Annotated in this window: 114 protein-coding genes (2 of these 114 cut by a window edge); 108 read left to right on the top strand and 6 right to left on the bottom strand. The window is 40.3% G+C overall.

Features of this window, described 5'->3' with window-relative positions; all coding sequences use genetic code 11:
* The 5 genes in view from carB to pyrE are tightly spaced (each overlapping or abutting the next) and all read left to right on the top strand, a layout consistent with a single transcriptional unit that may run on beyond the window.
* Window positions 1–2,572 carry the 3' portion of a carbamoyl-phosphate synthase large subunit gene (carB, locus tag BN997_RS20715; protein WP_042535146.1) on the top strand. 629 nt of this gene lie to the left of the window's left edge, so the window shows 2,572 of its 3,201 coding nt (coding positions 630–3,201); its start codon lies off the left edge, out of view; its stop codon occupies window positions 2,570–2,572.
* Window positions 2,572–3,327, top strand: coding sequence for a dihydroorotate dehydrogenase electron transfer subunit (locus BN997_RS20710; protein WP_042535145.1), 756 nt, complete (start codon window positions 2,572–2,574; stop codon window positions 3,325–3,327). The genes carB and BN997_RS20710 overlap by 1 nt, the downstream gene beginning before the upstream one ends.
* On the top strand, window positions 3,324–4,238 hold the full coding sequence (locus BN997_RS20705) for a dihydroorotate dehydrogenase (RefSeq protein ID WP_042535144.1): 915 nt from the start codon (window positions 3,324–3,326) through the stop codon (window positions 4,236–4,238). Before BN997_RS20710 ends, BN997_RS20705 begins: the two co-directional genes overlap by 4 nt.
* Entirely contained in the window at window positions 4,235–4,924 is a 690-nt protein-coding gene (pyrF, locus tag BN997_RS20700; protein WP_042535143.1) for an orotidine-5'-phosphate decarboxylase, read from the top strand. Before BN997_RS20705 ends, pyrF begins: the two co-directional genes overlap by 4 nt.
* Entirely contained in the window at window positions 4,914–5,522 is a 609-nt protein-coding gene (gene pyrE / locus BN997_RS20695; RefSeq protein WP_042535141.1) for an orotate phosphoribosyltransferase, read from the top strand. The genes pyrF and pyrE overlap by 11 nt, the downstream gene beginning before the upstream one ends.
* Window positions 5,523–5,574: 52 nt before the next feature.
* Here pyrE and BN997_RS20690 read toward each other — a convergent pair whose 3' ends face one another.
* The gene (locus BN997_RS20690; RefSeq protein WP_042535139.1) at window positions 5,575–6,336 is read right to left on the bottom strand and encodes a class I SAM-dependent methyltransferase; all 762 of its coding nucleotides are present in this window, start codon (window positions 6,334–6,336) and stop codon (window positions 5,575–5,577) included.
* A 159-nt stretch (window positions 6,337–6,495) separates the two neighbouring features.
* Here BN997_RS20690 and BN997_RS20685 point away from each other — a divergent pair, with 159 nt between their 5' ends.
* Entirely contained in the window at window positions 6,496–7,362 is an 867-nt protein-coding gene (locus BN997_RS20685; RefSeq protein ID WP_042535137.1) for a LysR family transcriptional regulator, read from the top strand.
* A gap of 273 nt (window positions 7,363–7,635) precedes the next feature.
* Window positions 7,636–8,058 (top strand): organic hydroperoxide resistance protein, encoded by a 423-nt coding sequence (locus tag BN997_RS20680; RefSeq protein WP_042535135.1) that lies wholly within the window; start codon window positions 7,636–7,638, stop codon window positions 8,056–8,058.
* Between the two features lie 56 nt (window positions 8,059–8,114).
* On the opposite strand, the gene BN997_RS20675 is transcribed toward BN997_RS20680, so the two are convergent.
* Both BN997_RS20675 and BN997_RS20670 read right to left on the bottom strand, forming a co-directional pair.
* Entirely contained in the window at window positions 8,115–8,657 is a 543-nt protein-coding gene (locus BN997_RS20675) for an NADPH-dependent FMN reductase (RefSeq protein ID WP_042535133.1), read from the bottom strand.
* A 167-nt stretch (window positions 8,658–8,824) separates the two neighbouring features.
* Entirely contained in the window at window positions 8,825–10,528 is a 1,704-nt protein-coding gene (locus BN997_RS20670; RefSeq protein ID WP_042535130.1) for an Rqc2 family fibronectin-binding protein, read from the bottom strand.
* Window positions 10,529–10,628: 100 nt separating this feature from the next.
* On the opposite strand from BN997_RS20670, the gene BN997_RS20665 reads away from it, so the two are divergent.
* From BN997_RS20665 to spoVM, 14 genes are all read left to right on the top strand, one after another.
* Window positions 10,629–13,283: a calcium-translocating P-type ATPase, SERCA-type gene (locus tag BN997_RS20665; protein ID WP_042535128.1), complete on the top strand. Its 2,655-nt coding sequence runs from the start codon at window positions 10,629–10,631 to the stop codon at window positions 13,281–13,283.
* 253 nt (window positions 13,284–13,536) lie between these two features.
* Complete coding sequence (remA, locus tag BN997_RS20660; protein ID WP_042535126.1) at window positions 13,537–13,797, top strand: extracellular matrix/biofilm regulator RemA; 261 nt, start codon at window positions 13,537–13,539, stop codon at window positions 13,795–13,797.
* A gap of 27 nt (window positions 13,798–13,824) precedes the next feature.
* Window positions 13,825–14,445: a guanylate kinase gene (gene gmk, locus BN997_RS20655; protein WP_042535124.1), complete on the top strand. Its 621-nt coding sequence runs from the start codon at window positions 13,825–13,827 to the stop codon at window positions 14,443–14,445.
* Window positions 14,442–14,636 (top strand): DNA-directed RNA polymerase subunit omega, encoded by a 195-nt coding sequence (gene rpoZ / locus BN997_RS20650; protein WP_084613001.1) that lies wholly within the window; start codon window positions 14,442–14,444, stop codon window positions 14,634–14,636. Before gmk ends, rpoZ begins: the two co-directional genes overlap by 4 nt.
* 268 nt (window positions 14,637–14,904) lie before the next feature.
* A complete protein-coding gene (gene coaBC / locus BN997_RS20645; RefSeq protein ID WP_042535122.1) occupies window positions 14,905–16,113 on the top strand; it encodes a bifunctional phosphopantothenoylcysteine decarboxylase/phosphopantothenate--cysteine ligase CoaBC in 1,209 nt (402 codons plus the stop codon).
* Window positions 16,110–18,518, top strand: coding sequence for a primosomal protein N' (priA, locus tag BN997_RS20640; RefSeq protein ID WP_042535120.1), 2,409 nt, complete (start codon window positions 16,110–16,112; stop codon window positions 18,516–18,518). Before coaBC ends, priA begins: the two co-directional genes overlap by 4 nt.
* Window positions 18,519–19,027: 509 nt before the next feature.
* Window positions 19,028–19,969, top strand: a complete 942-nt coding sequence (gene fmt, locus BN997_RS20635; RefSeq protein ID WP_175297071.1) for a methionyl-tRNA formyltransferase — start codon at window positions 19,028–19,030, stop codon at window positions 19,967–19,969.
* Window positions 19,970–19,976: 7 nt separating this feature from the next.
* A complete protein-coding gene (gene rsmB / locus BN997_RS20630; RefSeq protein ID WP_042535118.1) occupies window positions 19,977–21,323 on the top strand; it encodes a 16S rRNA (cytosine(967)-C(5))-methyltransferase RsmB in 1,347 nt (448 codons plus the stop codon).
* A gap of 400 nt (window positions 21,324–21,723) precedes the next feature.
* Entirely contained in the window at window positions 21,724–22,485 is a 762-nt protein-coding gene (locus BN997_RS20625) for a Stp1/IreP family PP2C-type Ser/Thr phosphatase (RefSeq protein ID WP_042535116.1), read from the top strand.
* On the top strand, window positions 22,482–24,695 hold the full coding sequence (gene pknB / locus BN997_RS20620; RefSeq protein ID WP_042535114.1) for a Stk1 family PASTA domain-containing Ser/Thr kinase: 2,214 nt from the start codon (window positions 22,482–22,484) through the stop codon (window positions 24,693–24,695). Before BN997_RS20625 ends, pknB begins: the two co-directional genes overlap by 4 nt.
* The gene (rsgA, locus tag BN997_RS20615; protein WP_042535112.1) at window positions 24,696–25,577 is read left to right on the top strand and encodes a ribosome small subunit-dependent GTPase A; all 882 of its coding nucleotides are present in this window, start codon (window positions 24,696–24,698) and stop codon (window positions 25,575–25,577) included. It abuts the gene before it with no gap.
* A gap of 2 nt (window positions 25,578–25,579) precedes the next feature.
* Window positions 25,580–26,236, top strand: a complete 657-nt coding sequence (rpe, locus tag BN997_RS20610; protein ID WP_042535110.1) for a ribulose-phosphate 3-epimerase — start codon at window positions 25,580–25,582, stop codon at window positions 26,234–26,236.
* Window positions 26,233–26,880, top strand: a complete 648-nt coding sequence (locus BN997_RS20605; RefSeq protein WP_042535108.1) for a thiamine diphosphokinase — start codon at window positions 26,233–26,235, stop codon at window positions 26,878–26,880. Before rpe ends, BN997_RS20605 begins: the two co-directional genes overlap by 4 nt.
* Window positions 26,881–27,003: 123 nt before the next feature.
* A complete protein-coding gene (gene spoVM, locus BN997_RS20600) occupies window positions 27,004–27,087 on the top strand; it encodes a stage V sporulation protein SpoVM (RefSeq protein WP_042535106.1) in 84 nt (27 codons plus the stop codon).
* A 252-nt stretch (window positions 27,088–27,339) separates the two neighbouring features.
* On the opposite strand, the gene rpmB is transcribed toward spoVM, so the two are convergent.
* Entirely contained in the window at window positions 27,340–27,528 is a 189-nt protein-coding gene (gene rpmB, locus BN997_RS20595) for a 50S ribosomal protein L28 (protein ID WP_010649390.1), read from the bottom strand.
* 388 nt (window positions 27,529–27,916) lie between these two features.
* On the opposite strand from rpmB, the gene BN997_RS20590 reads away from it, so the two are divergent.
* Entirely contained in the window at window positions 27,917–28,279 is a 363-nt protein-coding gene (locus BN997_RS20590; RefSeq protein ID WP_042535103.1) for an Asp23/Gls24 family envelope stress response protein, read from the top strand.
* A 19-nt stretch (window positions 28,280–28,298) separates the two neighbouring features.
* The gene (locus BN997_RS20585) at window positions 28,299–29,957 is read left to right on the top strand and encodes a DAK2 domain-containing protein (RefSeq protein WP_042535101.1); all 1,659 of its coding nucleotides are present in this window, start codon (window positions 28,299–28,301) and stop codon (window positions 29,955–29,957) included.
* A 56-nt stretch (window positions 29,958–30,013) separates the two neighbouring features.
* Here the strand turns inward: BN997_RS20585 and BN997_RS20580 are convergent, their stop codons facing one another.
* Window positions 30,014–31,270 carry an NCS2 family permease gene (locus BN997_RS20580; protein WP_042535099.1) on the bottom strand — a complete coding sequence of 419 codons (1,257 nt, stop codon included), beginning with the start codon at window positions 31,268–31,270 and terminating at the stop codon, window positions 30,014–30,016.
* Window positions 31,271–31,506: 236 nt separating this feature from the next.
* Between BN997_RS20580 and sdaAB the strand changes: the two genes are divergently transcribed.
* The 9 genes from sdaAB to rnc all read left to right on the top strand — a co-directional run bounded on the left by sdaAB (window position 31,507) and on the right by rnc (window position 40,380).
* Window positions 31,507–32,169, top strand: coding sequence for an L-serine ammonia-lyase, iron-sulfur-dependent subunit beta (gene sdaAB, locus BN997_RS20575; protein ID WP_042535097.1), 663 nt, complete (start codon window positions 31,507–31,509; stop codon window positions 32,167–32,169).
* A gap of 15 nt (window positions 32,170–32,184) precedes the next feature.
* Window positions 32,185–33,060 (top strand): L-serine ammonia-lyase, iron-sulfur-dependent, subunit alpha, encoded by an 876-nt coding sequence (gene sdaAA / locus BN997_RS20570; RefSeq protein ID WP_042535096.1) that lies wholly within the window; start codon window positions 32,185–32,187, stop codon window positions 33,058–33,060.
* Window positions 33,061–33,487: 427 nt separating this feature from the next.
* Window positions 33,488–35,515, top strand: coding sequence for an ATP-dependent DNA helicase RecG (gene recG / locus BN997_RS20565; RefSeq protein WP_139089152.1), 2,028 nt, complete (start codon window positions 33,488–33,490; stop codon window positions 35,513–35,515).
* Window positions 35,516–35,751: 236 nt separating this feature from the next.
* Window positions 35,752–36,324, top strand: a complete 573-nt coding sequence (gene fapR / locus BN997_RS20560; RefSeq protein WP_042535091.1) for a transcription factor FapR — start codon at window positions 35,752–35,754, stop codon at window positions 36,322–36,324.
* A gap of 4 nt (window positions 36,325–36,328) precedes the next feature.
* Complete coding sequence (gene plsX, locus BN997_RS20555; RefSeq protein ID WP_042535090.1) at window positions 36,329–37,330, top strand: phosphate acyltransferase PlsX; 1,002 nt, start codon at window positions 36,329–36,331, stop codon at window positions 37,328–37,330.
* A complete protein-coding gene (fabD, locus tag BN997_RS20550; RefSeq protein ID WP_042535088.1) occupies window positions 37,331–38,269 on the top strand; it encodes an ACP S-malonyltransferase in 939 nt (312 codons plus the stop codon).
* A complete protein-coding gene (gene fabG / locus BN997_RS20545; RefSeq protein ID WP_042535087.1) occupies window positions 38,269–39,009 on the top strand; it encodes a 3-oxoacyl-[acyl-carrier-protein] reductase in 741 nt (246 codons plus the stop codon). The genes fabD and fabG overlap by 1 nt, the downstream gene beginning before the upstream one ends.
* Before the next feature lie 195 nt (window positions 39,010–39,204).
* Window positions 39,205–39,438 carry an acyl carrier protein gene (gene acpP / locus BN997_RS20540; protein WP_042535086.1) on the top strand — a complete coding sequence of 78 codons (234 nt, stop codon included), beginning with the start codon at window positions 39,205–39,207 and terminating at the stop codon, window positions 39,436–39,438.
* A 234-nt stretch (window positions 39,439–39,672) separates the two neighbouring features.
* A complete protein-coding gene (gene rnc / locus BN997_RS20535; protein WP_374705731.1) occupies window positions 39,673–40,380 on the top strand; it encodes a ribonuclease III in 708 nt (235 codons plus the stop codon).
* A gap of 150 nt (window positions 40,381–40,530) precedes the next feature.
* Here rnc and BN997_RS20530 read toward each other — a convergent pair whose 3' ends face one another.
* Complete coding sequence (locus tag BN997_RS20530; RefSeq protein ID WP_042535084.1) at window positions 40,531–40,752, bottom strand: DUF1128 domain-containing protein; 222 nt, start codon at window positions 40,750–40,752, stop codon at window positions 40,531–40,533.
* Window positions 40,753–41,668: 916 nt separating this feature from the next.
* Here BN997_RS20530 and smc point away from each other — a divergent pair.
* The 76 genes from smc to BN997_RS20140 all read left to right on the top strand — a co-directional run.
* Window positions 41,669–45,238: a chromosome segregation protein SMC gene (smc, locus tag BN997_RS20520; RefSeq protein WP_042535082.1), complete on the top strand. Its 3,570-nt coding sequence runs from the start codon at window positions 41,669–41,671 to the stop codon at window positions 45,236–45,238.
* A gap of 12 nt (window positions 45,239–45,250) precedes the next feature.
* Window positions 45,251–46,261 (top strand): signal recognition particle-docking protein FtsY, encoded by a 1,011-nt coding sequence (ftsY, locus tag BN997_RS20515; protein ID WP_042535080.1) that lies wholly within the window; start codon window positions 45,251–45,253, stop codon window positions 46,259–46,261.
* Window positions 46,262–46,348: 87 nt separating this feature from the next.
* Window positions 46,349–46,666 carry a putative DNA-binding protein gene (locus BN997_RS20510; protein WP_042535078.1) on the top strand — a complete coding sequence of 106 codons (318 nt, stop codon included), beginning with the start codon at window positions 46,349–46,351 and terminating at the stop codon, window positions 46,664–46,666.
* 13 nt (window positions 46,667–46,679) lie between these two features.
* The gene (ffh, locus tag BN997_RS20505; protein WP_042535076.1) at window positions 46,680–48,029 is read left to right on the top strand and encodes a signal recognition particle protein; all 1,350 of its coding nucleotides are present in this window, start codon (window positions 46,680–46,682) and stop codon (window positions 48,027–48,029) included.
* A 119-nt stretch (window positions 48,030–48,148) separates the two neighbouring features.
* The gene (gene rpsP, locus BN997_RS20500) at window positions 48,149–48,421 is read left to right on the top strand and encodes a 30S ribosomal protein S16 (protein WP_042535073.1); all 273 of its coding nucleotides are present in this window, start codon (window positions 48,149–48,151) and stop codon (window positions 48,419–48,421) included.
* A gap of 13 nt (window positions 48,422–48,434) precedes the next feature.
* Window positions 48,435–48,662 (top strand): KH domain-containing protein, encoded by a 228-nt coding sequence (locus BN997_RS20495; RefSeq protein ID WP_042535071.1) that lies wholly within the window; start codon window positions 48,435–48,437, stop codon window positions 48,660–48,662.
* A gap of 130 nt (window positions 48,663–48,792) precedes the next feature.
* A complete protein-coding gene (locus tag BN997_RS20490) occupies window positions 48,793–49,182 on the top strand; it encodes a YlqD family protein (RefSeq protein ID WP_042535069.1) in 390 nt (129 codons plus the stop codon).
* 15 nt (window positions 49,183–49,197) lie between these two features.
* Window positions 49,198–49,710: a ribosome maturation factor RimM gene (gene rimM, locus BN997_RS20485; RefSeq protein ID WP_042535068.1), complete on the top strand. Its 513-nt coding sequence runs from the start codon at window positions 49,198–49,200 to the stop codon at window positions 49,708–49,710.
* The gene (gene trmD / locus BN997_RS20480) at window positions 49,711–50,448 is read left to right on the top strand and encodes a tRNA (guanosine(37)-N1)-methyltransferase TrmD (protein ID WP_042535066.1); all 738 of its coding nucleotides are present in this window, start codon (window positions 49,711–49,713) and stop codon (window positions 50,446–50,448) included. It begins immediately after the preceding gene.
* A gap of 122 nt (window positions 50,449–50,570) precedes the next feature.
* A complete protein-coding gene (gene rplS, locus BN997_RS20475; RefSeq protein ID WP_042535064.1) occupies window positions 50,571–50,915 on the top strand; it encodes a 50S ribosomal protein L19 in 345 nt (114 codons plus the stop codon).
* Between the two features lie 298 nt (window positions 50,916–51,213).
* Window positions 51,214–51,762, top strand: coding sequence for a signal peptidase I (gene lepB, locus BN997_RS20470; protein ID WP_042535062.1), 549 nt, complete (start codon window positions 51,214–51,216; stop codon window positions 51,760–51,762).
* Between the two features lie 15 nt (window positions 51,763–51,777).
* Window positions 51,778–52,617, top strand: coding sequence for a ribosome biogenesis GTPase YlqF (ylqF, locus tag BN997_RS20465; RefSeq protein ID WP_042535061.1), 840 nt, complete (start codon window positions 51,778–51,780; stop codon window positions 52,615–52,617).
* A gap of 123 nt (window positions 52,618–52,740) precedes the next feature.
* Window positions 52,741–53,511 (top strand): ribonuclease HII, encoded by a 771-nt coding sequence (locus tag BN997_RS20460; RefSeq protein ID WP_042535059.1) that lies wholly within the window; start codon window positions 52,741–52,743, stop codon window positions 53,509–53,511.
* A gap of 21 nt (window positions 53,512–53,532) precedes the next feature.
* On the top strand, window positions 53,533–55,710 hold the full coding sequence (locus BN997_RS20455; protein ID WP_042535057.1) for a hypothetical protein: 2,178 nt from the start codon (window positions 53,533–53,535) through the stop codon (window positions 55,708–55,710).
* Entirely contained in the window at window positions 55,707–55,985 is a 279-nt protein-coding gene (locus BN997_RS20450; protein ID WP_042535056.1) for an EscU/YscU/HrcU family type III secretion system export apparatus switch protein, read from the top strand. Before BN997_RS20455 ends, BN997_RS20450 begins: the two co-directional genes overlap by 4 nt.
* Before the next feature lie 161 nt (window positions 55,986–56,146).
* Window positions 56,147–57,307, top strand: a complete 1,161-nt coding sequence (sucC, locus tag BN997_RS20445; RefSeq protein WP_042535054.1) for an ADP-forming succinate--CoA ligase subunit beta — start codon at window positions 56,147–56,149, stop codon at window positions 57,305–57,307.
* Between the two features lie 62 nt (window positions 57,308–57,369).
* Window positions 57,370–58,272 (top strand): succinate--CoA ligase subunit alpha, encoded by a 903-nt coding sequence (sucD, locus tag BN997_RS20440; protein WP_042535052.1) that lies wholly within the window; start codon window positions 57,370–57,372, stop codon window positions 58,270–58,272.
* Between the two features lie 121 nt (window positions 58,273–58,393).
* On the top strand, window positions 58,394–59,293 hold the full coding sequence (dprA, locus tag BN997_RS20435) for a DNA-processing protein DprA (RefSeq protein ID WP_042535050.1): 900 nt from the start codon (window positions 58,394–58,396) through the stop codon (window positions 59,291–59,293).
* Window positions 59,294–59,377: 84 nt separating this feature from the next.
* A complete protein-coding gene (topA, locus tag BN997_RS20430) occupies window positions 59,378–61,456 on the top strand; it encodes a type I DNA topoisomerase (protein ID WP_042535048.1) in 2,079 nt (692 codons plus the stop codon).
* A gap of 449 nt (window positions 61,457–61,905) precedes the next feature.
* Window positions 61,906–62,799 carry a tyrosine recombinase XerC gene (gene xerC / locus BN997_RS20425; protein ID WP_042536338.1) on the top strand — a complete coding sequence of 298 codons (894 nt, stop codon included), beginning with the start codon at window positions 61,906–61,908 and terminating at the stop codon, window positions 62,797–62,799.
* A 13-nt stretch (window positions 62,800–62,812) separates the two neighbouring features.
* Entirely contained in the window at window positions 62,813–63,358 is a 546-nt protein-coding gene (gene hslV, locus BN997_RS20420; protein ID WP_042535046.1) for an ATP-dependent protease subunit HslV, read from the top strand.
* 61 nt (window positions 63,359–63,419) lie between these two features.
* Window positions 63,420–64,817, top strand: a complete 1,398-nt coding sequence (gene hslU / locus BN997_RS20415; protein ID WP_042535044.1) for an HslU--HslV peptidase ATPase subunit — start codon at window positions 63,420–63,422, stop codon at window positions 64,815–64,817.
* Between the two features lie 29 nt (window positions 64,818–64,846).
* On the top strand, window positions 64,847–65,626 hold the full coding sequence (gene codY / locus BN997_RS20410; RefSeq protein ID WP_042535043.1) for a GTP-sensing pleiotropic transcriptional regulator CodY: 780 nt from the start codon (window positions 64,847–64,849) through the stop codon (window positions 65,624–65,626).
* A gap of 558 nt (window positions 65,627–66,184) precedes the next feature.
* Window positions 66,185–66,577: a flagellar basal body rod protein FlgB gene (gene flgB / locus BN997_RS20405; RefSeq protein WP_042535041.1), complete on the top strand. Its 393-nt coding sequence runs from the start codon at window positions 66,185–66,187 to the stop codon at window positions 66,575–66,577.
* A gap of 2 nt (window positions 66,578–66,579) precedes the next feature.
* The gene (gene flgC, locus BN997_RS20400; protein ID WP_042535039.1) at window positions 66,580–67,032 is read left to right on the top strand and encodes a flagellar basal body rod protein FlgC; all 453 of its coding nucleotides are present in this window, start codon (window positions 66,580–66,582) and stop codon (window positions 67,030–67,032) included.
* Between the two features lie 23 nt (window positions 67,033–67,055).
* Window positions 67,056–67,358 (top strand): flagellar hook-basal body complex protein FliE, encoded by a 303-nt coding sequence (gene fliE / locus BN997_RS20395; protein WP_042535038.1) that lies wholly within the window; start codon window positions 67,056–67,058, stop codon window positions 67,356–67,358.
* A 227-nt stretch (window positions 67,359–67,585) separates the two neighbouring features.
* Window positions 67,586–69,205 carry a flagellar basal-body MS-ring/collar protein FliF gene (fliF, locus tag BN997_RS20390; protein WP_042535036.1) on the top strand — a complete coding sequence of 540 codons (1,620 nt, stop codon included), beginning with the start codon at window positions 67,586–67,588 and terminating at the stop codon, window positions 69,203–69,205.
* Between the two features lie 12 nt (window positions 69,206–69,217).
* Window positions 69,218–70,228 carry a flagellar motor switch protein FliG gene (gene fliG, locus BN997_RS20385; protein WP_042535034.1) on the top strand — a complete coding sequence of 337 codons (1,011 nt, stop codon included), beginning with the start codon at window positions 69,218–69,220 and terminating at the stop codon, window positions 70,226–70,228.
* Complete coding sequence (fliH, locus tag BN997_RS20380) at window positions 70,221–70,958, top strand: flagellar assembly protein FliH (protein WP_042535032.1); 738 nt, start codon at window positions 70,221–70,223, stop codon at window positions 70,956–70,958. Before fliG ends, fliH begins: the two co-directional genes overlap by 8 nt.
* Window positions 70,955–72,265, top strand: a complete 1,311-nt coding sequence (fliI, locus tag BN997_RS20375; RefSeq protein WP_042535031.1) for a flagellar protein export ATPase FliI — start codon at window positions 70,955–70,957, stop codon at window positions 72,263–72,265. Before fliH ends, fliI begins: the two co-directional genes overlap by 4 nt.
* A 14-nt stretch (window positions 72,266–72,279) precedes the next feature.
* On the top strand, window positions 72,280–72,726 hold the full coding sequence (gene fliJ, locus BN997_RS20370) for a flagellar export protein FliJ (protein ID WP_042535030.1): 447 nt from the start codon (window positions 72,280–72,282) through the stop codon (window positions 72,724–72,726).
* A gap of 5 nt (window positions 72,727–72,731) precedes the next feature.
* On the top strand, window positions 72,732–73,379 hold the full coding sequence (locus BN997_RS20365) for a magnesium transporter MgtE N-terminal domain-containing protein (RefSeq protein WP_042535028.1): 648 nt from the start codon (window positions 72,732–72,734) through the stop codon (window positions 73,377–73,379).
* A gap of 40 nt (window positions 73,380–73,419) precedes the next feature.
* The gene (locus BN997_RS22370) at window positions 73,420–75,234 is read left to right on the top strand and encodes a flagellar hook-length control protein FliK (RefSeq protein WP_244882432.1); all 1,815 of its coding nucleotides are present in this window, start codon (window positions 73,420–73,422) and stop codon (window positions 75,232–75,234) included.
* Window positions 75,235–75,279: 45 nt separating this feature from the next.
* Window positions 75,280–75,792, top strand: a complete 513-nt coding sequence (gene flgD, locus BN997_RS20355; RefSeq protein WP_332093769.1) for a flagellar hook assembly protein FlgD — start codon at window positions 75,280–75,282, stop codon at window positions 75,790–75,792.
* Window positions 75,792–76,157, top strand: coding sequence for a TIGR02530 family flagellar biosynthesis protein (locus BN997_RS20350; protein WP_042535026.1), 366 nt, complete (start codon window positions 75,792–75,794; stop codon window positions 76,155–76,157). Before flgD ends, BN997_RS20350 begins: the two co-directional genes overlap by 1 nt.
* An 81-nt stretch (window positions 76,158–76,238) precedes the next feature.
* Window positions 76,239–77,036 carry a flagellar basal body rod protein FlgG gene (gene flgG, locus BN997_RS20345; RefSeq protein WP_042535024.1) on the top strand — a complete coding sequence of 266 codons (798 nt, stop codon included), beginning with the start codon at window positions 76,239–76,241 and terminating at the stop codon, window positions 77,034–77,036.
* 54 nt (window positions 77,037–77,090) lie between these two features.
* Window positions 77,091–77,309 (top strand): flagellar FlbD family protein, encoded by a 219-nt coding sequence (locus BN997_RS20340; protein ID WP_040980122.1) that lies wholly within the window; start codon window positions 77,091–77,093, stop codon window positions 77,307–77,309.
* Window positions 77,302–77,721, top strand: a complete 420-nt coding sequence (gene fliL / locus BN997_RS20335; RefSeq protein ID WP_042535022.1) for a flagellar basal body-associated protein FliL — start codon at window positions 77,302–77,304, stop codon at window positions 77,719–77,721. Before BN997_RS20340 ends, fliL begins: the two co-directional genes overlap by 8 nt.
* A gap of 31 nt (window positions 77,722–77,752) precedes the next feature.
* Window positions 77,753–78,745, top strand: a complete 993-nt coding sequence (fliM, locus tag BN997_RS20330; protein ID WP_042535021.1) for a flagellar motor switch protein FliM — start codon at window positions 77,753–77,755, stop codon at window positions 78,743–78,745.
* Complete coding sequence (gene fliY / locus BN997_RS20325; RefSeq protein WP_042535019.1) at window positions 78,735–79,952, top strand: flagellar motor switch phosphatase FliY; 1,218 nt, start codon at window positions 78,735–78,737, stop codon at window positions 79,950–79,952. The genes fliM and fliY overlap by 11 nt, the downstream gene beginning before the upstream one ends.
* Window positions 79,953–79,989: 37 nt before the next feature.
* Window positions 79,990–80,352 (top strand): response regulator, encoded by a 363-nt coding sequence (locus BN997_RS20320; RefSeq protein ID WP_042535016.1) that lies wholly within the window; start codon window positions 79,990–79,992, stop codon window positions 80,350–80,352.
* Window positions 80,353–80,385: 33 nt separating this feature from the next.
* Window positions 80,386–81,057: a flagellar biosynthetic protein FliO gene (fliO, locus tag BN997_RS20315; RefSeq protein WP_052485095.1), complete on the top strand. Its 672-nt coding sequence runs from the start codon at window positions 80,386–80,388 to the stop codon at window positions 81,055–81,057.
* Window positions 81,050–81,715, top strand: a complete 666-nt coding sequence (fliP, locus tag BN997_RS20310) for a flagellar type III secretion system pore protein FliP (RefSeq protein ID WP_042535014.1) — start codon at window positions 81,050–81,052, stop codon at window positions 81,713–81,715. The genes fliO and fliP overlap by 8 nt, the downstream gene beginning before the upstream one ends.
* Window positions 81,716–81,761: 46 nt before the next feature.
* Window positions 81,762–82,031: a flagellar biosynthesis protein FliQ gene (gene fliQ / locus BN997_RS20305; protein WP_042535012.1), complete on the top strand. Its 270-nt coding sequence runs from the start codon at window positions 81,762–81,764 to the stop codon at window positions 82,029–82,031.
* 5 nt (window positions 82,032–82,036) lie between these two features.
* A complete protein-coding gene (gene fliR / locus BN997_RS20300) occupies window positions 82,037–82,816 on the top strand; it encodes a flagellar biosynthetic protein FliR (protein ID WP_042535010.1) in 780 nt (259 codons plus the stop codon).
* Window position 82,817: 1 nt separating this feature from the next.
* Window positions 82,818–83,897 carry a flagellar biosynthesis protein FlhB gene (flhB, locus tag BN997_RS20295; RefSeq protein ID WP_042535008.1) on the top strand — a complete coding sequence of 360 codons (1,080 nt, stop codon included), beginning with the start codon at window positions 82,818–82,820 and terminating at the stop codon, window positions 83,895–83,897.
* Between the two features lie 20 nt (window positions 83,898–83,917).
* Entirely contained in the window at window positions 83,918–85,951 is a 2,034-nt protein-coding gene (gene flhA / locus BN997_RS20290) for a flagellar biosynthesis protein FlhA (protein WP_042535006.1), read from the top strand.
* Complete coding sequence (flhF, locus tag BN997_RS20285) at window positions 85,948–87,036, top strand: flagellar biosynthesis GTPase FlhF (protein ID WP_042535004.1); 1,089 nt, start codon at window positions 85,948–85,950, stop codon at window positions 87,034–87,036. The genes flhA and flhF overlap by 4 nt, the downstream gene beginning before the upstream one ends.
* Entirely contained in the window at window positions 87,033–87,884 is an 852-nt protein-coding gene (locus BN997_RS20280) for a MinD/ParA family protein (RefSeq protein ID WP_042535002.1), read from the top strand. The genes flhF and BN997_RS20280 overlap by 4 nt, the downstream gene beginning before the upstream one ends.
* A gap of 4 nt (window positions 87,885–87,888) precedes the next feature.
* Window positions 87,889–88,956 carry a protein-glutamate methylesterase/protein-glutamine glutaminase gene (locus tag BN997_RS20275; protein WP_042535001.1) on the top strand — a complete coding sequence of 356 codons (1,068 nt, stop codon included), beginning with the start codon at window positions 87,889–87,891 and terminating at the stop codon, window positions 88,954–88,956.
* Window positions 88,957–88,982: 26 nt separating this feature from the next.
* Window positions 88,983–89,462 (top strand): chemotaxis protein CheW, encoded by a 480-nt coding sequence (locus tag BN997_RS20270; RefSeq protein ID WP_042535000.1) that lies wholly within the window; start codon window positions 88,983–88,985, stop codon window positions 89,460–89,462.
* Window positions 89,459–90,097 carry a chemotaxis protein CheC gene (locus tag BN997_RS20265; RefSeq protein WP_042534999.1) on the top strand — a complete coding sequence of 213 codons (639 nt, stop codon included), beginning with the start codon at window positions 89,459–89,461 and terminating at the stop codon, window positions 90,095–90,097. The genes BN997_RS20270 and BN997_RS20265 overlap by 4 nt, the downstream gene beginning before the upstream one ends.
* Before the next feature lies 1 nt (window position 90,098).
* Window positions 90,099–90,590: a chemotaxis protein CheD gene (locus BN997_RS20260; RefSeq protein WP_042534998.1), complete on the top strand. Its 492-nt coding sequence runs from the start codon at window positions 90,099–90,101 to the stop codon at window positions 90,588–90,590.
* Window positions 90,591–90,614: 24 nt separating this feature from the next.
* On the top strand, window positions 90,615–91,391 hold the full coding sequence (locus BN997_RS20255) for a FliA/WhiG family RNA polymerase sigma factor (protein WP_042534997.1): 777 nt from the start codon (window positions 90,615–90,617) through the stop codon (window positions 91,389–91,391).
* 27 nt (window positions 91,392–91,418) lie between these two features.
* The gene (locus BN997_RS20250; RefSeq protein ID WP_042534996.1) at window positions 91,419–91,886 is read left to right on the top strand and encodes a DUF6115 domain-containing protein; all 468 of its coding nucleotides are present in this window, start codon (window positions 91,419–91,421) and stop codon (window positions 91,884–91,886) included.
* A gap of 177 nt (window positions 91,887–92,063) precedes the next feature.
* Window positions 92,064–92,822, top strand: coding sequence for a 30S ribosomal protein S2 (gene rpsB / locus BN997_RS20245; protein ID WP_042534995.1), 759 nt, complete (start codon window positions 92,064–92,066; stop codon window positions 92,820–92,822).
* Window positions 92,823–92,927: 105 nt separating this feature from the next.
* A complete protein-coding gene (tsf, locus tag BN997_RS20240; RefSeq protein ID WP_042534994.1) occupies window positions 92,928–93,812 on the top strand; it encodes a translation elongation factor Ts in 885 nt (294 codons plus the stop codon).
* 147 nt (window positions 93,813–93,959) lie between these two features.
* Window positions 93,960–94,682 (top strand): UMP kinase, encoded by a 723-nt coding sequence (gene pyrH / locus BN997_RS20235; protein WP_042534993.1) that lies wholly within the window; start codon window positions 93,960–93,962, stop codon window positions 94,680–94,682.
* A 2-nt stretch (window positions 94,683–94,684) separates the two neighbouring features.
* On the top strand, window positions 94,685–95,242 hold the full coding sequence (gene frr, locus BN997_RS20230) for a ribosome recycling factor (RefSeq protein ID WP_042534992.1): 558 nt from the start codon (window positions 94,685–94,687) through the stop codon (window positions 95,240–95,242).
* A gap of 384 nt (window positions 95,243–95,626) precedes the next feature.
* Window positions 95,627–96,385 carry an isoprenyl transferase gene (locus BN997_RS20220; protein ID WP_042534990.1) on the top strand — a complete coding sequence of 253 codons (759 nt, stop codon included), beginning with the start codon at window positions 95,627–95,629 and terminating at the stop codon, window positions 96,383–96,385.
* Between the two features lie 15 nt (window positions 96,386–96,400).
* Window positions 96,401–97,189, top strand: coding sequence for a phosphatidate cytidylyltransferase (locus BN997_RS20215; protein WP_042534988.1), 789 nt, complete (start codon window positions 96,401–96,403; stop codon window positions 97,187–97,189).
* Window positions 97,190–97,468: 279 nt separating this feature from the next.
* The gene (rseP, locus tag BN997_RS20210) at window positions 97,469–98,743 is read left to right on the top strand and encodes an RIP metalloprotease RseP (RefSeq protein ID WP_042534985.1); all 1,275 of its coding nucleotides are present in this window, start codon (window positions 97,469–97,471) and stop codon (window positions 98,741–98,743) included.
* A gap of 369 nt (window positions 98,744–99,112) precedes the next feature.
* Window positions 99,113–103,402: a PolC-type DNA polymerase III gene (locus BN997_RS20205; protein WP_042534983.1), complete on the top strand. Its 4,290-nt coding sequence runs from the start codon at window positions 99,113–99,115 to the stop codon at window positions 103,400–103,402.
* 287 nt (window positions 103,403–103,689) lie between these two features.
* Window positions 103,690–104,160: a ribosome maturation factor RimP gene (gene rimP, locus BN997_RS20200; protein ID WP_084612998.1), complete on the top strand. Its 471-nt coding sequence runs from the start codon at window positions 103,690–103,692 to the stop codon at window positions 104,158–104,160.
* 42 nt (window positions 104,161–104,202) lie between these two features.
* The gene (nusA, locus tag BN997_RS20195) at window positions 104,203–105,306 is read left to right on the top strand and encodes a transcription termination factor NusA (protein WP_042534979.1); all 1,104 of its coding nucleotides are present in this window, start codon (window positions 104,203–104,205) and stop codon (window positions 105,304–105,306) included.
* A gap of 14 nt (window positions 105,307–105,320) precedes the next feature.
* The gene (gene rnpM, locus BN997_RS20190) at window positions 105,321–105,590 is read left to right on the top strand and encodes an RNase P modulator RnpM (protein WP_042534976.1); all 270 of its coding nucleotides are present in this window, start codon (window positions 105,321–105,323) and stop codon (window positions 105,588–105,590) included.
* A 1-nt stretch (window position 105,591) separates the two neighbouring features.
* Entirely contained in the window at window positions 105,592–105,891 is a 300-nt protein-coding gene (locus BN997_RS20185) for a YlxQ family RNA-binding protein (RefSeq protein ID WP_042534974.1), read from the top strand.
* A gap of 20 nt (window positions 105,892–105,911) precedes the next feature.
* Complete coding sequence (gene infB / locus BN997_RS20180; protein WP_042534972.1) at window positions 105,912–108,011, top strand: translation initiation factor IF-2; 2,100 nt, start codon at window positions 105,912–105,914, stop codon at window positions 108,009–108,011.
* A complete protein-coding gene (locus BN997_RS20175; protein ID WP_042534970.1) occupies window positions 108,008–108,286 on the top strand; it encodes a DUF503 domain-containing protein in 279 nt (92 codons plus the stop codon). Before infB ends, BN997_RS20175 begins: the two co-directional genes overlap by 4 nt.
* Before the next feature lie 33 nt (window positions 108,287–108,319).
* On the top strand, window positions 108,320–108,661 hold the full coding sequence (gene rbfA, locus BN997_RS20170; RefSeq protein WP_042534967.1) for a 30S ribosome-binding factor RbfA: 342 nt from the start codon (window positions 108,320–108,322) through the stop codon (window positions 108,659–108,661).
* A 615-nt stretch (window positions 108,662–109,276) separates the two neighbouring features.
* The gene (truB, locus tag BN997_RS20165; protein ID WP_042534964.1) at window positions 109,277–110,164 is read left to right on the top strand and encodes a tRNA pseudouridine(55) synthase TruB; all 888 of its coding nucleotides are present in this window, start codon (window positions 109,277–109,279) and stop codon (window positions 110,162–110,164) included.
* 25 nt (window positions 110,165–110,189) lie between these two features.
* Entirely contained in the window at window positions 110,190–111,143 is a 954-nt protein-coding gene (locus tag BN997_RS20160) for a bifunctional riboflavin kinase/FAD synthetase (protein WP_042534962.1), read from the top strand.
* A gap of 114 nt (window positions 111,144–111,257) precedes the next feature.
* Window positions 111,258–111,527 carry a 30S ribosomal protein S15 gene (rpsO, locus tag BN997_RS20155; protein WP_040980194.1) on the top strand — a complete coding sequence of 90 codons (270 nt, stop codon included), beginning with the start codon at window positions 111,258–111,260 and terminating at the stop codon, window positions 111,525–111,527.
* A 474-nt stretch (window positions 111,528–112,001) separates the two neighbouring features.
* Window positions 112,002–114,116 carry a polyribonucleotide nucleotidyltransferase gene (pnp, locus tag BN997_RS20150; protein WP_042534960.1) on the top strand — a complete coding sequence of 705 codons (2,115 nt, stop codon included), beginning with the start codon at window positions 112,002–112,004 and terminating at the stop codon, window positions 114,114–114,116.
* A gap of 169 nt (window positions 114,117–114,285) precedes the next feature.
* On the top strand, window positions 114,286–115,239 hold the full coding sequence (locus BN997_RS20145) for a polysaccharide deacetylase family protein (protein WP_042534958.1): 954 nt from the start codon (window positions 114,286–114,288) through the stop codon (window positions 115,237–115,239).
* A gap of 25 nt (window positions 115,240–115,264) precedes the next feature.
* Window positions 115,265–115,343: the 5' portion of a M16 family metallopeptidase gene (locus BN997_RS20140; RefSeq protein ID WP_042534955.1), read on the top strand. 1,148 nt of this gene lie beyond the right edge of the window; 79 of the gene's 1,227 nt are visible here — the first part of the coding sequence; its start codon is at window positions 115,265–115,267; its stop codon lies off the right edge, out of view.

The raw sequence follows: 115,343 nt of genomic DNA, 5'->3' as shown, positions 1-115,343 counted from the left end.
TGCAGGGTTTAAAGAAATAGAGTATGAAGTGATGCGTGACCATAAGGACCAGGCAATTGTGGTTTGTAACATGGAAAATATCGACCCGGTGGGAATCCATACAGGGGATTCGATTGTTGTGGCTCCGTCACAAACCTTAAGTGACCGGGAATATCATATGCTGCGTAATGCTTCCTTGAAAATTATTCGTGCCTTAGAAATTGAAGGCGGCTGTAATGTCCAGCTGGCGCTTGATCCATACAGCTTCCAATACTACATTATTGAAGTGAATCCGCGTGTCAGCCGTTCATCCGCGCTGGCTTCCAAGGCAACAGGTTATCCGATTGCAAAAATTGCGGCGAAAATCGCGGTTGGCTACACATTGGATGAAATTATTAACCCAATTACTGGTAAAACGTATTCAATGTTTGAACCGGCATTAGACTATGTGGTTACCAAATTCCCGCGTTTTCCATTTGATAAATTTACATCAGGAGACCGTCGTTTAGGAACGCAGATGAAGGCGACTGGTGAAGTAATGGCAATTGGCCGTAATTTGGAAGAATCCTTACTAAAAGGTGTGCGTTCTCTGGAAATGGGAACAGAAGAGCTTTACCTTGCAAAAGCAGAGGGCTTAGATGAAGAAACATTAGATAAACGCTTGAAGCGTGCAGATGATGAACGTATTTTTCTCTTGGCAGAAGCATTGCGGCGAGGCTATTCGGTCGATAAAATCTTTGACATGACCAAGATTGACCGATTCTTCTTAAACAGCTTAAATAAAATTATTGAAACAGAGAAAGCCTTGATTGAAAATAAGAACGATATGGCAGTGTTAAAAGCAGCAAAAGAGCTGGGCATTGCAGATGAGCAGGTTTCCAGACTCTGGGATGTTCCGCTGGATGACGTATATGCGTTAAGAAAAGAAAATAATCTCTTCCCGGTTTATAAAATGGTAGATACCTGTGCGGCAGAATTTGAGTCGGAAACACCTTATTTCTATAGCTCGTATGAAACGGAAAATGAATCGGAAGTAACAGAACGTAAGAAAATCCTCGTGCTTGGTTCCGGACCAATCCGCATCGGACAAGGGATTGAGTTTGATTATGCGACCGTGCATTCGGTATTTGCGATTAAAGAGCTGGGCTATGAAGCAATTATTATGAATAATAATCCGGAAACCGTATCTACTGATTTTACGATTTCCGATAAACTTTACTTTGAGCCGCTTACGCTGGAAGATGTTATGCATGTGATTGAACTGGAAAAACCAGAAGGCGTGATTGTGCAGTTTGGCGGTCAAACTGCGATTAATCTGGCAGATGGACTGGAACGCCGCGGAGTGAAAATTCTAGGTACCGGCCTGGAAGCAATTGATCGTGCAGAGGATCGCGATAAATTTGAAGTATTATTAGATGAGCTTGACTTACTTCGTCCGCAAGGAAAGGCAGTACCAAGGTTAGATAAGGCAATTGAAACAGCAAATGAAATTGGCTATCCGGTACTTGTACGCCCTTCTTATGTTATTGGCGGCAGCCGTATGGAAATTGTATACAGTGAAAAAGAGCTGGAAAATTATTTAGCGAAATCAGATGGTGTGGATTCTGCACATCCGATTTTAATCGATAAATATTTAACAGGAATGGAAGCAGAAGTAGATGCCATCAGTGATGGAGAAACAACGATTGTTCCTGGAATCATGGAGCATATCGAACGCGCTGGAGTCCACTCTGGTGACTCGATGGCTGTATATCCTCCGCAGCGTTTAAGTGAAGCTGTAAAAGAAAAATGTCTGGATGCAGCAGTGAAGATTTCAAGCGCATTGAACGTAAAAGGACTAATCAATATCCAGTTTATTATCCGTGATGAAGATGTTTATGTGCTTGAAGTAAATCCAAGAGCCAGCAGAACAATTCCATTTCTAAGCAAGATTACTGGCGTAACGATGGCAAATATTGCTACGAAATGTATCTTAGGTGAGAAATTAGCCGATATGGGCTATGAAACTGGTATTTTACCTGAACAGAACCTTGTTTCTGTCAAAATTCCAGTATTCTCTTTTGAAAAATTACGCAGTGTGGATACCATTCTTGGACCAGAAATGAAATCTACCGGTGAGGCAATCGGTTATGATAAAACATTAGAAAAAGCATTGTATAAAGGACTTATTGCTTCCGGATTAAAAGTGCCGCAAGAAGGCGGCGTATTATTGACCGTTGCCGATAAGGACAAGGCAGAAATGCTGGAAGTAGCAGAACGGTTCCACCAGCTTGGGTTTGTCCTCTATGCAACACAAGGGACAGCATCCTTTATTCAGGAAGAAGGCGATATTCCTGTTGTTCAAGTAGGTAAAGTAGGGGTAGATGAGCCGAATGTATTATCCATCATTGAAGAAGGAAAAGTCCAATTTGTTATCAATACACTTAATTCTGGGCAAAAACCAAGGTCGGATGGTTTCTTAATCCGCCGTGAAGCAGTAGAGCATGGCATTGCAAGTCTGACAAGCTTAGACACGGTGAATGCGATTATCAATGTCATTGACTCCACAACATTTACAGCACAATCCATCAGCCAGCAAAAGGTGAAGCAATGATGAAGAAAAGACATGAAATGGAAGTAATCGCTGTTGATACAATCGCCAAAGAAACAATTGAAATGACATTGTATCAGCCGGAAATCAGTCAGCAAACTGTGCCGGGACAATTCCTGCATTTGCTTGTCCCCGGTTTTACATTAAGAAGGCCTATCTCAATTGCCAAGGTCAATTCAGAGGAAGGCACCGTCACCATTTTGTTTAAAGTCGTCGGCGGCGGCACAAAAGCGTTAGCAGCTTATCAGCCGGGAATGACAGTCGATGCACTTGGTCCAAATGGAAATGGTTTTCAGGTAGACGATGTACAAGAAGGAGAACGTATTCTGTTAGTAGGTGGAGGAATTGGGGTTCCTCCCATCTACCATCTCGCCAAGCGCTTAAGTGAAAAGAATGTGGAGCTTGTTGCTGTATTAGGATTTCAATCCAAGGATTATGTCTTTTACGAAGAAGCATTCCAGAAAATAGCGGAAACGTATGTAGTTACTAATGATGGCTCCTATGGACATCAAGGGTTTGTCACACATGTATTTTCTGAAGTGGGCGCATTTGATCAATATTTCAGCTGCGGACCGCTGCCGATGCTCCGCGCTGTGACCACAGAATTAAAAGATGCGGCAGGAAAAGTATCTCTGGAAGAGCGGATGGGCTGCGGCGTCGGAGCATGTATGGCCTGTGTACTGCCAACGGTGGATAACAGCTATAAGAAGATTTGCAGTGACGGCCCCGTATTTTCTGCGCAGGAGGTTATTTTATGAACCTAGAGGTGAAATTGCCTGGACTAACATTAAAAAATCCGATTATGCCGGCATCAGGCTGCTTTGGATTTGGAAAAGAGTACAGTGAATTCTACGATTTAAGCCGGTTAGGCGCTGTTATTATGAAGGCGGCAACGCAATTTGAACGCTTTGGAAATCCGACGCCGCGTGTTGCAGAAACTTCTTCAGGCATGTTAAATGCCATTGGTCTGCAAAATCCGGGAGTAGAGCGGATTATTGCCAATGAAGTTCCCAGACTTGCTGCATATGATACATCTATTATCGCAAACGTTGCTGGAAGCTCATTAGAGGAATATGTTTTTGTAGCCAGTGCATTTAATCAGACTAAGGATGTGCATGCATTAGAATTAAATATCTCCTGTCCCAATGTAAAAGAGGGCGGTATTCAATTTGGCACAGACCCGGAAATGGCTAAACGCGTTACATCCGCAGTGAAAGAGGCGAGTAATCTTCCTGTGTATGTGAAGCTGTCCCCGAATGTGACCAATATTGTCGAAATGGCAAAAGCCGTAGAAGAAGCCGGTGCGGATGGACTTTCCATGATAAATACATTAACGGGCATGAAGCTGCATTTGCCGACTGGGAAACCGCTGATTGCCAATCAGACTGGCGGATTATCCGGTCCGGCTATTAAGCCGATTGCAATCCGGATGATTTACGAAGTGCGGCAGCAGGTGTCTATTCCGATTATCGGCATGGGAGGCATTTCTACTGCAGAGGATGTGCTGGAATTCCTGCAGGCTGGTGCAGATGCAGTAGCAGTTGGTACAGCAAACTTCCAAAATCCATTTGCGTGTGTAGATATCATCGATGCACTTCCAGAAACACTAATGAACTATCAATATACTTCTGTGCAGGATGTAATTGATAGAAGGGGCGTGCAGGTATGAGCGTCTTTGTCGCATTAGATTTTCCAACATGGACCGAAACGGAACGGTTTTTAAAGGATAATGATCTTGCAGGTGTCCCTGTAAAAGTCGGAATGGAGCTTTTTTATCGAGAAGGACCGGCAATCATTGAAAAATTGAAAGCAGATAACCACCCTATTTTCTTAGATTTAAAGCTTCACGATATTCCAAATACGGTTCATCAGGCAATGAAAAATATTGCTTCTTTGAACGTAGATATGGTAACAACGCATGCGATTGGCGGAAAAGAGATGATTTATCAGGCGAAGCAGGGGCTGGCAGGTTCATCTACCAAGCTGATGGCAGTGACGATTCTTACTTCGATGGATGATAATGTTTTAGAGCGGGAGCTTGGTTTATCAGGCGATGTAGAAGAGAATGTTATCCGTTTTGCAGCACTCGCAAAAGAAGCAGGAGCAGATGGAGTGGTCAGCTCCGTTCATGAGGTGCCAGTAATCAAAAAGCATTGCGGTGACGACTTCTTGTCCATTACTCCGGGCATCCGTTTAGCAGATTCTTCCCAGGATGATCAGAAACGAATAGCGACGCCTGAGAAAGCGAAAGAGCTGGGCAGTGATTTCCTGGTTGTCGGCAGAAGCATTACCAAAGCAGAAAATCCAAGAAAAGCATATGAACAAGTGATGAAGGAGTGGCAGCATGGAGAATAATATAACCAAAGATTTATTAGCAATTGAAGCCGTACAATTAAATGCAGATAACTATTTCACATGGACATCTGGACTTAAATCACCTATCTATTGTGATAACCGTTTAACGATGAGCTATCCTGCCGTCCGCAAAAAAATTGTTCAAGCATTTGCAGATATGGTGAAAAATAGTGATACCAAACCGGAAGTTATTGCCGGCTGTGCAACAGCAGGTATCCCGCATGCAGCCTGGCTGGCAGAAGAGCTTGATTTACCAATGGTATATGTACGTTCGAAGCCAAAAGGACATGGAAAAGGCAACCAGATTGAAGGGGCATCGGTAGAAGGGAAAAAGGTACTTGTGATTGAAGACCTGATCTCCACTGGCGGGTCATCCATTCAATCTGCCGAGGCGTTAAAACAAGATGGCGCTGAAATTACAGCAGTATATTCCATTTTCACATATGGACTTCCAAGAGCGCAAAAAGCGTTTGAAGAAGCAGGCTTCTCTTATGAATCGATAACCGGTTTTGATCAGCTGTTAGAATTACTTATTGAAGAAAATAAGCTTACAGAGAAAGAAAAAGAGACAGTACTTGCTTGGAGAAGCGAGTTATAAGAATAAGAAAGAAGGATGTGACTCGTAAAAGAGGGCACATCCTTTCTTATTTTTATTTTTCCCACATACTTATCCATTCATCAATGGAAAAGGAGAGAATGGTATTTTCATCTTTTTGTAAACGTATCGCTTCTTGCAGCTTTTCATCGGCTGTTTCGATAAAACGAGTAACCTGCTGGCGTACTTCCTCCGAATCTACAGTACGGTCAAGCCAGTCTTGGAAATGAAGCTTTTTTATCCGTATATCCTCCTGCAGTAACGTAAATGGATGTTTAGAAAATAGTTTTTTCCATTCGGAGATTTTTTTGGCACGTTCATGACTGGGATCACGCATGGCTTCCAGCTGATTTAAAAATTGATCAGCTGCATCCTCCTCTGGAGCTACATTATCAACAAATAAACATTTTCCGCCAGGCTTCAACACACGATATACTTCTTGAATAAACTTCTCAGGTCGTGGAAAATGATGGGCCGCGATACGGCAGGTGATGATATCCATAGAGTCATCCAGAAAGGGAAGTTCCTCTGCATCAGCAATAATCAGCAGGATGTTATCGTTTTCATTTATGCTATTTCTCACACCTGTCAGCATGGATGGAGTTAAATCGGTTGCGATAACTTGTTTGGCGAAGGGAGCTAACGTTTTTGCGACCTGACCTCCTCCTATTGCTATATCTAAAATGATTTGGTCAGTGGATGGCTTTAACCATTCCGTGATTTTTTGTAAAGCGGCGGGGTTGCTATGTGTACGGCTGTTGACATAAGCATCCTTCCTTTTTGTGAATAATTCTTTGTTCTGCAATTTTTTATCCATTTAACACCGTTCCTTTCTTAATTTTCAGTAGAAAGTAAATTTCATGAGCAATTCATGCTGGAAAGTCTTCTTAAACTGATGTTATATGATATACTTGGATAAGTAAAATACTATATTATAATCAAAAATGATAACCTGTACTTATCGGAGGTTTTTGCTATGCGGATGGATGATTATGAAATCCTTTTAAAACTCTATGAAATTGGCACGATAAGGGGAACAGCAAAAGCGATTCTCATTTCCCAGCCAGCGGTTACCCAGCGTTTGAAATACATGGAGAACTATTTTGGAGAAGAGATATTTATACGAACATCAAAACGTTTATTACCCACACCTGCTGGAGAACAAATTATTCAGCATGCCAAAGAAACGGTGGAAAAGGAACGGCAATTTAAAAATCGTTTAGCAGAGACGGGCGAAGCGATACAAGGTACGCTGTCGATTGCCTGTTCTTCGTTGATCAGCCAGCGTTACTTGCCGGACATTTTAGGGGAATACACTGCTGCCTACCCCAAGGTAACGATTGATTTAGTAACAGGCATCAGTGAAAATATCAAACAAAATCATAAGCAATATCATGTATGCATTATTCGCGGGGAAAAATTAAAAGAAACGACCTCGGTCCATTTGTTTGATGATCCGCTCTATATTTTTGATACAGAACCATTTCCGGAGCAAGCTTTAAAAGAAAGACCTATTATTTCCTTTAAGAGTGATGACAGCATGCATGAGCTTGTCGACAGCTGGTTGTTTGAACAGCAGAATTACATTAAACCGCAAAAAAAGATGACCGTGGATCAAATCGAAACGTGTAAACAGTTTATGAAGCAGGGAATTGGCATGGCCGTGTTGCCCGGCAGTGTCTCAAATCATCTGAAGGAGCACTATCCGTATATTCCTTTATTTTTAGAGAAAAAGGCAGTAACCCGAGATACATGGGTCTGCTTCCAGGAAGGGATCCGCCAGCTCCCGCAGGTCGATCATTTTCTTCGGCTGCTGGAAAATTATGATTTTGTCGCAGTGTAACTGGCTGGGCCTGCGATTACTCGTCCCATCGAAAGGCTTTTGTAAGACTCCCGCTTCAAGAATAGGGAGAAATCGAACATTCTAAGTAGGAGATCTAACAGCCAACGGCCCGATTGGTTCAACTAACATTCAGTGGGGTAGAAAAGGCCTCCCACTGAATGAAGTTTCACTTTATCGCAGATTAAAATAAAGTATCTTTAGAAAAAAGGTTTAAAGAAAATGAATAAAGGAAATAGTACCATTAGATTAAATGATAAAGGAGCAGTGATTTCAATGAGTAATATTATTTTCAGTTCAAAAGCAACCGCACAAAACGGCAGAGACGGACATGTAAAATCAGATGATGGGATTATCGATGTTAACTTAGTTAATCCAGCCGGAAATAAATCAGATGAAAAAGGCTCCAACCCGGAACAGCTCTTTGCTGCTGGTTACGCAGCTTGCTATGATGGGGCACTTAATTTAATGGCATCCAATCAGGGAAAAAATATTACGTCAGAAACAACAGCAGAAGTTCATTTTATGAAAGACCCTGCTGACGACGGCTTTAAAATCGGCGCAACTCTGCATATCAAAATAGAAGGCGTTGATCAGAAAGAAGCGGAAGAACTGGCAGAAGCTGCGCATCAATTTTGCCCTTATTCGAAAGCAACGAGAGGTAATATTGATGTTGAACTGAAACCGACCGCAGTTTAAAAATCTATGTATAAAAAAATTCCAGCCGATAAAGGCTGGATTTTTTTATACATAGATTACTGATTTTTCATCCCCTGCTGCAAGGAAACCATTTCCTCTCCAAACGCTTGAAGCCTTTCCAAAACACGTTCATCAATAATTTCATCACTGTCCATATTAAAAGCACTATTATGGACAAACACATTCCCGGTTGGAACTAAGCCTTTAAAATAAGACAGAATCGATCTTAGATGATATTCCATGACAAGAAAATGCCGGTCTGACCATCCAGTAGCAACCATTCCCGTTACTTTATGTTTAAAAGTGTATTCCGGTAAGTGGTCAAACAGATTTTTTAACGCTCCAGAAATCGATGCTTGATAAATTGGAGTCCCAAACACAAGGAAATCAGCGGAAGCAATTTTTTGAACTACATCCCAGGTATCTTCATTATAGTCTGCCAAGGGAGCACCGTTAAAAAAGTCGATTTCATAATCCCTTAAGTCCACTAATTCCGTTTTTATGGATGAATCGAAACGGCGAGCGTGGACTAGAATCTGATTAACAACAATTGATGTTTTATCTCCTGCAAGTGCACCTGATATTCCAACAAGTTTCATATATTTTAACCTCTTTTCCAGATGATTTTAATTAATAATTATAGTATGAGTTTATCATTTAGAAGGGGAAGGCTCTAATTTAATGATTGGTTTAGGTGATAAATCCGGATGATATTTTATTCATAAAAATTTGGTGTATCACGTCAGAGAAATGATACACCAGATTTTTATTTTACTTTCAGTTGATCTACCATCTCTTTTTTCGGTGTCACAAACAGTGTTTTTTGATTATCATACGTCACGTACCCGGGTTTCGAGCCATTCGGCTTTTTAACATGACGAATCAACGTGTAGTCTACCGGTACAGAAGAAGATTGCTGGGATTTACTGTAATAAGCAGCTAAAACAGCAGCCTCCTCTAATGTCTTTTCACTTGGCTCTCTGTCCCGGATGATTACGTGTGAACCGGGAATGTCCTTCGTATGGAGCCAGATATCATCACGGTGTGCCAGCCGCATCGTGGCGTATTCATTCTGTTTGTTATTTTTCCCGACTAATATCGTTGTGCCGTCAGAAGACTGGTAGGTTTCAGGTTTTGGCTTCTGCGGTTTTTTCGTCTTTTTCGAAGCACGCTGTTTTCGCAAATATCCTTCTTCCCGGAGTTCCTCGCGAATTTCTTCAATATCATCGGTACTTGCTACATCCAACTGCTGCAATAACTGATCGAAATAAACGATTTCTTCGTTCGTACGTTTGATTTCTGTTTCCATCATCTTACGGGAATTCTTCAGCTTCTGATAGGTTTTGAAATAATTCTGTGCATTGCCGCTTGGTGATTTATTCGGGTTTAGCGGAATAGTGATTTCTTTTTGATCCGGATCATAATAATCTACAACGGAGATTTCTTTTTGATTCGGCTTGACTAAATGCATATGCGCCGTTAAAAGCTCACCCATTTTTTGGTAGTGATCTGCCCGTTCAGATTTTTCTACCGTCTGCCGATGTTTTTTCAGCTTGCGGACGTTTTTATCCTGTTCATTTTTAATAAAGCGATAGAGGTCTTTTGCCTGCTGCTTGACCCGGTCCCGCTCGGCTTTGCCGGAGTAAAAGGCATCGAGCATTGTATTGACCTCTTCAAATACTGTATCTGCTTTTTCTTCTGGAAAAGACAGTACATGAAAATCTTCTTTTGGCTCCTGATAGATAGCAGGCTGATAATCATTTTCCTGTAATTGCTTCTGAACAAGGGAAAGCATATTCTCAAAATCCTGATTCGTGCCAAGGTGGACACGCTCGATCATTTTTTTCGTCACAAATAGGGAAAAGCCTTCTAATAACCCAAGCAGCTGTTTATCCATTTTGCCAGCATTGAAATCTAATTTTTTCACAATGGAATCACTGTCGGTATCTAAAATGGAAAGCTTATGCTGGTCAGGCGGCAGCTGATACTGCTGCCCCGGCAAAATCATCCGGTGCCGGTTTTGGGAGAGAGAAACATGCTTCAGGCTGTCAATAATATGCCTCTTTTCCTGGTCGACTAAAATAAAGTTACTATGCTTGCCCATGAGTTCGATAATTAATTGTTTATAACTGATATCTCCTATTTCATTACGAGTCCGGATAGTAAATGTAACGATCCGCTCCATTCCTTTTTGTTCGATCTGTTCAATTACACTTCCGGTCAGATGCTTCCGCAGCACCATACAAAACATAGGAGGTTCTTTCGGATTGGTATAGGAATCGTTCGTAATATGAAAACGGGCATAGGTGGGATGGACAGAAAAAAGCAGGCTGTGGTTTACAGACTGGCTGCGGACTGTCATCACAATCTCTGTTTCCGATGGCTGATAGATTTTATTGATTTTTCCTCTTTCTAATTTCGTTCTTAATTCTTCTGTAACCGCTCTTGTTACAATACCGTCGAATGGCATAAGTAATCACCTCATCGGCAATTATAGCATCTTTTTAGATGTTGAGGCATAGAAATGGATTAAGTGCTTGTACAATTTATGTCTGCCGGAGGAATGTATAATGAAATGGTATCAGCTTACAACCGAAAAATTAGAAGAGACATTACAAGTAAAATCGAATGTCGGGTTAGGAGAGAAGCAGGTTGCGAAAAGACGTCAGCAATATGGCGAGAATGTTCTAGCAGCGAAGAAAAAAATACCTGGATGGATTTTGTTTTTAAAGCAATTTCAGGATTTTATGGTATTAGTTTTATTAGCTGCCACGTTGATAGCCGGATTATTAGGGGAGTATATTGATGCGATTGCGATCATGGTGATTGTATTAATTAATGGAATCATTGGTTATTTTCAAGAGCAGAAAGCAGAAAATTCACTAGAAAAACTGAAAGAATTATCTGCGCCGATAGCCAGTGTCAGACGAGATGGACAGTGGGTCAAGATTCCATCCAAAGACATTGTGGTAGGAGATATTGTCCGGTTTACAAGCGGGGACAGGGTTCCAGCAGATGTAAGAGTGATTAAAACAACCAGCCTGGAAACCGAGGAGTCTGCTTTGACAGGAGAATCCCTTCCTGTTGCGAAACATACCAAAGAAATTAGAATGGACGGATTAGAAGCCCAGGATCAAGTGAATATGGCTTTTATGGGGACATTAGTTACACGGGGATCAGGTGAAGGAATTGTTGTCGGTACAGGAATGAAAACAGTCATGGGACAGATTGCCACGTTGTTGGATAATACCAAGAAGACCATTACACCGCTTGAAATGAAATTGGCCGAGCTGGGGAAAATCCTGATTGTTGTCGCCTTATTCTTAACGATACTCGTGGTCGGGGCAGGGATATTCCAAGGGCACCCAATGTATGAAATGTTTTTAGCAGGAGTTTCCTTAGCGGTAGCTGCTATTCCTGAAGGACTGCCGGCGATTGTTACGGTTGCTTTATCACTTGGTGTCCAGCGGATGATTAAAAAGAAAGCCATTGTAAGAAAGCTTTCAGCGGTAGAGACACTAGGATGTGCCTCTGTTATTTGTTCGGATAAGACAGGCACCATGACAGAAAATCAAATGACAGTGAAGGAAGTATATATAAATGGAAAAACATTATATGTTACCGGGGACGGATACCAGACACAGGGAGATTTTTTATCTAATCAGAAGAAGGTAGAGGATTCTCATTCTAATTTAAAATCGATGCTGCTATATGGCATGCTGTGTAATCATGCCTCCATTTCTACAAAAAAAGGAAAGAATGTAGTGGATGGCGATCCGACAGATGGTGCGTTACTTGTTGCAGCATATAAATTTGGTTTTCATGAAAATGATAAACAGCCTTTTCGGATTATCAAAGAAATACCATTCGATTCCGATCGAAAGCGGATGAGTGTCGTAATAGAAGATGATAATGGCATGCGTTTATTGATTACAAAAGGTGCACCGGACATGCTGCTGCCGAGGTCATCCCATATTCAAACAAAGGATGGAAAGACTATTTTAACAAAGGAACAGAGTAAACAGACAGAACAAGCAATGGTAGGGATGGCAGAAAAAGCACTCCGAACGATTGCGATAGGTTTTCGGGTATTATCCCCTTCCGATTCATTAGATACAGCATTGCTGGAAGAGGATTTGACCTTGATTGGCCTGTATGGGCTGATGGATCCTCCTAGAAAAGAAGTAAAAGCAGCCGTTCGCGAATGTAAAGAAGCCGGAATCAAAACGGTGATGATAACAGGGGACCATGCGCATACGGCAAGAGCAATTGCAAACCATTTAGAAATTCTTCCAGAGAGCGGGAAAGTATTGGAAGGAAAAGAATTAACACAGATGTCAGACGCTGAATTAGTGGATACGATTGAAGATACGTATGTTTTTGCACGTGTCACGCCAGAGCATAAACTTCGAATCGTCAACGCCTTTCAAGAAAAAGGACATATTGTTGCAATGACAGGAGATGGTGTCAACGATGCACCAGCGATGAAAGCAAGTGATATAGGCATTGCGATGGGAATAAGTGGAACAGATGTCACAAAAGAAGCATCATCGCTCGTGTTAATGGATGATAACTTTGCAACCATTAAATCGGCAATTCAGGAAGGCAGAAATATTTATGAAAATATTCGTAAGTTTATCCGCTATCTGCTGGCTTCCAATGTAGGAGAAATTTTAGTGATGCTCTTTGCTATGCTGCTTGGACTGCCGCTCCCGCTTGTGCCTGTGCAAATACTATGGGTGAACTTAGTGACAGATGGACTGCCGGCCATGGCATTAGGTGTGGATCAGGCGGAAGGAGACGTCATGAAGCGGGGACCCCGGAATCCACGTGAAGGCATTTTCTCCCGAGGGCTCGGTTACAAGATTATCAGCAGGGGAATTTTGATTGGGGTTGTCACCTTAATTGCATTTATTGTTGCTTACCAGAATGACCCAAGCAATTTAGTCTATGCGCAGACTATTGCTTTCTCAACTCTGGTGGTAGCACAATTAATTCATGTATTTGACTGCCGCAGCGAAAAATCTATTTTTGCAAGAAATTTGTTTGAAAACAGATACCTGATTTTAGCTGTACTGTCGTCCATGCTGCTGCTCTTAGTTGTTATTTACTTCCCGCCGATTCAGCCGATTTTCCATACCGTCAGCTTGTCTGTGGTTGACTGGTGCCTGATTGTCGGATTGGGAGCATTACCGACCGTATTATTTGGATTTACTAAAAGATAAGACAGGAAACAGCTATCCCATTTATTATGATAAGGCGGATAGCTGTTTTCATTATTTAAAATGTGTATTACAATATTTGCAGGCACTTATATAAAACGGATAAACCAAGCAATTCAAAGCCTGTAAATCTCACTCTATTTTCCTATTTCTTGGTTTTGCTCTTGTAACAAAAAAGTTTATAGTATAAAATTCAATAAAGATACAGTATAATGGTACTATTATAGATAGAAAAGAAATGGCAGGGGGAAAAATTTTGAATCTAAGTTTAATAAATATTGGCTTTGGTAATGTTGTTTCCGCAAACCGCATTATTTCTATCGTGTCTCCGGAATCAGCACCAGTAAAACGAATTATTACGGTCGCCAGAGATAATAATAAGTTAGTGGACGCTACCTATGGCAGACGTACCAGAGCTGTTATCATTACGGATAGCGATCATGTTGTATTATCTGCAGTGCAGCCTGAAACAGTAGGACAACGGCTTGTGACAAACGATGAAATTGCAGACGAATAACGAAGCTGGAAATTAGGAGGAAATGGTTTGATTAAAGAGAAAGGCATTTTATTTATTTTATCTGGTCCATCAGGAGTAGGAAAAGGTACAGTTCGTAAAAAATTATTTGAGGAAGAGTTAGATCTTCAATATTCTATTTCCATGACAACCAGAGACAGAAGAACCGGGGAAGTCGATGGTGTCGATTATTTTTATAAATCCCGTGAAGAATTTGAAAAGCTGGTGAAAGAAGGCGAGCTTTTAGAATATGCCCAGTATGTAAATAATTATTATGGGACTCCGAGAAAATATGTAGAGGAAACAATTGAAAAAGGACTTGATGTTTTTCTTGAGATAGAAGTGCAGGGAGCAATGCAAGTGAAGAAAAATTTCCCTCAAGGTGTATTTATCTTCCTATTCCCTCCTAGTTTAGAAGAGTTGAAAAATCGTATCGTTAATCGTGGTACAGAATCACAGGAACTTGTTTTAAACCGTTTGAAGGAAGCTCGCAATGAAATAGAAATGATGGATGCCTATGATTATGTTGTCGTCAATGATCAGGTAGAAACAGCAGTTGATAAAGTAAAAGCAATTATCAAAAGTGAGCATTTAAAGCGGGAAAGAATCGCAAAACAATATAAGCAAATTTTGGAGGATGAGTTATCATGATGTTAGAACCTTCTATTGATTCACTGCAAACGAGAATTAAATCAAAATACAGTTTAGTCACTTTATCGGCCAGAAGAGCGAGAGAACTGAGCGAAACAAATGAAGTTTTAGTAGACCGTCCCAAATCGCATAAATTTGTCGGGAAAGCATTAGAAGAAATTGAGGCTGGAAAGCTTTATATTAAAAAATAAATGTAAATTACAGAACAATAAAGACCTTTGCACAGCGAATAATTCTTCATACAAGAATTGTTCGGGGTGCAGAGGTTTTTCTATTTGCAGCGGAGTTGTTTTAAATTTTGCCCGGCCTCTTTTCCAAGCCTTCATTCGGCAGAGAAAGCCTATTATATGTTATAACTATGTATAGAGAAGATAAAAAAATGTTGAAATATGTTTTTAAATGTAAATGCTTATTTAGCATACGAATACGTGAAGAAAAATCATAGAGAGGATGTTTTCCATGCTCCATCAGAAAAAAATACTTTTAGGTGTTTCAGGCGGTATTGCTGTCTATAAGGTAAGTGCGCTTGCAAGTAAGCTGACACAGCTTGGTGCGGAAGTGAAGGTTATCATGACAGAAAGTGCGACGGAATTTGTTACACCGTTAACCTTCCAGGCATTAACAAGAAATCCAGTGTATACAGATACCTTTGATGAAAAAAATCCAAAGAAAATAGCGCATATTGATTTGGCGGACTGGGCGGATATCGCCATTATTGCTCCGGCAACAGCGAATATTATTGCAAAGATGGCCCATGGGCAGGCAGATGATATGCTCTCCACCACCATGCTGGCAACGCAGGCTGAGGTATATATTGCTCCGGCAATGAATGTGCATATGTATGATCATCCGGCTGTTATCCAAAACATGAAACAGCTTGAAAAGTGGGGGTACCATTTTATCGAGCCGGGTGATGGTTATTTAGCCTGCGGTTATGTCGGAAAAGGCCGTCTGGAAGAACCCCAGGAAATTATTTCTGTGTTGGAACGTCATCAGCAGAGAACACTCGATATGCAGGGGAAAAAGGTGCTTGTCTCTGCCGGACCGACAAAGGAAATGATTGATCCGGTACGTTTCTTCACCAACCGTTCCTCCGGAAAAATGGGTTTTGCTTTAGCTGAAGCAGCTGCAGAACGGGGCGCAGATGTTACGTTAGTTGCGGGACCTGTGTCGATAGAGGCGCAGCATCCATCGATAAAACGAATCGATGTTGTTTCTGCCAAGGAAATGTATGATGCGATGAACGAGCAGTTTGCTGATAAAGATATTGTCATCAAATCAGCTGCGGTAGCCGATTACCGTCCCAAAGAGGTACAAACATCTAAGATGAAGAAAAAAGAAGGCGATGATGTAATAACTCTGGAACGGACAGAGGATATACTAAAAAAACTTGGAGAAAGAAAAGAAAATCAATTTTTAGTCGGATTTGCTGCAGAAACAGACACCCCTATTGAATATGGACTGGGAAAACGGAAGAAGAAAAATTTAGATGCTATTGTTGTCAATGATGTCAGCCGTGAGGGAGCAGGATTTGAAGGAGATACAAATATTGTTTCCTACATTAATAAGGCGGAATCGGTCATTGAATTGAAGCAGGCCACCAAAAAACAGATAGCAGTCCAGCTCTTAGATTGTATTTTACAAGATATGAAGGATGATTCCATTTGAAGATTGCCAGTGTCATCGTTGATGTGCCGACAAGTGCAACGAATCAAACATACGACTATTTAGTTCCAGAAAAATATCATGAAATCATTACTCCCGGTATGCGCGTCACTGTGCCATTTGGACCGCGGAAGATTATGGGGTTTGTTGTCCAATTAAAGAAGGAAACACATTTATCAAAAGTAAAAGAACTGCATGAGGTGTTAGATATAACACCTGTTTTAACAGAGGAACTGCTCCAGCTGGGGAAATCAGTCGCCAAAAAAACACTTAGCTTATATATTACCGTATTTCAAACGATGCTGCCCCAGGTATTAAAATCCCAGTACACGAAGGATTTGGTACGGGAGACAGACGAATTTCTCAGCCCGGAATTAGAGGATTTGTTTGCAGGCAGAGAATCCATTTCATTTGAAGAATTCACAGCTTCTTCTATCAGCTATTATCAATTACAAAAACAAATAGAAGCTGGAAATATTACGATTTACTATCATGTGAAGTCAAGAATTACGAAAAAACAGCTGACCATGGTGCAATTGGATGTATCAGAAATGCGTGCCATGGAGGCGTTAGAGGATTTATCCAAGCAGGCAAAAAAACAAAAAGAGCTGATTCAATTCTTTATTGAGTATCCGGAGCCGATCGAACAGGCGAAATTAATTCAAACTTTAGGCACCTCTGCTCAGACTGTGAAAACGTTGGTATCCAAAGGGATTGTAAAGACATTTCAGCAGGAAGTATTCCGTGATCCTTATAAGAATCAGCCAATTGAACAGACAGAAGCATTCGAACTTACGGAAGAACAGGCGGAGGCCATCAAACCGGTGATGGCCTCTATTGAGAATCAAGAGGATAATATATTTCTATTACATGGTGTTACCGGAAGCGGTAAAACAGAAATTTATCTGCAATCAATCCAGCATGTGATTTCAAAAGGACAGGAGGCGATTGTTCTTGTTCCGGAAATTTCGTTAACGCCGCAGATGGTCCGCCGCTTTAAAGGCCGATTCGGATCCAGTGTAGCAGTTATGCATAGCGGTCTTTCTGCCGGAGAAAAGTATGACGAGTGGAGAAAAATTCAGCAAAAGCAGGTGCAAGTGGTTGTCGGTGCCCGCTCTGCGATATTTGCTCCTTTTTCAAATATTGGTATTATTATTATTGATGAAGAGCATGAAACAACCTACAAACAGGAAGACCAGCCAAGGTATCACGCCCGGGACGTTGCGATAGAAAGAGCGGTCAGTCATCGCTGTCCGGTTGTGCTTGGCAGTGCAACGCCTTCGTTAGAAAGCTATGCCAGAGCTAAAAAAGGTGTCTACAAACTGTTAACACTTGCCAGCCGTACGAATCAGCAGCAAATGCCAAGTGTTGAGATTGTCGATATGCGCAAAGAACTGCATGCCGGCAACCGGACCATGTTTTCTACGTCGCTGATGGAAAATATGAAGGCTTGTATGGAGCGTGGAGAACAGATTGTACTGCTCTTAAATCGCAGAGGATATTCGACGTTTGTGATGTGCCGCGATTGCGGCCATGTATCCGAATGTCCACATTGTGATATTGCATTAACTTATCATAAGAACTCACATCGGCTTAAATGTCATTATTGTTCCTACGAACAGGCGGTTCCAGCACATTGTCCATCCTGTGAAAGTGATTCTATCCGCTACTTTGGAACAGGTACCCAGCGGGTGGAAGAGTCCCTGGCGAAGCTTCTGCCGGAAGCTCGCGTGATTCGGATGGACGTGGACACAACGAGACGCAAGGGTTCTCATGGAAAATTATTAAAACAGTTTTCAGAGAAGAAAGCAGATATTTTACTAGGGACACAGATGATTGCCAAAGGCTTGGATTTTAAAGATGTGACATTGGTCGGAGTGTTATCAGCAGACTCGATGCTGCATCTTCCTGATTTCCGTGCCTCCGAGCGTACTTTTCAATTATTGACGCAAGTAAGCGGTAGAGCAGGCAGACATGAGCTCACGGGTAATGTAATTGTGCAGACCTATACGCCGGAGCATTATAGTGTGACATATGCTGCCGGCCACAATTTTTTAGATTTTTATCAGCATGAAATGGCTGTCCGAAAAGCATTTCAATATCCGCCGTTTGTTTTCCTTGTATTAGTCACCGTATCGCATGAAAATCATGCCCGGGCCGTACAGGTTACGGGGGAGATTGTAAAGCAGCTGAGTGAGATTGTGTCACCTGGAACAACTATTTTAGGCCCGACACCTTCCACTATTGCACGGATAAAAGATAGATATCGGTATCAGTGCATGATAAAATACAAGCATGAACCTGACTTAATAAACTATTTAGAACAAATTCAATCGGCATATGCTGATGAGATACGGAAGCAGACGCTGCAGTTGTTCATCGATATGCAGCCGTATTATATGATGTGAGGAGGTTCAAAAAGTCCAATAAAAATGACATGGAAAAAAAGGAACTTCTACTAAGAACGTCCACGTCCTGTGGACAACGCAGAAGTCACCATATCCTGTGAAAGCTCGTTAGCTTGCATTTCCGTTGGGGCTGCGATTACTCGCCCCATTAAAAGAGTTGCTCACGTATTTATAAGCATACGTTCCGCTACTCAATGCTGCGCTGCCTCGATCTTCTCGGTCCTTTTTATCGAACTTTTTGAACATAATTTAATCTATATAAATTGAAGTAAGAAATTACACTTTATTTTTTTTATAAAAATGACGAAATAATGATTGAAAACAGTAACTAGCGGAAGAAAAACACGGAGACTCCTGTGGGAAAGCGCGGAGGGAAGACCCCGCAGAAAAAAAGCGAACTTCTTTTTTTCGAGGAGGCTGAGCTCAAGCCCACGGAAAGCGTAGTGTTTTTCTGTAGCGGTAGCTATTAATTTCAATTTATATAACTGGAAGGAAATGAGGGAATAAATTTGAAACGAATCGTTTTTATGGGGACACCAGACTTTGCTGTCCCTGTTTTACAAAAAATTATCGAAAATAACTATGAAGTTGTGCTTGTTGTAACCCAGCCGGACCGGCCGAAAGGAAGAAAAAAAGTTATTACCCCGACTCCGGTCAAAGAAGAAGCCTTAAAACATGGCATAGAGGTATTTCAGCCTGAAAAGCTAAAGAATGACTTTCAAGCGCTGGCAGATGCAAAGCCGGACCTGATTATAACGGCAGCCTACGGGCAAATCCTGCCTAAGGAGGTGCTGGATATAGCACCATTTGGAGCAATAAACGTACATGCTTCCCTGCTTCCGGAACTGCGCGGCGGTGCGCCGATTCATTATTCCATTATACAAGGGAAGCAGAAGACAGGAGTAACCATCATGTATATGGCGGAAAAACTGGACGCGGGAGATATCCTGACGCAGGTAGAAGTAGAGATAGAAAACACCGATCATGTCGGAACATTGCATGATAAGCTGGCAGAAGCTGGCTCAGACTTGCTTATTCAAACCCTGCCTGATTTATTTGCTTCTAAAATAACACCTCAGAAGCAGGACGAAGCATTAGCAACCTTCGCATCAAACATTAAACGGGAACAAGAAAAGATTGACTGGAATAAACCCGCCGCAGAGATTTATAATCAAATAAGAGGGCTCCACCCTTGGCCTGTTGCATTTACTACCTATCAAGGCAAGGTAATGAAAATCTGGTGGGGAGAAGAAGCAGCAGAAAGCTCATCGTCCAAACCGGCGGGGGAAATTATCTCGAAGGACAGTTCTTCTTTTACAGTGCAGTGCGGACAGCAAACAAGTATAAAGATAACGGAGATTCAACCTGCCGGAAAGAAGCGCATGAACGTAAAAGATTATTTGCAGGCTTCTCAGGACAGGATTCAAATCGGCGTCATACTAGGAGAATAAAATAATTATGAAATATCAACTGAGACAAACCATGCTTGATGTTCTTATTCGGATTGAAAAAGATAAAGGATACAGCAATCTGCTGTTAAATCAGGAATTAAAGCAAAAAGGTTTAATTGAAAAAGATAAAAGATTACTTACAGAAGTAGTCTATGGCACTATACAAAATCAAATAACCATTGACTATTATCTAGCACCATTTATCAAAAATAAGAAAAAAATAGATGTATGGGTGAAACAGCTGTTAAGAATGTCTGTATACCAGATGGTGTATTTAGAAAAAATTCCGGATCATGCTGTGCTTCACGAATCCGTTGAAATTGCTAAGATACGCGGTCATAAGGGGATTGCTTCTTTCGTGAACGGAATATTGCGCAGTATGCAGCGGGACGGTCTGCCGGACCTATCCTTGATAAAGGATCCTGTGGAACGAATCTCAGTGGAGACAAGCCATCCGCTCTGGCTTGTTGAAAGATGGATAGAAATGTATGGCAAAGAACGAACCGAAGCAATGTGCCATGAAAATTTAAAGCATTTCCCTATGTCTATCCGGATTCAGCCTATGAAAACAAATCGTGAAACGGTTATAGAGCAGCTTGAAAGAGAAGGATTCATGGTATCAGCATCCCAATTTTCACCACAGGGTATTTTGATTGAAAAAGGAAATATCTTTAAAACAAATCTTTTGCAGGAGGGGTTCGTAACTATACAGGACCAAAGCTCCATGCTTGCGGCGGAGTCATTAAAATTAGAGCCAGGTATGAAAGTGTTGGATACATGCAGTGCGCCGGGGGGAAAGGTAACGCATATTGCAGAGAAAATGACAGATCAAGGAGATATTCACGCCTATGATCTGCATCAGAAAAAAGTGAAATTAATCGAAGAAAAAGCAGCTGTATTGAATTTACATTCGATATCTGCCCATCAAGGGGATGCCAGAAAACTGAATGAAAAGTATGAAGAAGCAAGCTTTGACCGGATTCTTATCGACGCTCCCTGTTCCGGCTTAGGCGTTATTAACGGCAAGCCTGAAATAAAATATGAAAAACAGGTGCAAGATATTGAACGTCTTGCAGCCATTCAGCTGGATATTGTCCAGGCTGCAGCAAAACTTTTAAAACCAGATGGGCTGCTTATTTACAGCACATGTACAGTTGACAAAGAAGAAAATAACCAAGTAATCCAGAAATTTTTAGAAAAAAATGATGGATTTAGTGTGGACCTCTCCTTTAGAGAGGACCTTTCCGAACAATTAAAACAAGCGCCAGGCTGGTCATCAGAAGGATTACAACTATTCCCCCAAGATTTTCAGACAGATGGATTTTTCCTGACAAGAATCAAACGGAATAGGTAAAGGATGTTTACTAGAGGAAAAAGTTTCATTTAACTTATAGAATGCATAGTTTTAATCTACGGAAGAATGTGCCATAATTATAAAGAAGTCTATACGGATATTTAAATAATGAAAAACGCATAATCCGGTTTTATCAAGGTGTTATTGACTGGGACTGCGATTACTCGTCCCACTGAAGGACTTTTGTAAGATTCCCGATTCGAGAAGAGAGAATCGAAAATTCTAAGCGGGACTTCAGCAGTAAGTAACAGTCTGATTAGTTTAATTATCATTTCGTGGAGGAGAAAAGCCCCGCGAAATGAAGTTTCACTTTATCTTATTTGTGGACATTCATTTACGAAAAGTAATCAGTATTATTTGAGAAGGATATATATTTGGATTTGTAAAGGGGGAGTAGCTCTTGAAAGGACTTTTCTTAACGCATTGCGGACAAGTTCGCAATCATAATGAAGATGCAGGCGGTGTTTTTGAAAATAAAAGCAAGCAGCCAATTGCCATTATTGCTGATGGCATGGGAGGTCATCAAGCAGGTGATGTAGCAAGTATGCTGGCTGTTGATAATATTAAAAACAGATGGGAAGAAACCGAACAAGTTGAAAACACAGATGAGATTGAACAGTGGTTTCAACAAACAATTAAAGAAACAAATGAACAAATTTTTCAGAAATCGCAAGAAAACAAGCAGCTGGAAGGGATGGGGACAACCCTTGTAGCCGTAGTGATAATAGGAGATTCCCTTACGATTGCCCACATTGGGGACAGCCGCTTGTATATTGCCAGAGGCAGTCAGGTTGAACAGCTGACAGAGGATCATTCCTTTGTAAATGAGCTTGTAAAAAGAGGCGAGATTACAGAGGGGGATGCTGAGGTCCATCCTTATAAAAATTACATTATTCGTGCGCTGGGGACAGACGCCAAAGTTGATACAGATGTAAAGACGCTGACATGGCAGGCGGGAGACCGGCTGCTGCTATGTTCAGATGGTCTGTCAGATAAACTCAGTCAAACGGAATTAGCACAACATATTACGGCAGATAACGAGATGGATGAGATAGGTCGCCAACTTGTTGATTTAGCGAATCAGCGCGGTGGAGAAGATAATATATCGCTTATCTTGATAACACATGACGGTTCAGGCTCGGAGGCAGGTGAACCTGCATGAACACGGGACACTTACTAAATGACCGTTATCGAATCGAGAGAAAAATAGGCGGCGGCGGAATGGCTAATGTCTTTCTCGCCAGAGATACCATTCTTGAGCGTGATGTAGCTGTTAAAGCATTGCGTACCGACTATGTACACGACCAGGAGTTTATTGCCCGTTTTGACCGTGAAGCGCAATCTGCAAGCTCTCTCTCTCATCCGAATATTGTCAATATCTTCGACGTCGGTGAAGACGATCAGGTATTGTATATGATTATGGAATATGTAGAGGGGATGACTTTAAAGGAGTATATTCAGCAGTTTGGGCCAATAGAGGTTCCCCTAGCGCTGGATATCATGAAACAGATCGCTTCTGCTATTGCGCTGGCACATGAAAATGATATTATTCATCGTGATATCAAGCCTCAAAATATATTAATTGACCGTTTTGGCCAGGCGAAAGTGACAGATTTCGGGATTGCGATGGCTCTCAGCGCAACCGCATTGACGCAAACCAATTCTATCCTGGGTTCTGTTCATTACCTGTCACCAGAGCAGGCGCGCGGCGGAATGGCAACAAAAAAATCAGATATTTATTCATTAGGTATTGTATTGTTTGAATTATTGACTGGGAAATTGCCTTTTTCTGGGCAATCCCCAGTATCTATTGCATTAAAGCATTTGCAAAGTGATACACCGTCTGTGAAAGAAATCAACCCGGATATCCCGCAGAGTGTAGAGAATATTGTTTTGCAGGCAACAGCTAAAAATTCATTTTATCGTTATGAAGATGTCTATCAGTTTGAGGCAGCTCTTGAAACTGCATTGTCACCGGAAAAATTACATGACGATCCTTTTACGATTCCGGATGAAGAAGGCGACGAGACAAAAGCGATTCCAATTATTACAGACGATGATTTGTCCGAGGATGATACAGAAGCAGGACGGACGATAGTTCATCAAGCGGATACAGAGCCGACAAAAAGCTACCCGGATGATGACAATAAAAAGAAAAAAGAAAAGAAGAAAAAGAAACCTGCCAGTAAAAAGAAAAAAATTATCTGGATATCGGTTCTATTATTATTACTTATCGGTATCGGAACTGCTGCGGTTGTGTATGCGATGCAGCCTCAAGATGTCACGATAGCCGATTATGTAAATGAACCGGCAGATGAAGCAAGAGAGGCACTGGAAAGTCAAAATCTTCTAGTTGAAATAGAAGAGGTTAATTCGGAGGAAATTGAGGCCGGATATGTGGAGAGAACCAATCCTGTTGCTGGAAGAACAATTAAAGAAGGGGCAGCAATCACTCTGTTTGTCAGTCAAGGGCCAGAACAAGTGGAATTTGGTGATTTTGTCGGAGAAGATTTTGAAGAGGTGGAAGCACAATTGAACCAAGAAGGTTTTGAAGATATTACACCTTTTGAAAGAAACTCTGACCAGCCTGTCGGCGAGATAATTTCGCAGGTGCAGCCGGATCCGGAATCATCTGTCGTTCCAGCAGATACGAAGGTTATTTTTGAAGTCAGTGCTGGACCAGAGATGGTGAGCCTTAATAACCTGACAGGAATGAGTGAAGAAGAAGCACAAGCTTATGTTGATCGTAATGAATTGGTTATGAATAAGCATGAAGAGCATTCAGATGATGTCGAAGAAGGGCTTGTTGTCAGACAATCTCCAGAATCAGGAACAGATATTGAAAAAGGTTCTACCGTTGATGTTTATTTCTCTTTAGGGCCGGAAGAGGAACCGCCGCGGTCTCATTCTGTTTCGTATATGGTTCCATATACGCTTAATAATGAAGAGGAATCAGCTGAAGAAGGCGGAGAAGAGAACGAAGGAAATCAAGAGGAAGACAACGAAGAACAATCATCTGGTGACGGGAATAATGACGAAGAGCAAAACAGCGAATCAGATGAAGAGAATGCAGAGAACGAGGACACAAATAATGAAGATTCGAATAACGAAGATTCCAATAATGAAGAAGCAAATGCAGAGAATGAAGAAGAAACAGAACCGGCAGAACCAGAGGAGCAAACGGTGCGAATCTATATAGGTGACAGTAATAACGATATTTCAGATGTATATCGGGAAGAGACAATAACAGAAGATACCGAAGTGACGTTCACATTAACGATTGCGCCAGGAACGGATGCCGAGTATCGAATCACCAGAGATGACGAGGAAATTACGGAAAGGACTGTATCCTATGATGGAGAGGAAGAGTAGATGGCAGTAGGAAGAATTATTAAAGCATTAAGCGGCTTCTACTATGTACAGTCAAATGAAGGAGTTTATGCTTGCAGGGGCAGAGGGGTATTCCGAAATAAAAAAATCACCCCTCTAGTTGGCGATTTTGTGGAATTTGAAGTTCGTAATGAAGTGGAAGGCTACATTATGAAAGTAAGAGACAGGTCGAATGAGCTTATTCGGCCTCCTATTGCGAATATTGATCAAGTAGGAATTGTCAGTGCCGCAACTTCTCCGGACTTCAATCCGCTATTGCTGGACCGTTTTCTTGTCCTTGTAGAATCAAAGCATATTCAGCCTTTGATTCTTATTACAAAAATGGATTTAATAGCGCAAGCAGAAATCGATAGAATTAAGGAATATCAAACAGCCTATCAGGAGATCGGCTATGAAGTGAAGCTGTTATCATCCAAAGAGCCGGAATGGATTTCTGAAGTAATGCCCTATTTTAAAGATAAGGTGACCGTTTTTGCGGGGCAGTCCGGCGTCGGCAAATCATCGTTATTAAACACACTGGATCCAAATCTGTATTTGGAAACAGCTGAGATTTCAAAAAGTCTTGGAAGGGGAAAGCATACCACAAGGCATGTAGAGCTCCTGGCAATTGGAGAAGGGCTTGTGGCGGACACGCCTGGATTTAGTGCGTTAGAGTTTTCCGATTTAGAGCCGGAAGATTTGGGACCGTGTTTTCCTGAAATCAGACTTCATATGCCGGATTGTAAATTTCGGGGCTGTTTGCATGATAAAGAACCCAAATGTGCAGTGAAAGCAGCTGTTTCGGATGGAGCTATAGCTGACTTCAGATACGATCATTATTTACGTTTCCTAGAAGAAATTAAAACGAGAAAGCCGAGGTATTAATTATGACAAAAATAGCACCTTCTATTTTATCAGCTGATTTTGCCAAGCTTGGAGAAGAAATCAAAGAAGTGGAACAAGCCGGGGCAGATTATATTCATGTTGATGTCATGGATGGACATTTTGTTCCTAACATTACCATTGGTCCTTTAATCGCAGATGCGATTAAACCAATTACAAATTTGCAGTTAGATGTTCATTTAATGATAGAAAATCCAGATGCATATATACCGCAATTTGCTAAAAGTGCATCTATCATTACCGTCCATCAAGAAGCCTGTGTGCATCTGCACCGTACATTACAATTGATTCGCTCCCATGGTGTAAAGCCTGGCGTCGTTATTAACCCGGGCACTTCAGCCGAAGCCATTAAGCCGGTTTTAACGGAAGTGGATCTTGTTTTATTGATGACTGTGAATCCAGGCTTTGGGGGGCAGTCTTTCATTAAAGAAGTTGTCCCTAAGGTTGCCCAGATAGCCTCCTGGCGTGAAGAAATGGGCTTAAGCTTTGAAATAGAAATCGATGGCGGAGTAAATGAGGAAACTGCGCCTGTATGTACGGAAAATGGTGCAGATGTATTAGTCGCAGGAAGTGCTATTTTTAATCAGCGTGACCGAAAAGCAGCCATTGACGTGATTCGCAAGAGTGCAGAGAAACAATGACGCGTGTCGGCATTGTAGGTAATGGTCCGAAAGAACAGTTACCCAATCTGTTAACCTATCAAGAGGAAGTGGATTTTTGGATTGGCGCTGATCGCGGGGCACTTTATTTAGCAGAGCAGGGAATAACGATAGACATTGCACTTGGAGATTTTGATTCTGTCACTGAAAGCGAATATGCTATTATTGAAAAACATGCGGAGCTTTTTGATAAGCACCCGGTGATGAAGAATCAGACGGATTTAGAGATTGCTATCGAGACGGGAAAAAAGAAGGAAGCAAGTGAATTTTACTTGTTTGGAGCAACTGGGGGCAGGCTGGATCATGCATTAATGAATCTGCAGCTGCTTTACCCATTATTACAGCAAGGAAAGCGTGCGGTTATACTTGATAAGGGGAACCGTATTGAAATGCTGAAGCCGGGCAGCTATTCAGTGGAGGAGGAAGGATATTCTTATATTTCTTTTTTAGCATTTACACCTGTGGCTGCCGGATTAACATTGACCGGATTTGTATACCCATTAGAAAATAAAACGATACATTGGGGATCATCTTTATGCATATCTAATGAGCTTAGTCAAAAAAAAGGTACTTTTTCTTTCTCTAAAGGCATACTAATACTAGTAAAGAGTTATGATGCAGTTTAACTAATGATAAGTGTTCAACATTACGATAAAGGGGATTAAGAAGTTCGATACGTCATTTTTAGCGGACTTTTTGAACATCCTTTAGGAGCAAATAGGATAGTTAAACAGGGAGGGCCTTTATAAATGAAATTTTATACGATTAAGCTTCCTAAGTTTGTAGGCGGATTTGTAAAAGTGATTATTGGTGTATTTAAAAAAGAAAAGTAATAGTAAACGAGCTTTTGTCATTAACGGCAAAAGCTTATTTTTTAGAGGAATTTAGAGAAATTCGTTTAGTTGAAAGAGATAATTTAAGAAAAAAAGTAAAGCTGAAAATAATTTCTTTGTGGAGAAAAACCTGAAACTGATAACCATGATATGTATTTATTACTTCTCCAATGATAGTAAAATTTTTTTAGACACAAAAAAACACCATGCAAAACATGGTGTTTTTAAGGCATATGCACATATTTTCGTATATTATACACGTTCTACTTTGCCTGATTTTAATGCACGAGCAGATACATATACTTTCTTCGGTTTTCCATCTACCATAATACGTACTTTTTGTACATTTGCTTTCCAATTACGCTTGTTGGAATTCATAGCGTGAGAACGTTGGTTACCACTACGTGTTTGGCGTCCAGTTACAACACATTTTCTAGCCATGTCATTCCCTCCTTACATTCCAAAATCAGTATACCACTAACTTAATTTATCATAACTTCCCCGATATTGCAATTGAATCTTTTTTATTCGTTAAAGTCTGTGTGCTTTTTGAACATCCTGTGAAAGAAAAATTGCTTGACAGATGAATGAAAATCATCCATTGTAATAATGGAGTTTTTCTTCTGCATAGAATAGAAGGCAATGGTTGAGTGGACAGGTTTTCGAATTCTCGCAGGCTCTCTTTTAAAATGGCAGAGCGTATAGTATAATTTTAACCATATATGGTGGAAAAACGAATGATTAAATGGAAGTGGGCAACGATAACTCGTCCCCTTCAGTTTGTTTGGACAGCGATTAAACATATTTTGTAATAAAAGGAGCTGTAGTTATGTCAATAGAGTTGCATACAAACGATGGACTCGTTACGATAACAACAGATGTTATTGCAACAATAGCTGGTGGAACAGCTGTTGAATGCTATGGAATTGTAGGAATGGCATCGAAAAGCCAAATTAAAGATAATATTTCAGAAATACTGCGCAAAGAGAATTATTCAAAAGGAATTGTCGTGCGTCAAGAAGACGGGAAGCTACATATTGACTTGTATATTATTGTAAGTTATGGTACAAAAATTTCTGAAGTGGCACATAATGTGCAATCACAGGTAAAATATACACTTAGTCAATCCTTAGGTTTAGAAATTGATTCGGTAAATATATTTATTCAAGGTGTCCGAGTAGAAAAGGAATAGAGCAGAAGGAGGAGAAGATGTGGCAGTTGAGAAAATAGATGCAGCGTTATTATCACAGATGGTGCTGACCGGAGCTTACCATCTTTCAAATAATGCACAAAAAATTGACGCATTAAACGTTTTCCCTGTTCCTGACGGGGATACTGGAACAAATATGAACTTAACAATCACTTCTGGAGCAAATGAAGTGAAGAAACTGGAAACAGACAAGGTTTATGAAGTTACAAGTGCCTTTTCGAAGGGATTATTAATGGGAGCCAGAGGGAATTCTGGTGTGATTTTATCCCAGATCTTCCGCGGCTTTGCGAAAGCATGTGAAGGAAAAAAAGAGCTTTATGTAAAAGATTTTGCTGAAGCCTTTGAAGGGGCTGTCCATGCAGCGTATAAGGCGGTTATGAAGCCTGTAGAGGGAACTATTCTTACCGTAGCAAAAGATACCGGAAATAAAGCAATGGAAATTTCCGATAATAATTTGGACATCATTGCATTCATGGAAGAAATTTTAAAAGAAGCAAAAGCATCGTTAAAACGTACTCCTGATCTATTGCCTGTTTTAAAGGAAGTAGGGGTCGTGGACTCGGGCGGTCAAGGTCTGGTGACAATTTATGAAGGCTTTCTTGCTGCGCTAAAGGGTGAAGAACTGCCGGAAGAATCTGATGCTGCTGGTAAAATGGACGAAATGATCAATGCCGAACATCATAAAGTAACTCAGGATTTCATGAATACTGAGGATATTGTATATGGATATTGTACAGAGTTTATGGTGAAATTAGAAGATGAAAAATTAAAAGATCATCCTTTTGATGAAACGACTTTCCGCAATGAATTAAGTGAATGGGGAGATTCCCTCCTTGTTGTTGCGGATGATGAAATTGTAAAAGTGCACGTACATGCTGAAGCTCCAGGCACGTGCTTAAATCTGGCCCAGCAGTATGGCAGCTTGATTAATCTGAAAATCGAAAACATGCGGGAACAGCACACAGCAATTGTCGGAGATAAAAAAGAAGCGCCAAAAGAAAAATCCGCTTATGGCATTGTGACTGTAGCAATGGGAAATGGATTAAAGGAACTGTTTGAAAACTTAGGGGCTGCCGTAGTCATTGAAGGCGGACAGACAATGAACCCGAGCACGAAGGATATTACCGATGCAATTGAAAAAGCAAATGCAAAGAAAATCATTATCCTTCCTAATAATAAAAATATCCAAATGGCAGCGGAGCAGGCGGCAGAATTAGCCGGCGACCATGTTAGAGTGGTTCCGACTAAAACGATACCACAAGGCATCAGTGCTATGCTGTCATTCCATCCCGAATCATCTTTGGATGAAAATAAATCTGTGATGGAAGAGGCAGGAAAGCAAGTACGGAGCGGGCAAATCACTTATGCAGTAAGGGATACCCAAATTGATGGCATCGATATTGCTAAAGGGCATTTTATGGGGATTGATGAAGGAAAGATTGTAACAACACATAAGGAAAAACAAGAAACGGCTCAAGATCTGATTGATAAAATGATTTCGGAGGACAGTGAAATCTTAACGATTCTTTCAGGAGAAGATGTATCTGAAGAAGAAGTCGAAGCATTAGAAGCTTATGTGGAAGAAAAGTATGATGAAATCGAAGTTGAAGTTCATCGCGGAGAACAGCCTATCTATTCTTATATTTTCTCGGTTGAGTAAAAAAAATAAAGAAGCGTCCACTCTGATATTGTAATCAGGCTGGACGCTTCTTTTATTTATATACCAACGATCTTTAAAACAAACTCGATAAAAAACAAAGTGGATATGAGCAGCAGCGGCTTAGATATTTCATTTCTCTTTCCGAGAGCCAGTTGCACTATAGGATAGGCAATAAAACCAAATGCCATTCCATCACCAATACTATAGGTGAATGGAATCATCACTATAATGAGCAGTGCCGGGATACATTCAGAAAATTGATTCCATGGCAAATATTTCATGTTTTGAACCATTAAGAATCCAACAATAATTAGAATCGGGCTCATTGCTGTTGCAGGAATAATGGAAATCCATGGAATAAATACCACCGTAGCCAAAAATAAGAAACCAGCAGTTATCGCTGCTCTGCCAGTCTTTCCTCCTGATGCTATCACAGCTGCATTTTCAGCGCTTGAGATTGTAGGCGATGTCCCAAATATACCAGAAAGAAACGAAGATGTTGCGGTAATCCGATAAGATTTCTGAAAAGATTCAGGTGATTTCAGCATATCTAATTGGCTGGATAGTGTACCCATGTTTTCAAAAATCAAAATTAAAGTCAATGTAAATACAGATAGCCAAAAAGAGATGTCGCCAATTGCTGTAAATGAAGGAATAAATAGTAATTCATCCAAGTTAAAGCTTACAGATGAAACGCCATTTGTCGGAACATTGAATGCCATAGCAATGAAAGTACCAACAATCATGGTGATTAAAAAATTAGCTGGAACCCCTTTTACAAACAGGTAGATAGCAACAAATAATGTAATCAGTCCTGCAATCACAGTTGGCGAAGTAAAATCACCGATTGTAATGACAGTTTGTTCTCCGCTTGTAACAATTCCGCTATTTTCAACACCAATCAGAATTAAGAAAAACCCTAATCCGATTGTTATCCCGTGCTGCAGGGAGTCCGGTATAGCCTCTTTTAAGATGGTGCTGAGCTTCGTAAAGGCGGTAACCATAAATAATAGTCCTGCTAAACAGACAACAGCTAAACCTTCATGGAAACTAAATCCATTATTTCCAATAATTGAAAATGCAAATAACGCATTAATCCCCATACCAGGAATTAAGATGAGAGGAAGTTTTCCGAAAAACCCCATCATGACAGTGCCGGCAAAACTCGCTAAAATGGTTGCTATCATCCCGTTTTCTAATGAAAGCCCTGCTTCACTTAGGATGCTCCCATTTACAACGACGATATATACCGTTGTCAGATAACCGATAACACCAGCAACAATGTCTTTTCTTAACGTATTTTTTTGTTGCATAGGAAACCTCAATATATTATTATCCCTCTCCCGCCCAATAAAGAATGAAATCTTTATCCACAATTGAATATTATAAGAAGATGTTCAGAAAGTCAATATTCCCAGGATTTAGCCTAGATCACTGTAAGAGATTCGAACGCATGGTTGCTTTTTCATGAATAAATTGTGAATGAAACTCGTATTTTTGTTATAATAGTAGTGGAAAGCTAAAACAATTACAGGGCGGTGTTATTTTTATGAAATATAATTCCGTATTCGATATTATCGGTCCGGTTATGGTAGGACCCTCCAGTTCACATACGGCAGGAGCAGCACGTATTGGAAAAGCGGCCCGGAACCTATTTGGAAGACAGCCCGCCTGGGCAAAAATACATCTTTATGAATCATTCGCTAAAACCTATCGGGGACACGGAACAGATTTTGCGCTTGTCGGCGGCCTTTTAGGTATGGAAACCAATGACCCGCAAATTAGTAAATCTTTGCAGCTGGCGAAAGAACAAGGATTAGAGATTGAGTTTATTGAGGATAGTGCAGCAGTAGACCATCCGAATACAGTCCGTATGATTATCGGCGATGACAAAGAACAGCAAGAGCTGATGGGAATATCTATTGGCGGAGGGAAAGTGGAGATTACAGAATTGAACGGCTTTGAGCTCCGTTTATCCGGGAATCATCCCGCTATTCTAATTATGCATAATGACCGTTTTGGCGCGATTGCATCGGTAACGAGAATTCTGGCAAAATATGAATTGAATATTGGACATATGGAAGTAAATCGAAAAGACGTTGGCAAAGAGGCGCTGATGGTTATTGAGGTGGATCAGAATATAGAAGATTCTATATTACAGGAGCTGCAGGCTGCTGACCACATTATCTCTATTGCAAAGATTGTAAGTTAAAAAGGGGGAATTGCGATGTTTCGAACGGTTGCAGAGTTAGTGGAAATGGCAAAAACAGAAAACATCCCCATATCAGAAGTAATGATACGACAAGAAATGGATGTAAAAGAAAAAACGAGAGATGAAGTTTTTGCAGAGATGGAAAAAAATCTTGTCGTTATGGAAAATGCGATCGAGGATGCACTGAAAGGGGTCCAATCCGTAACAGGACTTACTGGCGGAGATGCTGTGAAAGTGCAAAAATATATGAAAGAAAAAACCCCGCTGTCCGGTAATTTAATGATGGACGCGGTCAGTAAAGCAATGGGAACAAATGAAGTAAATGCAGCCATGGGAATCATTTGTGCCACCCCGACTGCCGGGAGCGCTGGTTGTGTGCCCGGCACATTATTTGCGGTGAAAGAACAATTGAATCCGACGAGAGAAGAAATGGTGCGGTATTTATTCACTTCCGGAGCATTCGGCTTCGTGGTGGCAAACAATGCGTTTATTTCTGGTGCAGCAGGCGGGTGTCAAGCGGAAGTCGGGTCGGCAGGAGCAATGGCCTCTGCCGCTATCGTTGAAATGGCGGGAGGTACACCAGAGCAGTCCGCTCATGCTTTTGCAATGACATTAAAAAACATGCTTGGCTTGGTATGTGATCCGGTAGCTGGTTTAGTAGAAGTTCCATGTGTGAAGAGAAATGCCGGAGGATCCTCTCTTGCTATTGTATCTGCAGACTTAGCTTTAGCGGGTGTAGAAAGCCGTATTCCATGTGATGAAGTCATTGGAGCAATGTATCGAATCGGAAAACAAATGCCTTCTTCTTTACGTGAAACAGGGGAAGGCGGCTTGGCTGATACACCAACGGGGCGATTCCTAAAAGAAAAAATCTTTGGGGTATCTGTCTAACAGAAGAAAAGATAAGAAATAGCAATAGCTCCTGCATTTTTTAGTATAGTATAATTTTTAGTATGGATTTAATAGTATTCAGGAATAGCCGCGGCCAGCTCCGAGCGCCAAAAACTAGGAGATTTCACGTCACGCCCTATGATAAAGAAGACATAGCGACTGGCAAGCCGTCAGGCGCAGACAGAGCCATAGTCGAACTTATGCCCTGCGGGTGAAAGTCAACATCGGTTCGTTACCTCACCGTGATTCCTTTATCTCTTTAAATAAAGGAAGTTCGACCAAGGTCGAACCACCCCCAAAGACCGGGGGCGCAATCTCTACGTTTTTCGACGCACACGACGTGCTAGTGCAGGCGTTGCGACATGGACGTCGCGTTCTTAGCCTGCAAGGGCGCTCTGCGCTTTTGGTTTAGAAAAGGATGTTGGAAATGAATGAATCAATCTTAGAAGTGAAAGGTATTGGCGAAAAAGTAGCAGAACAGCTTGCCTTCATGCATATTTACGAGACGAATGATATATTACAATATTTCCCGTATCGATATGATATCTATGAAGAAAAACCTCTGCAAGAACTGGTTCATGATGAGAAGGTTACGATTAAAGGGAAGGTCCTTTACAATCCTTCTCTTACTTTTTTTGGAAAGAAAAAGTCACGGTTAAGCTTCACTGTAGAAGTGGAAGGGATTGCTGTAAAAGCGATTATGTTTAACCGGGCATTCGCAAAGAAACAGATTCAGCAGGGACAAGATATTACCTTAACAGGAAAATGGGACGCGCACCGCCTGCAAATTACAGTCAGTAAATATAAAACAGGAAAAATGGAAGAAAATGATTCCATTACCCCTGTATATTCATTGAAAGGCGATTTAACTTCTTATAAATTCCAAAAGCTTATCAAGCAGGTGCTTGACTCACATGTGGACGATATCACAGAGATTCTTCCTGCTTCTTATTTGGAAAATTATAAGCTTCCGGAAAGGAAAGCTGCAGTAAGGACGATGCATTTTCCGGAGAGCAGGGTTGCTTTAAAGCATGCACGGAGGCGGTTTATCTATGAAGAATTTCTGCTGTTTCAGCTGAAGATGCAATTGATTCGAAAAATAAATCGTGAATCCACCAAGGGGAATGAACAGGATTATCAGGTGAATAAAGTTGAAAGTTTTATTACATCATTGCCGTTTACATTAACCGATGCGCAGCAAAAAGCATTAACTGAAATTTTAAAGGATATGAAAAGTGCTTATCGAATGAACCGGCTGCTTCAAGGCGACGTTGGCTCCGGGAAAACCGCTGTTGCGGCAATTTGTCTATACGCTGCTGTTACAGCTGGTAAGCAGGGAGCTTTAATGGTTCCTACTGAAATTTTAGCGGAACAGCATTTCCAATCCTTTCAAACGATGCTGGAAGGCAGAGCGGACGTTGCTTTGTTAACAGGATCTGTGAAGGGGAAAAAACGAAAAGAGCTGACCCGGCAAATTGAAAATCAAGAAATTGATATTGTGATTGGAACGCATGCACTTATTCAGGAGGATGTCTTATTTAAGGCTTTAGGCTTAGCAATTGTGGATGAGCAGCATCGCTTCGGAGTTGCGCAGCGCAGGACATTGCGAGATAAAGGACTGGATCCGGATGTTTTATTTATGACAGCAACCCCGATTCCCAGAACGCTTGCGATTACAACATTTGGCGATATGGATGTATCCATTATCAATCAGCTTCCTTCCGGGAGAAAAGAGATTGAAACATTATGGGTGAAGGAAAATATGTTTGAACGGATTCTTGATTTTATTCAAGAGCGGGTTAAGCAGGGCGAGCAGGCATATATTATCAGTCCGCTTATTGAGGAATCGGATAAATTAGATATTCAAAACGCTGTTGACCTGTACCATCAGCTGACAGCTTACTACGATAATGAAATGGAAATTGGCTTAATGCATGGCCGCCTATCTTCCGCGGAGAAGGATGAAGTAATGCGCGATTTTGCAGATAACAGGGTAAAGGTGTTAGTTTCAACAACCGTTGTCGAAGTCGGAGTGAACGTTCCGAATGCTACCGTAATGGTAATTTACGATGCAGAACGTTTTGGCTTGTCGCAGCTGCATCAGCTCCGGGGGCGAGTCGGCAGAGGAAGTAAGCAGAGTTACTGTATTCTGATTGCAGAACCCAAAGGGGAAGTAGGCAAAGAGCGGATGCGCATCATGTCAGAAACAAGTGATGGATTTGAACTGTCCGAACAGGACTTGCAATTGCGCGGACCGGGCGATTTTTTTGGCAGAAAACAAAGCGGTATGCCCGAATTTAAAGTAGCTGACATGGTACACGATTACCGCGCGCTGGAAACCGCGCGCCAGGATGCACAGCATATTGTTGAAAATAATTTATTACAATCCGAAGACTACAAGTATTTAAAGGAAATATTATCAGAAGAAGAGGGGCTGCTTGAAAAATTGGATTAGCAGAGACAGCAGTTAAATCAATAGATTACTTGCATAAAAAAGCATGCTATTATATATTACTATTAGTACCAAGTCTTAAAACGAAACTTCACCATCGGCAGTATTCAATAAGCGCTCTTTTTCCCGGATCGGGACAAGAGCCGGGACGGCGATTACATGCCCTTCCGAAGCTATTGTAATATGGCAAAAAAGAATCGACACCTCTGAAAATATTAAATGAAAGTTTGATGATAGAAATGAGACGATCAAAAGCAGAACGGCAATCGTTATTAAGAGAAAAAATCGAAGACTCTCCATTTGTAACGGATGAACAGCTTGCTAAAGATTTTCAAGTGAGTATTCAAACGATTCGGCTGGACCGTATGGAGCTGTCTATTCCTGAACTTCGTGAACGGATAAAACATGTTGCTACAAAGCAATGGAATGAAACGGTTAAAGCTTTGCCAGTGGAAGAAGTAATTGGAGATATTATTGATTTGGAGTTGGATGAGCGGGCTATCTCTATGCTCGATATCACGTCAGAGTTTGTTTTTTCCAGAAATAAAATCGCCAGAGGGCATCATCTGTTCGCCCAGGCAAATTCATTAGCTGTAGCCGTCATTAACGATGAACTTGCTTTAACCGCGAAATCCACTCTTCGCTTTAAAAGACAGGTGAAAGAAGGAGAAAGAGTGGTTGCCAAAGCGGTTGTTAAAGGAAGAGACAAGCGGGGATACACCATCGTGGAAGTGAACAGCTTTGTGAATAATGAGCCTGTGCTTACAGGTGAATTTTTCATGTTTCATTCCAGTGAAAGCAAAGGAGAATAAATCAATGCGATTAGCGATAGATGCAATGGGAGGCGACCATGCACCAAAGGAAATTGTATTAGGTGCCATGGAAGCTGTAAAAGAAAATAAAGATTTACAAATTACCCTCTATGGGGATGAAAATCAAATTAAACCAATTTTAACGGACAGCAAGCAAATTAAAATCATACATACAGATGAAAAAATAACCTCAGAGGATGAACCAGTAAAAGCAGTACGGCGCAAAAAGAATGCTTCCCTTGTTTTAATGGCTAAAGCTGTTAAAGACGGAGAGGCAGATGCATGTATTTCTGCAGGGAATACAGGCGCATTAATGAGTGCCGGCTTGTTTGTCGTGGGGCGTATTCCAGGAATTGACCGCCCTGCATTGAGTCCTACTTTTCCAACAGTAGACGGGCAAGGCTTCTTAATGCTTGATGTCGGCGCAAATGTTGACGCAAAACCAGAGCATCTGCTTCAATATGGTATTATGGGCTCCATTTATGTGGAGAGAGTAAGAAATATTAAAAAGCCTCGAGTCGGCTTATTAAATGTAGGCACAGAAGATGGAAAAGGGAATGACTTAACGAAAAAAGCTTTTCAGCTTCTAGAAAATGCACCCATCCATTTTGTAGGGAATGTAGAAGCAAGAGATATATTAAATGGTGTGGCAGATGTTGTGGTGACTGATGGCTTTAGCGGAAACGTAGCATTAAAAACCATGGAAGGAGTTGCCGAAACAATCTTTTCTCTTTTAAAAGGTGCTTTTATGTCTTCCACAAAAACCAAAATTGCTGCGGCGCTTGTTAAAAATGACTTGAAAGGTATAAAAGACCGGTTAGATTACTCAGAGTATGGCGGTGCGGGGTTATTTGGACTTTCTGCACCAGTAATTAAAGCGCACGGATCTTCCAAAAGCCGGGCAATCACCAATGCTGTGAAGCAGGCAGTTTATATGGTTGAGAACAATGTGACCGCAACGATTCAGAATACCATTGAAACGATCAATGAAGAGGAGGAGAAATAAATGAAACGTATTGCATTTATGTTCCCGGGACAAGGGTCGCAGGCTGTTGGCATGGGGAAAGATTTATATGACGCTTATCCGCAGGTGCAGGCTCTGTATCAAGAAGCAAACGAAGTGCTGGATATGGATATCCAGACACTTATGTTTGAAGGACCGAAAGAAACTTTGACGGAAACAGAGAATACACAGCCGGCACTATTATTATCCAGTGTTGCCGTATCCAAGCTCTTAGAAGAAAACGGCATTCAGCCTTCGATGGTTGTTGGACATAGCTTGGGGGAGTACAGTGCATTAGTTGCTGCTGGTGCAATCAAATGGCAGGACGCAATTCAGCTTGTTAAAGTAAGAGGACGTTTAATGGAACAGGCATTTCCAAAAGGGCAGGGAACCATGGCTGCTGTGTTAGGTCTTGGTCAGGACAAGGTTCAGGAAGCACTTGAGCAAGTGAAAGACGAAATTGTAGATATTGCCAATTTAAATTGTCCGGGGCAGATTGTTATTTCCGGTTCTGTTGCAGGCGTGGAACAAGCAGCTGCATTATTAAAAGAAGCAGGAGCAAAACGGGTATTGCCGCTAAATGTAAGCGGACCGTTCCATTCCGGGTTGATGAAGCAGGCTAACGAGGATTTTGCAGCACATTTAAATGAAACAGCTCTAGGAGATGCAAAAACACCTGTTTATGCAAATGTTTCAGCTGATGCAGTAACGGAAAAAGAAACCATGAAAGAATTATTAGTACAGCAGCTCTACTCGCCGGTACGTTTTGAAGAATCGATTCAAAAGATGCTGGAAGAAGATGTGGATGCATTTGTTGAAGTAGGTACAGGTAAAGTACTTTGTGGATTATTGAAAAAAATCGATCGGAAAACAAAAACATTTGCTGTACAGGATCAGGAATCACTCGACGCGTTTATTCGCTGGTACAAGGAGGAAGAATAATGTTACAAGGTCAAACAGCAGTAGTAACGGGAGCTTCCAGAGGGATTGGCAGAGCAATTGCTTTGGAACTGGCAAAAAATGGAGCAAATGTCATTGTAAACTATTCAGGTAGTGAAGCAAAAGCAGAAGAGGTTGTTGGAGAAATTCAGGAGCTCGGAGTAAAAGCAGTTAAAGTACAGGCAAATATTTCTGAGGAAGAATCTGTTAAACAACTCATGAAGCAGGCTGTGGAAGAATTTGGATCGATCGATATATTGGTGAACAATGCCGGTATTACGAAGGATAATTTATTGATGCGAATGAAAGAAGATGAATTCGATCAGGTGATTCAAACCAACCTGAAAGGCACGTTCTTATGTACGAAAGCAGTCACCCGTCAAATGATGAAGCAAAAATCAGGACGTATTATTAATGTAGCTTCCATCGTCGGAGTAAGCGGAAATCCCGGACAGGCTAATTATGTTGCAGCCAAAGCGGGAGTAATTGGTTTAACCAAAACAACCGCAAAAGAGCTTGCTTCACGAAATATCTTAGTGAATGCTGTTGCACCAGGGTTTATTTCTACAGATATGACGGATTTATTAAGTGAAGAACAACAGGAATCTTTATTGCAATTAGTGCCGTTAGCGCGCTTAGGCAAACCGGAAGACGTCGCACGGGTTGTCCGCTTTTTAGCAAGTGAAGATGCAAATTATATTACAGGGCAGACCATTCATATTGACGGTGGAATGGTGATGTAATACAATTGCAGAACAATAAAGAAAAATTGGTATTTGCGAAGCCTTTAGGCAAACACCTCAGTTACACTTTCATTGACTAAAAATGGCCGCATCATGTGACCAGCGTCAATAATAGGACATCATGTCCGTTCTGCTTTTTAATTTTTAAAGTGAAACAAAAAATAATGATATATTTTGAAAGGAGGTGAACGGGTAATGGCAGATGTGTTTGAACAAGTAAAGTCTATTATTTCTGATCGTCTGGATGTAGACGAAGAAAAAGTAGTTTTAGAAGCTTCATTTAAAGATGACCTTGAAGCAGATTCACTAGATGTTGTTGAGCTTGTTATGGAATTAGAAGACGAGTTTGATATTGAAATTGCTGATGAAGATGCTGAAAAGATTAATACAGTAGGTGATGCTGTAGATTACATAAACAGCAAAGCTTAATGAATAAAAACAACCTATGGGAAAGCTTCTTTTTAGAGGCTTTCCCATAGCTATTTAACGTAGTGGTTACCTGTCTTATTGAAAGATGGTGCTGGTGGCCGTGCTTAATCATGAAATAAATAATTTATTAAAGTATGTGGTAAAATAAAGGTTATATAAGTCAGTATCTGTATGTATTAAAGAATTCCGGCAACGTTTATTTGTTTCTTTAGAAAGTGTGAAATCATTTATTTTATGGGGGTGAAGGAGATTAATTTGGAATTAAGCCAGCTGGAGAATGAATTAGGAATAACTTTTCAACAAAAAGATTTATTAAAGGAAGCATTTACACATTCTTCTTATGTCAATGAATATAAAAAAAGCAAGCTGAATGATAACGAGCGGCTGGAATTTTTAGGAGATGCCGTACTGGAATTAGCTGTTTCACAATATTTATATAGGAATAATCAGGAAATGCCTGAGGGAGAGATGACCAAATTACGTGCAGCTATTGTCTGTGAGGCGTCTTTAACGGTATTTGCAAAACAATTTGACTTTGGGAAATACATCCTTTTAGGTAAAGGAGAAGATAAGACTGGCGGACGTCAAAGACCTGCCATTCTAGCGGATGCATTTGAGGCCTTTTTAGGAGCACTTTATTTAGATCAAGGCTTTGATGCGGTGCTTCGTTTTCTAAATATGCATATTTTCCCTGCATTAACAGTAGATACGTCAACAAGTGTGATGGATTATAAAAGTCATCTTCAGGAAATCGTTCAGCAGCAAAAAGATAGAAAAATTGAGTATGAGATTATTGAAGAGCGCGGACCTTCTCATTATAAAGAGTTTATCGCTCAGGTTGTAATTCAGGGAGAACCCGCTGGAAAAGGAAACGGAAGAACAAAAAAAGAAGCTGAGCAAAAGGCAGCCAGAGCAGCGCTTGAGAAAAAACTTCCAGAATAAAAAAACGTTACGCAAGGATAATTTAGCTGCTTGTTCTTGCGTAACGTTTTTCTTATATTGCATGGCTGAAAAGGTACTGTGGCAACTTTTTCACTGGGATGAGTAATCGAAGCCCCAGTTCCTAAGCGTTGCAGCCTTAGGCTTTCTGTGTCATTTGCGAATGGCTGCTAATTCATTTATAAAGGCCTGTGTTTCTGACGCGCTTAAACGGCCTTTACTGATAACCATATCATACATCCATTTTAAGTCCTCATATTTTTCAAGGTTATAATCCTCTGCGTCCATAATTGAACGATTTACTACCTGTAGCTTTTCAGCTAACTCTTGAAGCATATACTCCATATTTTCCTTGCTTGGCTGCTCTAACTGCATCGTATCCTCCTCTTATTTATCCTCTTCAGGAATTTTATCCGTACATAGAAAAAGTACAAAATAGGAATGAATGGTATTTCAAATGGGCTATGTACGAATAAATAAAATTAATCTTATAACAAGTGTTAATTATAGCATAATTTTTATCCTTCGTTAAAGCATTCCTTTCTGAATTAATAGCATGTCGCGCATAGGCTAAAGTGTCATAATGTGATAAAATATATTAGCTAAACAATTCAAGCAGCGGAAGAAAGAAATAAGTTTCATTTTATTGAAATGTTCACTTTGCCACAGCTTTGGAAATCATAAAGCTGCGTATGAAATGATGAGAGAGGCTGCTGTCAGCCACTTTTTAAAGAATAAGAAAGTATAAAAAAATGCTGAATATAGCCGCTCCAACGGGTTTCATGGGGTGAGTAATCTTAGGCCCAGAAATACACTCCGCTTTCCGTGGACCCCAGGCTCATCTCCTTTAAAGAAGACTTAGCGATTGGCAAGCCGACAGGCGCAGACAGAGCTAAAGTCGCACTTATGCCCTGTGGGTAGAAAAAAAGAAGGTCACTTTTTTTCTGCGGGGTCTTCACACTGGGACTGGGACTGCGATTACTCGTCCCATCAAAAAGCGTCGCTAGAATTAGCTTCATTTCTTTGTAAGAAAGCAAATAAAACATATTTCTTCAAAGATGGGAGCGGATGTTGTCTACTCCTGCGGGAAAAGCAACAGATAGACCTGAGCAGGAAGCGGTTTTCTTACCGTGTGGCTGAACGTTGCCCGCGGAAAGCGACTTCCCGGAGCGGACATCTCTTTGGCAAGAACATCGATATTTTAAAGACCAAGTGGTATTCTTGGTTTTTCTTACGATAACGATAAATAGATACGATAAAATAGAAAGATTAGATTTTTAGGAGAATGATTATGCATTTAAAGCGATTAGAAAGTGTTGGATTTAAATCCTTTGCAGAGCGAATTAACGTAGATTTTGTACCTGGAGTAACAGCGGTAGTAGGTCCGAATGGAAGCGGGAAAAGTAATATTACTGACGCAATCCGCTGGGTGCTGGGTGAACAATCTATGAAATCACTGCGCGGATCCAAAATGGAAGATATTATATTCCAGGGGAGTGACTCGAGATCTCCTTTAAATATCGCTGAAGTTACCCTTGTATTAGACAATAAAGATCAGCGCGTACCGCTGGATTACGAAGAAGTCAGTGTGACAAGAAGGGTTTATCGATCTGGGGAAAGCGAATTTTATATCAATAAACAGGTTTGCCGACTGAAGGATATTGTTGATCTGTTTATTGATTCCGGTCTGGGCAGAGAAGCTTTTTCTATTATCAGTCAGGGAAGAGTGGAGGAGATTCTCAGCTCGAAAGCAGAGGAACGCCGTGTGATTTTTGAGGAAGCGGCAGGCGTTTTAAAATATAAGCAGCGTAAGAAAAAAGCGGAATATAAGCTTGCTGAAACGCAGGAGAACCTGAATCGTGTCGAGGATATTGTTTATGAAATTGAACAGCAGCTGGATCCGTTAGAGGAGCAATCAAAAAAAGCAAAAGAATATCAGACCTTGCAGGCTGAACTTCAAGAAACAGAGATTTCTGTGCTGATTACGGAAATGGAACAAATTCATCAGGAATGGCAGCAGGTATTAGAAAACTTAGCTGTAAACGAAAAAAAACAGAAAGAACAATCCGAAGCCATTCGTCTGATCGAAACGGACGTAGCAAAAGAAAAAAAACATATACAGCAATATGAAACAGAAATAGAGCAGCTGCAGACGGATTTATTAGATATAACAGAACGACTGGAGAAATTTGAAGGAAAGAAGCAACTGTTTGATGAACGCTCCAAGCACGCAGATGAGAATAAAGAAAAGCTTGTACAGCAGTTAGATCGGGTTACTTCAAATGTTCGTGTGCTGGAAAAACAAAAAATAAATGAACAGGAGAAGCTGGCGCAGTTAGAGGCTGAGAAGACTGATACTTTGGCCAGGAAAAAAGAATTAGAAAAGAAATTAGCAATGCGGCCGGAAGATGTAGCTAACCGAATTGAGGATTTAAAAGCGGAGTATATCGAGTTGTTGAACCAGCAGGCTGCTTATCGAAATGAAAAACAATCTGTTGATCGGCAGCAAGAGCAAATTGAAGCAAAAAATAATTCTCAATCCATGAAATTTAAAGATATGCTCACGGAGAGAAATGAGCTGCAAGATAAACAGACAGCTGCGGAAGAGGTCTTGCAGACTTACCAGAACCAGCTGGAAAAGAAGGCGCAGCAATTAAAAACGTTAAAGGCTGAATTGCAATCAGAACGCACACAATATGAGGAAGCGCAATCCAAGCTTTATCAAGGCTATCAATACATTGAAAAAGTAAAGTCAAAAAAAGAAATGCTCGAAGAAATGAAGGAAGACTTTCAGGGCTTCTTTCAGGGCGTCCGTCAGGTGTTACGGGCAAGAGAAGAAGGCAAGCTGAAGGATATAGAAGGGGCGGTTATCGAGTTAATGGATGTCCCTAAAGACTATATTACGGCAGTGGAGACCGTATTAGGCGGACAAGCACAGAATATTGTTGTGGAAACAGACCAGGCGGCAAGAGAAGCGATTAATTGGTTGAAAAAGACCAATAGCGGGCGGGCAACTTTTCTCCCGCTTAAATCGATTCAGCCCCGTTTTTTATCCAGTGAAGGAAAACAGGAAGTAAGGGAGCACCCGGGATTTGTAGGTGTTGCTTCTGATTTAGTGCAGCCGAAAGCTAAAAAATATGAGAAAGCAGTGCAGCATTTAATGGGTAATGTGGTTATTGCTAAAACCTTGCGGGATGCAAATGACATTGCAATAAAACTGCATCGCAGATACCGGATTGTCACGCTGGACGGAGACATGGTCCACCCTGGAGGCTCTATGTCAGGAGGAGCGCAGAAAAAACAAAATCAATCGCTGTTTACCCGCGAAAAAGATCTGCAGGAGCTGCATGCGCGCTTGGCAGAATACAAACAGAAAACAGAGCAATTTGAGCAAGGTGTACAGAAGAAAAAAGATTATTTGCGAGAGCTGGATGAAAAAATCAGCGATACCGAGCAAGAAGTGCAGAAAATGCAAAAAGAGGTGCAGGAAAGTCAAGCTGATTTTCAAACCTTTCAGGCGAAGCTGACATCCATCAATGACAATTTGTCCATCTATGATATGGATAAAAAACAGAATGAACAGAGCCGCACAGAATTAGCGGATCGAAATAAAGTCCTGACAAAAGAATTAGAAGAAATCAATATTAAGCTTCAAACAGTGCAAAAAGAAGTGGATGATTTAACAGAGGAAGAAGCGAAATTAAAAGAGACGCAAGGAAAATTACAGGATGCGTTTTACGAGATCAAAGTAACACTGGCTGAGCAGGAAGAACGCTTTAAAAATCAAAAAGCGAATACAAAAGCTTTGGAGACGCAGCTTGAACGGGCAATTGAGGAAAAAAAACAGGTGGACGAAGAGCTGGAGACAATAACGGCAATAAAAAATCAGGAAGAAACAGAAGAAGAAATGGAAGAGAAAATTGTCAATGCCAGAACTTCCAAACAGAGATTAACGGAAAGCATAGAGAAGCTGCGCACTAAAAGAAAAGAAAGCTTAGACAAACAGCAGTCCCTGGAAGCGAAATTGAAAGAAGCGCAGGAACAATACAGCGTGACGAATGAGCACTATCAAAAACAGGAGGTCAAATCAAACCGCCTGGATGTGGAGCTTGATAACCACCTGCAGCAGCTTGAAAAAGAATACTTGATGACATATGAATTGGCAAAACGTGATTATGCAAAGGTTGAAAATATGGATGAGGCAAAAGCAGTCGTCAGCCGTTTAAAGGATAAAATCAACCAGCTGGGTACGATTAATTTAGGTGCTATTGATGAATATGAGCGTATTTCTGAAAGGTACCAGTTCTTAAAAGAACAAAGAGATGACCTTGTGGAAGGAAAGCGAACGCTATATACTGTTATTGAAGAGATGGACACAGAAATGAAGGAGCGGTTTTCAGCCACTTTTTCAAAAATAAAAGAAGAATTCTCTCAGGTGTTTATGCACTTGTTTGGCGGCGGACATGCTGAATTAAAATTAACAAACCCGGATAATTTATTAGAAACAGGCGTAGATATTATTGCGCAGCCGCCGGGGAAAAAATTGCAGCATTTAAGCCTTTTATCAGGAGGAGAACGAGCATTAACAGCAATCGCCCTTCTCTTTTCCATTTTGCGTGTCCGTCCAGTTCCGTTTTGTATACTGGATGAGGTCGAAGCGGCTTTAGATGAAGCGAATGTAGTCCGCTTTGCCAGGTATGTGAAGCAATTCAGCAAGGATACACAGTTTATCGTCATTACACATCGAAAAGGAACCATGGAGGAAGCAGATGTTCTTTATGGTGTGACGATGCAGGAATCAGGGGTGTCGAGACTGGTTTCTGTCCGATTAGAGGATACAAAAGAATTGATTCAATCGTAGGGGGATATCAATATGGGATTTATGGATAAATTGAAAGCGCGTTTTAAGCAAAACGAGGAAACCAAGGAGGTTTCCGAAAAATATCAGGAAGGTATGAAAAAGACAAGAGATACCTTTTCAGGGAAATTAAATGATTTGATTGCACGTTATCGTAAAGTAGATGAGGATTTCTTTGAAGAATTAGAAGAGGTATTAATTACAGCAGATGTCGGTGTTTCCACTGTGATGGATCTTGTCGAAGAACTTAAAATGGAAGTAAAGCGTCAAAAAATCAAGGATTCCTCTGAAATAAAGGATGTTATTTCAGAAAAGCTTGTAGATATTTATTATGGCGATGAAGATTCGTCCATCCAGCATTTGCAGCTGGATGAAGACGGATTACAGGTTATTCTTGTTGTTGGTGTAAATGGCGTGGGGAAAACAACAAGTATTGGCAAGCTTGCACATCAATTAAAAGCAGATGGAAAAAATGTCATCTTAGCAGCAGGGGATACTTTCCGTGCTGGAGCAATCGACCAACTAGAAATCTGGGGAGAGCGTGCCGACGTTCCTGTAATAAAGCACAGCGAAGGCAGTGACCCTGCTGCGGTTATTTATGATGGAATCAGAGCTGCAAAGTCTCGTGAAGCAGATGTTCTCATTTGTGATACTGCAGGAAGACTTCAGAATAAGGTGAATCTGATGAACGAGCTTGCTAAAGTGAAACGCGTCATTGAACGTGAAATTCCAGGTGCTCCCCATGAAGTTTTGCTGGTTTTGGACGCTACTACCGGTCAAAATGCATTGACACAGGCACGTACCTTTTCAGAGGCAACAGATGTGTCCGGAATTGTCTTGACTAAACTGGATGGTACAGCAAAAGGCGGGATTGTGCTGGCTATTCGTAACGAATTGCAAATTCCGGTGAAGTATGTCGGATTAGGTGAAGGGATCAATGACCTGCAGCAATTTGACGCAGATGCCTTTGTATTTGGATTATTTTCTGATTTAGGAATGAGTGAGGAGAGCGAGAAAACGGAATAGGCGAAACCCGCTTGACTACTTGACAATTTCCGATTGAGTTGGATATGATAAATGTAAAGGAAAATCACTTAACAAGAGGTGTGCCCGTTGCTGGAAAAGACAAATCGGATAAATTATTTATATGATTTTTATCAAGCACTGCTGACTCCAAAACAGCGCAGTTATATGGAAATGTATTATCTGGAAGACTACTCATTAGGTGAGATATCGGAGCTCTTTGAAGTTTCCAGACAAGCTGTATATGATAATATAAAAAGAACAGAAAAAATGTTAGAGTCTTATGAGGATAAGCTTCATCTTTTTTCTAGATTTGAAAAACGTAAGCAAATCATTGTGAAGCTTTCGGAAACGGTAAAAGATCCGGAGGCAAAAAAGTATGTTCAACAATTACTAGATTTAGATTAGGGGGATACCTTCTATGGCATTTGAAGGATTAGCGGACCGTCTCCAAGGTACGATAAAGAAAATTACCGGTAAGGGTAAGGTCTCTGAGCAAGATGTAAAAGAGATGACAAGAGAAGTTCGCCTGGCGCTTTTAGAAGCCGATGTAAACTTCAAAGTTGTAAAACAATTAATTGCCCGGATAAAAGAAAGAGCGGTCGGGCAGGAAGTAATGGAAAGCTTAACACCAGGGCAACAGGTTATTAAAGTTGTAAAAGATGAATTAACGAATTTAATGGGTGGAGAGCAAAGTAAAATTGCTGTCGCCGACCGTTCGCCGACCGTTATTATGATGGTTGGTTTACAAGGTGCAGGTAAAACGACCACCACGGGAAAGCTTGCGAACCATTTACGTAAAAAGCATAACCGTAATCCGTTATTAGTTGCATGTGACGTCTATCGTCCGGCAGCCATTCAACAATTGGAAACGCTCGGTACACAGCTGGATATGCCTGTTTTTTCATTAGGAACAGAAGCAAATCCGGTTGATATTGCCAATCAGGCGATTGCTCAGGCAAAAGAGAATCACAATGATTATGTCATTATTGATACGGCCGGCCGTTTGCATGTAGATGAAAACCTGATGGAAGAATTACAGAAAATCAAAACAGATGTAAAACCAGATGAAATCTTTTTAGTGGTTGATTCCATGACTGGGCAGGATGCTGTTAATGTAGCAGAAAGCTTTAATGAACAGCTTGATATTACAGGAGTTGTTCTGACAAAGTTAGACGGGGATACCCGCGGCGGTGCGGCGCTTTCTATCAAAGCGGTAACGGACAAGCCGATTAAATTTGCCGGGATGGGAGAAAAACTGGATCAGCTGGAAGCCTTCCACCCAGAACGTATGGCATCCAGGATTCTCGGTATGGGGGATGTGCTTTCTTTAATTGAAAAAGCTCAGACCAACGTGGATGAAAAACAGGCAAAAGAATTAGAAGAAAAAATGCGTACGATGTCCTTTACATTTGACGATTTCCTGGAACAAATGGGTCAGGTCCGTGAAATGGGGCCGTTAGATGACTTAATGGCTATGATTCCAGGCTCAAACAAGATGAAAGGCTTGAAGAATGCCCAATTAGATGAAAGCCAATTGACCGAAGTTGAGGCAATTATCCAATCCATGACGAAAAAAGAGCGTCAGGAGCCGAGTATTATCAATGGAAGCAGGAGAAAACGGATTGCAAAAGGTTCGGGAACTTCTGTTGCAGCGGTCAACCGCTTAATAAAGCAATTTTCGGAAATGAAAAAAATGATGAAGCAAATGACCAATATGCAAAAAGGGAAAAAAGGAAAAGGCGGCGGATTTAAATTTCCTTTCATGTAGAGTTGATTTTCATGCTTTTTTGTAATAAAATAAGCTTGTAATGGAAAAATACTTTACAGACTAAAAACTATCTGTTAAAATCAATTCTTGTGATAAGATAATTATTGGAGGTGCAAAGCATGGCAGTAAAAATTCGTTTAAAACGTATGGGTTCTAAAAGAAATCCATTCTATCGTATTGTTGTAGCAGACTCTCGTTCTCCACGTGATGGTCGCTTTATCGAACAAATTGGTACGTACAATCCTGTAGTAAATCCAGTTGAGGTTAAAATAGATGAAGAAAAAGCACTTGATTGGATGACAAAAGGTGCAAAACCAAGCGATACAGTACGTAATCTATTCTCTAACGAAGGCATCATGAAGAATTTTCACGAACAAAAAAATTCTAAATAAGTAGTGTGATATCATGAAAGCCCTGATTAAATCGATTGTTACCTCATTAGTAGATTATCCGGATGATATTGTGATAAAAGAAACGGAAGAAGATTCTAAAGTTACGTATCATTTAACTGTTCATCCGGACGATGTCGGAAAAGTCATTGGCAAAAACGGCCGGATTGCAAAAGCAATACGAACTGTTGTATACGCAGCAAACACTGGTGGTAATAAACGTATTTTTTTGGATATTATGTAAGGTTCGTATTCAGAAAGAATACATTCTTTCTGAATAACTTGGTAAAGGGAAAGCTGACCCTGCTTTTAGGGCTCAACTTTCCCTTTTTACACATTTAAACCCGAATCTATCAGGCAGGAGCTGAATTGAAATGAAATTAATTAAAAAAGTTCCCATTAAGGTAGTCGTGACAGAGGACAGCAAAGAAAAAATCCGCCAAAATTTCACAAATCATAAATTACGTCTTGAACAAGAGTGTCAACAACTCCAATTTGAAATGAGAAAATTAAAGAACAAAAATGCAAATGTTCGTTCAGATATGGAAACTCGGTTTAACCAGGAAATTAAAAATCGCCAGGAAAAAATGAAGCTGTTAGATTTTAAGATAGAACAGTTAGATGAATTAAAAATGGGTAGCGAAATCGTTGAAAAAGAGGTTGAAGCTCTTGTTGAGGTCGAAGTAGGCTCCGATTGGCACCATCTTATGAAGGAGCAGGCTATCGTAATTAAAGATGATAAGGTTATCCGAATCGACGAATGAAATAGGTGAAAAAAGATGCATACAGAGAAATTAAAAATTGGTAAAATCGTGAATACACATGGAATTAAAGGCGAGGTAAAGGTTTTGCGCATTACCGATTTCGAAGAACGTTTTACGCCTGGAAATGAAGTGATTATTTCATCAGACCAGCGTGATATCACATTGGAAATTGGATCACATCGCATTCATAAAGGGTTTGATTTGATTACATTTAAAGGATATGCCAATCTGAATGATGTAGAACAATGGAAAGGCATGAATTTGTATATCGATAAAAATCAAACAGCAGAATTGGAAGAGAACGCGTTTTACTATCATGAAATTATCGGCTGTCAAGTTCAGACAGCGGAGGGAGATACATTAGGGAAAGTGAAAGAAATCCTCTCTCCCGGCGCTAATGATGTCTGGGTAGTACAAAGGCCTGGCAAGAAGGATTTGTTAATACCCTATATTGAAGATGTAGTCAAAAAGGTAGACATTCAGACTGGAGTTATTTCAGTGGAGTTAATGGAAGGGATGTTAGATTAGATGCATATTGATATTCTGACACTTTTCCCGGAAATGTTTTATGGTGTGATGGAAAGTTCTATCCTGAAAAAAGCGGCTGATAAAGATCAGTTTTCTTATCAGCTTGTTGATTTTCGTCATTATTCCACGCAAAAACATAAAAAAGTAGATGATTATCCTTATGGGGGCGGAGCAGGTATGGTACTGACGCCACAGCCTGTATTTGATGCTGTTGAAGCGGTGAAAAAAGAGAGAACTTCCCGTCCGCGTGTTGTTTTGATGTGCCCTCAGGGAGAGCCTTACACACAGAAAAAAGCAGAGGAGCTGGCTCAGGAGGAGCATCTGATTTTTATTTGCGGTCATTACGAAGGATATGATGAGCGAATTCGTGAGCATCTTGTAACGGATGAAATTTCTATAGGAGACTATGTCTTAACTGGTGGAGAATTAGGGGCAATGGTTGTTGTTGACAGTGTTGTTCGTTTATTGCCAGAGGCTCTTGGAAACGAAGCCTCCGCAAAGCAGGATTCTTTTTCGACTGGATTATTGGAACACCCCCATTACACTCGCCCTGCGGATTTTCGCGGGATGAAGGCTCCAGAAGTCCTTTTATCCGGAAACCATGCGAATATTGAAGCCTGGAGAAGGAAAGAATCCTTGAGGCGAACTGCTGAAAGACGCCCTGATTTATTAGAAAATCAACCGTTAGATACAACAGATAAAGAAATACTTCAAGAATTAAAAAATGACGAAAAATAGTTGTGCTTTACGCCATAATATGCTATATTATTAATTGTGCTTATGTGCGTGTAAGCATGTAAAACGATGTTCCGCTGTTCAGATAAAAGGGCATGAGCATTAGTTTGGAAGGAGTGAAAATCATGCAACAAATTATTGCAGACGTAACCAAAGATCAATTACGTACAGACCATCCTGATTTTCGACCTGGTGACACTTTAAAGGTGCACGTGAAGGTTGTAGAGGGAAGTCGTGAGCGTATTCAGGTATTTGAAGGTGTTGTAATTAAACGTCAAAACGGCGGAATCAGCGAAACATTCACAGTAAGAAAAATTTCTTACGGTGTTGGTGTGGAGCGTACTTTCCCATTACATTCACCAAGAGTTGATAAAATTGAAGTTTCTCGTCGCGGTATTGTACGTCGTGCGAAGCTTTACTACCTGCGTAACCTGCGCGGAAAAGCTGCTCGTATTAAAGAACGTCGCTAATCAGCCGGCAGAGGATATGAAACGAATACAAAAGGGCTACGTCAATCATGGCAGTAGCTCTTTTTCATTCTTAAAGAGAACGTTCAAAAAGTCCAATAAAAAGGAATAAAAATAACACGGTGATTAGACGAACTTTTACTAAAATCGCAGTCTCAGGACGTCGCGTTCTTAGCTGACTGGTCCTATTTATCGAACTTTTGAACAGGCACTTTAATAAAAATAATACTACTTAGAATTTGTTTATCTAACACTTACTAGCTACAATATAAGGTAGACTGAAGTTATCGGAGGAAATCAGATGACAGAGAAAGAGCAAAAAAAGAAAAAGAATGAGTGGTTGGAGTGGATAAAAGCTATCCTTCTTGCTGTAGGTTTTGTGTTCTTAGTGCGGATGTTCTTATTTGCGCCTATCGTTGTAGAAGGACCATCGATGCTGCCAACCTTGCATGACCGTGATCAAATGATTGTTAATAAAATTAATTATACGCTTGGAGAACCAGATCGTTTTGACATTGTTGTGTTCCATGCTCCTGAGCAAAATGATTTTATTAAGCGTGTTATTGGACTGCCTGGAGAGCATGTAGCAGTGAGAGATAATGTACTGTATATCGATGGGGAACCGGTAGATGAGCCGTTCTTAAATGATCAGGTCTTTACAAATGATTTCGAACTGGAAGAATTGGAAGAAGGCTATGAAGTGGTTCCTGAGGATTCCGTATTCGTACTAGGCGATAATCGGAGCAACTCAACAGACAGCCGAATTATCGGAGTAGTACCGATGGATGAGGTAGTCGGAGAGGCAAGTCTGGTCTACTGGCCATTGAATCGTATACACTTTAGTGAATAAGGAAGGTGAAAAAATATGCCTATACAGTGGTTTCCCGGTCATATGGCGAAGGCGCGCAGAGAAGTACAGGAGCAATTAAAGCTTGTTGACTTTGTCATTGAACTGGTTGATGCAAGAGCACCGTACTCCTCGCAAAACCCGATGCTGCAAGAGGTTTTAGGGCAAAAACCTAAGCTTGTCTTACTGATGAAAAAAGATTTAGCTGACCCTGCGAAAACAGCTGAATGGATAGCAGGTTATCAGGAGCAGGGGATACAGGCTGCAGCGGTCGATGTGAATCAAAAAGGAGATATACAGCAGGTTGTTCAGCTGGCCAAAGCAATGGGACAAGAAAAGATGGACAAGCTGAAGGCGAAAGGAATTAAGCCGAGACCAGCCAGAGCAATGATCGTTGGTATCCCGAATGTGGGGAAATCTACTTTGATTAACCGGCTTGCCAATAAAAAAATTGCGAAGACGGGAGATCGTCCCGGAATTACTAAACAGCAATTATGGATTAAAATAAAGAAAGACTTCGAATTACTGGATACACCAGGTATTTTATGGCCGAAATTTGAAGAAGAGGCTGTAGGATACCGGCTGGCGGCAATCGGAACAATAAAAGACCAGCTGCTTCCTCTTCAGGATATTACAGCCTTTGTTATTCGCTTCTTATTTGAAGAATATCCGAATTACCTGAAGGAACGCTATGCTGTAGAAGATAGTACGGACATGGTAGAACTATTTGAGGGTATCGGCAGAAAAAGAGGCGCATTAGAAAGCGGCGGTCATGTGAATTTTGATAAAGTATCCGATATCGTTCTTCAAGATTTAAGAACAGGAAAATTAGGCAAGTTCACTTTGGAACAGCCATAAAATATATTTAACAGCCTGCAAGGGATTTTCTTTGTAGGCTATTTTCATATTTATAGAAGATGTTTAAAAAGATAGCTTAACAAGTTTGATAAAATGACGATAATAAAAGAAAGCAGGATAGGTATGAAAAAGCAATCAATCGCAGAAATTAAAGGGTTACTTAAAGAAGGTACCCTGACAGCAGAAGAATGGGAAGTAATTCTTCAAGACGAAAGGAAAGGCGTTCAGACACTGGTACAATCCTATCAGCGTAAACAAGAGCGTGAAAAACGTTTAATTAAACAGTTTGCTGATATGCAGCGCTATGAGAACAATGCATATATGAATGGAATAGAAAATATAGCAGGTGTGGATGAAGTCGGCAGAGGTCCGCTTGCAGGTCCTGTTGTAGCAGCTGCTGTGATTCTTCCAAAAGATTTTCAATTAATCGGGTTAAATGACTCCAAGAAACTAAAAGAAAACGTAAGGGAAGAATACAGCACCTATATCAAAGAGCATGCTGTCAGCTATCATATTTCATTTATAGATAATCAGACTATAGATACGATTAATATTTATGAAGCAACCAAAAAAGCAATGTATGATGCGTTATCAGGGCTGACTCCATCTCCTGAGCATGTACTGGTTGATGCAGTTCATTTGCCCGGCTTAACCTGTTCTCAGGAAGCGATTATCAAGGGAGATGCGTCAAGCGTCAGTATTGCGGCTGCCAGTGTTTTGGCAAAGGTAGCCCGTGATCAGTATATGAAGGAATTACATAAGAAATATCCCGGCTATGATTTTGATAAAAATATGGGATACGGGACCAAAGCACATTTAGAAGGGCTGAATCAATTTGGGGTGACGCCTTACCATAGAACATCATTTGCACCAATAAAAACAATGGGAAAATGATAAAGAAAAAGAGGAGAGCCTATGCGGATTCAAGACAATGTAAAGGCGGCTAAATTACTGCATCCTTCCAAGGCGAATCTGCTTCATAATCTGAAGACAGGGGATATTTTACAAGGAACAGTAAAGCAGCTTTTTCCAAATCAACGAGCAGCCATTCAAATTCAGGGCAGCCAGCTAATTGCCCAGCTGAAGGCTTCTCTTTCTGTGGGCGGAAAATATTTTTTTCAAGTAACATCCCATGAAGGGAAGATGCCTGAATTAAAAGTAATGACTGGTGAGCAGCATAATGGGCAGCAGATGACTCGTCATCTTCTCCAGCAGCTTGGCATCAAAGAAAATAAATTATCGTTCCAGCTGGCCAGTGCGCTTGTCGGAGAACAAGTGCCCATGCAGAGAAGTGATTTGATGCAGGCAATGCAGTATATTCAGGATAACAAAATCTCACAGAAGCAAGCACAGCCTATTCTTATGGAGTTAATGAAAATGCGTATCCCGGTAACGCCAGCTTCATTCCAAGCAGTGCAGGCGTTTCAAAACGGCAATTTTAGTGAGAGCTTAGCGTCGCTGGAAAGTTCCCTTCTTCCCGGCCAGCAGCCGATGTTGCGGGCTAGCCTGGAACACATACTTAAAGGTTTTCCTTCTGAACAAAGCGCTGTGCGTGCCATTTTGAGTGCCGATGCTCAAGCTGCAAAGCCTGTTTTATTTCCGCTGCTTCAAAGCCTCGGCTTCGTTTCTAAAGGACTGGACAGACAGGCATGGACAAATATTTTGCAGCAATGGAATTCACCTGTTACACAAACGCCGCCCAATCAAGCGGCGGCTTCAGCTCCATTTACAGCTGGTTTGGAAGAAATAAAGGGGAAGATTCAATCTATTTTAGCTACTCAGCAGCAGCTGACAGCAGAAGCGAAGCCTGTACTACAACAAGGCAATAACACGGCAGCACTGATGAAGCAGAGTATAGAAGCGCAGTTTCCGCAATCTTTTTCAGATAAAGGATTAGGAAATGAAGGAAATGTCCGTCAAATTATCGAGGCTTTATCTGATTCTAAAAATTTTCCAATGTTAGAACGGTTCTCGAATATTTTGGGAACTTCGAATGAAAGAGCGATGAGAATTGTACTGACAGCCGATGCACAAGCTGAGAAACCAGTACTGTTTCCTCTTTTGCAAAACTTAGGAATGGTTTCCAAAGCCCTGGATAAACAAAGCTGGATAAATGCATTAAAGCAATGGAACCCGCCTGTATCACAAAATCAAGGGCCAGTAACCGCGCCATTTACAAGCAGTTTCGAAGGAGTAAAGGAGCAGATTCAGTCTATTTTAGGCAATCAAAAGCAATTAATGACTGAAGCTAAAGCGTTACAAGGAGCACTGATGCAAGGAAACAATGCTGCAGTACAGCCCAAGTCAACTCTGGCTGCTGAGTTTCCGCAGTATTTCGCCAATCAATCACCGGTTACCCAGGAGAGCGGCACCGTGCGTTCATTACTGGAAGCTTTGGCCGAACCGAAAACCTATCAGGCACTGCAGCGGTTCATAAATATATGGATAGCTTCAAATGAAAATACCATCCATGATCCTAAAGAACAGTTCCTGCAGCAAATGCAGTGGGTTCTCCGCGATGCCGGACTGAATGCTGAAAATTCGTTGAAAACAGATGATGCAAACACGATGCAGTTCAAACACTTATTACTAGAAATGCTTCAGAGCAGCAGTGGTGGAATCAGCAGGGATAACGCACAGCAGGTGGTTCATTTTTTAAATGGCATACAATTAAATAACATGAATGACAGCAGTTATTTTATTCAGGCTAATATACAGATACCTGGACAAAAATTGGGGGTATCCAAGGATATCGATTTGCATTTTGAGGGCAAGAAGACTGCTGACGGGAGGATTGATCCGGAGCATTGCCGTATTATTTTTGACCTGAATCTGCACGGAATGAAAGAAACCATTGTTGATCTGCATGTTCAAAAAAAATCACTGTCTATCACCATCTATAACGATCAGGCTACAACCCCGGTGCTGGTGGAAAAGCTTCGTCCTAATCTGCAGGAAGCATTAGAAAGCATGGATTATCACGTGGCATCAGTTACCTGCAAGCCCTATACGGAAGCAGAAAAACAACAGCGTCAGGCAATAAAAACTGCTGAGGAAAGGCCTGGTTCTGGAAAGGTGGATTTTCGAGTATGAATGAAAAACGAAAAAAAGCAGTTGCCTTAAGCTATGAGCAGAGTATGGACGATGCACCAAGAGTAATGGCTTCAGGAAAAGGCTTTGTTGCAGAAGAAATTATTGAGCGGGCAGAGGCGCATGATATACCAATTTTAGAAGACCCTTCCTTAGTCGAGGTACTGGCTGAATTAAATATCAATGAACAGATTCCAGAGGAGTTATTTCAGGTAGTGTCAGAAGTGTTTGCTTTTATCTATCGGGCAGATAAACAAACTGGAATAGAGAATAGGTGAATAAGAGTTTAGTCAGGAACCATTCATTTTCTATTTTACAACGGTGTCCATACTTTTGGCGGGTTAAGAAATAATATTGATTTTTATGTTCCCTATTTCTTGTTTATTTCCTATATTTTTAATACAATAGTAGTGCATTGATTTTGATAGGAGGATGGAAGATGAACATTCATGAGTACCAAGGTAAACAAGTTTTACGAGAATTTGGTGTAAACGTTCCGAACGGTCATGTTGCTTATTCTGTAGACGAAGCTGTAGAAGCTGCGGAAAAGCTTGGCTCGTCTGTAACCGTTGTCAAGGCGCAAATCCATGCAGGTGGACGCGGTAAAGCCGGCGGGGTAAAGGTAGCAAAGAGTCTGGAGGAAGTTCGTACATATGCGGATGAAATTTTAGGGAAAACGCTTGTAACACATCAGAACGGACCTGACGGCACAGAAGTAAAACGTTTACTTATTGAAGAAGGCTGTGATATTCAGAAAGAATATTACGTAGGGGTAGTTCTTGACCGTGCCACATCAAGAGTTGTTATGATGGCGTCTGAAGAAGGCGGTACAGAAATTGAAGAGGTGGCAGAAGCAACACCTGAAAAAATCTTTAAAGAAGTGATTGACCCTGTTGTTGGTTTATCACCTTATCAAGCTAGAAGACTAGCATTCAATATTAATATTCCGGATGAATTACTGGGTAAAGCAGTTAAATTTATGACTGCACTATATGATGCTTTTGTTGCAAAAGATTGCTCTATCGCAGAAATTAACCCGCTTGTAACTACAGGTGATAACGAAGTTCTTGCGTTGGATGCAAAATTAAACTTTGATGATAACGCACTCTATCGTCAACCAGAAATTGCAGAACTGCGTGACTTAGGCGAGGAAGACGAGAAAGAAATCCAAGCTTCTAAATATGACTTAAGCTATGTTTCATTAGACGGAAACATCGGGTGTATGGTAAACGGCGCCGGCTTAGCAATGTCTACAATGGATATTATTAAGCATTATGGCGGCGATCCGGCTAACTTCCTTGATGTAGGGGGCGGTGCTACAGCCGAAAAAGTAACCGAAGCATTTAAAATCATTCTTTCAGATAAAAATGTAAAAGGAATTTTTGTAAACATTTTTGGCGGAATTATGAAATGTGATGTTATTGCTGAAGGTGTTGTAGAAGCAACGAAGCAAATTGGCTTGACTATACCATTAGTTGTCCGCTTAGAAGGTACAAACGTAGAGCGGGGCAAAGAAATTTTAGATGAATCAGGTCTAAATATTACTTCTGCAACCTCTATGGCAGACGGCGCAGAGAAAATTGTTGCTGCAGTGAAGTAAAGCAGTTACCGTGTATTGACTTACAAATAGAGGACGTAAAAATAGGAAAGGGCGGACTTATAATGAGTGTTTATATTAATAAAGATACAAAAGTAATAGTCCAAGGAATTACAGGTGGAACTGCACGTTTCCATACAAAACAAATGCTGGAATATGGTACAAAAATTGTTGGCGGGGTAACACCGAAAAAAGCAGGTACAGAAGTAGAAGGAGTTCCTGTTTTTAACACAGTTGATGATGCTGTAAAAGCTACTGGAGCAACCGCATCTGTTATCTATGTACCGGCACCTTTTGCTGCAGATGCTATCATCGAAGCAACAGATGCAGAGCTTGATTTAGTTATCTGTATTACAGAACATATTCCGGTAATGGATATGGTGAAAGTGAAACGCTATATGGAAGGCAAGAAAACACGCCTTGTTGGGCCAAACTGCCCTGGTGTGATTACAGCAGATGAAACAAAAATTGGGATTATGCCAGGATATATCCATAAAAAAGGGCATATCGGCGTGGTATCCCGCTCTGGTACATTGACGTATGAAGCTGTTCATCAATTGTCCGAAGCTGGTTATGGACAGACAACTGCTGTCGGTATTGGCGGCGACCCGGTTAACGGGACAAACTTTATTGATGTACTAGAAGAATTTAACAAAGACTCTGAAACGGAGGCTGTTATTATGATCGGTGAAATCGGCGGTACCGCGGAAGAAGAAGCTGCTGAGTGGGTGAAAGCGAATATGACGAAGCCCGTAGTCGGATTTATCGGCGGAGCAACAGCACCTCCAGGAAAACGTATGGGACATGCCGGTGCTATTATCTCCGGAGGAAAAGGAACAGCTGATGAAAAAATCCGTGTAATGGAATCCTGCGGAATTAAAGTAGCTGCAACTCCTTCTGTTATGGGAGAAACAATGATTGAAGCATTGAAAGAAAATGGTTTAGAGGAAAAATGTAAAACGCATTAAGCATGTTGAAGTACTTTAAGGTACCTGGGCAGAGGATTCTACTTCCTTCTATAATATAGAAGGAAGTAGAATTTTGTCCGGGTTTTTCAGCCTCAATTAAGTAGGAAGGGAAGGATATGGATTGAATTATCTTTTTGATCGGCTGGATTTTATTCATCTCAGCCGGTGCCGTTATGCTACACGTACTTTTATACGCAAGTGGGTACGAACAGATCCTGAACTAAAAAAGATTTATCAGCTGTCCCCGTACGAATTGTCACAAATTATTCGAATTCCTCATCAAAAAGCACAAACCCTCTTGAAAGACCTTCATAATCCGCAATTAAAAAAGAAGATATTGGAAGAATCTAGAGATTTTCATATCATCACAATAGTTGACGAATATTATCCCTCTATGTTAAATACAATTAAAGACGCACCCCTCGTTTTATATGGTTCAGGAAATCTGGATCTTTTAGCAAAGCAGCCGATGCTCAGCGTTATCGGTACAAGAAATCCGTCAAATGAGGCCTTTGGAAAGCTATTTATGGCGATTGCGCCTCTTATTGATGCGAAATGGGTGATTGTCAGTGGAATGGCAAGAGGTGTTGACAGTATGGCACATCGGCTGACACTGAAACGGCAGGGAAATACGATTGCTGTTTTAGGCGGCGGCTTTCGATCCATTTACCCAAGAGAGCATTTGCCGCTTTATCAAAAGATTGTAAAGCAAGGACTGGCTTTATCTGAATACCCGCCAGACGCACCGCCTCAAAAATATCATTTCCCGGAAAGAAATCGAATTATAAGTGGCTTGACAATGGGAACCTTAGTGATAGAAGCAATGAAGAAGAGCGGTACGATGATTACGGTGAATCAAGCCCTTGACCAAGGAAGAGATGTGTTCGCTGTACCGGGCAATCCGCTTTTGGAACAATGTGCCGGGTGTAATCGAATTATTCAGGATGGTGCAAAATTAATTCAATCTGCTGAAGATATTTACACAGAATGGAATTATAGTTTTCGATTATTCAATAAATAGTGTTTGACAAAAACGTATTCTATCTATAGTATTAGGAAAGATTTCTATTCGTAAATTGTCAACCTCATTATGGGAGGAACGTACATGTCAGATTATCTCGTTATCGTTGAGTCGCCAGCGAAAGCAAAGACGATTGAACGGTATTTAGGAAAAAAATATACAGTAAAAGCTTCCATGGGGCATCTTCGCGATTTGCCAAAAAGTCAAATGGGAGTAGACGTTGAGGAAAATTATAAATTAAAGTATATTACTATCCGCGGAAAAGGGGATATACTTAAAGATTTAAGAAAATCAGCAAAAAAAGCCAAAAAAATCTATCTCGCAGCCGATCCGGATCGCGAGGGAGAAGCAATTGCATGGCATTTAGCTCATGTTTTAAATGTGGATGAAAATTCAAAATGCCGGGTTGTTTTTAACGAAATTACTAAGGATGCCATTAAAGAATCCTTTAAGAATCCCCGGGCGATAGATTTAGACTTGGTTGATGCGCAACAGGCCCGCCGCGTTCTCGATCGTTTAGTAGGCTATAATATCAGTCCTATACTATGGAAGAAAGTGAAAAAAGGATTGAGTGCCGGACGAGTACAGTCTGTTGCTTTAAAAATGATTATTGATAGAGAAAAAGAAATTGAGAATTTCCAGCCGGAAGAATACTGGTCTATCGACGGATTATTTGCAAAAGGAAACGAAACATTTGAAGGCGCCTTTTATGGTGTCAATGGTAAAAAAACAAAGCTTAAAACAAAAGATGATGTGGAAGAGGTTAAAAAGAAGCTGGACGGAAAAGAGTTCACCATTCAAAGTGTGAAAAAAAGAGAAAGAAAACGAAATCCAGCACATCCATTTACTACTTCATCCCTTCAACAGGAAGCAGCAAGAAAACTTAACTTCCGTGCAAAGAAAACGATGATGATTGCCCAGCAATTATATGAAGGTATTGATTTAGGGCGTTCTTCAGGCGGGATTACTGGATTAATTACGTATATGCGTACAGATTCCACACGAATCTCAGATGGGGCGAAGGAAGAAGTAAAAGGCTACATCAAAGAGAACTATGGCGAAACGTATCTTGGCAAGCAAAGCCCTGTTAAAAATAAAAGCGGCGCGCAAGATGCCCATGAAGCCATTCGCCCGACTTCCACTTTACGGGACCCTAAGGCATTAAAAAATATTTTATCAAGAGATCAGCTGCGTTTGTACAAACTGATCTGGGAACGCTTTGTTGCCAGTCAAATGGCGCCTGCTGTAATGGATACGATGACTGTCCACCTGTTAAACAATGGGGTGGAGTTTCGTGCAACCGGTTCAAAGATAAAATTCAAAGGGTTTATGAAAGTTTATGTGGAAGGCAACGATGACAATAAAAAACAGGAAGATAAAATATTGCCGGAGCTGGAAGAGGGAATGAAAGTTGAATCGAAAGAAGTGAAGCCGAATCAACATTTCACCCAGCCGCCTCCACGGTATACTGATGCAAGACTGGTTAAAACAATGGAAGAAATGGGCATTGGCCGGCCGTCTACTTATGCACCAACGCTGGATACGATTCAGCGCAGAGGCTACGTATCCATGGATAATAAGCGGTTTGTGCCAACGGAGCTTGGAACCATCGTCTGCGAGCTTGTAGAAGAGTTTTTCCCTGAAGTCATTGATGCAGAATTCACTGCCAAAATGGAAACAGACTTAGACTCTGTTGAGGAAGGGAAAACAGCCTGGATACAAATTATTGACGATTTCTACCAGGACTTCAGCAAACGGCTTGAAAAAGCAGATGCTGAGATGGAAAAGGTAGAAATACGTGATGAGCCTGCCGGAATTACCTGTGAAGAATGCGGACACGAAATGGTATATAAAATGGGCCGCTATGGGAAGTTTCTAGCTTGCTCCAATTTCCCTGAATGCAGAAATACAAAACCGATTTTAAAGAAAATTGGTGTCACTTGTCCGAAATGTCAAGAGGGGGATGTTGTAGAAAGGAAATCAAAGAAAAAAAGAACTTTCTATGGCTGTGACCAATTTCCGGAATGTGATTTTGTATCATGGGATAAACCGATTGCCAGAACGTGTCCAAAATGTGACTCCATGCTGGTTGAAAAGAAAAGTAAAAAAGAAACGCAAGTTCAATGCTCTAATTGTGAATATAAGGAAGTTGCACAGAAGTAGCTGATATCATCAGCTGCTTCTGTTCTGCTGTGTGTGAAGAAATGTAAAATAAATAATAAAAAGAGATGCATCGTGTTAGTTAGAAACGTTGAATTAGACGTATAATAATCGTTAAAGTTGACTAAAATTATAATTGTTATTAAAATCTATTTGGTAAGGCATTTCCCTTTACAGAAGCTGTTCAACTATTTAGCAGGAAGACCCCAAGCTATTGGAGCAGTTATTTATCGTTTTGTGGATACACTTATAGAATGGAAATAAACAGGATCTTCAGATACTCCTAACCACCCTTTCGTTGTTTTTTCACTTCATCGAATATTCATAACTCTAAGCACCTTTCTGAATTTTATTACAATTTAGTTAAATTCATTGCAATCTCAGAAGGAGTGTGCTATGCTTTATCCGTTATACGATGATGAGGTGACTTCTTTGTGAATTTAAAAACATACATGGACCAGTTTATAGAGTATTTACAAATTGAAAAAAATGCCTCACCGTATACCATTCAATTTTATCGGACTGATTTAGAAACATTCGAAGCTTTTATGCAAAGAGAAGAAGTATATGATTTAAAACATGTAACCTACCGGGAAGTCCGGATATTTCTTACAGAGTTATATAACAATGCGTTAAGCAAAAGGTCTGTCTCCAGAAAAATATCTTCACTGAGAAGCTTTTACCGTTTTTTGGAACGGGAGAAGCTGATTGTGGGGAATCCGTTTACGCAGCTTTCACTCCCTAAGTCAGAAAAACCTGTCCCAGGCTTTTTGTATGAAGAGGAGTTGGAGAAGCTTTTTTGTGTGAGTGATTTGACGACAAATTTAGGGCAGCGCAATCAAGCGCTGCTGGAGGTTCTGTATGGAACCGGAATCCGCGTCAGCGAGTGTCAGCAATTGCGCTTGCAGGATATTGATTTTTCGATTGGAACTATTTTTGTAAAAGGGAAAGGGCGGAAAGAACGTTATGTCCCCTTTGGCAGTTTCGCGGAAGCGGCTTTAGAAAAGTATCTGTTCCACGGAAGGAAAAAATTACTGAATAAATCAAATAACAAAACAGAGAATGTATTTCTAAATGCAAGAGGAAATCCGATAACCACAAGAGGCATTCGTACTGTGTTAAATAAAATAGTAGAAAAAGCTTCTATAAATATTCAAGTGCATCCTCATAAGCTCAGGCATACTTTTGCAACGCATATGTTGAATGAGGGAGCTGATTTAAGGTCTGTGCAGGAACTATTAGGACATGAAAGTTTATCCTCTACCCAAATATATACGCACGTTTCAAAAGAGCATTTGAAGAAGGCTTATATGAAAAGCCATCCGCGCGCAAATGATAAAAAATAAGTGAGGTGGATATATGGACTCCCAAATGCATGCTACAACCATATTTGCGGTGCAGCATAATGGAAAATGTGCCATGAGCGGTGACGGCCAGGTGACACTTGGCAATGCCGTCATTATGAAGCAAACCGCAAAAAAAGTGAGAACTTTGTATAATGGAGAAGTTCTGGCTGGGTTTGCCGGATCTGTGGCAGATGCCTTCACATTATTTGAGAAATTTGAAGGTAAGCTACAAGCATTTAATGGCAATTTGACAAGAGCTGCTGTCGAATTAGCAAAAGAATGGCGTTCTGATAAAGTTCTCAGAAAGCTCGAAGCTATGCTGATAGTCATGAATAAAGAAAATATGTACCTTGTATCCGGCACAGGAGAAGTTATTGAGCCGGACGACGGGATACTTGCTATTGGTTCTGGAGGCAACTATGCGTTAAGCGCCGGCAGAGCATTGCTTCAAAAAGCACCGCAGTTATCTGCTGCTGAGATTGCGCAAACTGCGTTAGAAATTGCAGGAGATATTTGTGTGTTTACGAATGATCAGATTACGTTAGAAGTACTGGAATAATCGTTTCTTTCTTTTTGAATGAACGCTTTTAATGAAGTCTTGACAAAGGAGGATGCTTTTGATGACGGTGGATTTAACGCCAAAGCAAATAGTGAATCAATTAGACAGATATATTATAGGGCAAAAGCAAGCGAAAAAATCGGTGGCAGTAGCTCTGAGAAATCGCTATAGGCGAATGAAGCTTGATGAAGAATTTCAAGATGAGGTCGTGCCCAAAAATATTTTAATGATTGGTCCTACTGGTGTAGGTAAAACAGAAATTGCCAGACGGCTTGCAAAGCTGGTCGGTGCACCGTTTGTTAAAGTAGAAGCTACAAAATTCACAGAAGTTGGTTATGTCGGCAGAGACGTGGAATCAATGGTTCGTGATTTAGTGGAAAAAGCTGTACGAATGGTGAAAGAAGAAAAGATGGAAGATGTCATGGAGCGGGCGGAGCAGGAAGCAAATCAAAAACTTGTTAAACTGCTTGTACCACAGACAAAAACTAAAAACTCCGTGAAAAACCCTTTTGAAATGTTGTTTCAAGGCTCTGATTCAGATGAAGATCAAGAAGATGATGCTTCGAATGAAGAATCAGAGATAAGGACCAAAAGAAAACGAACAGCTCATCAGCTGGCATTAGGTGAGTTAGAAGACCATTATGTTTCTATTGAAGTAGAAGAAATTCCGCCTTCAATGTTTGACATGCTGCAAGGTTCGGGAATGGAACAAATGGGGATGAACATGCAGGATGCTTTTGGTCAGTTCATGCCCAAAAAGAAGAAGAAAAGGAAACTAACCGTTTCTGAGGCAAGAAAAGTGTTGACCCAGCAAGAGGCGCAAAAGCTTGTCGATATGGATGAGGTCACTCAAGAAGCGATTAACCGCTCTGAACGAACAGGTATCATTTTCATTGACGAAATTGATAAAGTAGCAGGCAAACAAGAAGGCTCTGCAAATGTTTCCAGAGAAGGTGTACAAAGGGATATTCTGCCGATTGTGGAAGGATCAACGATTGTCACCAAGCATGGAACCTTGAAGACGGATCATATCCTATTTATCGCTGCAGGAGCTTTTCATATGTCGAAACCTTCTGATTTGATTCCTGAGCTGCAAGGCAGGTTTCCAATTCGCGTAGAGTTGGAGAAGCTTACAATCAATGAATTTAAGCAAATTTTAACAGAGCCTTCCAATGCCTTATTAAAACAATATAAGCAAATGCTAGAAACAGAAGGTATAAAACTTAAATTTACGGACGAAGCTATAGAGAGACTTGCGCAAATTGCTTATGATGTGAACCAGGAGACCGACAACATTGGGGCTCGCAGATTACACACAATCTTGGAAAAATTATTAGAGGACCTATCCTATGAAGCTCCTGATATTTCAATGACAGAAGTTGAAATTACAAAAGGGTATGTTAATGATAAGCTTTCGACAATTGCTCAAAACAAGGATCTCAGTCAATTTATATTATAATTTAAAATACCAAAATGGAGGAATATCAAATGGATTTATTAACGAGAGCAAGAAAAATTAATGCAATGTTACAAACAGCAACAGGAAAGTCAGTGAATTTCAATGAAATGTCAGCATCATTGCGTGATGTGATTCGCGGGAATGTATATATTGTCAGCAGACGCGGAAAATTATTAGGTGTCGCAGTGAACCAAGAGGTTGAAAATGACCGTATGAAATCTATGCTTGAAGAAAAACAATTTCCTGTAGAATATACAGAAGGATTACAAGAAATCCGTGAAACAACTGCAAACTTGGATATTGAAAACAAACACACAGTATTCCCTGTAGAAAATAAAGAGTTATTCAAAGACGGCTATACGACTATTGTTCCAATTATCGGCGGAGGAGAACGCTTAGGAACGTTAATCATCGGCCGTGTGAACGAAACATTTAATGATGATGATTTATTGTTGGCTGAATACGGTGCAACGGTAGTAGGCATGGAGATTCTTCATGAAAAAACGGAAGAAATTGAAATGGAAGCTCGAAGCAAAGCTGTTGTACAAATGGCAATCAGCTCTCTGTCTTACAGTGAACTGGAAGCAATCGATCATATTTTTGAAGAGTTAAATGGAAAAGAAGGCTTATTAGTAGCAAGTAAAATTGCTGACCGTGTAGGAATTACCCGTTCTGTTATTGTTAACGCACTTCGCAAGCTGGAAAGTGCAGGAGTTATCGAATCTCGTTCTCTAGGTATGAAAGGAACGTATATTAAAGTATTAAATGATAAATTCTTAGTAGAATTAGAAAAAATCCGTACACGCTAAAAAGTAAATAAACTTAAAAATGCTGTGAGGGAAATATTTCTTCACAGTTTTTTTTATGTGCAAATAAGGAAGGATATTGCGTTTTATAACATATTTTCTGTCGATGACTAACTAAAGTCCCGATTTTTTATGTTCAGTAATAATAGCAACGGAAAGTCTGCGGTTCTAGCAGGCTAATTTTATTTTGGCGACTTTTTGAACAAGAACGATTAGTAAATTATATTTAATAAATATTTTTAATGAGTATATTGAATTCCTTTATTTTAAAAGGTAGAATGGAAATAAGGTCTAATGACCTGTTTTTCTATGTATATTTGGTTATGGAGAATGTATTATAGAATTTGCAGCTGATACAAAGCTTGCGAGGGCATTTGTGGAAAACAACAAATAAAAATCATTTATAGGGCCTTTTGGTCTAGTAAAAATGAATGATTTTTTAATTTGTCAATAATAATGTAGAAATTGCATAGACTTTGTCTATCACTTAATTTAAAATTAATTCGTATAAACAATGTAATTTATGGGTGTTTATGAAAAAAAAGAGGTGTAAAGAATAAAATGGATTTATTTAGCGGCACGATTGGTAACTTAGAAAATTCGATACAGTACGCTTCTGCAAAAAATAATGTTATTTCTAATAATATTTCAAATGCTGATACACCAAATTATAAAGCTGATAAAGTAAGTTTTAAATCCGCTTTAGAAAATGAGATGTCTGGACTTCAAGCTAGAACAACCAATGAACGTCATTTGAACTTTGGTGAAGAAGAGAACCGTCCGTACCGTATTGTGAAGGACGCGTCAACTACATATAATCACAATGGGAATAATGTCGATATTGATAGAGAAATGTCAGAACTGGCTAAAAATCAAATTTATTACAATAGCCTTATCGATCGTATGAATGGAAAATTCAGCAGCTTACAATCTGTCATTCGAGGAGGTAATTAAAATTGTCTATCTTTCAATCAATGGATGCCAGCGCAAGCGGTTTGACCTCACAGAGATTACGTATGGATCTGGTGTCCTCTAACTTGGCAAATGCACAGACAACCAGAGCAACCCAAAATGCTGATGGAGAGTTTGAACCGTATCGCCGGAAAATGGCAACATTTGGCACAGGGCAGCCTTCCTTTAAGCAGATGTTAAAGCATGCAGAAGGAAATAATGCCTCTGGCGGCGGTGTGCGTGCAACTGGAATAGTAGAGGATCAGACACCGTTTGAACTTGTATATAATCCGGAGCACCCCGATGCAAATGAAGACGGCTATGTAGAAATGCCCAATGTAGACCCGTTAAAAGAAATGGTTGATTTAATGAGTGCTTCCCGCTCCTATGAAGCAAATGTAACTGCTTTTAATGCGAGTAAGGGAATGCTTATGAAAACATTAGAAATTGGACAATAAAAAGGTAAAGGTGGTAGAACAAAATGAATACGATTGGAACTTATCTCCCTCCAGTAAACCCGGTTGAAGAAGGGCAATCTTCGCGGTTAACTCCAAGTCAAGCACAAAGTAATTTCTCTTCCATGTTAAAAAATGCTATAGAGGATTTAAATCATATTCAATTAGAATCTGATAATAAAACGAATGGATTAGCAAATGGCAGTGTGGAGAATCTGCATGATGTGATGATAACTGCTCAAAAAGCAAGCGTCACACTGGAAACAGGTGTCCAAGTACAGAGTAAAGTAATCGATGCCTACAATGAGATTATGCGGATGCAGGTATAATGATAATAATTAAGCTGAAAATGTTTGTTCAAAAAAGTACAAACAAAGAATCAGCTTACGGCTTGGATAGGGTGATGCATTATATCCGAAAAATATTCCAATGCAGGAATTACATGATGCAGCTGCTCTTAACATAGAAAGTTTTTATGATAAGTTATTTTAATTGGACTTTTTGAACAATCTTAAGTGTACAGAGAATAGTTTTGAATTTAGTGAGGGTAGTGTATATGAAAGAGAAATTACAAAAATGGAGAGAATCCACTTTTACTTTTTGGAAATCCAGATCGAAGGGGCAAAAAGGGACGATGATCGGCGGAGCAGTATTAATCGTTTTGTTAATTGCTGCGGTAACTTTTTTTAGTTCCAATTCAAACTATGTTCCTTTGTATAATAATTTGTCCATGCAGGAAGCCGGCCAAATTACAACGGAGTTAGATACCAGAACAGTGCCATATGAGCTTGAAAATGGCGGAACTACCATTCTGGTGCCTGAGGAGCAGGTTGATTCGTTATTATTAGAATTTGCTTCTATGGGGCTTCCAAACAGCGGGAGTATAGATTATTCTTTTTTTAGTGAAAATGCCTCATGGGGTATTACGGAGAATGAATTCAGTGTCATGAAACTAGATGCGATGCAAACAGAGCTCGGGAATTTAATTTCAGGAATTGAAGGTATACAAGATGCAAATGTCATGATAAACATGCCTGAACAGCCTGTGTTTGCCGATGAAGCAACAGGAGAAGCCAGTGTTGCTATTATGTTACATACACAGCCGGGATATCAATTTGAGGGAAATCAAGTAGACGGTCTATATCATCTGGTGTCAAAGGCAATCCCTAATTTAGATGCAGAAGATATTATTATTATGAATCAGTACTTTGAATATTATGACCAGGAAACGCAATTAGCCGGCGGTCAGGATACATACTCAAATCAGCAAACCATTAAAAAAGATGTAGAACGTGATATTCAGCGCAGGCTGCAGCAAATGCTCGGAACAATGGTAGGAAATGAAAATATTGTTGTTTCCGTTACGGCAGATATTGATTTTTCACAAGAAAACCGTACAGAAGAATTAGTGGAGCCTGTTGATCTTGAAGCAATGGAAGGAATACCGGTCAGTCTGGAGACGATTCAAGAATCTTACACTGGTCAAGGAGCCCCGGATGGCGTTGCAGGAGCCGGGGAAGAAGATGTTGCGAACTTTCCTGCTGAAGAAGGGGACAATGACGGGGACTATGAATTAGATAGAGAAACAATCAATTATGAATTTAACCGTATCCGCCGTGAGATAGTGGAAAGCCCTTATCAAATCAGAGACCTTGGCATACAGGTGGCAGTTAACAGCACAAGACAAGGAGAAGATGGAGAAATAGAATTTTTAAACCAGCAGGAACAGACAGATGTGGAAGAAGGTGTGGAATCCATTTTGAATTCCATCATAGAAACATCGGTTGACGGAGATTTACAGGATATGGAGGAAGAAGCTGAACCGAATACCTCGATTGTGTTTCAGGAATTCAGCCCTTCAGTCGGGGAGCAGGAAGAACCGTCAGGAGCAGGAATCCCTATATGGCTTTATATTGTTGGCGGAATTTTACTAATTGTCATCATTATTTTACTCTTTATGCTCAGAAGGAACCGTACAGAGGAAGAATGGCTGGAAGAGGAAATTGAGGAAGAGCAGCCGTTAGCTTCTGTAGCAGATAATGAAGAACCAATTATTCCTGAACTTCCTAGAGAAGATACAGAAGAAGTTATCAGGAGAAAACAATTGGAGAAAATTGCAAACGAAAAACCAGAAGAATTTGCGAAATTATTACGCAGCTGGATGAATGAGGATTAGGAGGTTTTATTTATGGCAAGAAAAAATACACTGACAGGCAGACAAAAAGCAGCCATTCTTTTAATCTCATTAGGTCCGGATGTATCAGCACAAGTGTATAAGTATCTATCAGAGGAAGAAATTGAAAAGCTGAGCTTAGATATTTCCTCTGTTAAAAAGGTAGATTCTAATTTAAAAGAAGATATATTAAATCAGTTCCATCAAATTGCTGTGGCACAAGACTATATCTCTCAGGGAGGGATTGGATATGCTAAAACGGTGTTGGAAAAAGCATTCGGGAAGCAGGAGGCATCCAGTATTATTAATCGCCTGACTTCTTCCTTGCAGGTGAGACCGTTTGATTTTGCGAGAAAAGCAGACCCGCAGCAGGTTTTGAATTATATTCAGGGAGAGCATCCGCAAACTATTGCACTGATCCTCTCTTATCTGGATGCGGAACAGAGCGGTCAAATCCTTTCTGCACTGCCCAAAAATGTACAGGCGGAGGTGGCCAGCAGAATTGCTACGATGGACTCCACCTCTCCAGAGATTATCAGTCAAATAGAGCAGGTGCTGGAGAAAAATATATCTTCATCCATGACAGAAGATTATACACAGACGGGCGGTATCCAAACGGTGGTAGAAGTACTGAATGGAGTCGATCGTTCTACAGAAAGAACGATATTAGAAGCTCTGGAGTCACAGGACCCGGATTTGGCGGAAGAGATCAAGAAAAGAATGTTTGTATTTGAAGATATTGTTACATTGGATAACCGGGCGATTCAGCGTGTTATCAGAGAAGTTGACAATGATGACCTGCGATTATCTCTCAAAGTAGCAAGCAATGAAGTGAAGGACATTGTGTTCCAAAATATGTCTGAACGGATGGTGACCACCTTTAAAGAGGAAATGGAATTTATGGGGCCGGTGCGTCTAAAAGATGTGGAAGAGGCACAAACAAGAATTGTCAATGTGATACGCGGGCTGGAAGAAAAAGGAGAAATTGTTGTGGCACGAGGCGGAGGAGACGATATTATTGTCTGATGTAAAAAAACAAATATCGATTAAACCAATTGAGTCTATTGTTACACGAGCCAATGCTCCTCAAGATGACGCAAAAGAAGTACACCAGCAATTAACGGAGGCGATTTCCTGCCAAAAACAGGAATTAGCTTCCATTGAAGAAAAGCAGAAAAAGCGGGTAGAAGAAGCGGATAACCAGATAGAGGAAGCACGGAAAAAATGGGAAACAGAAAAGCAAGAGCTAATAGAGCTTGCCCGGAAACAAGGATTCCACAAGGGTTATGAGGATGGAAAACAAGAAGCTTATACACAGTTTGAATACAAACTGCAGGAGGCAAATCATATCGTTGATATAGCGAAAGAGGACTATCATCAAACATTGGAAAAGCAATCAGAAAGTATTGTAGAAATAGCCATGGCGACAGCGAATAAAGTTTTACATAATGAGCTGAAGGAGCAGCCGGATTATATTAGAACATTAATAAAGGATGCACTTGATGAAGTGAAATCTCAGCCAATTATTAGCATTGTTATCCACCCGGATTATTATGAGGAGGTTCATTCCTATCAGGAAGAACTGCAGCGCATAATCGGGGATGAAACGAAACTTTCTATCCACGCTGATATGAACATTCAGCCGACAGACTGTATTATCCAATACCCGCACGGTCAGATAGAAACAAGTGTGAATACACAGCTTGAAAAAATCCGGGAAGCATTAATGGATTATGTCATGGAGGATGCCGAATGAATAAAGAGGCCTTGATTTCAGTCATAGAGAAGACCATTCCATATAAACGGTATGGGAAAGTGATTCGTGTTGTAGGTTTGATGATTGAATCGGAAGGACCTGCAGCAAACATCGGCGAGGTTTGTTACATTCATACGAGCTCTGATAAGGGAGAGCCTATTTTAGCAGAAGTGGTAGGGTTTCAAAATGAAAAAATCATTTTAATGCCTTATCGGGAAGTAAACGAAGTGGGTTCAGGCTGTTTAGTAGAAGCCACTGGAAATCCATTAAACGTAAAAGTTGGCCGGAGCTTGATAGGACATGTGCTGGATCCGTTGGGAAAACCACTTTTAGACGGCGAAGCACTGCCTAAAGGCTTAACAGGATATCAGACGGAGAGAAAGCCGCCGAATCCTCTTTCCAGGCCGACAATCAGGCAGCCGCTACAGGTTGGCGTCCGGGCAATTGATGGTTTTTTATCAATGGGAATAGGACAGCGTGTCGGTTTGTTTGCCGGGAGCGGAGTAGGAAAAAGTACATTGCTGGGAATGATTGCAAGGAATAGCAATGCGGATGTGAACATTATTGCTCTTATCGGTGAACGAGGAAGAGAGGTCCGGGAATTTATTGAGCATGATTTAGGAGAAGAAGGACTGAAAAAATCCATTATTGTTGCAGCAACCTCTGATCAGCCTGCACTTATGCGGATTCGCGGGGCATATACAGCAACGGCAATCAGTGAATACTTCAGAGAACAGGGATTTAATGTGAATTTAATGATGGATTCTGTCACCCGTGTTGCAATGGCACAAAGGGAAATTGGTTTGGCTGTTGGAGAGCCGCCAACGACAAAGGGGTATACTCCGAGTGTGTTCTCAATCTTACCCAAGCTTTTAGAGCGGGCTGGGACAGTTGAAAATGGTTCGATTACGGGTTTTTATACCGTGCTCGTTGACGGCGATGATATGAACGAGCCAATTGCTGATGCAGTAAGAGGAATATTGGATGGCCATATTGTTCTGGATCGGAAAATCGCAGAAAGAGGCCAGTATCCTGCAATCAATGTGTTGAAGTCAATCAGTAGGGTCATGAATGTGATTACAACAGATGAGCATCAGCAAATTGCTACAAAATTAAGGACGCTTCTCGCTGTCTACGAAGAAAATAACGAATTAATCTCTATCGGCGCATATAAAAAAGGAACAAACCCTGAAGTGGACTTAGCTGTGGCATCATATCCAAATATTGTTTCTTTTTTAAAACAAGGGGTCTATGAACAAGTTAGTTTTGAAGAAACCGTACAGATGATGAAAAACCTGGTTCAATAAAGGAGTTGTTTTAAATGGCTAAGATATCCAGTTTAGCTAAAATACGGGATTTGCATGATAATGAGAAGCAAGTAGCTCAGCGGGCTTATGCGGAATCCCAAGAAACATTTGAGAAAATTGCCAGAGAATTATACAGCTTATTGAAGAAAAAAGAAATGGCAGAAAGTACCTTTGAAAATGCGATTCAAGCATCTACATCTATTGAAAAAATAAAAGAACAGTCTGCTTATATAGAAAAATTGACCAATCAAATTCAAACGGTGCAGCTGCTAGTACAGAGAGCAAGAAATGACATGAATTCCAAGCAAACGAAATTATCGGAAGCTTATATTGAGTATAAAAAATACGATAAGATGATTGATTTAAAAAAAGAGGAAGCTAAAGCCGTATTAAAAAAGCAGGAAGCTGCGTTTATGGATGAAATGTCCATGCAACAATATCTGAGACAAAATCAAAGGTGAAAATAATGAAAAATAAAAATAAAAAACAAAGTGAAACGGAACCGGAAGTTAAGAAGTCTCCAGGTATCTTTATGAAGCTGTTTTTAATAGCTATGCCACTTTTTATCCTGGCTGTTATTGTCGTCTTTGTTTTACATATTGCCGGATTTAATACATTAGATTGGCTGAAGGAACGAGGTCAATCCATTCCGGTTGTCGGAGAAATGTTCACAGACGAATCAAATGAAGAAATAAGTGAATTGAATGATTTACAGGCATTGCAAAATCAATTGGAAAGCAGAAATGAAATCATCAATAATAAAGATGAACAAATCCAAGAGCTTGAAGAAACAATTGCTGATTTAGAAAGCGAGATTAGCAGTTTGGAAGAAGAACAGGAAGAAAACGAAAATAACGAGGATACAGAACAAAGCGATGAGCAGCAAGGCGGGGAGCAGGCGCAAGCTGAGGCTGGTGCCGTTTCAGAAAAAAGTTCGATGACAAGAACATTGGAAGGTATGAAGAGTAAGGAAGCAGCTGCTATTCTAGAAAACCTGGAAGCTGATTTAGCCGTAACTATTTTAGAAGAAATGTCTACTGGGGACCGCGGTGATATATTACAGCAAATGAATGTGGAAGCGGCGACGACCTATACGCAAATGTTAATGGAGTAACAATATAAGAAACTTGAAAGGAGGTGAAAAAGTGAATGCGATGAGGCTGAATATAGCTGATCTTATGTTTTCCAATCAGGCGAGTATCAAGTCAAGAACACAGCAAGGCTCCCGTTTTGGTGATTTATTATTACAGCAATCAGGGTCACTACCTGCCAGGGGGGATATAAAAACCCCGCTTCAGCAAAATCAGAAGCAGCAGTTAGCAGATGTGTTTGAACAGGTAGGAGAATCACTTCCTGATGAAGTACTTGCTATTTTGAAAGATAATGATGTTTTGCAGGAAGAAATCGTTGCTTTGTTAATGGAAAATGCAGTAACTCAGCAAGAGAGTTCTTTAGAAAAAAATGGTGATCAGCAAAGATTACAGATAGAGAATCTGCTTAGCCAATATCTATCTTCAGCGCTTGCGGAGCACCCAGAAATATCCTCAATGGCAGATTTACAGCCTGCGATAGACATTTATAACGAAATAACCAAGCAGCTGCAAGGAATAGAACAAACTGCAGATATACATGATACATCCAGCTTATTAGCGCAATTGCTGCAGGATTGGGAGCAGTTTTTTAAAGAAAATCCTGAGATAGATAAACAGGAAGTGCTGGACGGTATTTACCAGCAAATGCAACATGCTGATTCCTCCATTTTTGAACAGACTGTACATCAAATGGCGTATCAAATGCTTGAAGCTGGCTTGCGGGAAGAAGAAATAAATGATGCTGACGACTTTGAAAATGTGGAAGTAATCAAGGCTTTGCAAGATTTTAATGAATTTATGCTGAGAGCCGATGGGGCAACAGCGGAGCAAATAGAAAAAAAGATAGATGATTTATTGATTGAAGCCGGTTTAATGACTGAAGAGCAGATGAAAGGCAGTTGGGTTGAGGCTGAACAAGCAGAGCAGCAAGCCAGAATACAACAATTCATCCAAGGTATAAGCCAGCAGCTCCAAATAGCAGATTCCTCCGTTTCTAGTCAGATAGTAAATCAAATTGCACATCAATTGCTGGCCGCCAACTTGCCAGAAGAACAAATGCTAAACAACCGTAAAGCAAATTCTGCGGTGGTCGAACAGACCGATAAAACCGGACTAGATGCAGAAGGATTACAGCGTGTGGAGGCTAGAATTGCAGGGTGGCTGCAATCCATTTTTAAAGAAGTATCTCCTGGAGTTATCAAGCAGAATAACGATGTCCAATTAGTCAGGCAGACAGCTAATGAAACAGGTTACCACCAGCCAGTAAAAGCGGAAGCTGAAGTTGTTCCTCGGATCGAGCCGAAAATGGCAGCCTGGCTGCAAACGTCATTCCAAGATGCATCGCCGGCTGTTTTTAAGCAGGATAGTCTTCCTATCTCCAAGATAGAACAATTTATTGTTCAGATGGGGCAGACAGATTCATCAAAAGGCTTATCAGGTAAAGAGCTGATCGAGAAAATTGAAACAATTGTACAAAGTCAGCGCCTGCAAAATTTTGCGCGGGGACAAAATCCCATCTCCATCCAATTGAGACCGGAGAACCTAGGTGATATGACGATACGTTTTATACAGACAAATGGAGAGTTGACAGTACAGATGCTTGTTTCTTCTAAAGCGGTGAAGGAAGTATTGGAATCGAATCTGCACCAGCTGAGAAATGTGTTTTCACCGCATCAGGTATCGGTTGAGAGGCAGGATAATGTGAATGCTTCGCAGACAGATGCATCGAAAAATGCGAAAGAAAATCAAAGTGAGCAGCATTCAGAGCACCAGGAAACAGCTTCTGACTCCAATGAACAGGATTCGTCTTCTGAAACAGAATCCTTTGAATCATTTATGGAGAAACTGCTATCGCAAAATATAGAGGAGCAAGTTTAATAATAACCACAGCTGCACAAAAACGTAGCCGGAATTTGAAAGGCGGTGACAACGATCACTTCTATAGATCCATCTTTATACTTAAGTAATCAGCCAAAAACAAGAGAGCCGTCTTCTGAACTGGGAAAAGACGAATTCTTAAAATTATTGATTGCCCAAATGCAAAACCAGAATCCGATGAATACGATGGATGAATCAGAATTTATAGCGCAAATGGCATCATTTTCTTCCCTGGAGCAAATGACGAATATGTCTAATTCGATGGAACTCTTAGTAAATAATCAGCTCGTATCTCCGGCTATTCAATATAGCCATATGATTGGAGAAACGGTAAATTATAGAACCTTTGATAAAGAGACCGGAAGAGAAACAGGTGTGGAATCAGGCAAAATTATTTCTGTATCTCAACAGGATGGATGGGCTGTTTTTCATTTAGAAAATGGCGAAAAAATCTATGCTGATACCGTTATTGAAGTAGGAGCATCCGGAGAAGAAACTGATAATGAATCAGAAAATGAGGTGACAGACCCTTCGGAAAATGAGGAGGGAGAAGAATAATGGTTCGCCCAATCCAACCAATCGTACCACCTATATCACAGGAACAGCATATACAAAAAGCGGCACCGAAAAAAGGAGCAATTTCCTTTAGAGATATTCTTCAAAACCAGCAAGAGCTGACAATCAGTAAGCATGCCGCAGAACGGATGCAAGAGCGGAATATCCAGCTTAGCAATCAAGAATGGCAGTCTATTCAAGAGAAAGTAAAAGAAGCAAAACAAAAAGGTGTAAAAGATGCATTGGTCGTAATTGATGGCAATGCAATGGTAGTCAGTGTCAAAAATAATACAGTGATTACAGCGCTAAACCAATCAGAAGCAGATAAAAAAGTATTTACCAATATTGATGGAACAATTTTATTGTAAAAAAGGCCGGACCCTTTATGGGAAGCCTATTGCCGCGGAATGACAGAAGCGGTCAAATGAAAATAAAAAGGGGAAATAATCATGTTACGTTCAATGTACGCAGGTATTTCAGGAATGAAAAATTCACAAACAAAATTAGATGTTATCGGTAATAATATTGCAAACGTGAATACATCAGGCTATAAGAAATCGAATATTAATTTTCAGGATATGCTGAGTCAGACAACCTCAGCAGCACAAGGACCGGGAAATGGACGTGGCGGGATTAATGCATCTCAAGTTGGTCTTGGTTCACAGGAAGGTGCCATTTCAAATACACATACTCCAGGTTCCAGACAAACAACGAATAATCCATTAGATTTTGCGATCCAAGGAGATGGGATGTTTGTCGTACAGGAGGGTGATACAAATTACTATACCCGCGCAGGCAACTTTTACTTAGACGCTGGCGGGAATATCGTTAATGCAAACGGATATTATTTACAGGCTGAAGGAGGAGGAAATCTTACCATTCCGGAAAATGCCGAGAGTTTCAGTGTGCAGCCGGATGGAACGGTCACCTATACGGATGCTAATGAGAATACAGAAGAAGTAGGACGAATCGCATTAGCGAAGTTTTCCAACCCAGCTGGATTGGAAAAAGTTGGTGGCAGCTTGTACGCCGCTACAAATAATGCTGGACTAGTTGGTACAGGTCTAGAAGGTCCGGGAGCAAATGGAACTGGTGAAATAATCAGCGGTGCATTGGAAATGTCCAACGTTGACTTATCCGAAGAGTTCACAGAAATGATTACAGCACAGCGTTCATTCCAGGCAAACACGAGAATAATTACAACGTCTGATGAAATTTTACAAGAGCTTGTTAATCTAAAACGATAAGCAAAGGGGGAAGGGGACTGACCTGAATGGACATCAGGTTAGTCCCGATAACGTATGATTCGATTAACCCGATTAAATAATGAACCTTTTGTTCTGAATGCTATCATGATTGAGCAGGTACAGGCATATGCCGATACAAGCATTTCTCTATTAAACGGAAAAAAGGTGTTTGTCAAAGAAAGCGAAGAAGAAATTATTGAAAAGGTAACAGCCTTTTATCACCAGATTGGGTTTCCCGCACTCCCGTTAAAGGCAGGTGAAAAGAATGAGTAAAATAGTAAAAATAGCTATGACATCTATTATTACATTACTTGTTGGCGTTGTAGCAACGCTTATTATCGTTATCTATGTTAATGAGCCGGAAGAAACTTCTGGAGAGCAATCGATTGATGATATGGTAAGCCATTCTTATGAAACGCCAGAGGTGACTACAGATATTAAGGACGACCGATATGTCCAGGTTCAATTTCAAGTTATTACAGATGATAATAAAGCAGTGGAAGAATTAGAAAAACGGGGCTTTCAAATTACGAATTTATTAATTAAAGAATTGGCCGTTATGGAAGTGGATGATTTTCAAACAGGTCTGGACGAGCTCGAGGATACATTGAAAACAGATTTAAATGAAATGATGACAGAAGGAACGGTTACCGAAGTATATACCATTAAGAAAATACTTCAATAGATTCTATCATGTCAGGAGGTGACCAAAGTTTATGGATGAGGTATTATCGCAAAATGAAATTGATGCCTTGCTTTCAGCGATAACATCAGGAGAAATGGATGCGGAAGAATTGAAAAAAGAAGAAGATGAAAAACGCATTCGTGTTTATGATTTTAAGAGAGCGTTACGTTTTTCAAAAGACCAGATACGCAGCATTTCAAGACTGCATGAGAATTATGCAAGGTTGCTGACAACTTTTTTTGCTACACAGCTCAGGACATACGTGAATATTAATGTTACCTCTGTCGATCAAGTGCCTTATGAGGAATTTATACGCTCTGTACCGAAGCCGACCGTACTTAATATTTATAGTTTGGAGCCATTAGATGGCAATTTAATCATGGAAATCAATCCCAATGTAGCATTTGCATTATTGGAACGATTACTTGGAGGAAAAGGTTCTACTGGTTCGAAAACAAGCAGTTTGACAGAAATTGAAAAGATTTTGCTCACACAATTATTTGAGAAAGCAGAAGTCAGCTTAAAGGAAGCTTGGTCATCTGTTGCAGATATCGAACCCATTTTAGAAGAATTCGAGGAGAATCCCCAATTTATGCAAATCGTTGCACCCACAGAAACGGTGGTAGTTGTTTCGTTAACCGCTATGATTGGAGAGGTATCCGGGATGATTAATATATGTATTCCGCATATTATCTTGGAGCCGATTATACCAAAGCTTTCTGCAAGCTATTGGATGCAGACGAATAAAAACAAAGATGAAAAAAGTCTGCAAAGAATGTCGAAGTATCTTCAAAATACCGATGTAGAAGTAAAAACTGTTCTGGGGGAAGCATCCATCAATATTGATGAATTTTTGAAGTTCTCTGTCGGCGATGTGATTGCGTTGGATCAAGCAATTGATGCACCATTAAAAATGGCTGTAAATGATGAATTTAAGTTTCTTGTACAGCCGGGAAAGTATCGGCATAAAATGTCTGTCCAAGTATTAGAGGAACTGAATGGGGTGATGGAAAATGATGAATGACGGCAAGCTGTCACAAGAAGAAATAGATGCCCTGCTTAAGGTGCCTGCAGATGAACAGGAGGATGACCAGCAGGAGCAGACGGCAGACGAAGCATTTTTAACAAGTATCGAAAAGGATGCTTTGGGGGAAATCGGTAATATTTCCTTTGGAAGCTCTGCTACTACACTGTCTACACTGTTAAACCAGAAGGTAGAAATTACTACACCGGCTGTCACGGTGATTGGCAAGGATCAATTAGAAGAAGAAGTTACATTTAAACCTGTGAGTGTTCAAGTTAATTACATAGAAGGCTTTACTGGCAATAATGTGTTTTTCATTAAATCAGAGGATGCGGCAGTAATCGCAGATATCATGCTTGGCGGAGACGGGACAAACCCGGATAAAGAACTGAACGAAATGCACCTAAGTGCCGTTCAAGAAGCCATGAATCAGATGATGGGAGCAGCTGCTACCAGCATGTCTACTGTATTTAATAAGAAAATAGATATTTCACCGCCTGAGATTATTCATGGACTGGAAAATCAAAAAAAAGAAGGTTTATTTAAAGACGAAGTGTACGTTAAAGTATTTTTCAAGTTAATGGTTGGAGATTTAATAGATTCCAATATGGTACAGCTGGTTCCGTTGGATTTTGCTAAAGAATTAGTACACCAATTAATGAATCCGGCTCCTGAAGCTAAAGAAGAGCCTTCTGTCAAAGAGGAACCAGAAACAGCAGTAAGTCAGACTGCAGCAAGTGTAAATACGCATTCAGCAGTTGCTGCTGCGCCGGTAACTGAAGAGAAACAGGCTGAACAAGAACAACCTGTCAGGCCTGCTGGAAATACAGGAACTACGAATCAAAAAAATGATGAGATTTTAGGAAGACCAAGCTCCCAGGAAGCGGATGTCCAGGAAGCAGCATTTTCTGAATTCGAGCAGGCTCCGCTCAATTATCAAGGGCAGCGGAATTTAGATATGTTAATGGATATTCCATTAAGAGTCACTGTGGAATTGGGCAGGACAAAGCAGTCTATCAAGGAAATATTAGAACTGGGAGCCGGCTCTATTATTGAATTAGATAAACTGGCGGGAGAACCTGTAGATATTCTGGTAAATGAAAAATTAGTTGCTGAAGGAGAAGTCGTAGTTATTGACGAAAACTTTGGGGTTCGTGTAACAGATATCGTCAGTCAGCATGATAGAATCCAGCATTTAAGAAAATAGATATGCATAATTAGGTATATTGAAGGAGAGAGAAAAAATGGGCCAAAAGATTTTAATAGTAGATGATGCAGCTTTTATGAGAATGATGATCAAGGATATTTTAACAAAGAATGATTTTGAAGTGGTTGGAGAAGCACAGGACGGCAACGAAGCTGTTGAAAAATATAAGGAACTTCAGCCTGATTTAGTAACAATGGATATTACGATGCCGGAAAAAGATGGATTAGCAGCATTAAAAGAAATTCTTCAGGTTAATTCAAATGCAAAAGTCATTATGTGTTCAGCTATGGGACAGCAGGCAATGGTTATTGATGCTATCCAGGCCGGAGCAAAAGACTTTATTGTTAAACCATTCCAAGCAGATCGTGTCATTGAAGCAATTCAAAAAGCACTCGGCTAAATAGACTTCAATTTAAAAAGTGAGTTGACGAGATTGAAGAAGCAATTATGGCGTATATATGCGTTGGGGGCAGGGATTCTATTATTTCTGCTGCTCCCAATCAGCGTAGGCGCAGAAGCAAATGTGTTAGACTGCCTCGAAAATGAAGAGGAGTGTAATGAAGAAGAAGTAAATTTAAATAATGAACAGCCGGATGTAAACGATGAAGATACAATCATAGACAATAACAATGAATTTTTAGTGGAGGACGAAGCTTCTAATTCATCCATGGGCTGGCAGATTGTGCGTCTGGTTATTGGTCTGGCACTCGTATTAGGTTTAGTTTATGTCGTATTAAAGTTTTTAGGAAAGAGAAACGGGTTTAATCAGCAGCCGGGTCTCTTAAGAAATGTAGGCGGAGTATCTGTCGGAGCAAATAAATCTGTTCAAATTATCCGTGCAGGAAACAAATATTATCTTATTGGCGTTGGAGATAATGTGGAGCTTTTAGAGGAAATCGATGATCCAGAAACAATAGAACAGTTACTTGATCAGTCAGCAGAGAAGGGTTCAGATCCATTATCATTCTTTTCAAGAGAAAAAAATGACAATGGGAAGAAAGCGTCTGGCAAGTCTTTTGATCAATTACTTACCAGAGAGCTGAAATCGATTCGTAAAAATCGCCAGAATCTAATTAATAAGCATAAGGACGATTCAAATGAATGATTTTATAGATATCTTTTCTAGCTCTGACCCGACGAATATAGCCACCTCTGTGAGGCTCCTGTTATTATTAACGATTTTTTCCTTAGCTCCGGGAATTTTAATTTTAATGACGAGCTTTACACGGATTATTATTGTTTTATCCTTTGTACGTACATCATTAGCTACGCAGCAGATGCCCCCAAATCAGGTACTCATCGGTATTGCTTTGTTTATGACGTTCTTTATCATGGCTCCTACCTTTTCGGAAGTCTATGAACAAGGATTATCTCCGCTTTTTGAAGAGGAGATAACGTTGGATGAAGCATATGAAAATGCAAGTGTTCCGTTAAAAGAATTTATGGCGCAGCATACAAGGCAGAAGGATTTGCAATTATTCTTGAGTTATACAGAGGCAGAACCGCCGGAAACGGTACAGGATATTCCGTTAACCACTTTAGTCCCTGCATTTGCAATCAGTGAATTAAAGACGGCATTTCAGATGGGCTTTATGATTTTTATTCCATTTTTAATTATTGATATGGCTGTCGCAAGTATCTTAATGTCCATGGGGATGATGATGCTGCCGCCGGTAATGATTTCATTGCCATTTAAAATATTATTATTTGTGTTGGTTGATGGGTGGTATTTGATTACGCAGTCACTGCTCGGTGGTTTCTAGTAGAGCCGTATTGAAAGTGGTATTGGAAGTGGAAGGAGTATAATTAATGAGTAGTGAATTAGTATTAACCCTGGCTGAACGGGGAATCTTTACAATTTTATTAATAACGGTTCCTGTATTGCTGCTGGCTTTGGCCGTAGGTTTACTTGTAAGTATTTTTCAGGCAACAACACAAATTCAAGAACAGACACTTGCATTTATTCCAAAAATTTTGGCGGTACTACTTGGTCTCGTATTTTTTGGACCTTGGATGTTAACAACCATTGTTGAATTTACTTCCAGTCTATATATGAATATTAACCAATACATAGGGTAGATCTGATGATTGAAATGATAAATTGGAACCTTGTTCCTGCGTTCATGTTAATATTTGTCCGGATTATGGCTTTCTTTGTCATTATGCCTCTATTCTCTTATCGGTCTGTTCCTGTTCAATTTAAAATAGGAATCAGTTTTTTTCTGACACCCATTTTAATTTCTACGGTAGATATCAGTAATGTTGCGCTGAATGATTTATATTTATTCCTGCTGTTTAAGGAAGCTCTCATTGGAATTTGTATCGGATTGATTGCTTTTATTCTTGTTTCAGCTATTCAGGTTGCCGGGGGATTTGTTGATTTTCAAATGGGATTTGCGATTGCCAATGTGATAGATCCGCAAACTGGGGCGCAAAGTCCGTTGACAGGCCAGTATTTCTATATTATTGCTCTGTTATTTCTATTATCCGTAGATGGCCATCATATGATTTTGAATGGGATGATGAACAGTTTCACATATATCCCTTTAAATCAATTTATTCCATTTGGAGAGGAAAGCATTGTTGAACTTGTGCTGACAACGTTTAACACAATGTTTCTGATTGCTTTCCAAATCGCAGTTCCCATTGTAGGCTGTTTGTTTTTAGTGGATGTTGCCTTAGGGATTGTGGCTCGGACAGTACCGCAGATGAATGTGTTTGTCGTTGGGCTGCCATTAAAAATCCTTGTCAGCTTTGTAGCAATTCTTGTATTTCTAGCACTTTACATCGGCTTGCTGCAATCTGTTTTTGAAGCAATGTTCCGTGTAATGGAGCAGTTAATGGCTTTATTTGGAGGTGTTTAATGTGAAATTGACATTAGACTTACAATTTTTTGCAGGGGAAAAAACAGAAAAAGCAACTCCAAAGAAAAGGCAGGACGAACGTAAAAAAGGACGTGTTGCCAAAAGTCAGGATATCAATACAGCTATCCTGCTGCTCGGCTGCTTTATCGGATTGTTTGTTTTTGGCGGTTATATTCTGGAATATATGACGAGCTTTTACAGAAAATCATTTACAGAATACATTCATTGGGATGTGACGAATCACTCGGTTCAAATGATGTTTAATGATTCGTTCCTTCAAGCGGTTTTAATGGTTGCCCCAATTATGGTGATAGCCGTTATTTCCGGTGTAGCAGCAAATCTGCTTCAGGTCAAATTTCTGTTTTCAACAGAGCCGTTAAAGTTTGATTTGAAAAAAATTGACCCGATTAAGGGAGCTAAGCGGATTTTTTCTATTCGGGCATTAGTGGAATTTTTGAAATCATTATTGAAGATCGCCTTGGTTGGGACGGTCACATTTACCGTCATTTGGATGAATAAAGATCAGATGCTGATGACTGCATTTTTAGATGCTGAAGGAGCGTTGGGCTTTTTTGCACGGGTTACTACCATCATGGCATTCTCGGCTATTGCTTTATTGATTTTTTTAGGAGTGCTAGATTATTTATATCAAAAATACGATTTTGAAAAAAACATTCGGATGTCCAAGCAAGACATTAAAGACGAGTATAAAAATGTCGAAGGGGATCCGTTAATTAAATCAAAAATGAAAGAAAAACAAAGACAGATAGCAACCCGAAGAATGATGAGCGAGGTTCCGGGAGCGGATGTCATTATTACCAACCCGACCCACTATGCCATTGCCATTAAATATGATGAAGCAAAGGCAGAAGCACCATTTGTTATTGCGAAAGGGACGGACAGCATTGCACAGCGCATCAAGGAAATTGCGAAAGAACATCATGTACAAATGGTAGAGAATCGTTCATTGGCAAGAGCGCTGTATGCTGCAACTGAAATCGGCGAAGTTATTCCGGAAGAATACTTTCAGCCTGTAGCAGAGGTTCTTGCATATGTATATCAAATGGAGAAAAAAGCGTAAGAAGTTAGGAGAGAATGGAAATGAAATTCCGGGATATTGCGGTTCTCATAGGCGTTATACTGGTTATTGTTATGCTGGTTATCCCGTTGCCTGGAGAATTTTTAAGTCTTCTCATTTTAATTAATATAATACTTGCATTGGTTGTTATTTTAGTAGCCATGAATACCACGGAACCATTGCAATTTTCCGTATTTCCAACACTGATTTTGTTGTTGACATTATTTCGGTTAGCTTTAAATGTGTCCACAACCCGTGCCATTCTCTCGGAAGGTAATGCAGGAGGAGTTGTAGAAACATTCGGCTCCTTTGTAATTGGAAATAACCCTTTAGTCGGGTTTGTTGTATTTATTATTTTAGTTATTATCAATTTTATTGTTATTACCAAAGGGGCAGAACGTGTATCGGAAGTTGCTGCCAGGTTCTCCCTCGATGGGATGCCCGGGAAGCAGATGAGTGTCGATGCGGATTTAAATGCCGGTTTAATTACAGAGAGCCAGGCGAAAGAACGGCGGGAAAAAATTGAAAATGAAGCCGACTTTCATGGATCCATGGACGGGGCAAGTAAATTCGTTAAAGGAGATGCTATCGCCGGGATTGTCATCGTTCTGATCAATGTACTTTTCGGAATGATTATCGGGGTGGCTCAAATGGGCTTGTCTTTGTCAGAGTCCGTTGAATTATTTACACGTCTTACTGTTGGGGACGGACTGGTCAGTCAAATACCTGCTTTGCTTATTTCAACGGCAACAGGGATTGTCGTTACAAGGTCTGCCCGGGGAAGTAATTTAAGTTCGGATGTAACAGGTCAGCTGCTGCAATTTCCGAAGCTTTTATATATCGCAGCAGGAACAATCTTTCTGCTTGGTCTGACTCCAATCAACTTTTTCTTAACGACGCTTCTGGCCGCTTTTTTAGCCTTCAGCGGGTACTGGATGGAGAAGAAAAGTGTGGAGCCGGAACAAGTTACTGAGGAAGAGGAAGAAGAAACCGAATCGACCGCTCTCAAACAGCAGGAAAATGTGGTCAGCCTCTTGAATATGGATCCGATTGAATTTGAATTTGGCTATGGATTAATTCCTTTAGCGGATACATCCCAGGGAGGAGACTTGCTGGACAGGGTCATTATGATACGGAGACAGCTGGCCATTGAGCTTGGACTCGTAATACCTGTAGTAAGAATCAGGGATAATATCCAGCTGCAGCCGAATGAATATCAATTAAAGATAAAAGGAGACAAGGTTGCCAGCGGTGAATTAATGCTGGATCATTATTTGGCGATGGCTCCCGACTTTTTAGAGGATGATATAGAAGGAATTGATACAAAAGAGCCTGCATTTGGGCTGCCTGCAAAATGGATAAGTGAAAATGTAAAAGACGAAGCGGAATTATCCGGTTATACGGTCGTTGATCCTCCTTCTGTTGTATCGACTCACCTGACAGAAGTGATTAAAAAACATGCATTTGAGCTCTTGGGAAGAGAGGAAACAAAACAGCTGATTGATCACTTAAAAGAAACAAATCCGATTTTAGTCGAGGAAGTAACCCCGGAACCATTGTCCGTCGGCGATGTTCAAAAAGTACTGTCGAAGCTTTTAAGAGAAGGTGTATCTATCCGGAATCTGCCGGTAATCTTTGAAACATTAGCTGATTTTGCCAGATTGACTAATGATACAGATGTGCTGGGAGAATACGTCAGACAAGGGTTAGCATCACAAATCACAAAAAGCTTTGTAAAAGATGATAATGCGTTGAAGGTGATTACGATATCCGGAAAGATTGAAAAAGCAATTGCTGACCATGTTCAACAGACAGAGCACGGCAATTACTTAGCGTTAGACCCGGATCAGCAGCAGGAAATTGTGCAGGCGATTCATAAGGAAGCGGAAAAAGTATCCCTTCAGGAAGAAACAACGATTATTATATGCTCGCCGGCGGTGCGGATGTATTTAAAACAATTGTTAGACAGGTTCTTACCTCAAGTTGTTGTATTATCATACAATGAACTAGAACCGACTGTGGAGGTACAAAGTGTTGGGGTGGTGAATATCGCATGAAGATAAAGAAATATAAAGCGCCGTCTATGCCGGAAGTAATGAAGCAGGTAAGGAAAGATTTTGGCACAGACGCAGTTATTTTACAATCCAGGCAAATTAAATCAGGCGGCATGTTGGGGCTTTTTAAAAAGAATTATATAGAGGTAGTTGCCGGCTATGATCCGGAACCGGTTCAGCCTGTTAAAAAAGCAACTGTCAAAAAAGAAGCTCCTGCACTGCAAAAGGAGAAGACTCCGGAAGCGGCAGCAGATGTTTCTTATTCTAAAGAACTGGAACAGGTTTATAAACTCCTGGAAGCGCAGAACAGACAGCTCCAGCTCAGGTTAACGCCGGATGAACAGCTGATATATGACCGCCTGACAGCGCAGGAGGTTCTTCCTGATATTGCTTTGGAGCTCATCAAGGAAGGGGGAAATCAGACTGCTGTCCTCCAGCAAAGAATCCATGAAGAAATAGAAAAGCGCTTGGAAGGGCTGCAATTAGGCTTTACATATCACCATAAAGTGATTCAATTTGTCGGCCCGACTGGTGTAGGAAAAACAACTACGATTGCAAAAATCGCCGCCCGCATGCAGCTGACAGAAAATAAAAGAATTGCGTTTATCACACTGGATACGTACCGGATAGCAGCAGTTGAGCAGCTGAAAACATATGCAAAGATTCTTCATATACCTGTACATGTAGCGTATAACAAGCAGGAATACCATCAGTATATCGCGGAGCTGCAGGATTATGATGTGATTTTAGTAGATACAGCCGGAAGAAATTATCGGGATGAAACTTACTTGAAAGATATGGCGGACTGGATAAGCCCTGGAGAAGTAACAAATTATCTCGTATTATCAATGACGGCAAAACCGAAAGATTTTCTGGATATTTACGGAAAGTTTACAGCAATCGGTGTTCATGGGCTTATCTTGACAAAATTAGATGAGACAGAGCAATACGGAAATATTTTGAATGCTGCATTTCATTATCCTGACATCCGGATTGGCTATATGACAAATGGGCAGGATGTTCCCGAGGACATGCTGAGTCCAACATTAAATCAGCTTAGCCGTTATATAATAGGTGATGAACAATGAGCTATGACCAGGCTGAACAGCTCCGAAACCGGCTATCCCCTGAAAGGACAGCAAAAACGATTGCTGTTTGCAGCGGAAAAGGCGGTGTAGGAAAATCAAATTTCACACTTAATTTTTCGATGAAACTTGCACAGGAGAATCATAAAATCCTGGTATTTGATTTAGATGTAGGAATGGGAAATATCGATTTACTCCTTGGTATGCAGACAGACTATTCTATTGCCGATGTTTTAAATAATAAAATTTCCATTCAGGACGCCATTGTAAAAAGTCCTTATGGCATAGATTATATTCCCGGAGGTTCTGGCCTGCACGATTTCTTAGAAATTAATGAGCATAAGAAAGCTATTTTTTATCAAGGGCTGGAAAAGGTATGGCGAGAATATGATTATGTGTTATTTGATATGGGTGCTGGTGTGACAGAGACTTCATTATTTTTTATTTTGGCAGCAGATGAATGTTTTATTGTCACTACGCCTGAACCGACGTCCATTACGGATGCATATGGAATGGTGAAGCATATATTATCTAATCAGCCGGATATGCCAATCTATACTATTTTAAATCGTTCAAGGAATAAAACAGAGGGCAGCAATATTCTCGGTAATTTCCACACGGTTATTCGCCGCTTTCTGGACGCAGAGGCTCGAAGATTAGGTTGTATTCCAGAAGACGGAAATATAATGAAAGCTGTCATGCATCAAAAACCGTATACCAAGTTATATCCGAAAACGAAGGCTTCCAAAGCAATGGAGTCGATCCTGCAAATGTACGTAAATGACACAAACAAAACGGTACGTAAATCTGGCAGTTTCATAGAACGGATAAAACATTTCATGAAGGGGTGAAGAAATGACTCTAATTAATGTTCTTGTCGTAGATGATTCTGCATTTATGAGAAAAATGATTTCTGAGATTTTAACAGAGGATGGCAGATTTCATGTAGTTGGAACTGCCGTACATGGCGAAGATGGGGTAAATAAAGTAAAAAAGCTGCATCCGGATGTCGTAACCATGGATGTCCAAATGCCGAAGCTGGATGGTTTAGGAGCTTTAAAACAGATTATGGAGGAATGTCCTGTTTCTGTGGTCATGCTGTCCAGTGAAACAAGAAAAGGCGCTGATTATACCATCCAGGCTATTTCGACAGGTGCGGTTGACTTTATTACAAAGCCGTCCGGAGCGATTTCATTAGATATAAAAAAGGTAGAAAAAGAAATATGCGACAAGGTCTATACAGCAGCAACCGTAAAAGTACATAAAAAAATAAATGGAGCAGCGCAGCATGTGCCGATAGAACGTATACAGCAGCCATTGACAATGCCTGCGAAGCCCTCTCTTTCCTCCAAAAAAATGGTTGCCATCGGAACGTCTACTGGAGGCCCGAGAGCGCTGCAGAAAGTCATTACCGCTTTACCGAAAGATCTTGGTATTCCTGTTGCTGTTGTACAGCATATGCCTCCTGGATTTACTGCGTCTCTGGCAGAACGGTTAAATCAAATTAGCCGGTTGACTGTTAAAGAAGCGGAACATGGAGAATTAATGAAAAAGGGAACGGTCTACATCGCGCCGGGCGGATACCATATGGAAGTGAAAAGCAGCGGCATGGCATTAATGATTTCATTAAATCAACAACCGCTGGATAATGGTCATCGTCCGTCCGTCAATACATTATTCCGCTCTCTGTGTTCTCTTAAGAATTATCAGATTGTAACCTGCGTCTTAACAGGGATGGGGAATGACGGTACGCTTGGCTTAAAAGCATTGAAAAAAGCAAATTCTCATGTCGTTTCACTTGCAGAGACAGAAGAGACAGCTATTGTATATGGAATGCCGAAGTCTATTATCAATGAGGGGCTAGCTGATTATCAAGTGCCATTAAATCAAATGGCTAGCCAGCTGAGCAATCTTGTTAAATAACAAATAACCGGAAGGGAAAGATTGGCATGACACAAGAACAGTTAACTCCAGAAAGATTAGAAAAAACAATCATTTTTGATTTGAATGGCAGTGAGTATGGGTTGCCGGTGAACTTTGTAGAGTCTATTGAAACATCCTTGCCTATTACACGCGTCCCGCACGAAAAAAATTATATTAAAGGTGTGATTAATCTTAGAGGGAAGATTATTCCTGTCATTGATTTGCGCATTCGGCTGGAAGAAGAGCCGGAGCATAACAAGGAAGAAGATCAGATAATCATCACCAAGATTGATGAGACACAAGTTGGGTTGATTATAGACAATGCAAATGATGTGCTAGACATCCCGGTTGATCTTTTGGAAAATCCTCCGGAAACCATTGGCACTGTAAAAAAAGAATACATCCATTCTATTGCTCATCTGGATAATCGGCTGATTGTATTATTAGATATTTATAAATTATTAAATTTAGAAGAAATAAAAACAAAAGAATTGGATGATCAATGATGGATGTTTTCCAATTAACGAGCTTTCAGAAGGATATTTTGAAAGAAATAGGGAATATAGGTGCTGGAAACGCTGCAACCTCCTTATCACAGCTGTTGGGTCATAAAATAGATATGCTGGTTCCTAATGTGGAGATTGCTGATTTTAACGAAGTCATTGAATTGGTTGGCGGACCGGAACAGCCTATTGTCGGATTGATGTTTCAGGTGGAAGGGGAAATAACGGGTGTAATGGCTATTGTCGTTGATATTGAAGAAGCAGAGTATCTGGTACAAAAGCTGACGCATAATCCGGAATTTCGATTATCAGAAGAGACGGATGGAATAGAATTAGAGATTGCTATGTCTGCATTAAGTGAAATAGGAAATATTTTGACCGGGTCGTATCTTACCGCGCTTTCTGACTTTACTGGTATGAATCTGCAGCCTTCTGTTCCACATCTGGGAATCGATATGGCTGGTGCTATTATGACAATGGGCTTATTAGAAATTTCTCAGGTAACAGATTATGCAATTATTATTGATACGGAAATAAGGCAAGAGGAACGAGGCCATGAACAGATTAGAGGGAATTTCCTTTTTATTCCTGATCCAGAATCTTTTCAAAAGCTCTTTGCCAAATTAGGATGGTCTTAAGATGAGTATAACGAAAACAATTGTAAATGTCGGTATTGCAGATACGAAAATTGTTCGATCCCCTAATACGATTCGAACGCTGGGGCTTGGCTCTTGTATTGGAACGGTATTATACGATGAAAGGCGTGGAATAGCTGGATTGTCTCATATTTTATTGCCTGACTCCAGCCAAGCAAGAGCCGGCAGTATAAGTGAGATGAAATATGCAGATACAGCCATCCCGCAGCTGTTAGAAATGCTTCAGGAACAGGGAGCCAGAAATATGAAAGCAAAAATGGCCGGGGGAGCGCAAATGTTTCAGGTTGGTAAAGGAACAAGCTTTATGCGGATTGGTGATAAGAATATAGAAGCAGTCCAGGACGCGCTTCGAAAATTAAATATTAAAGTTGTTTCCTCAGATGTAGGCGGTAATTTGGGGAGAACGATTGAGTTTGATCCAGTAACGTCCAAGCTTTCCATCAGAAAACGTAATCAGAATGTCTTTACAATTTAACCGATTTGAAAGGAGTGTGTCATCGTGAGTTCATTAGAGCCTTCACAAGAACAAATTTTATGGAAGCATTGGATGACCAGTCAAGATAATGAAGCAGCAAATCTACTCATTGAGAACTACATGTATCTTGTTTCCTTTCATACGGAAAGAATTGTAAGTCAATTGCCTAATCGTGTGGATCGTGAAGAAATCCGCAGCTATGGCTTGCTGGGTCTGTATGATGCATTGCACAAATTTGAGCTGAAACGTGATTTGAAATTTGATACATATGCCTCATTTCGAATTAAAGGTTCGATCATGGATGGATTAAGAAAAGAAGATTGGCTGCCACGTTCGATTCGTGAGAAAACAAAAAAGGTGGAGCAGGCAAGTGAGATTTTTGAGCAAAAAAATCAACGGGAAGCACAGCCGGAGGATATTGCCGAAATGACAGGAATGCCTATTCAGGACGTCGAAATAACATTACGGGATATGGTACTGAGCAACATGCTTTCTATTGAAGATAAACCAAAGGGGCAGGAGAATGACCTGAAAGAAGGTATTGGCTACAATGTATCAGATAAACCGGAGCTCAGGCCAGAAGAAAGGCTTATCCAAGAAGAGTGGAAGGACGAATTAATAGAAGGAATCAAGTCATTAAATGAAAAAGAACAGCTTGTTATCAGTCTTTTTTATCAAGAGGAATTAACCTTTACAGAGATTGGACAAGTATTGGAATTAACGACTTCCCGTATTTCACAAATCCATAAGCGAAGCATTGCAAAATTACGCTCAACGCTGCAAAAAATCACCCAGGTTTAATATGAGCATGTATGGAAGGGAAAAAATATGTCAACATTACTATGGATGATCAGCTTTTTACTACATGGCATTTCAATATTAGCTATTTATTTATTATTAAAGAACAGGCAGAATGCTAATGGTAATAAACAAGCAGAAAATGTACTGAAAGAGACTTTGGAAGAAATAAGGAAAGAGAACAGAATGCTGCAAAGACTTCTGGAAGAGGATAAACAGCCTGACAAAAGTCCTGTAAAGCATGACAGCATAAAAAAGTATCCTCCTTTCCCCCCTGCAGAGAAGAAGAAAGAGGGAGCTGCGATGACAGAGAAAGAAACGCAGCCTATAGAGGATTTTCAACCTGCTGCTTATCAAGATGAAGTAGAAACATCCTTGGAAGCCAAAATACTGCAGCTTCACACAAACGGAGAAACAATAGACGATATAGCTAAAAAGTTAAACTGTGGAAAAACAGAAGCTGAAATAATTATCAAAATGCATCAAAAAAAGTCGTAGAAATCACTTGCCTCCTTGGAGAGGTTGTGGTATAGTAACCTTTGGTGTAAATAGTCTATCTATGATTAGTTAGCTAAAAATCACACGCATTTGGATTTATAAGGTTGGTGCTGATATACAGTGTTCTTATAAAGAAGATAAATGCGGAGGAATAAAACCAATTAGGAGGAATTTATTATGGCAGCAATTTCAATGAAACAATTGCTAGAAGCTGGTGTACACTTTGGTCACCAAACACGTCGTTGGAACCCGAAAATGAAAAAATACATTTTTACGGAGCGTAACGGCATCTACATCATCGACTTACAAAAAACAGTTAAAAAAGTGGATGAAGCATATAACTACGTGAAGGAAATCGCAGCAAACGGCGGTACAGTACTTTTCGTAGGTACAAAAAAACAAGCTCAAGATTCTGTACGTGACGAAGCAGTGCGTTCAGGCATGTACTATGTTAACCAACGCTGGTTAGGTGGAACATTAACAAACTTCCAAACAATCCGCAAACGTATTAACCGTTTGAAAGATATTGAGAAAATGGAAGAAGACGGTACTTTCGAAGTACTTCCTAAAAAAGAAGTAGTAAACTTATTAAAAGAAAAAGATCGTCTTGTTAAATTCTTAGGCGGAATCAAAGAAATGAAAAAACTTCCAGATGCATTATTTGTAATCGATCCTCGTAAAGAGCGTATCGCAATTGCAGAAGCACACAAACTAAACATTCCGATTATCGGAATCGTTGATACAAACTGTGATCCGGATGAAATCGATTATGTAATCCCTGCAAACGATGATGCAATCCGTGCAGTAAAACTTCTTACTTCAAAAATGGCAGATGCTATTCTAGAAGTAAAACAAGGTGAAGAAACAGAAGAACCTGTTTCTGAACAAGACCAATTAGAAGCAGAAGTTGCTGAAGAAGCTGCTTCCCAAGAGTAATCTTTTAAAAGGTGAGGGTGATAAGAGGATAGAAGCCTTTTATCACCCTTTTTTCAGGAAAGAAGAAGGAATAACAAAAATTAACGTTTTTTAGGAGGAATTAACATGGCAGTAACTGCTAAAATGGTTAAAGAATTACGTGAAAAAACAGGTGCTGGAATGATGGATTGTAAAAAAGCACTGACAGAAACAAATGGAGATATGGAGCAGGCAATTGATTTTCTACGTGAAAAAGGAATGGCGAAAGCTGCTAAAAAAGCGGATCGTGTTGCTGCAGAAGGTTTAACGCATATTGAATTAGACGGAAACAGAGCTGCAATTATTGAAGTAAACTGTGAAACAGACTTCGTTACAAAGAACGATCAGTTCAAGCAATTGCTTTCTGACCTTGGAAAACACATTGTGAAAAATAATCCTGAAACTGTTGAAGAAGCTTTACAACAGCCATTTTTAGATGGTTCTGAAACAGTTGACGCAGCAATCACTACAGTGGTTTCTAAAATTGGAGAAAAAATCTCACTTCGCCGCTTCACTGTATTAGAAAAAACAGATAATGATGCTTTTGGTGCATACCTTCATATGGGCGGACGTATCGGCGTACTTTCATTGTTAGAAGGTACAACAGACGAAGAAGTAGCGAAAGATGTTGCAATGCATGTAGCAGCTATCAACCCTCGTTATGTATCTCGTGATGAAGTTGCTGAAGAAGAAGTGAACAGTGAGCGTGAAGTGCTTAAAACACAAGCATTAAACGAAGGAAAACCAGAAAACATCGTTGAAAAAATGGTAGAAGGCCGTCTAGGTAAATTCTTCGAAGAAATCGTTCTTTTAGAACAAAGCTTTGTAAAAGATCCAGACCAAAAAGTGAAAAAATATGTTGGAGATAAAGGTGCTTCTGTAAAAGCATTTATTCGCTATGAAGTAGGCGAAGGAATGGAAAAACGTGAAGATAACTTCGCGGAAGAAGTAATGAGCCAAATCAAAAAATAAGTTGTGCAAATTAGGGGACATTAATTTGTTCCCTTCTTTGTAGGGGTTTTTCAAAAGGCCGAGTGAAAACTGAAAAGTTTAATTCGTCCTTTTGAGCATCCTCTTATAGCTATATATTGTAAATATATTTTTTCTCTGGAGGTTATTATGACGACAGCACATTATAATAGAGTTGTGTTAAAATTAAGTGGAGAGGCATTAAGTGGAGAAGAAGGATACGGAATCTCACCTAAAATCATTCATTCCATTTCAGAACAGGTTAAAGAAATTGTAGAGCTTGGTGTAGAGGTTGCTGTAGTAGTCGGCGGCGGTAACATCTGGCGCGGTAAAGTAGGATCAGAAATGGGCATGGATAGAGCTTCAGCTGATTATATGGGGATGCTTGCAACAATTATGAATTCTCTTGCTTTACAGGACGGACTGGAAACGATTGGTGTACAGACCAGAGTACAGACATCCATTGAAATGAGACAGGTTGCTGAACCATACATACGGCGGAAAGCGATTCGCCATCTGGAGAAAAAGCGTGTTGTTATTTTTGCTGCTGGTACTGGAAATCCTTATTTTTCTACAGATACAACAGCTGCATTACGGGCTGCAGAAATTGAAGCAGAAGTGATTTTAATGGCTAAAAACAACGTGGACGGCGTTTATACAGATGACCCTAAAATCAACAAAGAAGCAAAGAAATATGATTCACTCACTTATTTAGAAATGTTAAATGAAGGATTAGGTGTAATGGATTCTACCGCTTCTTCATTATGTATGGATAATGACCTGCCGCTGATTGTCTTCTCTATTATGGAAGAAGGTAATATTAAACGAGTTGTGCAAGGTGAAAATATCGGAACAACGATAAGGGGGAACTAAACATGTCAGAATCAGTGATAAAAGATACGAAGGAAAAAATGGAACAAGCTGTTCAAGCTTTCTCAAGAAATCTAGCTTCTGTTCGTGCTGGACGTGCCAATCCAAGTCTATTAGATACGGTTTATGTTGATTATTATGGTGCTTCTACACCGCTGAACCAACTAGCTCAGGTAGGTGCTCCAGAAGCAAGACTGCTGACCGTTACTCCATACGATAAGTCAGCAATTGGTGATATTGATAAAGCAATTCAAAAAGCGGACTTGGGACTTTCTCCATCAAATGATGGAAACATCATCCGCATCAATATTCCTGCTCTTACCCAAGAAAGAAGAAAAGACTTGGTTAAAGTAGTAGGGAAATATGCAGAAGAAGCTCGTGTACAAATTAGAAATCTTCGCCGCCAGGCAAATGACCAGCTTAAAAAAGCTGAAAAAAATGGTGATATGACAGAAGACGATTTAAGAGCATTTCAAGATGATGTTCAAGAAACAACAGACGCGTATATTAAGCAAATTGAAGATTTAGCAAAAACCAAAGAAAATGAAATTATGGAAGTGTGATAGGGGATACATGCCTTCTATCCATCTTAACAGCACAAACCCTGGCAAAATATATTTTGTTTAAAGGTGACAGTTTTCTGCTAACGTAGTAAGATGCCATTAAGCCCTCTTATTAAAGGGGGTTTTTGTATTAATGTTACTGGCTATCATGCACTTATATATGAGTGGATAAAAAAGACTTCCGCATCCGCTGTATGTCGCGGTTAGCGGAAAATCCTTTTCTAGATGTGTCATGTTATCGTATTTTAAAAAAAACAGTCGATTTCATACATGTTAAACGAAATACAGTCATATTATTTATTGGCATGGTCATGCCTTTCATCCCTTGTTCTTCGAAAAAAGATGAAGAGGGTTATGAACAAACAACCATTCGGGGGACGGAAAATGTCTATTAAAATTCCTTTTTTATCAAAACAACCAAAAGAATCGGATTCACTTTCTGAAGAGAATGCTCCCAATCATGTTGCTATTATCATGGATGGGAATGGCAGATGGGCACAAAAACGGGGATTACCCAGGTTTGCTGGTCATAAAGAGGGTGTATCTACGGTGAATAAAATCGTTAAAACCGCTGTGAAAGCAAATGTGAAGGTTTTAACGCTTTATACTTTTTCAACAGAAAACTGGAAACGGCCAAAACAAGAAGTGGAATATATTTTAAAACTTCCAAAAGAGTTCTTGCATGTATATTTACCAAGCTTAATGGAAAATAATGTTCGTATCCAAACGATAGGCGATTTTCAGGCATTGCCGAGCCACACACAGGAAGCAGTAAACTATGCAAAAGAAAAAACAAAGCATAATGATGGTCTTATTTTAAACTTTGCCCTTAATTACGGCGGCCGATACGAGATTTTAAAAGCAGTCAAGCAAATCGTATCGGAAGTAAAAGAAGATGATATCGATATGAGCAGCTTAGATGAAGAAACCTTTTCAAAATATTTATATACAACTGGTGTCTCTGACCCGGACCTGTTAATACGTACTGGCGGCGAATGCCGTTTAAGTAATTTTATGCTTTGGCAAATGGCGTATACGGAGTTTTGGTTTACAGATAAACTATGGCCGGAGTTTACAGAAGAAACATTCTATGAAGCATTACTTGCATATCAGCATCGGAAAAGACGATATGGAGGTATATAAGGTGATGATGATTTAATGAAGCAACGAACGATAACAGCAATTATAGCTCTGCTTGTATTTGTGCCGATTATTATTATTGGCGGTTTGCCATTTACTATTTTTGTCTATCTGTTAGCGACGATAGGGATAGTTGAATTAATGCGGATGCGCCATCCTGACAAGAATTTTTTTCCGTATGTTTTATCAGCTTTACTGACGTGGGTTATTTTACTGCCTAATGAATTACTGGCTGATATTGAATGGCTGACGAAGTATGAATTGATTTCTATCTTTATTTTTGTTTTATTGGCGTATACCGTGCTTGTAAAAAATGAGTTTACTTTTGATCAGGTGGGCTTTGTTGTTCTTGCGGCGTTTTATGTTGGTTTAGGATTCTTTTATTTGCTGCAGACTAGAGATGGAGAAAATGCGCTGAGAAATATTTTATTTGCATTTTGCATTATTTGGGCAACAGATACAGGAGCCTATTTATTTGGACGCAAACTGGGAAAGCATAAATTATGGCCGACTATCAGCCCGAAGAAGACCGTTGAAGGCGCGCTGGGAGGTATTTTTGTAGCTGTAGTTGTAGCTGTGATTTTTCACCTGATAGCACCATTTGAGCAATCCTGGCTGACATTGATTATTGTTACGATGATAGCTTCTGCCTTTGGACAAATCGGTGATTTGGTTGAATCTGCCTTTAAACGTGTGTATCATGTGAAGGATTCCGGGAATATTCTTCCTGGACACGGCGGCATTTTAGATCGCTTTGACAGCATGCTTTTTGTTTTTCCATTACTGCATTTTATTCACTTTTTTTAACAAATAGAAGCGAATATTGTAGAATTGGTAAAGTAAGCTGACTTATTGAATATACTAGGTGAAGAGCTTTCTTTTGGATAATACATAACAAAATTACATTATCGGACAAGTTAGCATATATGTTATTCTTGTCCCGGCACATACATGTATAGTTCCTGCTGAAGGATACTATATGGATGAGAAATAAATGATTGTTATGTGAACTTGTTGCGGAGAATCAAATGGTTAAATACTCCCTAACAACCTCTTTCTACCTTTATAAAAAAGGAAGGTGCTGTCATGACAACGGTTATTGCGTTTATATTGATGTTTGGTTTGCTCGTTTCCATCCATGAGTGGGGCCATCTGATTTTTGCAAAAAGAGCAGGCATGCTTGTCCGTGAATTTGCAATTGGCTTCGGGCCCAAAATATTGTCATTCACAAAAAATGAGACACTTTATACAATCCGGTTAATTCCGGCGGGCGGATATGTCCGTGTTGCTGGAGATGACCCGGAAATTGTAGAGTTAAAACCAGGGCATCATATTGCGCTTGATTTTAACAGAGATGGAAAAGTATCTAAAATTATTGTAAATAACAAATCAAAGCATCCGAATGCCCGCACGATTGAAGTAGAGAAGGTCGACCTTGACCATAAGCTGTATATCGAAGGCTATGAATTGGATGACGAAGAGACAAAGCTACATTTCGATGTCGATCCCAAAGCGATGTTTATCGTGGATGAGCAGGAAACACAGATTGCTCCTTTCGATAGACAATTTGCATCTAAAACGGTCGGACAGCGTGCCATGCAGCTTTTTGCCGGTCCAATGATGAACTTTGTCCTTGCTATCTTTATCTTCCTGCTTATGGGAATGATTCAAGGCGTTCCGGTAGAGGAAGCACAAATGGGTGAGGTTCAACCGGAAAGCCCGGCAGAAGAAGCGGGGCTGCAGGAAAATGATGTTATTACACAAATAGGAGACCAATCTGTCTCAACATGGGATCAATTTACGGATATTGTCCGGGAAAACCCAGATGAGGAATTAGAATTGGTTATCTCCAGAGGTGACACAGAGGAAGAATTGACGGTTGTCCCAGCTGAAGTGGAGACCGTGGACGATAGAGGAGACCCAATTCATATCGGACAAATCGGTGTAACTCCGGCTTATGAAAAAAATATCCTTGGAACATTAGCATTTGGGTTTGAGACAACTTATGAAACGTCGAAGCTTATACTTAACAATTTGGTCATGTTAGTTACGGGCCAGCTTTCCATTGATGTGCTATCAGGACCCGTAGGAATTTATGATGCGACAGATCAGGTTGTTCAATCTGGCTTTACAAACTTTTTAATGTGGACAGCGATGTTGAGTATTAATTTAGGAATTATTAATTTAGTTCCTCTGCCAGCATTAGATGGCGGCCGTTTAATGTTTGTCGGACTGGAAGCCGTCAGAGGAAAACCGATAGCTCCAGAAAAAGAAGGAGTCTTCCATTTTGTCGGGTTTGCCCTCTTGATGCTCTTAATGATTGTTGTCACATGGAATGACATTCAGCGATTATTCTTGTAAAATAAAATAGTAAATCCAATAGGTTACCCTTGTCGGTTTATAGACAAGGGTTTCGTGTTTTTAATTAATAGAGGAGGTTCGAAAAGTCCAATAAAAATGACACTGCGATTAAAGGAACTTCTGCTAAAACCGCCCACGTCCTGTGAGCAACGTAGAAGTCACCACATCCTGTGAAAGTCCGTACGTAAAAAGCTCGTCGCCTTGAACTTTCAACGCACAAATGTTTTCGATGGAACGAGTAACCGCAGTCCCAGGACGTGGCGTTCTTAGCCGGCTAGTCCTGTTTACCGGACTTTTTGAACACACACTAAATAGGAGAAATTTTCTTCCTGTGTAGTCAAATATCTATCTACAATTGGAGGGGTAGAGATGAGTATTTCCAAGCAAGAAAAAATGAGATTACTGCTTGAGCAAATTCAGCTGTCTGACACATCAATTCAAACGTATTTTGCTTCAAGTTATTTAGAAAAAGTAGAGGTTTATAAGCAAGAGAAAAAATGGCATTTTTATATTCATTTAGAGGATGTTCTTCCATTCGATGAATATTTATATTTCCAACAGTCTTTGCAAAAAAGCTTCTCATCCATTGCCGAGAAGGTCGAGCTGACATTACATACAGATAATAAGCAATGTAATGAAAAAGATATTGGTGTATATTGGAAACACTTTTTAGCAACAACTTCCATTTCACCTGCATATCAGGAAATGGTAATGCAGCAAACGCCTCAAATTGTGGAAAATAAGATAATCTTAACTTCAAGAAATGAAGCAGAATCAAATATTTTGAAGAAAAGACTTGAACCAGCATTCAGTCAATTCTGTTATCAAATTGGTTCCAGACCTTACTCCATTGATTTAGAAGTAAATGCTGATCAAAGTGAAATGCAAGCATTCCAAGACAATAAGGCGAAGGAAGATCAGGCGCTTGTCCAAAAAACCGTACAGGAGAAAGAAAAGCGGGATAAAGAAAAGGATACGCCTGTCAGCCAGCCGCTGGCGATCGGTTATAAGATTCAGGACGAGCCGGCAGAGATGAATCAAATCCTGGAAGAAGAAAGACGGATTACTGTACAAGGCTATGTATTTGATTCAGAAATCAGAGAGCTGCGGTCTGGAAGAAGCCTTTTGATTATTAAAGCAACGGACTATACCGATTCCCTGCAAATAAAAATGTTCTCCAAAGGGGATGAGGATGTCAATAAGTTTCAATCTGTTAAAAAAGGGATGTGGGTAAAAGCTCGCGGCAGCATCCAAACGGATATGTATACTAATGAATTGGCAATGATGGCAAAGGATATTCATGAGGTACAAGTAAGAGAAAAACAAGATGAGGCGCCTGAGGGTGAAAAAAGAGCAGAGCTGCACGCACATACGACAATGAGCCAAATGGATGCGGTCGTTTCTCCGGATGCATTGGTTGAACAGGCTGCCAAATGGGGACATCCAGCTGTAGCAATTACAGATCATGCTGGTGTACAAGGATTCCCAGACGCTTACTATGCAGGTAAGAAACATGGCATTAAAGTGCTTTATGGGGTAGAAGCAAATCTAGTCGATGACGGTGTTCCGATTGCCTACAATGAGAGTGACCGTTTATTAAAAGATGCAAACTATATTGTATTTGACGTGGAAACAACAGGGCTTTCTGCTGTGTACGATACGATCATCGAATTAGCCGCGGTAAAGGTACATGATGGTGAAATCATTGACCGATTTGAATCGTTTGCTAATCCGCATCATCCGCTGTCTGAGACAACGACGAATTTAACAGGGATTACGGATGATATGGTTAAGGATGCTCCTGAAGTCGGCGATGTCTTAAAAGATTTTCATGCCTGGATGGGAGAAGACATTTTAGTAGCGCATAATGCAAGCTTTGATATGGGCTTCTTAAATCAAGGATTTAAACGGATTGGCTATGAAAAAGCAGCCAACCCAGTCATTGATACACTAGAATTAGCAAGGTTTTTAATTACAGAGCTTAAAAATCATCGTTTAAATACATTATGTAAGCATTTAGGGATTGAATTGACACAGCACCACCGTGCCATTTATGATGCGGAAGCTACAGGCTATTTATTGTGGAACCTGGTCCAGAAATTAATGGAAAGAGAAATCATCAATCATCAGGACTTAAATAATCATATGGGAGAAAACAATGCTTATCAGCGCTCCAGACCTTTTCACTGTACGATTATAGCGCAGACGCAGGAAGGCTTAAAAAATCTATATAAAATTGTATCCCATGCGCATATTGATTATTTCTACCGTGAACCGAGACTGCCACGGTCTATTTTGAAAAAATACCGTAAAGGTCTCTTGATCGGGACAGCTTGTGACAGAGGAGAAGTCTTTGAAACGATGATGCAAAAATCCGAGGAAGAGGCGGAGCAGGTTGCTGAGTTTTATGATTATATTGAAGTGCAGCCACCTAAAAACTATGTCCATTTGGTAGATAAAGATTTAGTGCAGAACGAAGCACAGATAGTAGATATATTACGAAAGCTTGTCAATCTTGGGGAACGCATGGGGAAATTAGTAACTGCGACCGGGAATGTGCATTATTTGCAAGATATTGATAAGCAGTACCGGCAAATCCTGATTGCATCGCAGGCTGGTAATCCATTAAACAGGCAGACACTGCCGGATACACCATTCCGGACGACAGGTGAAATGCTTGGTGCTTTCTCCTTTTTAGGAAAAGAAAAAGCAAAAGAAATTGTGGTTCAAAATACGCAGCAGTTAGCTGACAGTATAGAGGATATCTCTCCTATTCAGGATGGCTTGTTTACGCCGAATATCGAAGGCGCGGAACAGGAAATGCGTGATTTATGCTATGATATGGCGAAAAAAGTATATGGTGAGCCGATACCGGAAATTGTTACCAAACGGTTGGAGACAGAATTAGAAAGTATTATCGGAAACGGATTCGCGGTAATTTATTTGATTTCCCATAAACTGGTTAAAAAATCCTTGGATGATGGCTACCTTGTAGGTTCACGGGGCTCAGTCGGATCCTCCTTTGTTGCTACGATGACCGAAATTACAGAGGTTAACCCGCTTCCGCCGCATTATGTCTGTCCAAGCTGTAAGCACTCTGAGTTCTTTACAGACGGATCTGTAGCGAGCGGTTTTGACCTGGAAGATAAAAATTGTCCAGAGTGCGGTGCTGCACTTGTAAAGGATGGACAGGATATTCCTTTTGAAACGTTCTTAGGCTTTAAAGGAGATAAGGTTCCGGATATTGACTTGAACTTCTCCGGAGATTATCAGCCGCGTGCCCATAACTATACGAAAGAACTGTTTGGTATAGATAGTGTGTACCGGGCTGGAACAATTGGAACTGTAGCTGAAAAAACTGCCTATGGTTATGTAAAAGGCTATGCTTCCGATCATCAGCTTGTTTATAAAAATGCAGAGATTGACCGTCTTGTACAAGGCTGTACCGGGGTGAAAAGAACAACCGGACAGCACCCCGGGGGAATTATTGTTGTTCCCGATGATAAGGAAATTTATGATTTTACACCGATACAGTTCCCGGCGGATGACCGGAACAGTGAATGGCGGACAACACATTTTGATTTCCACTCGATTCATGATAATCTGCTGAAGCTGGATATACTTGGACACGATGATCCGACTGTTATCCGCATGCTGCAGGATTTAAGCGGAATTGATCCTAAAACCATTCCGACCGATGATGAAGAAGTGATGAAAATCTTTGGCGGAACAGAGTCTTTAGGAGTTACTCCAGAGCAAATCCAGTGTAAAACTGGCACGTTGGGAGTACCTGAATTTGGTACAAAATTTGTGCGGCAGATGCTTGAGGATACGAAGCCAAATACCTTTGCAGAACTGTTAATTATATCAGGTCTGTCCCACGGTACCGACGTGTGGCTTGGCAATGCACAGGAGCTGATTAATAACGGCACGTGTAAGCTTCCGGATGTTATCGGCTGCCGTGATGATATTATGGTCTATTTAATGCATAAAGGCTTAGAGCCTTCCTTGGCATTTAATATCATGGAGTTTGTCCGTAAAGGTAAAGGGTTGAAGGATGAATGGATTGAGGAAATGAAGAAAAACAATGTACCTGACTGGTATATTGAATCTTGTAAGAAAATCAAATACATGTTCCCGAAAGCCCATGCGGCAGCTTATGTTTTAATGGCTGTACGAATCGCTTATTTCAAAGTGCATCACCCGATTCTTTTCTATGCGGCATATTTCACCGTTCGTGCGGATGATTTTGAGTTAGATACGATGATTAAAGGTTCGGATGCTATCCGTAAACGTATGGAAGAGATTAATTATAAGGGCAATGATGCATCGCCAAAAGAGAAGAACTTATTGACTGTGCTTGAGCTTTCATTAGAAATGTGTGAACGCGGCTTATCTTTAAAAAAGGTAGATTTATATAAATCAAGCGCAACCGAATTTATCGTTGACGGTGATTCGCTGCTTCCTCCTTTCAATGCTGTGGACGGCTTAGGCACCAATGCGGCATTAAATATTGTGAAGGCCCGTGAAGAAGGAGAATTTCTTTCTAAAGAAGATTTAAGAGAAAGAAGTAAAATTTCCAAAACCGTGCTGGAATATTTAGATACACACGGATGCTTAGAAGGTATGGAAGAAAAAAACCAGCTTTCCTTATTCTAAATGTGAAAGACATACGCATAAATCCGTTTGTTTTTGGAGAAACTAAAAGAAATTAGTTGAGGGTAAAAAGCGCTGTAGTATTGATTTGGAGGTTTGCAAAGGGGTATAGAATATGCTATACTATTTTTGTTTAGAATGTTCGATACGTACGAATGTAAAGAGTGGGTGCACACCCACTCTTTATTCATACCTCGCCTAAACAAGACTCTCTGCTTCCCCCGCCGTATTTTAGGCAGGGGTTTTATATTGATTGAAGGCGTGAGGACATGGTTAAAGGAGGTTTACACTTGAGTTCCAAGATAATTGAGATAACAACCGAATTAGTTCATCCGATTTTAGAAGAGAAAAATTTAGAATTAGTTGATATCGAGTATGTGAAAGAAGGGAAAAACTGGTTTCTACGTGTTTATATTGATAAAGAAGGTGGTATTGACATTGTAGAATGCGGTGAGGTCTCTGAACAGTTAAGTGAAAAACTGGATAAAGCTGACCCGATAAAAGAAGCTTATTTTCTAGAAGTATCTTCCCCGGGAGTTGAAAAACCGTTAAAAACACTGGATGACTTTAAAAAGAATATTGGAAACAATGTTTTTGTGAAGTTATATGAAAAAATTGATGGTGAAAAAACGTATGAAGGCATTTTACAAAATGTAGAGAACGATACCCTTTCTATTGAATACAAAATAAAAACGAGAAAGAAAATCGTAGAAATACCTTATGATAAGGTAGCAAAAGCAAGACTGGCAGTCTTGTTTTAATGAAGAGTACGAGAACAACATCCAAAAGGGGGAAAAGAAAAAGTGAGCACGCAGTTGTTTGATGCGATTGATCATTTAGCAAAAGAAAAAGGGATAGACAAGGATATATTGATGGAGGCTTTGGAAGCAGCGCTTATTTCTGCTTATAAAAAGAATTTTAAGTCCGCATCGAATGTTCGGGTAGAGTTGAATGAAACTACTGGAAAGATGGCTGTTTACGCAAGAAAAACAATTGTCGAAAATGTAGAAGACTCGCAGCTGGAAATATCTCTTGATGAAGCAAAAAGTATTAATCCGAATTATGATGTAGATGATGTGATTGAAGTGGAAGTAACACCGAAAGATTTTGGACGTATTGCTGCCCAGGCTGCTAAACAAGTAGTTACCCAGCGAGTGCGTGAAGCAGAACGAGGCGTTATCTTCTCGGAGTATATTGATAGAGAAGAAGATGTCATGACTGGAATTATTCAGCGTAAAGATTCACGTTTCGTCTATGTGAACCTTGGCAAAATTGAAGCCAAGCTGGCAGAGGCAGAACAGATGCCTACAGAAGAATACCATATTCATGACCGGCTGAAGGTTTACGTGACAAAGGTTGAGAATACAAGCAAGGGGCCGCAAATCTATATTTCCCGGTCACACCCTGGTTTGTTAAAGCGGTTATTTGAAATGGAAGTTCCTGAAATTTATGATGGAATTGTTGAAATTAAATCTGTTTCCCGTGAAGCTGGCGACCGCTCTAAAATTTCTGTACATGCACCAGACCCGGAAATTGATCCGGTGGGATCTTGTGTGGGACAAAAAGGGCAGCGTGTGCAAGCCATCGTAACAGAATTAAAAGGTGAAAAAATCGATATTGTAGAGTGGTCTGAGGATCCTGTCGTTTATGTATCGAACGCATTAAGTCCTTCTAAAGTATTGAAAGTATTTGTTGATGAGGAAGAAAAAGCAACGACGGTTGTTGTCCCAGATTATCAACTGTCTCTGGCAATCGGTAAAAGAGGACAAAATGCACGTTTAGCCGCTAAACTTACAGGCTGGAAAATTGATATCAAAAGTGAAACGGATGCAAGAGCAGAAGGTTTGCTGGATGATGCAGAAATAGAAGAAGCTTATTCTGACAACGATGAAGATTTGTTTGAATAAGGAGGTATTTTAACTTGGCTAAGAAGAAAAAGATACCAGAGAGAAAATGTGTTATGACAAATGAAATGAAGCCTAAAAAAGAATTGATCCGCATTGTCCGGAATAAAGAAGGGGAAGTGTTCGTTGACGAAACTGGCAAGAAAAACGGACGAGGAGCTTACCTTTCCAAGAATAAGTCTGTGATAGAACAGGCTCGGAAAACCAATGCGCTTAACAAAATCTTGAACGCAGAAGTAAGTCCAACAATCTACGATGAGTTAGAAGCTTTAGTAGAGGGAGAATGACATGAATCCTAATTATTTGAACATCATTGGTCTCGCTGTCCGGGCAGGGAAATGCTCAACAGGAGAAGACACTATTTTAAAGGATATTCGTAAAGGTCGTGCAAAGCTTGTTTTATTGGCAGAAGATATTGGACCGCAAACCAAAAAGAAACTTTCGGATAAATGTACCTCGTACAATGTTCCGTATCGACTTGTTGATAACCGGGATATCTTATCGCAGGCAATCGGGAAAGAACAGCGAGTAGCTATAGCAATACTAGATTCAGGCTTTGCAAAAAAACTCCTTACTCTAGTTGGATAAATAAATCCGGGGGTGAACGCATGAGCAAAATACGTGTATATGAATATGCAAAGAAAAATAAGGTAGCGAGTAAAGAAGTCATTCAATTTTTAAAAGAAAAGAATGTGGAGGTTTCCAACCATATGTCTACGATTTCTGACAATGAAATCAAACAATTGGATGAAAAATTTAACCCGCAGCCAAAACAAGATAAAAAGAAAAACGATCAAGTAAATACGAATAAACAGCAAAAGAATAAAAATACTGGAAATAAACCAAATACAAATCGGAATCCTAAAAAAGATAATCCGAAAAATAAAAAACAAAAAACCTCTAACAAAGGTAAACAACATCAACCACAAAAGGAGCAGTCGTTAGTGAAAGAGACTCCAAGTAAAATTACGTACCACGGTATATTGACCGTACAAGATTTAGCAGAAAAACTTCATAAAGAACCTGCAGAAATCATCAAGAAATTAATGTTTATGGGTATCATGGCTACAAAAAACCAAGACCTTGAAGATGACGCTGTAGAGCTGATTTGTGATGAATATAATGTAGAGGTCGAAAAAGAAATTATTTTAGAAGATACAGACCTTGATAAATATATTGAAGAAGATGACAGTGAAAAATTGCAGGAGCGTCCTGCTGTTGTTACCATTATGGGACATGTTGACCATGGGAAAACAACGTTATTAGATGCTATACGCCATACGAAGGTTACTGCTGGTGAAGCTGGTGGAATCACACAGCATATTGGCGCTTACCAAGTTGAAAATGAGGGCAAGAAAGTTACATTTTTAGATACACCGGGTCACGCAGCGTTTACAAGTATGCGTTCGCGCGGTGCACAAGTAACAGATATTGCTATTTTAGTTGTCGCAGCAGATGATGGCGTGATGCCGCAGACAGTGGAAGCAATCAACCATGCGAAAGCTGCTGGAGTACCAATTATTGTTGCTGTTAATAAAATGGATAAAGAAGGCGCTAATCCGGACCGCGTGATGCAGGAATTAACAGAGCATGAACTGATTCCTGAAGATTGGGGAGGAAGCACCATCTTTGTTAACCTTGCTGCACTTAAAGGGGAAGGTATTGACGATCTGCTGGAAATGATTTTATTAGTTGCAGAGGTAGAAGAATTAAAAGCAAATCCAGATGCGAAAGCTTTCGGTACAGTAATCGATGCGCAGTTAGATAAAGGCAGAGGTTCTGTGGCAACACTGCTTGTGCAAAACGGTACTCTGCATGTAGGAGATCCGCTTGTTGTCGGCAGTACGTATGGTAAAGTTCGTGCTATGGTAAATGATTTGGGACAACGCGTAAATCAAGTAGGACCGTCAGCTCCAGTTGAAATTACGGGGTTACAGGATGTTCCGCAGGCAGGAGACCAGTTCCTTGCATTTTCTGATGAGAAAAAAGCGCGTCAAATTGGGATTGCCCGTCAACAGAAGCGGATCGATGAAAACCGCGGCGGCCAATCAACTGTCAGCCTGGATGATTTATTTGAACAAATCAAGCAGGGTGAAATGAAAGAATTAAATATCATTGTGAAAGCGGACGTACAAGGTTCTGTGGAAGCATTAGCCGCTTCTTTACGCAAGATAGAAGTAGAAGGCGTCAATGTTAAAATCATTCATACAGGCGTAGGAGCGATTACAGAATCCGATATTATCTTAGCTTCGGCATCCAATGCAATCGTTATTGGTTTCAATGTCCGCCCTGATGTCAATGCAAAAAGAGCTGCAGAATCCGAAAAAATCGATTTACGTCTGCACCGTGTTATTTACAGTGCGATTGAAGAAATTGAAGCAGCAATGAAAGGTCTGCTGGATCCAGAATATGAAGAAAAAGTTATTGGTCAGGCGGAAGTACGTGAAACATTCAAGGTATCACGTATTGGTACCATTGCAGGAAGCTATGTAACAGACGGAAAAATTACCAGAGATTCGAGCGTTCGTCTTATTCGTGACGGTGTGGTTCTTTATGAAGGTGAATTACAAGCATTGAAACGGTTTAAAGATGACGTAAAAGAGGTACAACAGAATTATGAATGTGGAATTACATTGGCTAACTTTAATGATATTAAAGAAGGCGATATTATCGAAGCCTATGTAATGGAAGAAATGGAACGAAAATGATTCTCTATGCAGAAGTAGAATGTATGTTGTATGAAGGGAATTCCTTAAAAGCAAAGCGCTCCGTGTTGAAGCGGGTTATGAATAAACTGCGCCAATCGTTTAATGTTTCTGTAACTGAGCTTGAATTTCACGATTTATGGCAACGAACCAAACTTGGGATAGTTATTATTTCGACGGATTATGTGCATGCTGAAAAAGTAATACAACAAGCTTTACACACAATAGATTCTTTTTCTGAATTAGAAAGAACTATAACGAATATCGAACGATTATAACGAAAATGCATAGAGCTATGTGAGGTGAGATAAATGGCTGAATTAAGAGCTCATCGAGTTGCAGAACAGATGAAAAAAGAACTGGGTGATATTTTATCCAGAAAAATCAAAGACCCCCGCGTTGGTTTTGTGACGGTTACCGATGTAGAAGTAACCGGTGATCTGCAGCAGGCGAAGATTTTTATTTCTGTATTAGGTGATGAGAAGAAAAAGCAGGAAACATTATTGGGGCTTGCAAAAGCAAAAGGGTTTATCCGTTCAGAAATTGGCAAGCGAATTCGTTTGCGCAAAACCCCTGAACTTACCTTTGAATTTGACGAAGCAATCGAGCAAGGTAACCGAATAGACTCTATCTTAAGAGATCTTAATAAGTAATGCTAAAAAACTGATCCCTCTGCTCCTTGGCAAGGATCAGTTTTTTTACAAGAATAAGAAAGTATATAAAAAATGCTGAATATAGCCGCTCCAACGGGTTTCATGGGGTGAGTAATCGCAACCCCAGAAATACACTCCGCTTTCCGTGGACTTGAGCTCAGCCTCCTCGAAAAAAAGAAGTTCGCTTTTTTCCTGCGGGGTCTTCACCCTGGGACTGCGATTACTCGCCCCACCGAAGACCATTGCGCATTCCCACAGGAGTCTCCGTGTATTTCTTCTGGGACTGGGACTGCGATTACTCGTCCCACCGAAAACCATTGCGATTACTCGCCCCATCAAAACCGTCGCTAGAATTTGCGTTATTTCCTTGAAAAAAAAGCAAATAAAACATAATTCCACTTAGATGGGAGCGGATGTTGTCGACTCCTGCGGGAAAAGCAACAGGTAGACCTGAGCAGGAAGCGGTTTTCTTACCGTGCGGCTGAACGTTGCCCGCGGAAAGCGACTTCCCGGAGCGGACATCTCTTTGGCAAGAACACCGATGTTTTAAAGACCAAGCGGTATTCTTGGTTTTTCTTAAAATTTATTTCAAAAGGAAAAAGAGGTGTAATGACGATGAATGGTATCCTGCCGCTGTGGAAGCCAAAAGGAATGACTTCTTTTGATTGTGTGGCTAAATGCCGCCGCTACTTCCATACGAAAAAGGTTGGTCATACAGGGACATTGGATCCGGAAGTGGAAGGCGTGCTGCCTATTTGTATTGGCAATGCGACCAAAATTGTTCCCTTTCTCACAGATACAAAAAAAGTTTATGTTGGGACAGTTGCATTAGGATCCACTACAGAAACAGAGGACGCCACAGGGAATATTGTAGAAGAAAAAGAAGTTACGCACATGCCGGGAAGAACAGAGGTTGAAGCGGTGTTAGAAAAGTTTCAAGGAACGATTACACAAATACCGCCCATGTATTCTGCTGTAAAGGTCAATGGAAAAAAGCTGTATGAATATGCCAGAGCAAATGAAAAAGTAGAAAGACCAAGCAGGGAAGTCTTTATTCATGATATACAGCTTGGGTCTATAGATGAGGAAAAAAACGCTTTTGACATCTATGTAGAATGCTCCAAGGGGACCTATATCAGAACATTATGTGTGGATATCGGGAAGGAATTAGGATATCCGGCACATATGCTGCAGTTAGAAAGAATCCAAACCGGTAGTTTTTCCAAGAAAAATACGGTCACTTTTGCTATGATAGAAGAGGCGGCTGCCAGAGGTGAACAAGAGCAGTTATTAAGCCCGATTTCAGAGGGGGTAAGTCATCTAGTACATCAGGAAGTAGATGATGCATTAATGTTTCGCATTAAAAATGGTCAAAAATTAGCTGTTACCGATGCTCCTCTGACAAATAATCCGTTTGTGTTTACAAACAACGAAGAAGTATTAGCCATTTACGAAAAGCATCCGGAAAAACCGGATCAAATTAAACCATTAAGGGTATTTTAACGAGAGAAAGTGCAGGTGTAGCAGGATGAAAACAATGGAATTATCCTATCCGCATATGTTACATAAGGAGGATTTACCAGAAACAGTAAGTGCTATCGGTTTCTTTGACGGTATTCATAAAGGACATCAAAAGGTCATTCAGCAGGCAGTTGATAAAGCAAAAGAAAATAATATGGAGAGTGCAGTTATTACTTTTTTTCCGCATCCATCGGTTGTGCTGAGAAAAGATGTCCATCAGGTGAAGTACATAACCGTATCTTCTGAAAAACAGGCCATACTGGAAAAGCTTCAAGTAGACCGTCTGTATATCATCCGGTTTGATCAAGAATTATCGAAGCTCAGTCCGCAGGCTTTTATTGACCACTTTATTATTGGCTTACATATCAAGCACCTTGTAGCAGGCTTTGATTACTCATTCGGCCATAAAGGGCAGGGCAAGATGGCAGATATGCAGGACTATGCTAGAGATTTATTTACATGGGAAACCATCGGTAAAATCACATTAGATGAAGAGAAGGTCAGCTCCACCCGAATAAGAGCGGAATTAGCATCAGGAAATATGGAGCAGGCAGCACAATTGTTAGGAAGAGCCTTTGAAACAACTGGATTGGTCGTAAAAGGAGCACAGCGCGGGCGTGAGCTTGGTTATCCAACTGCTAATCTGTCTATATCCAAAGATGCCTTGCTGCCCAAGCAGGGGGTATATGCAACGCTCGTCCGTCATCAGGATAAAATATATGGCGGAATGGCGAATATCGGAACGAATCCGACATTTACAGAAACGATGGAGAATATGTCTGTCGAAGTATACCTGTTTGACTTTGACGGTGATTTATACGGGGAAGAATTAACGATAGAATGGTTATCTTATACAAGAGAAGAAATAAAATTTGACTCAAAGGAAGCTTTGATTGAAAGAATGCAGCAGGATGAGGAAGAAATTAGGGCTTATTTAGCAAATAGAAAAACTAATACTTGATTTTTCTCTTCAAAAACGCTATTCTTATATTTGTACAACCATCGCTTGGCATCACGTAACTCCGACGTATGCTAGGGGATTGGGGATAACAAATTTTATTTTGGAGGTGCCATCATGGCAATTACACAAGAACGCAAGAACGAAATTATTAATGAGTACAAGGTTCACGATACAGATACTGGATCTCCAGAGGTTCAAATCGCTGTTTTAACTGCAGAAATCACTGCATTAAACGAACATTTACGTACACACAAAAAAGACCATCATTCACGCCGCGGTCTTTTGAAAATGGTAGGTAAACGCCGTAACTTGCTAACTTACCTACGTAATAAAGACGTTACTCGTTACCGTGAATTAATCAAAAAACTTGGTTTACGTCGTTAATAAACGCAAAAAGCAGGAGAAATCCTGCTTTTTCTTTTATGTAAATAATCCTATAAGAGGATGTTCAAAAAGTCCAATAAAAATGACACATCGAATTTCTGCGTTGACGAGCTTTTTCCGATACTCACATATTTAAAGACATAGAGGAACTTCTGTTAAGAGCGCCCACGTCCTGTGGGCAACGCAGAAGTCACCACTTCCTGTGAAAGTCCGTTCGTAAAAAGCTCGTCGCCTTGAACTTCTTGGTCCTATTTATCGGACTTTTTGAACACACACTATAAAACGATAGGATTGTTCAATCAGGATGTATTTTGAACGCCATATAAAAGGTAGTGATTGATTCCTGACAGGCTATCGTTTATTCTATAAAAAGGGATTCTTTTGTGAATAATAGAAAATAGAAGAAAAATGTAATATATGAAGAGCTACATATATACTTAAATTACTGTAGCCTTGAAAGGAGCAACAAAACCAATGGCAGATGAAAAAAAGCTATTCTCTACGGAGATTTCAGGAAAGAAATTTACGGTTGAAGTAGGGGAGCTGGCTAAACAAGCAAACGGTGCCTGCATGATTCATTATGGAGACACGTCGGTATTATCTGTAGCAACAGCTTCCAAAGAACCAAAAGATTTACCATTCTTTCCGTTAACCGTGAATTATGAAGAAAGATTATATGCGGTAGGCAAGATACCAGGAGGATTTATTAAACGCGAAGGACGTCCGAGCGAAAAAGCAATCCTGTCTTCCAGACTGATTGACCGTCCAATCCGCCCGTTATTCCCTGACGGATTTCGTAATGAGGTGCAAGTAATCAGCACGGTAATGAGTGTCGATCAGGACTGTTCTTCCGAAATTGCTGCAATGATCGGGTCATCTATTGCGTTAAGCATTTCAGATATTCCTTTTGAACAGCCGATTGCAGGTGTCCATGTCGGACGTGTCGATGGAGAACTGATTATTAACCCTACGATAGAACAAGAAGCAAAAAGTGATATCGAATTGACTGTTGCCGGAACAAAGGATGCCATTAATATGGTTGAAGCTGGTGCCGACGAAGTGCCGGAAGATGTTATGCTGGAAGCAATCATGTTTGGTCATGAAGAAATCAAACGCCTCGTTGCATTCCAGGAGGAAATTGTACAAGCATTCGGCAAAGAAAAATTCGAAGTCGAAATCGCAGAAACTGACGAAGAACTTGTACAAAAAGTGGAAGCAGAAGCAAAAGTAAAACTGCTTGAAGCAATTCAAGTTGTTGAAAAACATGCCCGCGAAGATGCAATTGATGCAGTGAAGCAGGAAATTGTTGAAAAGTATGAAGCAGAAGAAGCGGAAGAAGAAACGATTAAGCAAGTAAAATCTGTATTAAACAGTCTTGTGAAAGAAGAAGTACGCCGCTTAATCACCAAAGAAAAAGTACGCCCAGACGGCCGAAAAGTAGATGAAATCCGTTCATTATCTTCCCGTATCCATGTCCTTCCGCGTACACATGGTTCTGGTTTATTTACACGTGGACAGACACAGGCCTTAAGCATATGTACATTGGGAGCATTAGGTGATGTGCAGATTTTAGATGGACTGGATTTAGAAGAAACAAAACGTTTTATGCATCATTATAATTTCCCGCAATACAGTGTAGGAGAAACTGGACCTATCCGCGGACCGGGCCGCCGTGAAATTGGCCATGGTGCACTGGGAGAACGCGCACTGGAAAAAGTAGTGCCAAATGAAAAAGATTTCCCTTATACAATCCGCTTAGTATCTGAAGTACTTGAGTCTAATGGTTCTACTTCTCAGGCAAGTATCTGTGCAAGTACATTAGCAATGATGGATGCAGGTGTTCCGATTAAAGCGCCAGTAGCTGGTATTGCTATGGGACTGGTGAAATCAGGAGAGGACTATACGATTCTTTCTGATATCCAGGGGATGGAAGATGCGCTTGGAGATATGGATTTTAAAGTAGCCGGTACAGAAAAAGGTGTTACTGCGCTGCAAATGGATATTAAAATCGACGGTTTATCCAGAGCGATTTTAGAGGAAGCATTGACACAGGCGAAGAAAGGCCGTATGCATATCCTGGATTCCATGCTTCAAACCATTCAGGAGCCAAAAGATGAGCTATCTGAATATGCACCAAAAATCTTGACCATGTCGATTAACCCAGATAAAATTCGTGACGTCATTGGGCCGAGCGGAAAACAAATCAACCAAATCATTGATGAAACAGGCGTGAAAATCGATATTGAACAAGATGGTAATGTCTTTATCTCATCTACAGACAGCGAGATGAATCAAAAAGCGAAGAAAATTATTGAAGATCTTGTCCGCGAAGTCGAAGTCGGTCAGCTGTACCTTGGTACCGTGAAACGTATTGAAAAATTTGGTGCTTTTGTTGAGCTCTTCAAAGGAAAAGATGGGCTTGTCCATATTTCCGAGCTGGCGGAAGAACGTACAAATAAAGTGGAAGATGCTGTTTCTATCGGCGATCAAATCATGGTAAAAGTAAAAGAAATTGACCGTCAAGGAAGAGTTAACCTTTCCAGAAAAGCAGTACTGCAAGATGAAAAGAAAGAAAATGCTAAATCATAGTAAGAAAAATAATTAATTAAAGAAGAAAATATATTTCTGTGATAAAAAAGAAGCTGGTGTTAAATTCAGTTTCTTTTTTTATGGAGACAGAATAAAAAATGCATCGCTTAAAATACATTCATACTTGTCCCTCTAAAAGCATAAAAATACGAAGAGGGAGGGATTAAAGATGAAGCGGTATTTTAAGTATGTCCATGTTCTTGTTTTCCTGATTCTAATTTTCACGGTATTTGATATACGATATAATCCTTTTCAAACAGAGACGGTCATGATAGAACCATCAGAAATAGAAGTGAGTGCAACAAATGATGCCCTTTATATGGAGATTGAAGAAAAGAAAGGGGCTTACCAGGAAGAACCAGAAAATGCTTATATTGATGAGGTTTGGAAGAAGACACCAGGAAGAAATGGATTAGAAGTGAATGTGGAAGAATCGTATCAGAAAATGAAAGAAGCAGATAAATGGAATGAAAGCTTACTTGTTTTTAATGAAACCTCTCCTGATATCTTACTGGAGAACCTGGAACCAGCTCCAATTTATCGAGGGCATCCCAAAAAAGAAATGGTCTCTTTCTTAATCAATGTTTCCTGGGGGGAAGCATATATCCCGGAAATGCTGCAAATTTTAAAAGACCATCAAGTGAAAGTCACTTTTTTTATTGAAGGGAAATGGGCGCAAAATAATTCTGACCTTGTTAAAATGATTGAAGAGGAAGGACATTTAATTGGTAATCATGCCTATAATCATCCGGATATGGCTGCACTTGATAAAAGCAATGCCTATACGCAGATAGAGGAAACAAATCAAATTTTAAAAACCATCACAGGAGAACAGCCTAAATGGTTCGCGCCCCCAAGCGGAAGCTTTAAAGATGAAACAGTAGAAACTGCTGCAGAGCTGGAGATGGAAACAATTTTATGGACAGTTGATACAATTGATTGGAAGAATCCATCGGTATCTGTTATGGTTAATCGGATAGAAAAAAATGTTCACCCTGGAGCGATGATTCTCATGCATCCAACGCAGGCAACAACGAATGCGTTAGAGCAAATGATTACCATTATCAAGAAAAAAGATTATAAAATAGGAACCGTAGAATCGTTGTTAAGTGAATCACGTTAAGCTGAGATATTTAGGAGGATATGTATTGGTAGAAAAATATACAAGCAGTAATGGAGTACGGATTGTGTTAGAATCAATGCCGGCGGTACGTTCCGTCACGATTG

The organism is Oceanobacillus oncorhynchi, from assembly GCF_000821065.1.
In the GTDB taxonomy this organism is placed as follows: Bacteria; Bacillota; Bacilli; order Bacillales; family Amphibacillaceae; genus Oceanobacillus; species Oceanobacillus oncorhynchi.
This window is presented reverse-complemented; position numbering and strand designations above follow the sequence as displayed.

Excerpts from the sequence above, each read along its gene's own strand:
- fliP (WP_042535014.1), top strand. The coding sequence starts at position 81,050 with ATGAATGATTTTATAGATATCTTTTCTAGCTCTGACCCGACGAATATA.
- rsgA (WP_042535112.1), top strand. The coding sequence starts at position 24,696 with ATGGCAGTAGGAAGAATTATTAAAGCATTAAGCGGCTTCTACTATGTA.
- fabD (WP_042535088.1), top strand. The coding sequence starts at position 37,331 with ATGAAACGTATTGCATTTATGTTCCCGGGACAAGGGTCGCAGGCTGTT.
- smc (WP_042535082.1), top strand. The coding sequence starts at position 41,669 with ATGCATTTAAAGCGATTAGAAAGTGTTGGATTTAAATCCTTTGCAGAG.
- BN997_RS20185 (WP_042534974.1), top strand. The coding sequence starts at position 105,592 with ATGAATCCTAATTATTTGAACATCATTGGTCTCGCTGTCCGGGCAGGG.
- flhF (WP_042535004.1), top strand. The coding sequence starts at position 85,948 with ATGAAGATAAAGAAATATAAAGCGCCGTCTATGCCGGAAGTAATGAAG.
- ylqF (WP_042535061.1), top strand. The coding sequence starts at position 51,778 with ATGCCTATACAGTGGTTTCCCGGTCATATGGCGAAGGCGCGCAGAGAA.
- hslV (WP_042535046.1), top strand. The coding sequence starts at position 62,813 with ATGGACTCCCAAATGCATGCTACAACCATATTTGCGGTGCAGCATAAT.
- BN997_RS20145 (WP_042534958.1), top strand. The coding sequence starts at position 114,286 with ATGAAGCGGTATTTTAAGTATGTCCATGTTCTTGTTTTCCTGATTCTA.
- rimM (WP_042535068.1), top strand. The coding sequence starts at position 49,198 with ATGCATACAGAGAAATTAAAAATTGGTAAAATCGTGAATACACATGGA.
- fliR (WP_042535010.1), top strand. The coding sequence starts at position 82,037 with ATGATTGAAATGATAAATTGGAACCTTGTTCCTGCGTTCATGTTAATA.
- fliY (WP_042535019.1), top strand. The coding sequence starts at position 78,735 with ATGATGAATGACGGCAAGCTGTCACAAGAAGAAATAGATGCCCTGCTT.
- lepB (WP_042535062.1), top strand. The coding sequence starts at position 51,214 with ATGACAGAGAAAGAGCAAAAAAAGAAAAAGAATGAGTGGTTGGAGTGG.
- hslU (WP_042535044.1), top strand. The coding sequence starts at position 63,420 with ATGACGGTGGATTTAACGCCAAAGCAAATAGTGAATCAATTAGACAGA.
- BN997_RS20590 (WP_042535103.1), top strand. The coding sequence starts at position 27,917 with ATGTCAATAGAGTTGCATACAAACGATGGACTCGTTACGATAACAACA.
- pknB (WP_042535114.1), top strand. The coding sequence starts at position 22,482 with ATGAACACGGGACACTTACTAAATGACCGTTATCGAATCGAGAGAAAA.
- BN997_RS20460 (WP_042535059.1), top strand. The coding sequence starts at position 52,741 with ATGAAAAAGCAATCAATCGCAGAAATTAAAGGGTTACTTAAAGAAGGT.
- BN997_RS20495 (WP_042535071.1), top strand. The coding sequence starts at position 48,435 with ATGAAAGCCCTGATTAAATCGATTGTTACCTCATTAGTAGATTATCCG.
- acpP (WP_042535086.1), top strand. The coding sequence starts at position 39,205 with ATGGCAGATGTGTTTGAACAAGTAAAGTCTATTATTTCTGATCGTCTG.
- sdaAA (WP_042535096.1), top strand. The coding sequence starts at position 32,185 with ATGTTTCGAACGGTTGCAGAGTTAGTGGAAATGGCAAAAACAGAAAAC.
- BN997_RS20710 (WP_042535145.1), top strand. The coding sequence starts at position 2,572 with ATGAAGAAAAGACATGAAATGGAAGTAATCGCTGTTGATACAATCGCC.
- BN997_RS20530 (WP_042535084.1), bottom strand. The coding sequence starts at position 40,752 with ATGCAGTTAGAGCAGCCAAGCAAGGAAAATATGGAGTATATGCTTCAA.
- fliJ (WP_042535030.1), top strand. The coding sequence starts at position 72,280 with ATGGCTAAGATATCCAGTTTAGCTAAAATACGGGATTTGCATGATAAT.
- flgG (WP_042535024.1), top strand. The coding sequence starts at position 76,239 with ATGTTACGTTCAATGTACGCAGGTATTTCAGGAATGAAAAATTCACAA.
- fliF (WP_042535036.1), top strand. The coding sequence starts at position 67,586 with ATGAAAGAGAAATTACAAAAATGGAGAGAATCCACTTTTACTTTTTGG.
- BN997_RS20350 (WP_042535026.1), top strand. The coding sequence starts at position 75,792 with ATGGTTCGCCCAATCCAACCAATCGTACCACCTATATCACAGGAACAG.
- BN997_RS20580 (WP_042535099.1), bottom strand. The coding sequence starts at position 31,270 with ATGCAACAAAAAAATACGTTAAGAAAAGACATTGTTGCTGGTGTTATC.
- BN997_RS20320 (WP_042535016.1), top strand. The coding sequence starts at position 79,990 with ATGGGCCAAAAGATTTTAATAGTAGATGATGCAGCTTTTATGAGAATG.
- plsX (WP_042535090.1), top strand. The coding sequence starts at position 36,329 with ATGCGATTAGCGATAGATGCAATGGGAGGCGACCATGCACCAAAGGAA.
- BN997_RS20490 (WP_042535069.1), top strand. The coding sequence starts at position 48,793 with ATGAAATTAATTAAAAAAGTTCCCATTAAGGTAGTCGTGACAGAGGAC.
- fliQ (WP_042535012.1), top strand. The coding sequence starts at position 81,762 with ATGAGTAGTGAATTAGTATTAACCCTGGCTGAACGGGGAATCTTTACA.
- BN997_RS20275 (WP_042535001.1), top strand. The coding sequence starts at position 87,889 with ATGACTCTAATTAATGTTCTTGTCGTAGATGATTCTGCATTTATGAGA.
- ftsY (WP_042535080.1), top strand. The coding sequence starts at position 45,251 with ATGGGATTTATGGATAAATTGAAAGCGCGTTTTAAGCAAAACGAGGAA.
- BN997_RS20450 (WP_042535056.1), top strand. The coding sequence starts at position 55,707 with ATGAATGAAAAACGAAAAAAAGCAGTTGCCTTAAGCTATGAGCAGAGT.
- pyrH (WP_042534993.1), top strand. The coding sequence starts at position 93,960 with ATGACGACAGCACATTATAATAGAGTTGTGTTAAAATTAAGTGGAGAG.
- fabG (WP_042535087.1), top strand. The coding sequence starts at position 38,269 with ATGTTACAAGGTCAAACAGCAGTAGTAACGGGAGCTTCCAGAGGGATT.
- fliM (WP_042535021.1), top strand. The coding sequence starts at position 77,753 with ATGGATGAGGTATTATCGCAAAATGAAATTGATGCCTTGCTTTCAGCG.
- infB (WP_042534972.1), top strand. The coding sequence starts at position 105,912 with ATGAGCAAAATACGTGTATATGAATATGCAAAGAAAAATAAGGTAGCG.
- BN997_RS20605 (WP_042535108.1), top strand. The coding sequence starts at position 26,233 with ATGACGCGTGTCGGCATTGTAGGTAATGGTCCGAAAGAACAGTTACCC.
- BN997_RS20260 (WP_042534998.1), top strand. The coding sequence starts at position 90,099 with ATGAGTATAACGAAAACAATTGTAAATGTCGGTATTGCAGATACGAAA.
- fapR (WP_042535091.1), top strand. The coding sequence starts at position 35,752 with ATGAGACGATCAAAAGCAGAACGGCAATCGTTATTAAGAGAAAAAATC.
- rsmB (WP_042535118.1), top strand. The coding sequence starts at position 19,977 with ATGAAATATCAACTGAGACAAACCATGCTTGATGTTCTTATTCGGATT.
- fliL (WP_042535022.1), top strand. The coding sequence starts at position 77,302 with ATGAGTAAAATAGTAAAAATAGCTATGACATCTATTATTACATTACTT.
- BN997_RS22370 (WP_244882432.1), top strand. The coding sequence starts at position 73,420 with ATGAGGCTGAATATAGCTGATCTTATGTTTTCCAATCAGGCGAGTATC.
- spoVM (WP_042535106.1), top strand. The coding sequence starts at position 27,004 with ATGAAATTTTATACGATTAAGCTTCCTAAGTTTGTAGGCGGATTTGTA.
- xerC (WP_042536338.1), top strand. The coding sequence starts at position 61,906 with ATGGACCAGTTTATAGAGTATTTACAAATTGAAAAAAATGCCTCACCG.
- fliE (WP_042535038.1), top strand. The coding sequence starts at position 67,056 with ATGAATACGATTGGAACTTATCTCCCTCCAGTAAACCCGGTTGAAGAA.
- rpmB (WP_010649390.1), bottom strand. The coding sequence starts at position 27,528 with ATGGCTAGAAAATGTGTTGTAACTGGACGCCAAACACGTAGTGGTAAC.
- BN997_RS20685 (WP_042535137.1), top strand. The coding sequence starts at position 6,496 with ATGCGGATGGATGATTATGAAATCCTTTTAAAACTCTATGAAATTGGC.
- rpsP (WP_042535073.1), top strand. The coding sequence starts at position 48,149 with ATGGCAGTAAAAATTCGTTTAAAACGTATGGGTTCTAAAAGAAATCCA.
- pnp (WP_042534960.1), top strand. The coding sequence starts at position 112,002 with ATGGCAGATGAAAAAAAGCTATTCTCTACGGAGATTTCAGGAAAGAAA.
- rpsO (WP_040980194.1), top strand. The coding sequence starts at position 111,258 with ATGGCAATTACACAAGAACGCAAGAACGAAATTATTAATGAGTACAAG.
- topA (WP_042535048.1), top strand. The coding sequence starts at position 59,378 with ATGTCAGATTATCTCGTTATCGTTGAGTCGCCAGCGAAAGCAAAGACG.
- truB (WP_042534964.1), top strand. The coding sequence starts at position 109,277 with ATGAATGGTATCCTGCCGCTGTGGAAGCCAAAAGGAATGACTTCTTTT.
- BN997_RS20705 (WP_042535144.1), top strand. The coding sequence starts at position 3,324 with ATGAACCTAGAGGTGAAATTGCCTGGACTAACATTAAAAAATCCGATT.
- tsf (WP_042534994.1), top strand. The coding sequence starts at position 92,928 with ATGGCAGTAACTGCTAAAATGGTTAAAGAATTACGTGAAAAAACAGGT.
- BN997_RS20365 (WP_042535028.1), top strand. The coding sequence starts at position 72,732 with ATGAAAAATAAAAATAAAAAACAAAGTGAAACGGAACCGGAAGTTAAG.
- coaBC (WP_042535122.1), top strand. The coding sequence starts at position 14,905 with ATGCTCCATCAGAAAAAAATACTTTTAGGTGTTTCAGGCGGTATTGCT.
- flhA (WP_042535006.1), top strand. The coding sequence starts at position 83,918 with ATGAAATTCCGGGATATTGCGGTTCTCATAGGCGTTATACTGGTTATT.
- pyrF (WP_042535143.1), top strand. The coding sequence starts at position 4,235 with ATGAGCGTCTTTGTCGCATTAGATTTTCCAACATGGACCGAAACGGAA.
- fliG (WP_042535034.1), top strand. The coding sequence starts at position 69,218 with ATGGCAAGAAAAAATACACTGACAGGCAGACAAAAAGCAGCCATTCTT.
- BN997_RS20680 (WP_042535135.1), top strand. The coding sequence starts at position 7,636 with ATGAGTAATATTATTTTCAGTTCAAAAGCAACCGCACAAAACGGCAGA.
- BN997_RS20205 (WP_042534983.1), top strand. The coding sequence starts at position 99,113 with ATGAGTATTTCCAAGCAAGAAAAAATGAGATTACTGCTTGAGCAAATT.
- rbfA (WP_042534967.1), top strand. The coding sequence starts at position 108,320 with ATGGCTGAATTAAGAGCTCATCGAGTTGCAGAACAGATGAAAAAAGAA.
- BN997_RS20175 (WP_042534970.1), top strand. The coding sequence starts at position 108,008 with ATGATTCTCTATGCAGAAGTAGAATGTATGTTGTATGAAGGGAATTCC.
- BN997_RS20220 (WP_042534990.1), top strand. The coding sequence starts at position 95,627 with ATGTCTATTAAAATTCCTTTTTTATCAAAACAACCAAAAGAATCGGAT.
- BN997_RS20670 (WP_042535130.1), bottom strand. The coding sequence starts at position 10,528 with ATGCCATTCGACGGTATTGTAACAAGAGCGGTTACAGAAGAATTAAGA.
- rseP (WP_042534985.1), top strand. The coding sequence starts at position 97,469 with ATGACAACGGTTATTGCGTTTATATTGATGTTTGGTTTGCTCGTTTCC.
- rpe (WP_042535110.1), top strand. The coding sequence starts at position 25,580 with ATGACAAAAATAGCACCTTCTATTTTATCAGCTGATTTTGCCAAGCTT.
- BN997_RS20690 (WP_042535139.1), bottom strand. The coding sequence starts at position 6,336 with ATGGATAAAAAATTGCAGAACAAAGAATTATTCACAAAAAGGAAGGAT.
- rpsB (WP_042534995.1), top strand. The coding sequence starts at position 92,064 with ATGGCAGCAATTTCAATGAAACAATTGCTAGAAGCTGGTGTACACTTT.
- pyrE (WP_042535141.1), top strand. The coding sequence starts at position 4,914 with ATGGAGAATAATATAACCAAAGATTTATTAGCAATTGAAGCCGTACAA.
- BN997_RS20340 (WP_040980122.1), top strand. The coding sequence starts at position 77,091 with ATGATTCGATTAACCCGATTAAATAATGAACCTTTTGTTCTGAATGCT.
- BN997_RS20160 (WP_042534962.1), top strand. The coding sequence starts at position 110,190 with ATGAAAACAATGGAATTATCCTATCCGCATATGTTACATAAGGAGGAT.
- BN997_RS20675 (WP_042535133.1), bottom strand. The coding sequence starts at position 8,657 with ATGAAACTTGTTGGAATATCAGGTGCACTTGCAGGAGATAAAACATCA.
- codY (WP_042535043.1), top strand. The coding sequence starts at position 64,847 with ATGGATTTATTAACGAGAGCAAGAAAAATTAATGCAATGTTACAAACA.
- BN997_RS20215 (WP_042534988.1), top strand. The coding sequence starts at position 96,401 with ATGAAGCAACGAACGATAACAGCAATTATAGCTCTGCTTGTATTTGTG.
- sdaAB (WP_042535097.1), top strand. The coding sequence starts at position 31,507 with ATGAAATATAATTCCGTATTCGATATTATCGGTCCGGTTATGGTAGGA.
- rplS (WP_042535064.1), top strand. The coding sequence starts at position 50,571 with ATGCAACAAATTATTGCAGACGTAACCAAAGATCAATTACGTACAGAC.
- recG (WP_139089152.1), top strand. The coding sequence starts at position 33,488 with ATGAATGAATCAATCTTAGAAGTGAAAGGTATTGGCGAAAAAGTAGCA.
- BN997_RS20270 (WP_042535000.1), top strand. The coding sequence starts at position 88,983 with ATGACACAAGAACAGTTAACTCCAGAAAGATTAGAAAAAACAATCATT.
- sucC (WP_042535054.1), top strand. The coding sequence starts at position 56,147 with ATGAACATTCATGAGTACCAAGGTAAACAAGTTTTACGAGAATTTGGT.
- frr (WP_042534992.1), top strand. The coding sequence starts at position 94,685 with ATGTCAGAATCAGTGATAAAAGATACGAAGGAAAAAATGGAACAAGCT.
- rnc (WP_374705731.1), top strand. The coding sequence starts at position 39,673 with ATGGGGGTGAAGGAGATTAATTTGGAATTAAGCCAGCTGGAGAATGAA.
- BN997_RS20665 (WP_042535128.1), top strand. The coding sequence starts at position 10,629 with ATGAAATGGTATCAGCTTACAACCGAAAAATTAGAAGAGACATTACAA.
- flgB (WP_042535041.1), top strand. The coding sequence starts at position 66,185 with ATGGATTTATTTAGCGGCACGATTGGTAACTTAGAAAATTCGATACAG.
- trmD (WP_042535066.1), top strand. The coding sequence starts at position 49,711 with ATGCATATTGATATTCTGACACTTTTCCCGGAAATGTTTTATGGTGTG.
- BN997_RS20455 (WP_042535057.1), top strand. The coding sequence starts at position 53,533 with ATGCGGATTCAAGACAATGTAAAGGCGGCTAAATTACTGCATCCTTCC.
- BN997_RS20280 (WP_042535002.1), top strand. The coding sequence starts at position 87,033 with ATGAGCTATGACCAGGCTGAACAGCTCCGAAACCGGCTATCCCCTGAA.
- sucD (WP_042535052.1), top strand. The coding sequence starts at position 57,370 with ATGAGTGTTTATATTAATAAAGATACAAAAGTAATAGTCCAAGGAATT.
- rpoZ (WP_084613001.1), top strand. The coding sequence starts at position 14,442 with ATGATGTTAGAACCTTCTATTGATTCACTGCAAACGAGAATTAAATCA.
- BN997_RS20265 (WP_042534999.1), top strand. The coding sequence starts at position 89,459 with ATGATGGATGTTTTCCAATTAACGAGCTTTCAGAAGGATATTTTGAAA.
- fliI (WP_042535031.1), top strand. The coding sequence starts at position 70,955 with ATGAATAAAGAGGCCTTGATTTCAGTCATAGAGAAGACCATTCCATAT.
- BN997_RS20250 (WP_042534996.1), top strand. The coding sequence starts at position 91,419 with ATGTCAACATTACTATGGATGATCAGCTTTTTACTACATGGCATTTCA.
- ffh (WP_042535076.1), top strand. The coding sequence starts at position 46,680 with ATGGCATTTGAAGGATTAGCGGACCGTCTCCAAGGTACGATAAAGAAA.